General features: G+C 69.7%; 82 protein-coding genes, 1 tRNA gene and 8 pseudogenes. 37 read left to right on the top strand and 54 right to left on the bottom strand.

What is annotated here, in order from left to right; translation table 11 throughout:
* Nucleotides 1-248: 248 nt before the first annotated feature.
* Nucleotides 249-1463 (bottom strand): carbohydrate-binding protein, encoded by a 1215-nt coding sequence (locus SRB17_RS39280; protein ID WP_323377292.1) that lies wholly within the window; start codon nt 1461-1463, stop codon nt 249-251.
* A 584-nt stretch (nt 1464-2047) separates the two neighbouring features.
* Here SRB17_RS39280 and SRB17_RS48280 point away from each other — a divergent pair.
* The gene (locus SRB17_RS48280; RefSeq protein WP_323377290.1) at nt 2048-4627 is read left to right on the top strand and encodes a tyrosine-type recombinase/integrase; all 2580 of its coding nucleotides are present in this window, start codon (nt 2048-2050) and stop codon (nt 4625-4627) included.
* A 652-nt stretch (nt 4628-5279) separates the two neighbouring features.
* Here the strand turns inward: SRB17_RS48280 and SRB17_RS39265 are convergent.
* A pseudogene (locus SRB17_RS39265) lies at nt 5280-5489 on the bottom strand (transposase); the annotation flags it as partial.
* Nucleotides 5490-5625: 136 nt separating this feature from the next.
* Between SRB17_RS39265 and SRB17_RS46975 the strand changes: the two are divergent.
* Together SRB17_RS46975 and SRB17_RS39255 are read left to right on the top strand one after the other, a co-directional pair.
* Nucleotides 5626-6291, top strand: a complete 666-nt coding sequence (locus tag SRB17_RS46975) for a putative quinol monooxygenase (protein ID WP_228396519.1) — start codon at nt 5626-5628, stop codon at nt 6289-6291.
* A 109-nt stretch (nt 6292-6400) separates the two neighbouring features.
* Nucleotides 6401-6892, top strand: a complete 492-nt coding sequence (locus SRB17_RS39255) for a methyltransferase (protein ID WP_228396518.1) — start codon at nt 6401-6403, stop codon at nt 6890-6892.
* Nucleotides 6893-7464: 572 nt separating this feature from the next.
* On the opposite strand, the pseudogene SRB17_RS39250 reads toward SRB17_RS39255, so the two are convergent.
* Nucleotides 7465-8293, bottom strand: a pseudogene (locus SRB17_RS39250) (IS5 family transposase).
* Between the two features lie 206 nt (nt 8294-8499).
* Between SRB17_RS39250 and SRB17_RS47780 the strand changes: the two are divergent.
* Together SRB17_RS47780 and SRB17_RS39245 are read left to right on the top strand one after the other, a co-directional pair.
* Complete coding sequence (locus SRB17_RS47780) at nt 8500-8634, top strand: hypothetical protein (RefSeq protein WP_267133481.1); 135 nt, start codon at nt 8500-8502, stop codon at nt 8632-8634.
* Nucleotides 8635-8813: 179 nt separating this feature from the next.
* Nucleotides 8814-9113: a hypothetical protein gene (locus SRB17_RS39245; protein ID WP_153546043.1), complete on the top strand. Its 300-nt coding sequence runs from the start codon at nt 8814-8816 to the stop codon at nt 9111-9113.
* Between the two features lie 120 nt (nt 9114-9233).
* On the opposite strand, the gene SRB17_RS39240 is transcribed toward SRB17_RS39245, so the two are convergent.
* The 4 genes from SRB17_RS39240 to SRB17_RS39225 all read right to left on the bottom strand — a co-directional run bounded on the left by SRB17_RS39240 (nt 9234) and on the right by SRB17_RS39225 (nt 10897).
* A complete protein-coding gene (locus SRB17_RS39240; protein ID WP_323377288.1) occupies nt 9234-9530 on the bottom strand; it encodes a hypothetical protein in 297 nt (98 codons plus the stop codon).
* Nucleotides 9527-9724 carry a toxin-antitoxin system HicB family antitoxin gene (locus SRB17_RS39235; RefSeq protein WP_228396517.1) on the bottom strand — a complete coding sequence of 66 codons (198 nt, stop codon included), beginning with the start codon at nt 9722-9724 and terminating at the stop codon, nt 9527-9529. Before SRB17_RS39235 ends, SRB17_RS39240 begins: the two co-directional genes overlap by 4 nt.
* Nucleotides 9725-10241: 517 nt before the next feature.
* Nucleotides 10242-10445 carry a hypothetical protein gene (locus SRB17_RS46970; protein ID WP_228396516.1) on the bottom strand — a complete coding sequence of 68 codons (204 nt, stop codon included), beginning with the start codon at nt 10443-10445 and terminating at the stop codon, nt 10242-10244.
* A 248-nt stretch (nt 10446-10693) separates the two neighbouring features.
* Nucleotides 10694-10897 carry a helix-turn-helix domain-containing protein gene (locus SRB17_RS39225; protein ID WP_153546041.1) on the bottom strand — a complete coding sequence of 68 codons (204 nt, stop codon included), beginning with the start codon at nt 10895-10897 and terminating at the stop codon, nt 10694-10696.
* Nucleotides 10898-11007: 110 nt separating this feature from the next.
* On the opposite strand from SRB17_RS39225, the gene SRB17_RS46965 reads away from it, so the two are divergent.
* Nucleotides 11008-11163 carry a hypothetical protein gene (locus tag SRB17_RS46965; RefSeq protein ID WP_153546039.1) on the top strand — a complete coding sequence of 52 codons (156 nt, stop codon included), beginning with the start codon at nt 11008-11010 and terminating at the stop codon, nt 11161-11163.
* A gap of 270 nt (nt 11164-11433) precedes the next feature.
* Here the strand turns inward: SRB17_RS46965 and SRB17_RS39215 are convergent, their stop codons facing one another.
* The 10 genes and pseudogenes from SRB17_RS39215 to SRB17_RS48275 form a co-directional block, all read right to left on the bottom strand.
* Nucleotides 11434-12135 (bottom strand): 2-phosphosulfolactate phosphatase, encoded by a 702-nt coding sequence (locus SRB17_RS39215; protein WP_153546129.1) that lies wholly within the window; start codon nt 12133-12135, stop codon nt 11434-11436.
* 24 nt (nt 12136-12159) lie between these two features.
* Nucleotides 12160-12358 (bottom strand): annotated as a pseudogene (locus tag SRB17_RS46960) (IS256 family transposase); the annotation flags it as partial.
* Nucleotides 12359-12486: 128 nt separating this feature from the next.
* The gene (locus SRB17_RS46955) at nt 12487-12660 is read right to left on the bottom strand and encodes a hypothetical protein (protein ID WP_228396514.1); all 174 of its coding nucleotides are present in this window, start codon (nt 12658-12660) and stop codon (nt 12487-12489) included.
* 287 nt (nt 12661-12947) lie between these two features.
* Nucleotides 12948-13580 (bottom strand): MBL fold metallo-hydrolase, encoded by a 633-nt coding sequence (locus SRB17_RS39205; protein ID WP_153546037.1) that lies wholly within the window; start codon nt 13578-13580, stop codon nt 12948-12950.
* A 60-nt stretch (nt 13581-13640) separates the two neighbouring features.
* Nucleotides 13641-14609 (bottom strand): MFS transporter, encoded by a 969-nt coding sequence (locus tag SRB17_RS39200; protein WP_323377286.1) that lies wholly within the window; start codon nt 14607-14609, stop codon nt 13641-13643.
* Complete coding sequence (locus SRB17_RS39195) at nt 14606-14800, bottom strand: hypothetical protein (protein ID WP_228396536.1); 195 nt, start codon at nt 14798-14800, stop codon at nt 14606-14608. Before SRB17_RS39195 ends, SRB17_RS39200 begins: the two co-directional genes overlap by 4 nt.
* Before the next feature lie 146 nt (nt 14801-14946).
* Nucleotides 14947-15069 carry a hypothetical protein gene (locus SRB17_RS47775; protein WP_267133480.1) on the bottom strand — a complete coding sequence of 41 codons (123 nt, stop codon included), beginning with the start codon at nt 15067-15069 and terminating at the stop codon, nt 14947-14949.
* Nucleotides 15070-15248: 179 nt separating this feature from the next.
* Nucleotides 15249-16556, bottom strand: coding sequence for a hypothetical protein (locus SRB17_RS39190; protein WP_153546035.1), 1308 nt, complete (start codon nt 16554-16556; stop codon nt 15249-15251).
* 82 nt (nt 16557-16638) lie between these two features.
* Nucleotides 16639-16821, bottom strand: a complete 183-nt coding sequence (locus SRB17_RS46950) for an RNase A-like domain-containing protein (protein ID WP_323377303.1) — start codon at nt 16819-16821, stop codon at nt 16639-16641.
* A 140-nt stretch (nt 16822-16961) separates the two neighbouring features.
* Nucleotides 16962-17555: pseudogene (locus SRB17_RS48275) on the bottom strand (ISL3 family transposase); the annotation flags it as partial.
* Here SRB17_RS48275 and SRB17_RS48270 point away from each other — a divergent pair.
* From SRB17_RS48270 to SRB17_RS39165, 5 genes and pseudogenes are all read left to right on the top strand, one after another.
* The gene (locus tag SRB17_RS48270) at nt 17550-18065 is read left to right on the top strand and encodes a hypothetical protein (protein WP_194294273.1); all 516 of its coding nucleotides are present in this window, start codon (nt 17550-17552) and stop codon (nt 18063-18065) included. The pseudogene SRB17_RS48275 and the gene SRB17_RS48270 overlap by 6 nt on opposite strands.
* 4 nt (nt 18066-18069) lie before the next feature.
* Nucleotides 18070-19692, top strand: a complete 1623-nt coding sequence (locus SRB17_RS39180) for an alpha/beta fold hydrolase (RefSeq protein ID WP_153546031.1) — start codon at nt 18070-18072, stop codon at nt 19690-19692.
* A gap of 47 nt (nt 19693-19739) precedes the next feature.
* Nucleotides 19740-20452, top strand: a pseudogene (locus tag SRB17_RS39175) (alpha/beta hydrolase).
* A 402-nt stretch (nt 20453-20854) separates the two neighbouring features.
* A pseudogene (locus SRB17_RS39170) lies at nt 20855-20968 on the top strand (DDE-type integrase/transposase/recombinase); the annotation flags it as partial.
* Between the two features lie 16 nt (nt 20969-20984).
* Nucleotides 20985-21236 (top strand): hypothetical protein, encoded by a 252-nt coding sequence (locus SRB17_RS39165; protein WP_153546029.1) that lies wholly within the window; start codon nt 20985-20987, stop codon nt 21234-21236.
* Nucleotides 21237-21437: 201 nt separating this feature from the next.
* Here SRB17_RS39165 and SRB17_RS39160 read toward each other — a convergent pair whose 3' ends face one another.
* Together SRB17_RS39160 and SRB17_RS39155 are read right to left on the bottom strand one after the other, a co-directional pair.
* Entirely contained in the window at nt 21438-21788 is a 351-nt protein-coding gene (locus SRB17_RS39160) for a hypothetical protein (protein WP_153546027.1), read from the bottom strand.
* A 292-nt stretch (nt 21789-22080) separates the two neighbouring features.
* The gene (locus SRB17_RS39155) at nt 22081-22923 is read right to left on the bottom strand and encodes a calcium-binding protein (protein WP_153546025.1); all 843 of its coding nucleotides are present in this window, start codon (nt 22921-22923) and stop codon (nt 22081-22083) included.
* A 614-nt stretch (nt 22924-23537) separates the two neighbouring features.
* Between SRB17_RS39155 and SRB17_RS39150 the strand changes: the two genes are divergently transcribed.
* Nucleotides 23538-24305 (top strand): transposase, encoded by a 768-nt coding sequence (locus SRB17_RS39150; protein WP_323377282.1) that lies wholly within the window; start codon nt 23538-23540, stop codon nt 24303-24305.
* A 270-nt stretch (nt 24306-24575) separates the two neighbouring features.
* Here SRB17_RS39150 and SRB17_RS39145 read toward each other — a convergent pair whose 3' ends face one another.
* On the bottom strand, nt 24576-25202 hold the full coding sequence (locus SRB17_RS39145) for a hypothetical protein (RefSeq protein ID WP_153546023.1): 627 nt from the start codon (nt 25200-25202) through the stop codon (nt 24576-24578).
* 731 nt (nt 25203-25933) lie between these two features.
* On the opposite strand from SRB17_RS39145, the gene SRB17_RS39140 reads away from it, so the two are divergent.
* A complete protein-coding gene (locus SRB17_RS39140) occupies nt 25934-27193 on the top strand; it encodes a DUF4041 domain-containing protein (RefSeq protein WP_228396512.1) in 1260 nt (419 codons plus the stop codon).
* A gap of 202 nt (nt 27194-27395) precedes the next feature.
* On the opposite strand, the gene SRB17_RS39135 is transcribed toward SRB17_RS39140, so the two are convergent.
* Genes SRB17_RS39135 through SRB17_RS39125 form a run of 3 tightly spaced genes read right to left on the bottom strand, consistent with a single transcriptional unit; the run spans nt 27396 to nt 28568 of the window.
* On the bottom strand, nt 27396-27716 hold the full coding sequence (locus tag SRB17_RS39135) for a hypothetical protein (RefSeq protein ID WP_153546019.1): 321 nt from the start codon (nt 27714-27716) through the stop codon (nt 27396-27398).
* Between the two features lie 4 nt (nt 27717-27720).
* The gene (locus tag SRB17_RS39130) at nt 27721-28041 is read right to left on the bottom strand and encodes a hypothetical protein (protein ID WP_153546017.1); all 321 of its coding nucleotides are present in this window, start codon (nt 28039-28041) and stop codon (nt 27721-27723) included.
* Complete coding sequence (locus SRB17_RS39125) at nt 28041-28568, bottom strand: bifunctional DNA primase/polymerase (RefSeq protein WP_153546123.1); 528 nt, start codon at nt 28566-28568, stop codon at nt 28041-28043. The genes SRB17_RS39130 and SRB17_RS39125 overlap by 1 nt, the downstream gene beginning before the upstream one ends.
* 415 nt (nt 28569-28983) lie before the next feature.
* On the opposite strand from SRB17_RS39125, the gene SRB17_RS39120 reads away from it, so the two are divergent.
* Complete coding sequence (locus tag SRB17_RS39120) at nt 28984-30231, top strand: hypothetical protein (protein ID WP_323377301.1); 1248 nt, start codon at nt 28984-28986, stop codon at nt 30229-30231.
* Nucleotides 30232-30249: 18 nt separating this feature from the next.
* Here the strand turns inward: SRB17_RS39120 and SRB17_RS39115 are convergent, their stop codons facing one another.
* Nucleotides 30250-31179, bottom strand: a complete 930-nt coding sequence (locus tag SRB17_RS39115; RefSeq protein ID WP_153546013.1) for a phosphotransferase family protein — start codon at nt 31177-31179, stop codon at nt 30250-30252.
* Between the two features lie 521 nt (nt 31180-31700).
* On the opposite strand from SRB17_RS39115, the gene SRB17_RS39110 reads away from it, so the two are divergent.
* The 3 genes from SRB17_RS39110 to SRB17_RS39105 all read left to right on the top strand — a co-directional run bounded on the left by SRB17_RS39110 (nt 31701) and on the right by SRB17_RS39105 (nt 33701).
* A complete protein-coding gene (locus SRB17_RS39110) occupies nt 31701-31877 on the top strand; it encodes a hypothetical protein (protein WP_153546011.1) in 177 nt (58 codons plus the stop codon).
* 111 nt (nt 31878-31988) lie between these two features.
* A complete protein-coding gene (locus tag SRB17_RS46940) occupies nt 31989-32609 on the top strand; it encodes a recombinase family protein (RefSeq protein WP_323377279.1) in 621 nt (206 codons plus the stop codon).
* A 9-nt stretch (nt 32610-32618) separates the two neighbouring features.
* The gene (locus SRB17_RS39105; RefSeq protein ID WP_228396511.1) at nt 32619-33701 is read left to right on the top strand and encodes a recombinase family protein; all 1083 of its coding nucleotides are present in this window, start codon (nt 32619-32621) and stop codon (nt 33699-33701) included.
* Here SRB17_RS39105 and SRB17_RS39100 read toward each other — a convergent pair.
* The 4 genes from SRB17_RS39100 to sucC all read right to left on the bottom strand — a co-directional run bounded on the left by SRB17_RS39100 (nt 33666) and on the right by sucC (nt 37987).
* Nucleotides 33666-33750: transfer RNA gene (locus tag SRB17_RS39100), tRNA-Leu, on the bottom strand. The two genes, SRB17_RS39105 and SRB17_RS39100, sit on opposite strands and share 36 nt — an antisense overlap.
* 176 nt (nt 33751-33926) lie before the next feature.
* Nucleotides 33927-35525, bottom strand: a complete 1599-nt coding sequence (locus SRB17_RS39095) for an aldehyde dehydrogenase family protein (protein ID WP_228396510.1) — start codon at nt 35523-35525, stop codon at nt 33927-33929.
* A 438-nt stretch (nt 35526-35963) separates the two neighbouring features.
* Complete coding sequence (sucD, locus tag SRB17_RS39090; protein ID WP_153546009.1) at nt 35964-36845, bottom strand: succinate--CoA ligase subunit alpha; 882 nt, start codon at nt 36843-36845, stop codon at nt 35964-35966.
* A gap of 11 nt (nt 36846-36856) precedes the next feature.
* Nucleotides 36857-37987, bottom strand: coding sequence for an ADP-forming succinate--CoA ligase subunit beta (gene sucC / locus SRB17_RS39085; RefSeq protein ID WP_153546008.1), 1131 nt, complete (start codon nt 37985-37987; stop codon nt 36857-36859).
* 235 nt (nt 37988-38222) lie between these two features.
* Between sucC and SRB17_RS39080 the strand changes: the two genes are divergently transcribed.
* The 5 genes from SRB17_RS39080 (at nt 38223) to SRB17_RS39060 (ending at nt 46342) form a co-directional block, all read left to right on the top strand.
* Nucleotides 38223-39905, top strand: a complete 1683-nt coding sequence (locus SRB17_RS39080) for a thiamine pyrophosphate-binding protein (RefSeq protein ID WP_153546006.1) — start codon at nt 38223-38225, stop codon at nt 39903-39905.
* Nucleotides 39906-39916: 11 nt separating this feature from the next.
* On the top strand, nt 39917-41146 hold the full coding sequence (gene frc / locus SRB17_RS39075; protein ID WP_153546004.1) for a formyl-CoA transferase: 1230 nt from the start codon (nt 39917-39919) through the stop codon (nt 41144-41146).
* 4 nt (nt 41147-41150) lie between these two features.
* Complete coding sequence (locus SRB17_RS39070) at nt 41151-43283, top strand: acetate--CoA ligase family protein (RefSeq protein WP_153546120.1); 2133 nt, start codon at nt 41151-41153, stop codon at nt 43281-43283.
* Between the two features lie 280 nt (nt 43284-43563).
* Complete coding sequence (locus SRB17_RS39065; protein ID WP_153546002.1) at nt 43564-44928, top strand: MFS transporter; 1365 nt, start codon at nt 43564-43566, stop codon at nt 44926-44928.
* Nucleotide 44929: 1 nt separating this feature from the next.
* On the top strand, nt 44930-46342 hold the full coding sequence (locus SRB17_RS39060; RefSeq protein ID WP_153546000.1) for an OFA family MFS transporter: 1413 nt from the start codon (nt 44930-44932) through the stop codon (nt 46340-46342).
* A gap of 207 nt (nt 46343-46549) precedes the next feature.
* Here the strand turns inward: SRB17_RS39060 and SRB17_RS39055 are convergent, their stop codons facing one another.
* The 8 genes from SRB17_RS39055 to SRB17_RS39025 all read right to left on the bottom strand — a co-directional run bounded on the left by SRB17_RS39055 (nt 46550) and on the right by SRB17_RS39025 (nt 53724).
* Nucleotides 46550-47695, bottom strand: a complete 1146-nt coding sequence (locus tag SRB17_RS39055; protein WP_153546118.1) for an RNA polymerase sigma factor — start codon at nt 47693-47695, stop codon at nt 46550-46552.
* The gene (locus tag SRB17_RS39050) at nt 47692-48111 is read right to left on the bottom strand and encodes a YciI family protein (RefSeq protein ID WP_153545998.1); all 420 of its coding nucleotides are present in this window, start codon (nt 48109-48111) and stop codon (nt 47692-47694) included. Before SRB17_RS39050 ends, SRB17_RS39055 begins: the two co-directional genes overlap by 4 nt.
* A gap of 142 nt (nt 48112-48253) precedes the next feature.
* On the bottom strand, nt 48254-48931 hold the full coding sequence (locus SRB17_RS39045) for a GntR family transcriptional regulator (RefSeq protein ID WP_153546116.1): 678 nt from the start codon (nt 48929-48931) through the stop codon (nt 48254-48256).
* A gap of 200 nt (nt 48932-49131) precedes the next feature.
* On the bottom strand, nt 49132-50079 hold the full coding sequence (locus tag SRB17_RS39040; protein WP_153545996.1) for a beta-ketoacyl-ACP synthase III: 948 nt from the start codon (nt 50077-50079) through the stop codon (nt 49132-49134).
* A gap of 125 nt (nt 50080-50204) precedes the next feature.
* Nucleotides 50205-51830 carry a transposase gene (locus SRB17_RS39035; protein ID WP_153545994.1) on the bottom strand — a complete coding sequence of 542 codons (1626 nt, stop codon included), beginning with the start codon at nt 51828-51830 and terminating at the stop codon, nt 50205-50207.
* A complete protein-coding gene (locus tag SRB17_RS39030) occupies nt 51823-52089 on the bottom strand; it encodes a recombinase family protein (RefSeq protein WP_153545991.1) in 267 nt (88 codons plus the stop codon). The genes SRB17_RS39035 and SRB17_RS39030 overlap by 8 nt, the downstream gene beginning before the upstream one ends.
* Before the next feature lie 194 nt (nt 52090-52283).
* On the bottom strand, nt 52284-52412 hold the full coding sequence (locus tag SRB17_RS47770) for an MFS transporter small subunit (protein WP_267133479.1): 129 nt from the start codon (nt 52410-52412) through the stop codon (nt 52284-52286).
* On the bottom strand, nt 52387-53724 hold the full coding sequence (locus tag SRB17_RS39025) for an OFA family MFS transporter (protein ID WP_153545989.1): 1338 nt from the start codon (nt 53722-53724) through the stop codon (nt 52387-52389). Before SRB17_RS39025 ends, SRB17_RS47770 begins: the two co-directional genes overlap by 26 nt.
* Before the next feature lie 263 nt (nt 53725-53987).
* Between SRB17_RS39025 and SRB17_RS39020 the strand changes: the two genes are divergently transcribed.
* From SRB17_RS39020 to fdhD, 5 genes are read left to right on the top strand one after another with little or no spacing between them, the layout of a single operon-like run.
* Complete coding sequence (locus SRB17_RS39020; RefSeq protein ID WP_323377277.1) at nt 53988-54959, top strand: 2-dehydropantoate 2-reductase; 972 nt, start codon at nt 53988-53990, stop codon at nt 54957-54959.
* A 22-nt stretch (nt 54960-54981) separates the two neighbouring features.
* Nucleotides 54982-56901 (top strand): molybdopterin oxidoreductase family protein, encoded by a 1920-nt coding sequence (locus tag SRB17_RS39015; RefSeq protein ID WP_153545987.1) that lies wholly within the window; start codon nt 54982-54984, stop codon nt 56899-56901.
* A gap of 4 nt (nt 56902-56905) precedes the next feature.
* Nucleotides 56906-58723: an NADH-ubiquinone oxidoreductase-F iron-sulfur binding region domain-containing protein gene (locus tag SRB17_RS39010; RefSeq protein ID WP_323377276.1), complete on the top strand. Its 1818-nt coding sequence runs from the start codon at nt 56906-56908 to the stop codon at nt 58721-58723.
* Nucleotides 58720-59580 carry a 2Fe-2S iron-sulfur cluster-binding protein gene (locus SRB17_RS39005; RefSeq protein WP_153545983.1) on the top strand — a complete coding sequence of 287 codons (861 nt, stop codon included), beginning with the start codon at nt 58720-58722 and terminating at the stop codon, nt 59578-59580. The genes SRB17_RS39010 and SRB17_RS39005 overlap by 4 nt, the downstream gene beginning before the upstream one ends.
* 7 nt (nt 59581-59587) lie before the next feature.
* Entirely contained in the window at nt 59588-60436 is an 849-nt protein-coding gene (gene fdhD, locus SRB17_RS39000) for a formate dehydrogenase accessory sulfurtransferase FdhD (protein WP_153545981.1), read from the top strand.
* 70 nt (nt 60437-60506) lie between these two features.
* Here the strand turns inward: fdhD and SRB17_RS38995 are convergent, their stop codons facing one another.
* Entirely contained in the window at nt 60507-60719 is a 213-nt protein-coding gene (locus tag SRB17_RS38995) for a hypothetical protein (RefSeq protein ID WP_153545979.1), read from the bottom strand.
* A gap of 149 nt (nt 60720-60868) precedes the next feature.
* Between SRB17_RS38995 and SRB17_RS38990 the strand changes: the two genes are divergently transcribed.
* Nucleotides 60869-61588 (top strand): SDR family oxidoreductase, encoded by a 720-nt coding sequence (locus SRB17_RS38990; RefSeq protein ID WP_153545977.1) that lies wholly within the window; start codon nt 60869-60871, stop codon nt 61586-61588.
* Between the two features lie 4 nt (nt 61589-61592).
* On the opposite strand, the gene SRB17_RS38985 is transcribed toward SRB17_RS38990, so the two are convergent.
* Both SRB17_RS38985 and SRB17_RS38980 read right to left on the bottom strand, forming a co-directional pair.
* The gene (locus tag SRB17_RS38985) at nt 61593-62120 is read right to left on the bottom strand and encodes an isochorismatase family protein (protein ID WP_153545975.1); all 528 of its coding nucleotides are present in this window, start codon (nt 62118-62120) and stop codon (nt 61593-61595) included.
* Between the two features lie 19 nt (nt 62121-62139).
* The gene (locus SRB17_RS38980; protein WP_153545973.1) at nt 62140-62577 is read right to left on the bottom strand and encodes a MarR family winged helix-turn-helix transcriptional regulator; all 438 of its coding nucleotides are present in this window, start codon (nt 62575-62577) and stop codon (nt 62140-62142) included.
* A gap of 154 nt (nt 62578-62731) precedes the next feature.
* On the opposite strand from SRB17_RS38980, the gene SRB17_RS38975 reads away from it, so the two are divergent.
* Nucleotides 62732-63649 (top strand): quinone oxidoreductase family protein, encoded by a 918-nt coding sequence (locus tag SRB17_RS38975; RefSeq protein ID WP_153545971.1) that lies wholly within the window; start codon nt 62732-62734, stop codon nt 63647-63649.
* 133 nt (nt 63650-63782) lie between these two features.
* The gene (locus SRB17_RS38970; RefSeq protein ID WP_153545969.1) at nt 63783-65660 is read left to right on the top strand and encodes a sialidase family protein; all 1878 of its coding nucleotides are present in this window, start codon (nt 63783-63785) and stop codon (nt 65658-65660) included.
* On the opposite strand, the gene SRB17_RS38965 is transcribed toward SRB17_RS38970, so the two are convergent.
* Entirely contained in the window at nt 65610-66626 is a 1017-nt protein-coding gene (locus tag SRB17_RS38965; RefSeq protein ID WP_153546114.1) for a bile acid:sodium symporter family protein, read from the bottom strand. The genes SRB17_RS38970 and SRB17_RS38965 overlap by 51 nt on opposite strands.
* Nucleotides 66627-66783: 157 nt before the next feature.
* On the opposite strand from SRB17_RS38965, the gene SRB17_RS38960 reads away from it, so the two are divergent.
* The 3 genes from SRB17_RS38960 (at nt 66784) to SRB17_RS47765 (ending at nt 68087) form a co-directional block, all read left to right on the top strand.
* Nucleotides 66784-67653, top strand: a complete 870-nt coding sequence (locus SRB17_RS38960; RefSeq protein WP_323377273.1) for a LysR substrate-binding domain-containing protein — start codon at nt 66784-66786, stop codon at nt 67651-67653.
* 94 nt (nt 67654-67747) lie between these two features.
* The gene (locus tag SRB17_RS38955; protein ID WP_267133478.1) at nt 67748-67870 is read left to right on the top strand and encodes a hypothetical protein; all 123 of its coding nucleotides are present in this window, start codon (nt 67748-67750) and stop codon (nt 67868-67870) included.
* 94 nt (nt 67871-67964) lie between these two features.
* The gene (locus SRB17_RS47765; protein WP_267133477.1) at nt 67965-68087 is read left to right on the top strand and encodes a hypothetical protein; all 123 of its coding nucleotides are present in this window, start codon (nt 67965-67967) and stop codon (nt 68085-68087) included.
* Between the two features lie 34 nt (nt 68088-68121).
* Here the strand turns inward: SRB17_RS47765 and SRB17_RS38950 are convergent, their stop codons facing one another.
* The gene (locus tag SRB17_RS38950; protein ID WP_153545967.1) at nt 68122-69099 is read right to left on the bottom strand and encodes an Lrp/AsnC family transcriptional regulator; all 978 of its coding nucleotides are present in this window, start codon (nt 69097-69099) and stop codon (nt 68122-68124) included.
* A gap of 446 nt (nt 69100-69545) precedes the next feature.
* Here SRB17_RS38950 and SRB17_RS38945 point away from each other — a divergent pair, with 446 nt between their 5' ends.
* A complete protein-coding gene (locus SRB17_RS38945) occupies nt 69546-71372 on the top strand; it encodes an AMP-dependent synthetase/ligase (RefSeq protein WP_153545965.1) in 1827 nt (608 codons plus the stop codon).
* 27 nt (nt 71373-71399) lie between these two features.
* Here the strand turns inward: SRB17_RS38945 and SRB17_RS38940 are convergent, their stop codons facing one another.
* The 9 genes and pseudogenes from SRB17_RS38940 to pqqA all read right to left on the bottom strand — a co-directional run bounded on the left by SRB17_RS38940 (nt 71400) and on the right by pqqA (nt 82704).
* The gene (locus tag SRB17_RS38940) at nt 71400-73430 is read right to left on the bottom strand and encodes a PQQ-dependent sugar dehydrogenase (RefSeq protein ID WP_153545963.1); all 2031 of its coding nucleotides are present in this window, start codon (nt 73428-73430) and stop codon (nt 71400-71402) included.
* Nucleotides 73431-73462: 32 nt separating this feature from the next.
* Nucleotides 73463-75712 carry an alpha-galactosidase gene (locus SRB17_RS38935; RefSeq protein ID WP_153545961.1) on the bottom strand — a complete coding sequence of 750 codons (2250 nt, stop codon included), beginning with the start codon at nt 75710-75712 and terminating at the stop codon, nt 73463-73465.
* Nucleotides 75709-78954, bottom strand: a complete 3246-nt coding sequence (locus SRB17_RS38930; protein ID WP_323377269.1) for a glycosyl hydrolase family 28 protein — start codon at nt 78952-78954, stop codon at nt 75709-75711. The genes SRB17_RS38935 and SRB17_RS38930 overlap by 4 nt, the downstream gene beginning before the upstream one ends.
* A gap of 13 nt (nt 78955-78967) precedes the next feature.
* Nucleotides 78968-79174: pseudogene (locus SRB17_RS38925) on the bottom strand (Tat pathway signal sequence domain protein); the annotation flags it as partial.
* Nucleotides 79175-79258: 84 nt separating this feature from the next.
* Nucleotides 79259-80461, bottom strand: a complete 1203-nt coding sequence (locus SRB17_RS38920; protein WP_153545959.1) for a glycoside hydrolase family 88/105 protein — start codon at nt 80459-80461, stop codon at nt 79259-79261.
* Nucleotides 80458-81540, bottom strand: a complete 1083-nt coding sequence (gene pqqE, locus SRB17_RS38915) for a pyrroloquinoline quinone biosynthesis protein PqqE (RefSeq protein WP_153545957.1) — start codon at nt 81538-81540, stop codon at nt 80458-80460. The genes SRB17_RS38920 and pqqE overlap by 4 nt, the downstream gene beginning before the upstream one ends.
* Nucleotides 81537-81818 (bottom strand): pyrroloquinoline quinone biosynthesis peptide chaperone PqqD, encoded by a 282-nt coding sequence (pqqD, locus tag SRB17_RS38910; RefSeq protein ID WP_153545955.1) that lies wholly within the window; start codon nt 81816-81818, stop codon nt 81537-81539. Before pqqD ends, pqqE begins: the two co-directional genes overlap by 4 nt.
* Entirely contained in the window at nt 81815-82540 is a 726-nt protein-coding gene (pqqC, locus tag SRB17_RS38905; RefSeq protein WP_153545953.1) for a pyrroloquinoline-quinone synthase PqqC, read from the bottom strand. The genes pqqD and pqqC overlap by 4 nt, the downstream gene beginning before the upstream one ends.
* Nucleotides 82537-82704 carry a pyrroloquinoline quinone precursor peptide PqqA gene (gene pqqA, locus SRB17_RS38900; protein WP_153545951.1) on the bottom strand — a complete coding sequence of 56 codons (168 nt, stop codon included), beginning with the start codon at nt 82702-82704 and terminating at the stop codon, nt 82537-82539. The genes pqqC and pqqA overlap by 4 nt, the downstream gene beginning before the upstream one ends.
* 316 nt (nt 82705-83020) lie before the next feature.
* Between pqqA and SRB17_RS38895 the strand changes: the two genes are divergently transcribed.
* On the top strand, nt 83021-83857 hold the full coding sequence (locus tag SRB17_RS38895) for an aldo/keto reductase (RefSeq protein WP_323377267.1): 837 nt from the start codon (nt 83021-83023) through the stop codon (nt 83855-83857).
* A 326-nt stretch (nt 83858-84183) separates the two neighbouring features.
* On the opposite strand, the gene SRB17_RS38890 is transcribed toward SRB17_RS38895, so the two are convergent.
* Nucleotides 84184-84795, bottom strand: a complete 612-nt coding sequence (locus SRB17_RS38890) for a hypothetical protein (protein ID WP_153545947.1) — start codon at nt 84793-84795, stop codon at nt 84184-84186.
* 210 nt (nt 84796-85005) lie between these two features.
* On the opposite strand from SRB17_RS38890, the gene SRB17_RS38885 reads away from it, so the two are divergent.
* Nucleotides 85006-85713 (top strand): glycoside hydrolase family 75 protein, encoded by a 708-nt coding sequence (locus SRB17_RS38885; protein ID WP_323377265.1) that lies wholly within the window; start codon nt 85006-85008, stop codon nt 85711-85713.
* A gap of 13 nt (nt 85714-85726) precedes the next feature.
* Here SRB17_RS38885 and SRB17_RS38880 read toward each other — a convergent pair whose 3' ends face one another.
* Nucleotides 85727-86428 carry an SDR family oxidoreductase gene (locus tag SRB17_RS38880; protein ID WP_153545945.1) on the bottom strand — a complete coding sequence of 234 codons (702 nt, stop codon included), beginning with the start codon at nt 86426-86428 and terminating at the stop codon, nt 85727-85729.
* A gap of 412 nt (nt 86429-86840) precedes the next feature.
* A complete protein-coding gene (locus SRB17_RS38875) occupies nt 86841-87764 on the bottom strand; it encodes a class I SAM-dependent methyltransferase (protein WP_153545943.1) in 924 nt (307 codons plus the stop codon).
* Nucleotides 87765-87911: 147 nt separating this feature from the next.
* Between SRB17_RS38875 and SRB17_RS38870 the strand changes: the two genes are divergently transcribed.
* A complete protein-coding gene (locus SRB17_RS38870; RefSeq protein ID WP_323377264.1) occupies nt 87912-88676 on the top strand; it encodes a phytanoyl-CoA dioxygenase family protein in 765 nt (254 codons plus the stop codon).
* Nucleotides 88677-88813: 137 nt separating this feature from the next.
* Here SRB17_RS38870 and SRB17_RS38865 read toward each other — a convergent pair.
* Nucleotides 88814-90286, bottom strand: a pseudogene (locus SRB17_RS38865) (cellulase family glycosylhydrolase).
* Between the last annotated feature and the right edge of the window lie 4 nt (nt 90287-90290).

Raw genomic sequence — 90290 nt, 5'->3', positions numbered from 1 at the left:
ATTGATCGCCAGAGCACTTACTTCCAGATCGCTGCTCATGGACGGATGATCTCACGCGAGTCGACGCAGGCCGCCTCAACCGGCTTATGCAGCAGGCAGTTTGATCACGACTCGATACGCGCCCTAGACGACCCCGACGCCGACTGGTCCGTGCTCACCACCGAGAACGGCCACCGAGAATGGACCACGTCGCGCACGTCCGGGCCGCGCGCGGTAGCTGCTCGCGCGCGGCCCGGTCTGGCTCTTCGTCAGTCCCCGAGGTCCCTCAGGAACCGGTCGGTGTACTGGAGCGGTGTCGTGCTGGAGACGGAGTTGCACGTGGGGGAGGCATACGTGTCGGAGCAGGGCGTGTCCCGGTCCAGTGACCAGTAGTGCAGCCCGGCCAGGCCGTTGCTGACCGCGTACGACGTCAGCGTGTCCACGTCCGCGGTGGTGAAGGTCTCACTGGTGGCGTCGTTCATGCCGATCATCGGCGTGACGGCGATCTTGCTCGCCGGGATTCCATAGGTGTGCTCGAGGTTCTGCACCGCCTGGATCGCCGACTGCGCCATCTCGCAGCTGCCGTTGGAAACGACGCACACACTGCTGGACGCGTTGCCGTAGTCCATGGTCATCAGGTTGATGACGTAGTGGTTCAGGCCGGAGCCGAGCACCGCCTGGACGACCTCGTTGCCGAGCGAGTTCACTCCGCCGTAGCTGCCGTCGGACGCGCCCAGCGTGGCGAGCGTGAAGGAGAACTGCAGGTTCGGGTACTGCGCCTGGGCTCCCGCCGCGGCGGCGACCAGATTCTGGATGTCCGACGCGCTCTGGCCGCCTTCGATGTCGAAGTCGATGCCTACCAGGTTCGGGCTCGCGTAGCGGGCGATGAAGGACTCCATGCCGGCCGTCGAGGCGCAGGTGAAGCTTCCTGCCGCACCACCGGTCGACACGACGTAGTTCAGGTTGGCGGCCTGGAGTTGGGGCACGTTCTCCGCAGCCCAGTTGGCACCCGAGACGCCTCCCCAGGTCTCGCTGCCGCAGGCGCCGGTAGCGAACGCGACCGTGAGTCCGGGCAGCTTGGGGACGTACTGCGACACCAGGCTCCCGGAACCCACCACCGGCAGGGCGGAACCGGTAACGGCCGACTGCATCTGGTAGGTGTTCCAGTTCATGTTGATGGTGACGTCCTTGTACGGGCTGAAGAGCAGGCCGTTCACCGAACCTGTCCCGGTACCCGTCCCGGTCCCGCCGCCGGTCCCTCCCCCTCCACCTGACGATCCGCCGGTACACGCGCCGTCGGACGTCCACGGCTGCCCGGAACCGCTTCCGCCGTTGCTGGTGGCCGGGTCGTTGTTCTGGGTCCAGAAGTTGGCGGTGTAGTTGACCCCGTTCTCGCTGGCCTGCTGGCCGGCGGTGTAGACGGCGGTGGAACTCCAGGCCGCGGCGCACGTGGTGGCCGCTTGTGCAGCGGGCGCTGAGGCCACTGCGAGGACCGATCCGCCGACTACCAGCCCGAACACCGAACCGGCTGTGAGCGCTGTGCGAAGAGTCCGAATTCCGACACGCATGCACCCTCCAAAGGGGAGAGGAACTATGACAATTGCGCAGGTCGCTGAGCCGGTGAACCGGCGAGCTGACCAACTTTGTACGGGTGGTTAACCGGATTGGTCAAGACCAATTGCAGGATTGGTCGAGACCAATTGTTGAGGGCGCCCTGAGGCCGTCAGGCCCGATTCCCCTTGCCATGGATCGCAGTCAGGACGACTGGTCGTCGTCGGTCACTACGCTGAGCACGGGCGTGCCGACCCGCGCTGCAACGCGGGCCCACTCGGAGGGCATCAAAGGATCATTCGGGAAGACATCGCCTTCCGCGTGCCTGCCGGAACTGATCCACAGGTCTCCAGCATGGCTCCGACATCACCGGGGCAACCAGCGCAGGTCATGGGGCGTTTGACGAGCGCACCGGGGCGACGAGGTGGCTCCGGCGATCGCACCCCGTTGGAGCCTGATCCCGACTCCGGGGCGGCGGCCCCGCAGGCATGCCGCCTCAGTCCCCCGGCTGTCAGATGTGTCCGCGCAGCCTGGCACGTGGCGTCCTGGCACGCGCGCGGGTTCAGCCCGGCCCACACTACGTCGGCGCGGCGATCGCCACCCGGGAACCTCAGTCCTGACGTCCGGTCAGAACCTGGCCGAGGAAGGTCAGCGTGCCGTTGTCGGCGTCGAGGCGGGCACGGACGCCGATGGGGCTCCGGCATGGGAATGGCCTGTCGACCTCGCACGCTACGACCGTCACGGTCTGCTTACTGAGGCCGAGGCGGAAGCACTCCAGAACGTCGACATCGAGCGCCTTCGGCGTGACGGCCTCGCTGCCGACGCGGTGTCTCGGCGGCCGGTCGCCCGACTGGCCCGGCCGTTGGCGGACGCCCTCGCGGCCCTGCACTGGCCGGCGGACGACCGTCATCAGCGGCGGTTCGCGCGGAACGCGGCCGGCCTGGTCCTGATCCGTTGCGGCGAACTGCGGCGGGCCTTCTGGGGCTGGTCGGTCCAGGACTGGACAGACTTGATCAACGCCAGCGGCGCCGAGTTCCGGCGTTCGTGGGGAGGCCAGATCGGCCCCAACGCTCGGCCGTTCGTCCTTGTCTATGCCTACCTGCTCGGCGAGTTCACGGCCTTCGAACGGATCGGCCGCTTCGTAAGGCCGACCTTGGCTCACCGGATCTTCGGTGCCGATCGCGTGGACGATGCCGTCCAGCAGGTCTGCAAAGTGCTGGCCGACTGGGGCTATCGCCGTCACTCCGACCGGCTGGCCCCAGTGATCTGTCAGATGCTGCTGCTGAATCGCAGTCCGCTGCTGGAGGATCCGTCCACCGACGCCCTCGCCGCACTCCGCGGCCACCCGGCGATGAGCGGGCAGTGGGGCAAGGACCTGCACGGACTCCACCGGGCCGTCGCGGCGCTCGGCCACGCGGACCCGCCGCCGTCAGGACACACATCCGGACCGGCGGCGATGGAGGGAGTCCCAGCCCCGTGGGCGGAGTGGGTTGAGCGGTGGTACGCGACATCGACACTGACCCCGAAAATCCGTAGCAGCTACCGCAGCGTGCTCGCCAAGATCGGCCGCTGGCTCGCCGCCGAGCATCCCGACGTCGCCGAACCCGGTCAGTGGACCCGCCAGACCTGCGCGTCCTGGGTCGCGGCAGTGGACCGGATGACCGTCGGCGACTTCTCGCAGTGGACGCACGGCATGCGCTCCCAAGGCCGCCTGGGCAAGCCGCTCACGCCTCATTCGAAGTCTGGCTACCTCAAGGTGCCTCGCGCGTTCTTTCGCGACCTGCACGAATGGGAGTGGATTCCGCGTCGGTTCGACCCCGCCCAGGCTCTGAGGACGCCACGGAGCGTTCGCGCTCTGATGGGCCCGGACCCGCGGGTCATCGCCGATGACATCTGGGCCAAGCTGCTGTGGGCCGGCCTGAACGTCGAGCCGGGCGACCTGCCGACCGCGGACGGGCGCACCTATCCGGTCGAACTGATCCGCGCCATCACGCTGACCTGGCTATTCGCAGGTCAACGCAGCGACGAAATCGCCCGGCTCCGGTTGGGCTGCATCCGTTGGCAGCACGACGGTCTGCCCATCCCCGGCGACTGCGGCGAGGTCCTCGCCCGCGACGCTGTCTGCCTGCTGGACGTGCCCACCCACAAGACCGGCACCGCGTTCACCAAGCCCGTCGACCCCCTGCTCGGCCAGGCCATCGAGGCATGGCAGGCCGTCAGATCCGCCCAGCCGCCCATGCTCGACCGCAAGACCAACGAGTACGCCGACTTCCTGTTCGCCCACCGAGCCCGCCGGGTTGCCAAGCACTACATCAATACGGCGATCATCCCGATGCTCTGCCGCAAGGCCGGCGTCCCCACCGCGGATGTCCGCGGCAACATCACCAGCCACCGGGCCCGGTCCACCATCGCCAGCCAGCTCTACAACGCCAAGGAGCCAATGACGCTCTTCGAGCTGCAGGAATGGCTCGGCCACCGAACTCCCGAGGCGACCACACACTACGCGAAACTCACCCCGAACACCCTGGCCAGGGCCTACAACGACGCCGGCTACTTCGCCCGAAACATGCGCACCATCGAGGTCCTCGTCGACCGTGATGCGGTCACCTCCGGCGCCGCCGCGAACGGCGAACCGTGGCAGTACTTCGACCTCGGCCACGGCTGGTGCACCTACACGTTCTTCGAGCAGTGCCAGCACCGCATGGCCTGCGCACGCTGCGACTTTTACACCCAAGAGCTCCAGCAAGGGCCAACTCCTGGAGGCCAAGGAGAACCTCCAGAAGATGTTGTCCAACATCCCCCTGACGGACGACGAACGCGCCGCGGTCGACGACGGCCAGGCTGCCCTGGACCAACTCCTGGAACGGCTCACCGACGTCCCTACCCCTGCCGGACCAACGCCGCGCCAGCTCGGCACCCCGGCCACCGCGTCGTTGCTGCCAATCATCGAGGTGAGAAGCGGCGGTCATGTCCCGTGATCATGCGGTTTCGGGGGTGGCTTCCGCCCCCGGAACGGGGTATCCGATCTGTGCCAGATCGTCAGCGAGGTCAACGAGCTCGACGTCCGGATTCAACGCCGATACGACACTCTGAGTGAGAGGCCGCAGCGCATAGACGTGGCGGATGGCCTCGATGTCCGTAGTGACCTCGTAGTACTCCTCCGCGAACTGCTGATAGGCCTCGGGACGGCCATCCACCAAGACATCGAACAGCCACTCCGCGCTGCCGCCGTCTTCCACGCCCACAGGCAGGGCCTCGATGGCTCCGGCCCTCCATTCGGAATCTGCCCGTCCACGCCAGAAGCACACGGTCACCCGCGGTATCCCGTCGTGTCCGCTGAACGCCGGCTCCAAGACGTTGTGGGCAAACGCCTCCGGCACTCCGTCGAACAGCCCTGGCCACGGAACTGGGGGCGCGACCCGATACGGGCTCACCGGCGACTCATGATCGAAGCCGCGGGCATACGCACCCGCCTGCGAGAAGACGATCGAGTAGTCATTGCCACACCCGTCTCGCATGGAGGCCATCTCCTCGGCTGGCGACCACCGCGAGTCGAACGAGTAGAACCGGGACTCCCAGTCCGGGCTCATGATGGCGTCGAGGACAGCCATGGCACGAGAGCGGTCGCGAACGATCGAGATCTCTGGCAGCTGGCGGATGACTTCATAGACAGACACAGCCGTATCCAAGCTGATCCCACTGACAGCGCCTACACCGCCCGCTTGACATCGTGGATTCCACAGAAAGGGCGGGAAGTCGTGCGGCAAGTAGCGCCACTGCACCCCGGTGCGGTCCACGTACAGGATCGAGTTCATGATCTCGCGCAGATCATGAACGGGCGGGCGGCCGATGTTCAGCGCATACCGGCGCCGCTCGGCCCGCCAGGCACTCAGGACTGGCTCGATCAACTCCCAGCGGGCATCGGACAGATCACTCGGATACGCGCGACGTTCGGCCATGACCTGGACGTACCGCCGACCGGGGGCGTGCGCCCAGGCGTGAACCGAGAACGGCGGGAGCACCGGCACGCGACGGGCGTCTTGGGATGACACAGGCGCAAGGAACCCCCGCCCCAGCCGTCACCCCATCCAGCGCATGTGCCGCAACCACTCCATCAGACCCGCCGAGACGCCAACCCCTGGTCGAAAAGCCCAGGTCAAAGCGCACATCACTGGTGAAAACGACCTCTCAGAGCCTGTTTTCAAAGCTGCGCCGGTCGTTTCTCCAGTCCAGGATTCGAACGGAGGGCTGCGGGTGCGCGGGCAGCGAAGCCGGCGTACTTTAGCCTTTGATCATGTCTCCCGAGAGGAGCGAATCATTGTGAGCGGAGATGCCGAACTCGTTCCCGGCCCTGACCCGGCACGAGATCTGAACGCGGACGATTCTGAGCACCCGGGGTTTGTTGTCCTTGGCGAGGACGAGACCCCTGGGCATAAGGCCTATTACATTCACCTTGAGGCGAAGCCGGGCAAGGAGGGTGAGCTCAAGAAGTTCCTCGAGGACATCAACGCCGGAGTGGATGATGAGCCGGGTACTGGCCCGTGGTTCGCGCTGCGTTTCTCGAAGACCGTTTTCGGAATTTTCGAAGCTTTCCCGGATGCGGAGGCCCGCCACACTCACGACATGGGTCCCGGAGGCCGCAACTTTCTTCGCTTCGACCTCCTCGCGGACGTACTGGCGTACCCCGCCCGCCTATACCGGCTCGACGTCATGCACGGCAAGTACAGCGTGATGCTCGGCCACAAGGTTGTTCAAGCGTGAGTGCGTGTTTGCGATCCCTGCGCCTCACTGAATGACGATGCTGCTGTCTGCGACTCGGCCGGATCGAAAAGGCGTTGGAGAGGCTCACGGGTTCTCGTAGGGTCCGCGCATGGACTGGCAGAAGTGGCAAGACCGGTACGACACTGCTGACTCGCCCCTCGCTCGTCGGCTGGTCACTGTGCAGGAGCGCATTCGTCTAGCGCTGGAGGACTGCCCTCCCGACCCCTTGCAGGTGGTGAGTCTTTGCGCGGGTCAAGGCCGCGACTTGCTGGGAGTGCTGCCCGGTCACCCACGTGGCCAGGACGTGCGTGCGCGTCTGGTGGAGCTCGACCCGCGAAACGTGGACGTGGCGGCCGAGGCAGCCAGATCAGCTGAGCTGCACAGTATCGAGGCCATTGCTGCGGACGCCGCACTCCTCGATCACTACGACGGCATGGTGCCGGCAGACGTGGTGCTGATCTGTGGGGTCTTCGGCAACATCGTGGACCGGGATATTGAGCGCACCATCAACGCGTGCACGCAGTTGTGCAAGGCCGGGGGGCGGGTCATCTGGACAAGGAACCGCAAGACACCCGACCGTGTGCCGTTGATCTGCGACTGATTCGAAGAGCGCGGCTTCGAGCGCGAGTGGGTCACTGCCCCGGACGAGCTCCAGGCCGTGGGAGTGCACCGTTTCACCGGTCAACCCCAGTCCCTGCAGACGGGCACACGGCTCTTCACCTTCGTGGGGTACGACAAGCTGCAGTCAGTGCCTGTTCCTGAGCCCGGCATGCCAAGCGTCCGGTGACCCGTGGGAGCGCATGCCGAGCTGCTGGGGAGACGTCCCTGATTCTCAACGCGTGTTCAGGCGCATACCGTGACCGCAGCATTGGCCAGTTCCGGGGGTGGGTATGGATGCTGCGGTTTGGCTGACGGGACTGACCGCGTTGGTGGGAGTTTGGTTCGGCGGTCTGCTGTCGTCTCGGGCGCAGGATCGAGCGTGGAGACGTGATGAGGCAAGACTGTGGCGGGAGGCCCGGCGCGCGACGTACGGGTCCTTCGTCGCCTCAGTCAGGCAGTACCGGCTCTATGTGTCTGGCCCCCATGCTCGAATTGAGGTGTGGGCCCGTCCTGATGGAGGACGCCTCATCCCTGGCATCGGCGCGGAGGGTGCCTAGGTTCTGTCGTCAAATGTCACGCCCACATCAGCAGGGCTGCGAGGGTGACTGCTGCTTGGTAGGACTCGGTGGTCTTGTCGTACCGGGTGGCGATGCCGCGCCACTGCTTCAGCTTGTTGAAGCACCGTTCCACCACGTTGCGCCGCTTGTAGGCGTCGCGATCGAAGGCCGGGGGCCGTCCACCACGGCTGCCGCGGTTCAACCGGTTGCGGCCCTGGTCGGCTCGCTCGGGAATGGTGTGGCTGATCCCGCGCCGACGCAGCCGGCTTCGGATCGCCCTGGAGCTGTAGCCCTTGTCGCCCAGGACGTGTGAGGGCCGCACCCGGGGCCGTCCCGGACCCATCCTGGGCACCCGGATCGCCTCCATCACGGCGATGAACTGGGTGCAGTCCTTGGTGTTGCCGCCCGTGACGGTGAAGGCGAGCGGGCGGCCCGCGCCGTCGCAGGCCAAGTGAATCTTGCTGGTCAGGCCGCCTCGGGAGCGTCCGAGCGCCGGGTTGCGGAGCCCCCTTTTCGAGCGCCGGCGGCATGCTGGTGGGCGCGGACGATCGTGGAGTCGACCGACACCAGCCAGTCGATGTCCCCGGCGGCGTCCGCCCGGACCTGGGCGGCGCGGAGCATCCGCTCGAACGTGCCGTCCGCCGCCCACCGGCGAAAACGGGTGGCAGCGTGGCCCACGGCCCGTACCGCTCGGGCACGTCCCGCCAGGCCGTGCCTGTACGGAACTTCCACACGATCCCGTTGAGGACCCTGCGGTCGTCCAGCCGCTTGCGCCCACGCGACGACACGGGCAGCAACGGCCGGACGAACTCCCATTCAGCATCGGACAGTTCATGGCGACGTATCACCCGACCATGATCCACCACTCAAGATCATTTGAAGACACTGCCTAGCGGCCGCAGACGCCCTGGCCCACGAGGACCGTCCGGCCCTCCTGGCCAACGCGCCCGACCAAGTCCCCGAGCGCCGTCTGCTTCGCCGCGTACTGTCACGGGCTTGGCCCGCTGCGGTGCTCATCACCTGCAGCGTTCTGCTCCCGTTGATCCCACCGGTGGCACAGCAGGCTGCCCTGGCGAGCAGCCTGCGCTGGACGCTGATGGTCGCCGGAGTGCTCACCTTCGTGGCCGGCAGTGACATGGCCAGCCGCGTCGGCGGCTCCCTCGACAAGGCACTTCCCTGGCGCTGAGAGCACGTCCGTCCCATGCCCATGTCGCCGACCATGACCAGGTCTTTCCGCGCCTGTACACAGGCCCGCGGCGCGGGCGCCAGGTTCGAGAACGGTGTCCTGATCGAGCGGCAGGAGCAGGCCGCATGACCTGGGCGAAGGCCGTGATGCAACCCTCTCCCGGTGGCAGACTCCGCGTTATGACGTACTTCTGGGTGAGCGACCAGGGTGACAAGTACCACGGCTGGGAAAGGTGCTGGGCCCTTGAAGCCGGGCAGGCCTCTGCCGATTCGCAGGAGGGCTACGAGCCGCGCAACGTGACGCGATACGACAGTGAAGATGCCGCTCGGGCTGCTGCGTTGGAGCACGCCCGGTGCGAGGCTCGCGGATGCTTCGCCCGGGGACGCGGTACGGGGCTCGCCCGGCTGTCGGAGCAGGTCCTCAAGGATCTGGATGATCCGAACTGGCTAGCGCGAAATGACCTGCCAGCCGAGGACTGAGATCTCAACGCTGTTTGGAACCGCGGCTTTGAAGACGAGCACCCGGACCTCGGCAGACTTCGACGTCACCGCTGCCCCCCAGATCCACAGGTATTGACTATTCCTCTCCGGAAACGGCCGCTAGAGGTCTTGGACGGCGCGCAGGGCCTGGTCCACCCGGGCCATGGCCGCAGCGTCGACGGGGCCGAGGAGCTCTGCCCCCTCGAACCGGTTGACCCGCAGTTGCGTGATGTTGACGGCGACCGCGGTGCACGCGATCGGATCCCCGATCACCACCGACATGGCCGTGTCGGGGTACCGGCCGCTCTCGTGCAGCGCGATCACGAGGAGTGCGCCGTAGGACTCCTCCAGTCCGGTCAGGCTGATGATCAGGACGTTGCGTCCGTCGGGCAGGGCCCAGATCTCACCGCGCTTCACAGGGTGTCGCCCTCGCCCGCCAGGTCGTCCCCGAGGCCGAGCGCGGCGAGCTGCTGCGCGGCGTCGAGGGTGGCGGCGCGGCGGGCGGCGCGCACCACGTACGCGTTCACGCTCATGCCGGCCTCGGCGGCGGCCGACCTGATCGAGGGGGCAAGGTCGTCAGGTATACGCAGGGTCATGGTGGTGACAGACATGGTAGCAACCATAGCCACCGGTTCGCGGTGGCGTAAACCGGTGCGGTCGGACGCCTGCGCGCCGAGCCGCACGAAGCCCGCCCCGGGCCTGCACCACAGGCCCGGGGCGGGCAGGCCGGCGGTGCCCCCGGACCGCTCGGGGGGCGAGGTCCGAGGGCACCGCTTCCAGCCGCCGGCCCGCGACGAGGGAGACACGGGCCGACGGGGTCTATGCCACCACGGCGGCCGGCCGGGTGCGGGTGACTCAGGCATCGTCGGCCGCGATGCGCTCCGCGCGGGGGTGCGCATCACCATGTGGGTCCCGGTAGGAATGGGAACAGAAAACCGGCGCTCGACCCTGAACGGGGTGTGGGCCGTGTCGTGCAGGACGGCGGAGCGCCGGATGCCGTGATGCACGGGTCAGCGCTTCGGGATCCTGAGGATGGGACGTTGCTCGCGTGGTGGAGTTCGACCTCACCCTTCGACGCCGCGGGCGGCCGCGCGGACAACGTCCTCCGCGGCAAGGACGGGACTGGGGTCACGTCGGGGTTCCCGGCATAGCGTGTGCCAGTGGTTCGAGGTGTCCGTAGAGGGCCGCGTGGAGTGCGGCGGCCAGTTCGCGGGCCCGGTACTCGCTCTCCACGTCGTAGAGCACGAAGTAGACCGGTCCGGCGGAGGAGTCGTGACGGAACTCGCGGGAGCGGATCAGCCGGAGCACCACGGTGCGGACGGCGTCGTACACCGTGGCATCGACGGCGTGCTGCGGGGCGGTGAGCGCGACGTCCTTGACCGTCCAGTGCAGCCCCAGGCGTCGACGGCGATGAACACGGCAAGTTGTTGCCCGGCCGCCCTGTCCACAGCGTTGAACGCCTCCAGACCCATCACGTCCCGGATCAGGTCAACGGGGCAGGGTGCCGGCAGCGGCTGCATGAGACACATCGTTCCGCCACAGGCACGCCTCGGTGGCACCGACACGGGTGCGTTCGGTGATTACGCGCCGGGCTGGCTTCGGGCTGCGCCGCCCCGGCCGCGCAAGCTGACACCTGCCTCGGTGAGGATGCGGTGGACGAACCCGTAGGAACGCCCGGTGGTTTCGGCCAGGGCCCGGATGCTCGCCCCGCCCTCATAGGCCTGCTTCAGATCGCTCGCAAACCTGTCGCGCGCCTCGCCGGTGATCCGTACGCCCCTGACCATGACTCGTCTCCTGCCTCGCCGTTCCACGTCCCAAGTGGCGATCATCGCCCATCGGCCTGGTCTCCGGCAGCCGAAAGCCGGGTCCTCGTACTGACGCCGTGACTTGCGTTATGCAGCGCTCACCGGACTCGGCGAGGGGCCAGGGCGCCAAGCCGCATGCAGGGAGACACGCCGCGGTCTGCATGGGAAAGATCACACTGGCCGCGGCGCAGAAGGCGATCGGCACCAACTGGACCACCGCCCTGCAAAAGCTCGGTGTGAGCTGACAGCGTCTCTCCGCTACGCAGCCCGTCTGCCGGCTGTTCCGTGCCGAGCTGCCTCCGGCTGTCCGACCGTGATGCTCGCAGCCGCCGTCCGCATGCTGCCCCTGGCCGGAGCCGAGCCGGTCGCCAAGAGGACTGCGCGGTCCGCGAACTGCAAGTGAGTAGTCAAGACTTGTGGATCGTGATCAGGGAGTAGGGGCGCCTGTCGCCGCCGGCACCGCCTTCGAGGCATGCCCGACGCCGCCTGCCCAACCGGACGTTGGCTTTCGCTGATCAGAGCGCGGCGTCGTCGACCTGCGCAGGTACGGCGTGCGGACGCAGGACCATGAGCGAGTCTTCCAGGGCTGCAACCATGGCAAAGGGAAACCGGTCGAGCTCAAGGCAGAGTGCAACGTCGTCAGGATGCACTCCCTGACGCACCCCCTCCGCAAGCTCGGCGGCGGCGCGCGACTCGGCAGCTCGGCGCAGGAACACAGAAGCATCCGCCTCGGCGGCGGTCGACCTGCAAGCGATGTATTCAGCGCACGCCAAGTCTTCTTCGGCCTGTCCGTCTTCGCCGGTGACCACGAACGTGACACTGTCACCCTTGCGTGTCCGCAAGAGCCGAGCGGTCGCCTCCGCCACCACGAAGCTGGCGCACAGCACGAGCGGTGCATCCTTGACGGCAAGGGCGCCGACCGTCCCTGCGGTGGTCTTCTGCACAACGGTCCGTCCGCGAAGGTCAGCTGCCCGCAGCATGCCTGGAGAGTTGACCATGTCGAACCCAGCCGCGGGCGGACCGTCTTTGAGTGCCGCCCAGTCCGGGTGGCGGGTCTTCAGCGCCAGAGCGTCGTCCAGCGACTCGGAAAGAACGATCTTTTCCGCCCCCTGGGCAAAGGCCCAGGCAGCCACGGTGAAGGCACGCATGACGTCGACCACGACCGCCACGGACGGGGCCTCGGCCAGCTCAGCGATGCCAACGAAACGAGCGTCCATTCCGATCATGCTGGCCCAGTGTACTCAGGCCGCTTGCGTCTCGGTGCGTTCGACCAGTCGGCCGTTTTCGAAGCGGGCCCTCGCGCGGACCAGTGGCACCAGGTGGGCGCCCGGTGATCGCGCGCCAGCGGGCCTGGGCGGACTCGACCAGCTTGAACACCATCGCGAGCGCGGCGGCGGGGCTGCCGGCGCCGCGGGCGACCTCGGTGCGGAGCTTGACGGTGGGGGCGCGAGCGGCACAAGCCGTGCCGTACGGCTCACGCCGCATGGGCCGGTCCCCGGTCACCGCCGCGGTGACAACGATGACCGCAGCGGTCTGCGGGCCGACTGCTACCTGACGAGCGACTTCCCCTATGCGGTGCGTGGCCGGCGGCTCGCCGCCTTCTTGGCGGCCGTCTTCTTCGCCGTGGTCTTCTTCGCAGCCGTCTTCCGCTTCGGCTTCACCAGCTCGTGCACCTCGGCCGGCCCGGCAGCCTCGCCGCGGGAGGCCTTCACCTTCGACACCGACTCCTGCAACGCGGCCATCAAATCGAGCACCGCGGACGGCTGCTCGGGCTCCGGGGCCGCGGGGAGCGGCTTCTCCTCACGTTTGGCCCGATGATCCGGGCGATGGCCTCGGTGTAGCGGTCCTGGAAGTCGGGACCCACGAGGTCATCCACGGTCATGGTGTCCATGAGGGCGAGCGCACTGTCGATCTCGTCCTCGGACACCTCGACCGGCGGCGGGAGCAGATCCCGTATCAGGTGCCGGACGGCTGTTCTTGTAAAGCGGGGGTCGTCGGTTCGAACCCGACAGGGGCTCCAGACAGGGAGTCAGAGGTCCACCGTGGTGCCCGGGGTTAGGTGGGTGTATGTGGTGGCCGGGGTGAGGTCGGTCAGGGCGTGGTGGATAGCGCCCAGGCCGATGGGGGTGAGGCCGGCGTCGTGAGTCGCGTAGGCGCGGTGGGCGCCTACTGCGGTGGTGTAGTCGACGACCTCGGCCAGTTTGGACCAGGGGGCGTGGACTGGTAGGAGCAGGGTGTGCACCGGGGCGTCGGGGACGGTGAGGGCGTCGCCGGGGTGGAAGAGGCTGTCGACCAGGTAGCCGGTGTTCGGTATCCGGTCCCACCGGGGGTGCACCCGGGCGTGCCACTGGCCGTGCACCTGGACCGGGAAACCGGCGGCGTCGAAGGCGTCGCCCTCGCCCACCACTCGTACCCGGCCCGCGCCGAGCCCGTCGAGTCTGGCCGCGACGGCGGCGTTGGTCCAAACCCGCAGCCCCGGATGTGCTGCGGCGGCGCGGCGCAGCGCCGCCTCGTCGAAGTGGTCGGGATGCTCGTGGGTGATGAGGACCGCGTCGGCGTCGGTCAGCGCGGCGGGCTCGGTGTAGGCGCCTGGGTCCAGCACGAGCACCTGGCCGGCCCGCTCCAGCCGTACACAGGAGTGTCCGTACTTGGTCATTCGCATGGGTCAACCCCTAGTTCTGGTGGTTCGGCGGGAGGAGGTCGCGGCTCTTGCGGATGGGACTCAGCAGCAGCGAGAGGGGGGGACGGCGCAGGCGCTCAGCCTGAGCACGGCCAAGGTGGCGCGCGCGCCGACCTGGGCCGAGAGCAAGCCGGCGGTCAGTGCGCCGAGGGGCGCGGCGCCCCAGGAGACGAAGCGGACCGTGGCCATGACCCGGGGCAGCAGTTCTGCGGGCGTGGCGGTCTGCCGGTAGGTACGGGTGAGCACGCTCAGCACGACCAGACCGCCGTTGTAGCCGGCGTAGCCGACCGCGAACAGGAGCAGGCCCCAGCCCGGGGTGGCGGTCGGGATCAGCAGGGCGGCACCCGCCGCGAACAGGCCCGCGGCGATCAGGGCGCGGCCGCTGCCGAGGCGGTTCGCCAGACGGGTCGTCAGTGCCGCGCCGGCCAGGCTCCCGAGTCCTTCGGCCGCCATCAGGATGCCGACGGCCCCCGCCGACGCGCCCAAGGTGCGCAGCAGGAAGAACGGGCTGATGGCGAGGAGCGCGCCGCAGACGAAGTTGGCGACTGTGGCCATGATCAGCGTGGGCCGGATGACGGGGTGGCGGGTGACGTACCGCCAGCCTTCCGCGATCATCGAACGGATGGAAGGGGAGGCACCGCGGCTCTCCTGGGGGACCGGGCGAGGCAGGCTCCACATCAGCACTGCGGAGACCAGGTAGCTCACCACGTCGACCAGCAGGGTGGCGGCCGCGCCCAGGAGTTGCACCAGGACGCCGCCCAGGGAGGGACCGCCGAGTTGGGTCGCGGCGTTGGATCCCGAAGTCAGGCTGTTGCGGCGGGTGAGTTCCTCCTTGCTGACCAGGCTCGGCAGCAACGAGGCGTTGCCGACATCGAAGACCACATTGGCCAGGCCCACCACCAGCGCGACGACGACGAGCAGCGCGATGCTGAGGTGGTGCGTGGCGGCGGCGACCGGGATGGTCGGCGTCGGCCCGGGGGCCGGCGCCGGTGACTCAAAGGGCGTTGTCACGGGGCGCCGTCCTCCTTGTCGGCCGCCGCTGTGACGCGGTTCCCCGGGGTCGTCGCGTTGCGCGAACGGGTCGCACGTACCACCTGCTGCACGGTCAGTCCGAGCACCGGAGCCAGCGTGGCGATCAGGGCCTCATGGCCCGTCATCACCATCGCTGTGCTCCAGCCGAACACCACCATCGTGATCAGCACGAGGCGATCACTATCGTCCTGGTGTCCATCACACTCCTTGATGTCATGCCGCAGTCATCCGGAAGCCACGTCAAAGGGACCCCTCAACAAGCGGGTGCCGAACCGCTGTTGAGGAGCCTCAGCATGGAGCGCCGCCGACGGCCAAGTCAGTGACGGTGCTCGCCACGGTGGTCACCGTCATGGTCGTGGTCACCGTCCCAGGAGACGGCGTCGACGAAACGACTGCGGTCGTTGCACAGCGTCGCCGTGTCGCCGTCGCTCCGCGACACCGCCCGGATGACACGTAGCACACGAGCTTGGCTCCGCCCCGTCGCGTGGCCGTGATCACAGAGGTCTTCTCAACTGGCTTGATCGCCAGGTTGTGTGCCGTGATGGCGTTGGCCGAGCGTCTGGTCCCTGACGGGTGCTCGTACGTCGACGCCTGCTCGCCGGTTCTCAGGACAGTGCGTCAGGTGGGCCGAACCTGTTGCGACACCTCCTCGGCGACGTATTCCTCGTGGAAGCCGAATCGTGCTCCGATCTCCTGGTAGCGAGCGAGCTGGGGCGCGGTGACTGCGACGTCGTACGAGGCCAGGAGACGCAAGAGGAAACGGAAGCCGAGATCCGGGTCAACGGACGTCACCGTTTCCTCAAGCACCAAGGCGATTCCCCCGGCCGCCGCCGACCGGCGTTGATCGGCCACGGACCGGTCCAGCGCCGGCCCGATGTCGCGCACCTCACGCAGAACCGGTTCGGTCAGATCGCTCCGAAGCGTGGGCGGGGCGGGGAGGTAGGCGGGTGCGACATCGGCCAGCCGCGCCGTGCACACCTCGGCGATCTCCCGCAGCCAGCCCCGCCCGTCCGCGTCGAACGTCCCCTTTGCACTAGGGTGTCGCGCCGCGGTGCGCCACAGGCACGTGACCGCGTCGTCGGACAGTGCCGAATCCGCCAGGCGGCGCACGTCCTGCAGGAGGACGGCGGCCTGGGTGCCAGGGGCGAGGCCACGGTCGCCATGGGCGAGTCTGCCGATGAGTTCTCGGGCGGTCTGCGAGCCCTCGTACCGCCAGACATCCCACTCACCGTCGAACATCGCCACGAGGAACGGCAGCCCGAAACGGGTCCCGAAGTCCCGGCGGCTCCCATCCAGAGGGCGCCACCGCACGACCAGGCCCTCGAAGATCGCCACAAGAGGGTATGCCAGCCGGTCCCCGATGCTCAGCAGCCGGTCGTACTGGTCCTCGTCCACCGGCACGGCGTACGCCTTGAGCACACGCAGGAACAGCCGGAAGCCGAGGTCGGCGTCGGCCTCATCGACGATCCGGCGCAGCGTGCTCACCACTTGGGGCAGCGGCACGATCCTCCTCACCGCGGGCTCGGCCGACCGGATCTCGGCCAGCACGCAGGAGCGAAGTTCCCCTTCCGGCAGGACAGACCCCTGCGGCTTGGTCTCCTCCGGCACGTCCACCGGGCTCACCTCGGCGAGCATGCGCAACCACTCACGGGCACCGATGCCATGGTCACCGGGGTCGAAACTTCCTCCCGTCACGGCTGGCCAGACGACCCTGACCACCTCGTCCGGCACCGGCGACTCCAGCAGGAGCCGGACGTCCTTGCCGAGCTGGTGGTCCTCCTGATCGTGGGCCGTCTCCGCAGCCAGTTCCAGTACCGACAAGGGCTCCGGACGGGATCCCTTCGCGAAGCACAGTTTCCCGCTGAGTCCGCTGAGGCCGAAGTCCTCCTCGTATGCGACGTAGTACACCTCACGGTGCCTGGTCATGCTGCCTCCCTGGCACACGGGCGCCCCTGTTCGAGGGGCGCCCGTGTCTTCACTGATCTTCAGGGTCTTCTGCCGGCGTCCACTATCCCTTCGGAAGCGGGAAGGATGTGTAGACGACGAACTTGGTCGGCTTGTGCTGCTTACCCACGTACTTCAGCAGGATCCGCACCTTGGTGCCGGCCGCCTCACCGGCCCGGGGGCCGCCTCTCGTGAACACGCGGCCCAGGGAGGCCGGGCCGTTGCGAAGGTCCCACTCGATCGGCAAGGCGTCCGTCTTGGAGTTGAACGGTCGGCGAACCGGTGCCCGGTGGGCCATGGCGACCCGCTCTCGGCCAATGCCGGAGCCGGCGCCTTCTCCGGCACCGACTCGGCGAAGGTCACGCGGAGGCACGAGCGGTGGCGGGAGACGCACCGCTCGGCCGCTTCGCCGAGGTTGCGCCAGAGGTGGAACCGGTCGGCGACCTGGACCGCGGTGGGCGCCCCGATGCTGGCGCCCTCGGCGAAGAACGGGGCGCGATCGCGGCAGACGACCTCGATCCCCGGGTGCTCGGCCAGCCAGGCCGCGACAGTGCTCGCGTCGCGATCTGGCAGTAGGTCCACCGGTTTGCGGGTCTCGACATCGACCAGCACGGTCCCGTAGACACGGCCCTTGCGCATCGCGTACTCGTCGACGCCAATTACACGCGGAACCTGTGGCTGAGATTCCGGGAGGGCCTCGACCAGCCGCAGGACCGTGCTCCGGCTGGCCCTCACACCGAAGACGTCGGCCAGCCGGGCACCGGCTCGACCGGCCAGAGCGAGGCCGACCTCCGCCAGCACCGACCGCATTCGTTCGGTCCGTTGGCTGTACCGGCGGGTCAGGCCCGCGACCTGCTCGACGAACGTCCGTCGCCCGCAGGAGTCGTCTTCGCACGTGAAACGCCGGACACGACGTCGTAGCACCACCTGCCGTCCTGCCACGGGGAGGTCAGCTGGAAACCGCAGGTAAGAGCCGTGCACCCGCCCGAACCAGCTTCCGCAGCCTGGACACCAAGCCCCAACCGTCAGGCATCTGACACCGACTCGGATCACCTCGCCATCGTCCCGCACCGACTCCACCCTGTCACCGTCCCCCCACCACTGGATCAACTCCTGATCCACCTCGCCGAAGACCGCGACGGCGCCCTCGCGCTCGGCCGGAGCACGGACCACTCCTGGCTCCTGCCCGGCACCCGCCCCGGCCGCCCCCGCAGCCCCCGCCAACTGCGCACGCGCCTCGCGTCCTACGGCCTGCTCTCCCGGCTCGGACGCAACAGCGCACTGATCGACCTCGCAGCGCAGATGCCCCCTGCCGTCCTCAGCGAGGTCCTTGGCGTCTCCATCGGAGCGGCCACTGGCTGGGCCGCCGCCGCGGGCGACCCCCGCGCGCAGTACGCCGCCGACCTCAGCCGCCGCTCGAAGAGCGGAGACCAGGGTCGGATCCTTGCGGTGACACCCTCGAAGAACGGAGGCCACGGCGTGAGTGAATAGGGGCATGCTCTTCGACTTCACACACGACCACGACGGTGAACGACTCAGCGGTGTGTATGGCGGTGATCCGTCCGGGGTCACCGCCGTGGTGCTGCATGGCGCAGGCGCCAGCAGCACGGAGCGACTGCTTCCTCTGGTGCGGGAGTTCGTGGCCCACGGCTGTCGAGGAGTTGCCTTCGACTTCTCCGGGCACGGCGAAAGCACCGGCAAACTGAGCGAGTTAAGCCTGCGGCGACGGTTCGATCAGGCCGTCTCAGTGATCGATGCGTACGCGGGGGCGGACGGGCCGCTGGTCCTGGTGGGGTTCAGCATGAGCGGGCAGACGGTGGCCGATCTCGTCCGGCATTACGGGGATCGGGTGGCGGCGCTGGGGCTGTGCGCGCCCGCCGTGTACACCGCCGAAGCGTGGGACGTGCCTTTCGAGAACGGGAACGGCCGGTTCAGCGAGATCATCCGGCAGCCGGACAGCTGGCGGCAGGCGCCCGCGCTTGAGGTGCTGCGAGCGTACGAGGGCCGGGCGGTGCTCGCCGTGCCGGGCACGGACACGGTGATCCCACCCGCGGTGACAGAGTCCGTACAAGACGCGCTAACCGCGCGCGCCCAGTACACGCGGTTCGACCTTCCGGACGCGCAGCACCAGCTGGGACTGTGGTTCCGCGATCGCGCCGAGGACAGGCGGGGTTTCGTTGAGGCGGTGCTGACCGGCCTCGACGACCGTGGCTGGACGGCCACGCGCGCGTGGGTGGCCAAGCAACTCGGACACGACCGGTCAGTCACCTACTCCCACCTGCTGTCCGGTGGCTGGAGCTCCCAGATGCGCCGGCTCGCGCTCGACGACGGCACGGACCTGGTGCAACGGACCTTCGTGAAGCCGTTCTTCCGCCACCACGGGCCCGGACTGCTCGCCCGTGAGGCGTCCGTCCTGGCGCTGCTCGCCGGGCAGGAAGGCATCCCGGCTCCCGGGTTCGTCGCTGTGGACGCCACGGCCGAACATTGCGATCACCCGACCCTGTTGATGTCCGCGCTGGCGGGCCGCGTCCGCGTGGACGAGGACGACCTCGACCGGCGCCTGGACCTGCTCGCGGCCCAGCTCGTCCGCGTCCACGACGTTGTACCCGCCGAAACACCCCGCACGTACCAGGCGTGGACGTCCCCCGAGCGCGTCCGGACCCCGGACGGTTCTCTGTGGGAGCGGGCCGTGAACGTGATCCGCCGCGACCCGCCGCCGTACGAAGGCTGCTTCCTGCACCGCGACTTCCACCCCGGGAACGTGCTCTTCACCGGAGCCGGGCAGGAGCTGCGGATCACCGGTGTCGTGGACTGGGTCGAGACCTCGTGGGGACCTGCCGACCTGGACGTGGCGCACTGCTCGACCGCGCTCGCGTTGCTGCACGGGCCGGCCTACGGGCTGGACTTCCGCGAGCGGTACGAGGCACACGGCGGCCGCGACCTCGCCAACGACCCCGACCACCTGTACTGGCGGCTGCTCGACGCCCTGCACTACTGCCCCGACGCGGCGAAGCTGGCCGGACCGTGGCGTGAACTAGGGCGGGACGATCTAACGCCCGAGGTGCTGAGAGAACGACTGGAGGCGTACGTGGACGGCCTGCTGCAACGATACGGCTGACCGGCCCTTGATCACTCGTCTGACACCGACCCGAGGAGACGTGCGCATTGGCCGCCGTGGTGCTCGTTCATGGCCTGTATCACCGCCCAGAACACTACGCCCTGGTGGCAGAACGCTTGCGGACCGCAGGAACCGAAGTCGTCGTTCCCGAGCTCCACCGGGGCTCATTGCCCGCTGACACAGCCGCGGTCCAGGCGGTCATCGACTCGCTACCGGAGCCGCCGATTGTGCTCGGTCACTCCTACGCCGGATCAGTGATCACTGGGCTGCGCGGGGCACGACACCTGGTCTATCTGGCAGCCTTCGTGCCGGATGCCGGCGAGAGCGCGGCCAGTCTGGGGGGCGCGTCCCAGCAGCTCCAGGACGCGATCACCCCTGAGCCCGGCGGCTCGACCAGCCTGAACCCCGACCGGGCCGCCGACACCCTCTACGGCGACTGTCCCGAACCTCTCACCGCCTGGGCGGTCGACCTCCTGCGTGCCCAAGCCCCCGGCTGCGGACGAGGCATCCCAGAGCACCACAGCTGGAAGCACGCTCCCTCCACCTACGTCGTCTGCGCCCAGGACCGGGCCATCGACCCGGTCCTGCAGCGCAAGATGGCCTCGCGCTGCACCGACGTCCGCGAGTGGCAGACAGGCCACTCCCCGTTCGCAGACAGCCCGACCTCATCGTTGGACTCCTGCAGGAACTGCTCGCCGCCAACACGCCGGGCCGGCCCGATGAAGGAGCCAGAAGCTGTGTCGGAACCGGTGATCTGTGACGTTCTGTAACGGAGGGGCTGTAGCTGAAGATGCCTGTTGCCGAGCGGCGGGTCCTTGCCTGAGTGCTGAGTACGCTCCATCAGTCCTTGGTCGAGAGGAGTTGCTGAGTGGCCCGGTTAGGTGAACCCGTTCTGCGCACCCAGAGGCTTGTGATGGAGCCGATCCGCCAAGGGGACAGCGAGGATCTCTTCGAGGCTGTGGTCAGTCAGGACAGCGTCATGCGATGGCTGGCGACCGGCCGGGCGGACAGTTGGCTATGTCACTCCGAACTGAGCCCACCCTGCTGCCCTGAACTGGACCCAGTTCGCACCAACGCGCCCCCGACACAGAGGTTTCAGCGGCTTCCGCTGCTGGCCACGAGTGGGTCCATTTGATCTCGGCACTGCAGGTGGGCTCAGTTCTATCTGGCGACCGTGCTGGACTGCTTCAGCCGCAAGGTCGTCGGCTGGTCCATCGCCGACCACATGCGCACCAGCCTGGTGCAGGACGCCCTGCGGATGGCGGCCGTGACCCGCGGCGGCCTGGACGGGGGTGGACGACGAGCAGGTTTGCATCGAGGCGGAGTTGGGCGAACTGACACCGGCCGAGGTTCCGCAATGGGGCGGCCTCCTGCGGGGAGTGCCCGAGCAGACGGTCGCCGCGATGCGACGCGGTGACGAGGCCCGGCTGTCCTGGCCCGACGGGCAAGAACGCAGCGTGCGGCTGGCGGGAGTGCTGCAGATGGACGACCAGGGGCGCCTGCTCGTGGCCATCTTGGGCGAGGGGACGCCGCCAGCCGAGTGATGCCCAGGCCGGGCCGTGCCCCCGCCGTGCCCGATCGAGCGGGAAACCCCGGGGAACACCGGGCAGCCATAGACTCCAGGCAAGCGAACGACCCCCGACCAATCAACCCAGGTCAGGGGCCGTTTCCGCTGCTCTCAGCGCGGAGGCGGTGGGATTTGAACCCACGGTGACATCGCTGCCACGACGGTTCTCAACCGTGGACTAGCTTTGTGTCGGAGCCCGACGCTCATACCCGAGGATGTCGTGCATCCATCGATCGAAGTATCGGGCCTCGGCCTCTCGGTCACCCTCGATGGTCAACCACTCGCGGGCGGCGGTGATCATGTGCGCCTCGGCCTGATCCACTTCCGCAGGCCGGCGCTCGACCCAATCGGTCAGCGCGCCCCAGATGACATGGAGCGAATAGCACGCTTCGTCACCGTCATCGCCTGGCCACTCGCGCATAGCCAGACCCCAGATCTCCAACGCCGGGTCATACGGTGAACCATCGCCGTTCAATATGGCCGCCGCATGCGTTCTGACCGCCGTGCGAAAGGCCTCCGAGTCCACCATGATCTAGAGAATAGAGGACTCGATCCGCCCCAACCTGTACAGCACAGAAGTACAGCAACCTTGGCGACCGCAAGTGACCGTCCAAGACTGCGTACGTCCTCGTGGCCAGTCGAGCAGACTTCAGCGTCCCCCGCGCCCATAGTTCGCATCGAGGGGCAGCTGAGGCAAGGCTTGCACGGGGTGCCGTTCTCATCTGAGGGACGGTACCCCGCTTGCTCGGGTCGCTCATTGGCCTCCGCACCCGCGCTTTGAGGGGGCACCGGGCCCGGCCGATCGACCGAACCGGACACGCCTAACGAACGTCCACGAAGTCACCCGTCGCCTTGACGGCACTAGTTGTCATGGTTCCTCTGAACTCATAGCGCCAGTAGCGATCGGCGGTTGCGGTGACCTTCGCCGTGGCGACCCCGGTGGAGTTCGTGGTGACGTAGCCCAGAGACTCGTAGTAGCTGACGCCGGGCGTGCGGAACTCGAGGTAGGCGCGCTGACCCGTGTAGCCGCGGTAGTCGTGGGTGTCCCAGTTAGCCCGCGAGAGCTTGCCCGTGACGGTGATGGTGCCGCCCTTGACGACAGGCTCGGGAGAGGCGTTGGCGGTCAGCTTGGCGTAGCGCTTCATGAAGAAGCTGGTGAGGCCGTCCGAGTTCATGGACTCACCGTCGTTGGCCTGGGCTGTGACACTGAGCTTCCAGATGCCGGCCAGCGAGTTCTTCAGATCACGCCGGGGGTCGATCGTGTAGTGCTTGGTGCAGACGGAAGAGGTTCCGCTGACTGAACACACAGCCGCGGCTTCGCTGGACTTCAGCACCGCGTCGGCGTTGCTGAGGCTGCTTCCGTGGAAGAGCGTGAAGTCCCCGGCCTTGATGCCCGAGTCATCAGTGAAGGTCACCTTGGCGGTGATCGTCCTTGAGTCAGTGATGCCCAGGACCACATCGTTGCCCGAGCCGCCTCCGCCAGTGATCCGGAAGTCACTGACATGAAGGTCGCTCCCACTTGCCTGGGCACCTGGAGCGAGGAGAGCGGCTATGGCCAGAGAGCCGAGCAGGGCAGAGCCGAACATCGATCTTCGCATTGTGTTCCCGAAGGTCAGGCCCGCCACGTTCAGCAGGCCGCCGATAAGTGCAGGCAGTGTACGCATCGGTGATCAGGGACTGGATACGGGCCTAAGGGCTGTCCCGCTAATCCCTGGCTGCGTAGGCGTGGGACTGGCAGGATGACTGCCATGACCACGTACCGAAGGGCCGATGCCGCGTAGACGGCCTGGCGCCCTGCGTGCCCAGCAACATGGTCCTCGCGTCTGGGAGGACCCGCCGCCGAGTCGGATCCACGGGCTCTCCGCCCTTACCAGCCTGGCGATACATCGAGTGGAGCGCCTCTCGAGCAACTATTTCGTCTTCCCCGGCGCTACGGCCCTCGCGCTGCAGCGTTATCAAGCGTTCTTGCAACCGCCGGGGCGGCGGCCCTTGTATCCCCAGGACGCGCACTGCTCGTGCCGCGGTTGTTCCTTCGATGATGTGAGGCATGCCCGCGACGTCCTTGAGGAGGTTCTGCAACGGCTGCCCTCACGGTCCCGCGCCGAGCTGAAGCGCCAAGTGGCCTACCTGGACGCCGTCTACCTTGAGCGCACTCTGCCTGACCCCTTCGCCGATCGCCGGCAATGGCGTGCTGACCTCTGGTGGCGTCGCCGCCTCACGGTAGGCGGGGAGGCCATGTGAGGCTCGTGGTCCGATCCAGGACTGAGAGGATCACAGCGTGACTTGTGTGATCACGGCGTCGAAGCCCTCCTGGATAGCCCCGTTCACTGGTCTGAGCCCACGCTGCTTCGGGAAGCTGGTGACCATGCTGCGGCGCGAGGGTGCGGATGCGGTCCGCAAGGGTCGGCCATGGAGCCTTCCGCTGGAGGACCGGGTACTGCTGGTTGCGGCGTACTGGCGCACGAACTTGACGATGCGCCAGCTCGCCCCGCTGTTTGGGGTGTCCAAGTCGGCCGCGGACCGCATCATCGATCACCTCGGGCCGATGCTCGCGCTCCAGCCCCGAAGGCGGTTCGCCAAAGACACCGTGCTCATCGTGGACGGCACCTTGGTCCCCACCCGCGACCACACAGTGGCCGAGCAGTCCAAGAACTATCGGTACTCCACCAACCACCAGGTCGTCATCGACGCCGACACTCGCCTGGTCGTCGTGATCGGCCGGCCCATGCCCGGGAACCGCAACGACTGCAAGGCATGGGAGGAATCCGGCGCGAAGGCTGCCGTCGGCAAGACGCTCACGATCGCCGACGGTGGCTACCCGGGCACCGGACTCGTGATGCCGCATCGCCGCCGCAAGGGCGAAGACCTGCCCGAGTGGAAGGAGGCGCACAACAAATCCCACAAGCGGGTCCGCGCCCGTGTCGAGCACGTCTTCGCCCGGATGCAGACCTGGAAGATCCTGCGCGATTGCCGCCTCAAAGGCGACGGGGTCCACCACGCCATGCTCGGCATCGCCCGCATGCACAACCTCGCCCTCGCCGGATAGGCAGCCGGCCGCACCGCGACCGACCCTGCCCCGGCGACTCAAAGATCATTAACGGGACAGCCCTTAGGCCGCAGGACATGAGTACTGACCAGCCGCGTGCCCGATGCCCCTCCGCTGGGCCGTCTTCGGGCCGTGCGAGGTCAGCCGACGCCGACCGACAACGACAGAAGCCCACGGCATCTGAGCTGTTCAGAGCCGTGGGCTTCTTCAGTCCTGCTGGTCAGCCAGACCAGTGATCAGTAGACCGGCTAATGAGATCGTGGGGAAGGCTTAGACGTGCATCTGTTCATCGGTGGCCGAGCGGCGGCCTCCGTACGAGGTGACCAATACGTCAGCGACGGCCGCCGCGTCTGCGTCGGCTACGTCCGCCGGGTACTCCGGCAGCAGGTCGTCCCAGACGGGCAGCCACGACCCATACAGCTGGGCGTGCCCCTCGGGCCGGGCGAAGAACCAGATGTGCAGGTGTGCAGCTCCGTCCCCGATCCGGTAGACGTGGGCTCGGGAGATATGCGGTAGAGCCTGCACATGGCGGACGATGTGAGTGGTGAGCACGCCGAGTTCGGCAGCCATTTCGTCGGGCATATCCGCCATGTCGTAGTGGTCTCGGGAGTACAGCATCAGCACCAGAGGCACACCGACGCCCGTGACCCGGGCCAGTCGCCAGCGTTCGTTGAACCAGATGCCTTCGTTTCGGGCGCGGCACAGGTCGCAGTTCGCCGGGTCCTCGCCGTGCCGTTCTGGCTCAGGCAGAACGGGCGGGCGCAAGGGCGTGACGCGAAGTCCCTCAGGTTCGAACGGGCTTATCTCCCAGCTGGTCATCCGCGCCAACGGAAGCCGAAGCTCACCATCCGCAGCCGCACGTGCGTGGTCGTAGAACTCATCAGGTCGCAAGGCCATGATCGGAGACTAACCCGGCCCATAGGCGCCCTGACCGTGACAGACACGTGCCAGATCGTGCGGGGAGCCACGGGGAACAGCGGACGCTCAACTCCGCAGACGGAACGCGCCTGCACCGCTGTAGCGCAGGCCACTGATAGATCACCTGAGCTTCAGATGCTACGCCGCTCTCGTGCAGGTCATCCCAACAACTACGCCTAGTCGCCCAAGCTTCCCAAGCTCAAGGGGTGGGTCTAGGACCGCGCAGGGATAGTAACCTCGGTCTACTAACTCTCCGCACTCTGAGGAGCGCGGACTGTGGAACCAGTATCGGTCTGTGGGGACAGGCCGAGTTGGGGGGCGCAATGATGACGTATCGGTTCAATCCGCCACCAGGCTGGCCGACGCCGCCTCCAGGATGGATGCCACCTCCCGGCTGGCATCCCGACCCCTCATGGCCAGCACCGCCAGCGGGTTGGCAGCTTTGGGTACCCGACACCTCAAGTAGCGTGAGTGCTGTTGACCTCAGCAAGGGCATCACGGAGCTGCCGGGCCAAGCCACGAGTGCCCTCGCGGCGCCAGCCCCGCCACCAGTCCCTACGCACGGCAACCCGGTAGTCGATGCAGGGTCCGCTACACCCCCGTTGTCTCCCATCTCCCCAGCTCCCCGCACTGGCTTGTTCGGCAGGCGTCGTCGCGACGAAAGCCAAGAGATCGAACAGTTGCGGGCGTGGATAACGAGTACGCAAGGCATGGACGCCGTCCAGGTCCTTGACGCCCTGCGTCTGGCGAGCGAGGAAGCCGCTGCTGTGCGCGAAGCCGCAGAGGCTGAGGCGGAGCAGATCCGCCAAAAGGCTCGGGACGAGGCGAAGACAGAGAAAGCGGAGGCGAAGAAGGCCACCAAAGAAGCTGACCGCGCACGGAAGGAAGCAGACAGGGCTCGGCAGGAAACCTACGCGGCCAACTGCCGGCTTGCCGAACTCCAGGCCCAGGTCGTGACCACTGACGAAACGGCGATGCTCCAGCAGGTCGGAATCTACGCCTACCGGCACCAGTTGCAGGATGCCATTGCCTACCGCACTCGCTTGGATTCGCTGAAGGACGAGATCAAGAGCCTCGCGCGTACCGACCAAGCAGTCCTCACAGTGCAGCACTGGACGGTCAACGGGTCGGCTAGCGCCGGGCGCAAGATGGTCAAGGACTTCTCGAAGCTCATGCTCAGGGCATACAACGCCGAGGCTGATTACGCGGTTCGCTCGATGCGCCCCCACCGTCTCAACTCGCTCATCGACCGCCTCTACAAGAGTCGGGAGACCATCGCGAAGCTCGGTGCGACCATGAACATCCGCATTTCCGATGCCTACCACGACGCGCGGGTCCGTGAACTGCAGCTGACTGCCGACTTCCTGCAGAAGAAGGAAGAGGAGAAGGAATCTCAGCGAGAGATTCGGGCGCGAGAGAAGGAAGAGGCTGCCGCCCAGCGGGAGCTGGACCGGGAGCGGGAGAAGCTCCAGAAGGAGTTGGGCCACTATCAGGCCGCTTTGGACCGCCTCCGGGAACGTGGGGATACAGAGGCAGTAGCGGAGATGGAAGCCAAACTCGCAGAGATTGAAGAGTCCCTCAGCTCCGTCGAGGCACGTGCCGCCAATGTCCGCGCCGGTTACGTATACGTGATCTCCAACATCGGTGCCTTCGGCGAGCGGATGGTCAAGATCGGGATGACCCGACGGCTGGAGCCACTGGAGCGCGTCTACGAGCTGAGTGGTGCATCGGTCCCGTTCCGGTTCGACGTCCATGCACTGATCTTCAGCAAGGACGCGGTGGGTCTGGAGTCGCAGATGCACCAAGAGTTCGCAGTCTACCGAGTCAACCGCGTCAACGCTCGAAAGGAGTTCTTCCGCGTCACCCCGGCTCAGGTGCGCGATGCCCTCCAGCGGTACGCCGGCCAGCACCTTGTCGAGTTCACGGAAGAACCTCAGGCCCTGGAATGGCGCGCCAGCCAAGCGAGCTGATCCGCGATGTCACGTGTTGGCCTGCCGCTTCGTCCGGGCTGCGGCGCTGGGGCGCCGGTCCCGGCCGAGCGGCAGGCCGACAAGCGCGTTGGCATAGCAATGGGCCCCGTACGCCAGCGCTGGGGGATGCTGTCGCACGGGGCCAGGCTGGCTGACCGTGAAGCGTGCTCCGGCCGGGCGAGCCGGGGCGTCCGGGGAGCCTTCAGGCTGCAGGTGTCTCGTGCCGGCTGCTCGGATGCGCTTCAGCCGCCTTGCTGTCCATCTCTGCGTCCAGTCCAGCAGTGATCAGCTGCGCAAGCAGATCGGCCGCTTCGGGGCGAACGGTGCCGAGCTGCACCAGTCCGTCACCGAAGACGTTCACGTCAGCTACCAGGCTGGGAAAGTCGGAGTCTAGTCCGAGGAGCACGAGTTGATCGGCCAAGGAACCGGCGCTTCGTCGTGCACGTGCCCAGCCTCGGACGTAGGGCACACCAGGAACCAAGTCTTCCGCTCGCTTGGCCACCACTCCTCGCCGGTCGGTCATGGCCTTAGATCCTTCCCTCGTTCTTTTCGCTGGTTGCCGAGGCATGCTCGTCGCGGTCGTGGTCACGGCGGAATCCACTGGCGAGCGCCAATCTCAGGAGTTCCGCGAGGCGCTCCGCCGTATCGGGCGAGACCCGGCCCAGCTCGACGAGGCCATGCCCGAAGGCGTTCAAGTCCGCGCGCAGGTACGGGAAGTCTTTCTCCAGACCTGCCCTCACGAGGGCGTCCCGCAGTGCGGTCGTCGCGTTTCGTGCCGCGTACCAGCCCTCGCTGTCCAGTGGCGACCACGTGGCAGCGTCGTCTCCGTCGGTCGGCTCATGCGGCATCAGTGGTCGGTCTCCTCGGGAAGTGCAGCGACCGCGGGGTACGGGGTCGGGTACTGCTCGTCGAAGCGGTCGATCCTTGCCAGCAGCTCCGCGGAAGCCACCAGCGCCGTCGCGAGGGCGACCGGGCGTAGCGGATTGGCTTCCGGCCGGCGCGTAGGCGGGCGAAGCCATTGGTACCGGTCATCGAACAGCGGAGTAGGGCCAGGGACGACGACGGCCGAGCCCTCATCGAGGTACCGGTACGTCGGAGGAGTCGAGGTTTCGCGTTCGAGGTAGTGCGTGAAGGACTCGCGACTCTGGGAGTTGAGGAAGAACCCGACTCGTTGTGCCTTGCGGTCGATGGCTGTAGGCCCGAACGGCATTCCACTGCGCAGGAGCCGGTCGTACATCTCCATGCCGAGGTGCTGGTCCACGCTCAAGACGTCGAAGAAGCGGCCAGTCGGCAGCAACGCGGGCATCCGCGGATCGTCAGCCCACACCTGCCGGCACTCGACCGGATTGTCCGCCGCCGCAGACAGCCACTCCATGCCCCGCCTGGTCATCCTGTGCACGTCGTCTCACCCTCAGTCGGACCACCGTGCGGCCCCGATGCCGCAGTAGGACCAGACTCAGCGCTCAGTACCTGACCAGGGCAGATGACGAGAGGTGACGGGGGATGACGCGTTCACGCATGTCTTGTCATCCCCCGTCACCGACCTTCCGGCAGACGATCTTCGGTTACTGCCTGCAAGATGCCATCACCAGCGCGTACATTCGATCGGGCAAGCTGAGTTGCCACACCGGCGCATGCGCGCGGGAGTGAAGGGGCACCGCTCGATGAAGCCGACCAGCGTCCGCTTACGTGAAGCCCGCATCAGCCGGGGCTGGAGCCAGCCAAGGCTGGTGAGGGAGCTGCGCCAGGCAGCAGCTCAGCGCGGTCATCAGCTTCCTTCGGACGCCAGTGTGAAGCGGCGTATCGCGAGTTGGGAGAACGGACACAGCACACCGGACGACTTCTACGGCCCGTTGCTGTGTGATGCCTTCGCCGCAGGCGCTGCAGAACTCGGGTTGAAGCACGGAGAGCTGAAGGACGCTCCGGTACTGGACGCCGCGTACCCCGCCAGCCCGGACGACGCCATTCAGACGGTCAGCCAGTTGTGGCGGGCAGACCTCAACCAGTACGACCCACTGCTCACTGCGGAACCGTCCGAGCCCGCGTGGAACGAGGCGTCCCTTCGGTGGTTGGTCGCACCCGAGCCGGGCATCCCTCGCCCTCGATCCGACGGAATGCGAGTTGGTCTTGGCGACGTGACAGCCGTGAAGACCACGGCGGACATGTTCGCCCGGCTCGACGACCAGTTCGGCGGAGAACATGCGCGGCACTCGGTCATCCAGTACCTCAACAACGACGTGGCCCCGCTTCTACGAGGCCGCTACACCGAGCAGGTAGGTCGAGCCCTGTTCTCCACCGTGGCGGAAGCCACGCTCCTTGCCGGTTGGATGTCTTACGACGCCTGCCGCCACGGGCTCGCCCAGAGGTACTTCCTCCAGGCGCTCCGCCTTGCCCAGGATGCCAACGATCGCCGGTTTGCAGGCAGCGTCCTGTCAGCGATGAGCCACCAGGCGACCTTCTTGGGGCGGTACACCGAGGCCGCCACTCTCGCCCGTGCAGCGCTCATGGGCATTTCGCCGGTGGCCACGCCGACATTGCGGGCTCAGTTCCACGCGATGGAGGCCCGCGCCCTCGCCCGTACCGGAGACGTCGCCGGGTGCGAGGCCGCCCTGAGCGCCGCCACAAAGGCGCTGGAGAGCCGGAATCGCGACGACGAGCCTGAGTGGATCACCTACTTCGACGAAGCTGAACTTGCCGCCGAGGCCGCCCACTGCTTCCGCGACGTCAACAGCGCCCGGCAGGCCGTCGCTTACGCCGAGAACGCCATGAGCGGCACCCACGTGCGGAGCGACTTCTTCGCCACCATGGTTCTGGCCGACGCGCACCTGCGCGCCGGAGACGTCGAGGAGGCGTGTCGGGTGGCGCTCGATGCGCTTGACCTGGGCGAGCAACTTAAGTCGGCACGCTGCGTCAGTTACCTCACCGAGTTCCGTCAGAACCTCACAGCGGCCGACGACAGCGCGGACGTACAGGCTTTCACCGAGCAGGTCAGAGAACACAGACTGTGGGTGGCCTCTGGCGCCCTCGTCGGTGTCTGAGCGCAGGTCTCCACACGCTCAGAACGGGCCCCACTCGTCTCGGCCCTCCCCCGTGCGGAGGGAACGCACTCGCCGAGCGAATTCGGCGGCAGAGCGCTCGCTCGTCGTGACCTGGTGGCCGAGCCAGGAAACCATCATCAGCTCACGGAGGTCGGCGAGCGTTTCGTAGCCGGGCCAGTTCATCAGGTCGAAACCATACCGGTGCACGAATTCGGCGTACTCCGCCTTTGTGTGCCAGCCGTACCGGTCGTAGAAGATCGCCGTCTGGATCAGGTCCCACTCGCGTGGGGCGAGGGCGAAGCCGTCCAGGTCGATGAGCACAGCGTGCCCGTCTCTGTGGCGGAGGATGTTCCCGATGCTGGCGTCACCGTGGATCAGGCCGAAGGGGAGGACGAAGTCCAGGCGGTCGTAATCCTTGGCGAGGGCCGCCGCTCGCTCCTCCAGGAACGTCCGGTCCTCCCCCGAGATGCCGCCCAGGCCGTCGAGAGACACCGCCAGCTTGGCCAGCGGGTCGAAGTACGGCAGGCCCAGAGATTCGGGTTCCTCAAGCCAGTGCAAGCGGCGTAGGAGGTCGGCCAGCTCGCCGACCGTCGCATACTCCTCGCGCTCCTGAACGCTCTCCCAGAAGGTGACCACCAGGCCGCCGACGACGAGCGGCTGCACGACCGGCGCCGGCACACGCATAGCCGGGAAGTCCCCGGTCTCAAGCCACCGGGCCACACCCACGGCCCGTTGCATCTCGGCGAGCACCGACGGATCACGCGCGATGCGCACGATGATGGGTAAGGAGGTCAGGCGATAGACCGCGTTCGACCCCAGCCGCAGCAGTTCGGCGCCGTGGGAGTCGAGGCCAGCCCTCGCGCATGCTTTCCGGAGGACGGGCTCCAGGCCCTCCGCCGTGAACTCCGCGCTGCCACCGTCCGGTGTCCCGCTGCTGCCCGAGATCATGCTTCGACCATACGGGCCGGACCCACAGCCCGACAGGCCGCCTGCGTAATAGGGGCGTAATGATCTTGATCGGGGCCCGCTCGGTCACAGCTTCCCGTGCAGGTCAGGGGCCCTATGACCTCGCGCTCTCACCTGGGCTACGGAGCCGTGTGCGCAGGTTGAATCCTGTCGGGGCTGTCACCTGCCCACCACCTCACAGCCCGACGGCATGCCCCTGGCACCAAGCCAGCGTGCGCATCCCGTGCACAATCCCCCGGGAACCCCCGGGAAACCGCTGGGAAACCGCAGGTACAAGCGGGAAACCCCGGCGTACGCTTTGGGGCCGTGACCAGGACGTTTCCCATGGTCAGGGTCCCAATGGCAGACGAGTCGGGCTGTCCGCCGGGTTCGGTCCGAGCGGGAAGAATCCGCAGCCAGCCGCCTTGCCTCTGGCCGGTCCAGGAAGGCAAAACCGACGTACAACGTCTCTATACGAGATGTGTCAGCACCGACGAGTCACCTGGCCCGGCGCCCAGCAGCGCATGCCGCAGCCCCCATCCGAGCCGTACTCAAGTCCGGACAACCCCAAGAAGATCTACGTGCCCCTCCCCGACAAGCCACCCGCCGTGACGGAGACCGTCGCAGCCGCCCTCCTGCAGCTCCTTCACGCCGTGATCGCCGATCCGGGCCAACAGCGCCCCGATCACGAAGACGCATAGGCAGGCAGGGATGGGCACGGCTGGCTCTTCTCATCCGATCGAGATACCACAGACCGACACATAACACCCGCCACTCGCTCCACGCCACACACGCCAGGGGTCTGACCGCACGTGATCCGTTTCGCCTTCGCCGGACGCTGTTCCACCGAGGATCTCCAAGATCCGGAGGCCTCCAGAAACTGGCAGCTCACCCGCGCCCGAGCCCTCATCGAGCCCGCCGGGGGTCAAATCGTCGCCGAGTACTTCGACATCGGCCACAGCCGCTCCCTGCCCTGGCAGCGCCGCCCCCGAGCCAACGAACTCCTCCAAGCCCTCCGCAACCCAAACCGCGGGTTCGACGCGGTCGTGATCGGGGAGCCGCAGCGCACCTTCTACGGCAACCAGTTCGGCAACACCTTCGCCGTCTTCGTCCACTTCCGCATCCCGCTGTGGGTCCCGGAGGTCGGCGGCCCCATCGACCCCGACTACGAAGCCCACGACCTCGTCATGTCCGTCTTCGGCGGCATGAGCAAGGGCGAACGCAACCGCATCAAGATCCGGGTCCGGACCGCGATGAGCTCCCAGGCCAAACTCCAGGGCCGCTACCTCGGCGGACGACCGCCCTACGGCTACCGGATCACCGACGCCGGCACCCACCCCAACCCCGCCAAAGCGGCCGCCGGACAGCGACTGCACAAACTCGAACCCGACCCCACCACCGCACCCGTCGTACTGCGCATCTTCACCATGTAGGTCGACGGCATGATCGACGAGGCCATCGCCCTCCACCTCAACCACGACGGCATCCCCTGCCCCTCCGCCCACGACGCCGCCCGCAACCCCCACCGCACGAAGAAGACATGGCAGGCCGGCACCGTCAGAGCGATCCTCCTCAACCCCCGCTACACCGGCCACGAGGTCTGGAACAAACAGCGCAAGGAAGAACGCCTCCTCGACATCGACGACGTCACCCTCGGCCACCGCACCACCATGACCCGCAACCCCAGCGACGAATGGATCTGGTCCAACGAACCCGCACACACCCCGCTCATCACCAAGGAACTCTTCGAAGCCGCCCAGCGGGCCCGCAGGCAACGCGCCCGCGCCTACCAGCAACAGGAACGCCCCAACCGGCGAAGCAGCCAGCGGGCCTACGTCCTGCGAGGCCGGGTGAAGTGCACTCTGTGCGGACGGAAGATGCAGCCCTCGGCGATCCGCGACTGCGTCTACTACCGATGCGAGTACAAGGAACAGGAAGCAGCCCTCTACCCCGGGCTCGAGCATCCGCGCACCATCAACCTGCGCGAAGACATCATCTGCCAGGCACTGGATGCATGGATCGCCCGCGCCTTCACCCCCGAGCGGCTCACCGCCACCATCACCGCACTCAGCCAGGCCGGCATCGCGGCAAGCTCTGCACAGCCCGAAACCCCCGAACAGGCCCAAGTCCGCCAGGCGATCAAGGAATGCGAGCGGCGCCTCGCTCGCTACCAAGCCGCCCTCGACTCCGGAGCCGACCCGGCCGTCGTCACCCAGTGGATCAACGACGCGCAACGTGACAGGGAAGCAGCACAGAAGAAGCTCGACGCGCTGCCCACCGTCACCCAGAAGAAGGAACCAGCCCTCACGGCAGACCAGATCCGGGAGGTCACTGACAGGCTCGGAGACATCGCACAACGTATCCAGGCCGCCGACGCCGACAAGAAGGAGCCCCTCTACGAGGCCCTGGGCATCACGATCGCGTACGACAACGCAACGAGGACCGCGACCGTCAGGTCGAGGCCCTCGATTCCGTATCGCTATAAGGAGTGTCCGAGGGGGGACTTGAACCCCCACGCCCGATAAAGGGCACTAGCACCTCAAGCTAGCGCGTCTGCCATTCCGCCACCCGGACTAGGTGTCTGCCGCCTTGCGGGGGGTGTTCCCCGCGGCGACAGGGACAACAATACCAAGGTTTCGGAGTGCGTTTCACCTGCGTATCCGTCCCGTGGAGGCGGCCCGGGGCGAGCCGGGCCGCCTGGGTCGGCGGCGGTATACAGAATGCATGATCCCGCGTACGAGCCGTGAGGGTCAGGGCATGAGCTGGTACTCCGGGAAGTTTCCGGGCAGCCGCTCCCCCGCCGGGCCCCGGGTCACGGCGCGCACCAGAAGATCGCTGCCGACGAAGGCACCGCGCCAGGAGGCGCCGAAACCGCCGAACAGCTCGTCGCGGTCGCCGCGGGAGCGGGGAACGCCGTGTCCGGTCTTGAAGGCGCGGATCTGCGGGGCGAGCCGGTCGTAGGTGGACCGGTCGTCCGTGGCGAGGGTGGCGACCAGGGCGCCGTTGGACGCGTTCATGGCAGCCAACAGTTCGGCCTCGGTGTCGACCAGGACGATCGTGTCGACGGGGCCGAAGGGCTCCGCGTGGTGCAGCGGGGAGGACGGCGGCGGGTTGAGGAGGGTGACCGGGTGGACGTAGGCGGAGGTGTCCTGTCCCGGCAGGAACCGTGAGTGGTCGGGGCGGCCGCGGTACAGCGGTACGGCGCCCCGGTCGACGGCCTCGGCGACCTGGTCGGTGAGTTCCTTGGCCTTGGCCGCGTTGATCAGTGGGCCGAAGTCCAGTTCGGGGAGTGGATCGGCCGCGTCCGCGACCGCGAGGGGGTGGCCGACGCGAACGGAGCGGACCGCGGGGAGGTAGGCCGCCAGGAACGCGTCGAACAGGGAACGCTGCACGACGAAACGCGGGTAAGCGGTACAGCGCTGTTTTCCGTAGTCGAAGAGCTTGGGGATCAGGGCGCTGAGCCGCTCCCAGCCGGAGAAGTCCCAGATGCCCCAGGTGTTCAGGCCCTCCTGTTCGAGGATGTGCCGTTTTCCGAGGCCGGCGACCGCCGTGGCGACGTCGGCTCCGGTGTCACGGCCGCCGACGAAGGACACGCAGCCGATCTCCGGCGCCCGTACCAGTGCCTGGTTCAGCTCGCGGCCGCTGCCGCCGACCAGGGTGACCGGCACGCCCTCGCGTGCGGCCAGCGCCATGGCGAGGGTGAGGCAGGCCGCACCGCCGTCCGTCGGTGTCTTGGCGATCACGGCGTTGCCGGCCAGGGCCTGCACGAAGGCGGCGTGCACGAGCACGCTCATCGGATAGTTCCAGCTGGCGATGTTGGACACCGGTCCGTCCAGCGGGGTCCGGCCCGCGAGCATGGGCTCGATGCCGTCTGCGTACCAGCGCACGCCGTCGATCGCCCGGTCGACGTCCGCGAGGGCGAGCCGCCATGGCTTGCCGATCTCCCACACGAGCAGCAGGGCGAGCAGGTCGCGGTGTGCGCTGAGCGCGTCCAGCGTGGCGGCGATCCGCGCCCGCCGTTCGGGCAGCGGGATGTGCCGCCAGGCCCGGTGCTGGTCGAGGGCCGCTCGTACGGCATGTTGGGCGGTGGCGCCGTCGAGCCGCGGGGCGCCTGCGATCGGGGTGCCGTCGACCGGGGTGGTCGCCGGGAGCGTACGGCCGTCGGGCCGCCATTCGGCACCCCAGAGATTGAGGACACGGTCGTCCCGGAAGGCCTCGGGCGCGGCGGCGAGGCAGCGCCGCCAGGCGTCGGTGTAGGCCGTGCCGGGTTTCAGGAGCGTGGGGGCCGGGGCGGGCGGGCGCTCGGCGGGGTTCGGGGGCGACGGGTTCGGGGTGAGGGTGGGTGTCATGCGTCGGCTCCGCTCTCGCTGCACGGTCGGGGCGGGGTGGAGAGGGGTGGGGTGGGGGTGGAGAGGGGTGGGTGGAGAGGGGTGGCTCTGGGATGGGGTGGAGTGGCTCGAGGATGGGGTGGGGGGCTTGAGGTTGGTTGGGGAGGGAGTCGGGGCTCGGTGGGGACCGGTGGGGCCCTGATCGGTTCGGCCGAGGCTCCGCGTCCTGGGCTCGGTCGCGGTCGTAGGCTCGTCCTCTTCCTCGGCTTGCTCGCCGTCTTGCGCTCGCTTGCCAATTCGGGTGCGGTGGCGGTCTCGGGCGCCGTCGCGATCTCAGGCACGGTCGCCGACTCGGCCGCCGTCACCACCGCAGACGCGGCACCCTTCCCGGACACACCCCTGTCGCGCGACCCCTGGTTCGGTAGCGAGCGTCGCCCAGGGCGGGTCAGCCGGGGCCGGTCAGTCGGCGTGGAGGATGTCCAGGACCAGTCGGGCCGTCTCGGTCGGGGTGCGGCCGACGCGGACTCCGGCTGCCTCCAGGGCCTCCTGCTTGGCGCGGGCGGTGCCGGTGGAGCCGGAGACGATCGCGCCGGCGTGGCCCATGGTCCGGCCCTCCGGTGCGGTGAAGCCGGCGATGTATCCGACGACCGGCTTGGTGACGTGGTCGCGGATGTACGCGGCGGCGCGTTCCTCGGCGTCGCCGCCGATCTCCCCGATGAGGACGACGAGTTCGGTGTCGGGGTCGTCCTGGAAGGCGGCCAGGCAGTCGATGTGGCTGGTGCCGACGACCGGGTCGCCGCCGATGCCGACGCAGGTGGAGAAGCCGATGTCGCGGAGCTCGTACATGAGCTGGTACGTCAGCGTGCCCGACTTGGAGACCAGGCCGACGGGGCCGGGCTTGGTGATGTCGGCGGGGATGATGCCGGCGTTGGACTGGCCGGGGGTGATCAGGCCGGGGCAGTTGGGGCCGATGATCCGGGTGCCGTTCCGGCGCGCGTACGCGGTGAAGGCGACCGTGTCGTGGACCGGGATGCCCTCGGTGATGACGACGGCGAGCGGGATGCCGGCGTCGGCGGCCTCGATGACGGCGGCCTTGGCGAACGCGGGCGGCACGAAGACGACGGTGACATCGGCTCCGGTCGACCGCATACCGTCGGCGACCGAGCCGAAGACCGGGACGGTCTGTCCGTCGAAGTCGACGGTCTGTCCGGCCTTGCGCGGGTTGACCCCGCCGACGACGTTCGTGCCGGCCGCGAGCATGCGCCGGGTGTGCCGCATGCCCTGGCTCCCGGTCATGCCCTGGACGAGGACCTTGCTCTCCTTGGTGAGGTGGATGGCCATGTCCCGGCTCCTCAGGCGTTGTGGGCGAGTTCGGCGGCCCGGCGCGCGGCGCCGTCCATGGTGGTGGCCTGTTCGACGAGCGGATGGGCGCGCTCGCCGAGGATCGCTTGTCCGCGTGCGGCGTTGTTGCCGTCGAGGCGGACGACGAGCGGCTTGGTCAGCCGGACGGTGTCGACGGCCGCGACGATTCCCTCGGCGACCGCGTCGCAGGCGGTGATCCCGCCGAAGACGTTGACGAAGACGGACTGCACGGCCGGGTCGGAGAGGATCACCGACAGTCCGTCGGCCATCACCTGCGCGGAGGCCCCGCCGCCGATGTCGAGGAAGTTGGCGGGGCGGGCGCCGCAGCCGGCGACGACGTCCAGGGTCGACATGACCAGGCCCGCGCCGTTGCCGATGACCCCGACCTCGCCGTCGAGCCTGACGTAGGTGAGGCCGCGCCCGGCGGCGGCCGCCTCCAGCGGGTCCTGGTGCTCTTCGTCCCGTGCGCCCCAACGGGCCTGCCGGAAGCGGGCGTTGTCGTCCAGGGTGACCTTGCCGTCCAGGGCGAGGATCCGCCCCTGGGCGGTGCGCACCAGCGGGTTGACCTCGACCAGCAGGGCGTCCTCGCGGATCAGTACCTCCCACAGCCGTACGAGGACGTCGACGGTCTGCGGGGGCAGCCCGGCCGCGCTCGCGATCTCCCCGGCCTTGGCGGAGGTGACGCCCTCGGCCCGGTCGACGGGGACCCGTGCCACCGCCTGCGGCCGGGTCGCCGCGACCTCCTCGATCTCCATGCCGCCCTGGGCGGAGGCGATGGCGAGGAAGCCGCCGGCAGTGCGGTCGAGGACGTAGGAGACGTAGAACTCCTCGGCGATCTCGACCGGTTCGGCGAGCATCACCGTGCCGACCCGGTGGCCCTTGATGTCCATACCGAGGACCTGACGTACGGTCAGCTCCGCGGCGGCGGGGTCGGCGGCGAACTTGACCCCGCCCGCCTTGCCGCGTCCGCCGGTCTTCACCTGCGCCTTGACCACGGCCCGGCCGCCGAGCCGGCGGGCGATCTCGCGGGCCTGCCGGGGCGAGTCGGTGACCTCGGCCCGCGGCACGGGGATTCCGTGTTCCTCGAAGAGCTGGCGTGCCTGGTGTTCGTACAGGTCCATGTGCGGCTCCTGTCTGCGAGGTTGTCGCGAGCCCGGCCGTCACTGACTGGAATGGACCGGGCTCCGGTGACCGAAAAGTGTGTACGCCCCCTGGACACCACCCGCGGGATGCGGGATAACAAGCTTCATACAGTATTCGTCGACTGTATGCAATCTACTGCATACAGCCCTCCGACTGTCCGAATGCAGTGCACCGCGAGCCGCCCAACCCCTACGAAAGGGACAGGACTTCGCCATGCCCGACGACACCCAGGACGTGATCTCCGGTGGTCATCTCGTTGCCAAGGCACTGAAGGCCGAGGGGGTCGACCGCATCTACACGCTGTGCGGCGGCCACATCATCGACATCTACGACGGCTGCGTCGACGAGGGCATAGAAGTCGTCGACGTACGCCATGAGCAGGTCGCCGCGCACGCCGCCGACGGCTACGCCCGGATCACCGGCAGGCCTGGCTGCGCGGTGGTGACCGCGGGCCCCGGCACGACCGACGCCGTCACCGGGGTAGCCAACGCCTTCCGCGCGGAGTCCCCGATGCTGCTGATCGGCGGCCAAGGGGCGCTCACCCAGCACAAGATGGGGTCCCTGCAGGACCTGCCGCACGTCGACATGATGACGCCGATCACCAAGTTCGCGGCGACCGTGCCGGACACCGCCCGCGCCGCCGACATGGTGTCGATGGCGTTCCGCGAGTGCTACCACGGCGCACCCGGCCCCTCCTTCCTGGAGATCCCCCGCGACGTCCTGGACGCGAAGGTGCCGGCCGACAAGGTACGCGTACCGAGGGCCGGCGCCTACCGCGCCTCCACCCGCTCGGCCGGCGACCCCGAGGCGATCGAGAAGCTCGCCGACCTGCTCGTGCACGCCGAGAAGCCGGCGATCCTGCTGGGCAGCCAGGTGTGGACGACCCGGGGGACCGAGGCCGCCATCGAGCTGGTGCGCACCCTGAACGTCCCGGCGTACATGAACGGCGCCGGACGCGGCACCCTGCCGCCCGGCGACCCGCACCACTTCCAGCTCTCCCGCCGGTACGCCTTCGCAGGTGCCGACGTCATCGTGATCGTCGGCACGCCCTTCGACTTCCGCATGGGCTACGGCAAACGTCTCTCCCCCGACGCGACGGTCGTCCAGATCGACCTGGACTACCGGACGGTGGGCAAGAACCGGGACATCGACCTCGGCATCGTCGGCGACGCCGGGCTGGTCCTGAAGTCCGTCACCGAGGCGGCCTCCGGACGCATCGACGGCGGGGCCGCCAAGCGCAAGGAGTGGCTGGACGAACTGCGCGCGGCCGAGCAGGCGGCGATCGAGAAGCGGCTGCCGCAGCTGAGGTCGGCCGCGTCGCCCATCCACCCGTACCGGCTCGTCAGCGAGATCAACGACTTCCTCACCGAGGACTCGGTCTACATCGGCGACGGCGGCGACATCGTCACCTTCTCCGGGCAGGTCGTCCAGCCCAAGTCGCCGGGCCACTGGATGGACCCGGGTCCGCTCGGCACGCTCGGCGTCGGCGTCCCGTTCGTGCTCGCCGCGAAGCAGGCACGCCCGGACAAGGAGGTCGTCGCGCTCTTCGGGGACGGCGCCTTCTCGCTCACCGGCTGGGACTTCGAAACCCTGGTCCGCTACGACCTGCCGTTCGTCGGCGTCGTCGGCAACAACTCCTCGATGAACCAGATCCGCTACGGCCAGGCCGCCAAGTACGGCAAGGAGCGCGAGCGGATCGGCAACACCCTCGGCGACGTCGCGTACGACAAGTTCGCGCAGCTGCTGGGCGGTCACGGCGAGGAGGTCCGCGACCCCGCCGACATCGGCCCCGCGCTGCGCCGGGCCCGCGAGTCGGGCAAGCCGTCGCTCATCAACGTCTGGGTCGACCCGGACGCGTACGCCCCCGGAACCATGAACCAGACCATGTACAAGTGAGGAGACCCGTCATGACCAAGGCTCTTGACGGCATCCGCGTCCTGGACATGACGCACGTCCAGTCCGGGCCCTCCGCCACCCAGCTGCTGGCCTGGCTCGGCGCCGACGTCATCAAGCTGGAGGCGCCGAGCGGTGACATCACGCGCAGGCAGCTGCGCGATCTGCCCGACGTCGACTCCCTCTACTTCACGATGCTCAACTGCAACAAGCGCAGCATCACCCTGAACACCAAGACCGAGCGCGGCAAGGAGATCCTGACCGAGCTGATCCGGCGCTCGGACGTCATGGTGGAGAACTTCGGTCCGGGCGCGGTCGACCGTATGGGGTTCACCTGGGACCGCATCAAGAAGATCAACCCCCGGATCGTCTACGCCTCCATCAAGGGGTTCGGCGAGGGGCCGTACACCGACTACAAGGCGTACGAGGTCGTCGCGCAGGCCATGGGCGGGTCGATGTCGACCACCGGCTTCGAGGACGGCCCGCCGCTGGCGACGGGGGCCCAGATCGGTGACTCGGGCACCGGAGTGCATACAGTAGCCGGGATACTGGCGGCACTCTTCCAGCGTGAGCGCACCGGGCGCGGCCAGCGGGTCAACGTCGCCATGCAGCACGCCGTGCTCAACCTGTGCCGGGTGAAGCTGCGCGACCAGCAGCGCCTGGCGCACGGGCCGCTCGCCGAGTACCCGAACGAGGACTTCGGCGACGAGGTGCCACGCTCCGGCAACGCCTCCGGCGGCGGGCAGCCCGGCTGGGCGGTCAAGTGCGCGCCGGGCGGCCCGAACGACTACGTGTACGTCATCGTCCAGCCCGTCGGCTGGAAGCCGATCACCGAACTCATCGGCCGGCCCGAACTCGCCGGCGACCCCGAGTGGGCGACCCCCGAGGCCCGGCTGCCGAAGCTGAACAAGATGTTCCAGCTGATCGAGGAGTGGTCCGCCACCCTCCCCAAGTGGGAGGTGCTGGAGAAGCTGAACGCGCACAACATCCCGTGCGGGCCGATCCTGTCCACCAGGGAGATCATCGAGGACGCCTCGCTCGCCGCCAACGAGATGGTGGTGCGCGTTCCGCACCCCGAACGCGGCGAGTTCGTGACCGTCGGCAGCCCGCTCAAGCTCTCCGACTCCCGCGTGGAAGTGACGAGTTCACCGCTGCTGGGCGAGCACAACCATGAGGTCTACGTCGGCGAACTCGGCCTCGGCGACGAGGAGTTGCGCCTACTCAAGTCGAACGGAGTGATCTGACGTGATGGCGGAGGACCGGGAGCTGAGGGTGCGCGCCCTCCTCGACGCCGTACGCGCCGAGGGCCGTACCGCGCTCACCGCGCCCGAGGGCAAGGTGATCGCCGACGCGTACGGGATCGCCGCACCGGGCGAGGAACTGGCGACGGACGTCGACGAGGCGGTGGCCGCGGCGGCGCGGTTCGGCGGGCCGGTGGTCATGAAGATCGTCTCGCCGGACATCCTGCACAAGACCGACGCCGGCGGGGTCGTGGTCGGCGTGGAGGGCGCGGCGGACGTACGCGCCGCGTTCTGCCGGATCGTGGAGAACGCCCGCGCCTACGACGCCGCGGCCCGGATCGAGGGCGTGCAGGTGCAGGAGCTGCTGCCCACGGGCCAGGAGGTCATCGTCGGAGCGGTCACCGACCCGACCTTCGGGAAGGTGGTGGCGTTCGGGCTCGGCGGGGTACTGGTCGAGGTGCTGAAGGACGTGACGTTCCGGCTGGCGCCGGTCACGGCCGACGAGGCGCTGTCGATGCTGGACTCCATCCGGTCGGCGGAGATCCTGCGCGGGGTGCGCGGGCAGGCCGGCGTGGACCGGTGGGCGGTGGCCGAGCAGATCCGGCGGGTCTCCCAACTCGTCGCGGACTTTCCGGAGATCGCCGAGGTGGACCTCAACCCGGTGATCGCGACGGCGGAGGGCGCGGTGGCCGCCGACATCCGGGTGATCCTCGCCGAGAAACAGCCGGTGCAGAGGAAGACGTACACACGCGACGAGATCCTGTCGACGATGCGCCGGCTGATGCAGCCGTCCTCCGTCGCCGTCATCGGCGCGTCCAACGAGACGGGCAAGATCGGTAACTCGGTCATGCGCAATCTCATCGACGGCGGTTTCTCCGGGGAGATCCATCCGGTGAACCCCAAGGCCGATGACATTCTGGGCCGCAAGGCGTACAAGAGTGTCACGGACGTTCCCGGTGAGGTGGATGTGGCCGTCTTCGCCATTCCCGCCAGGTTCGTGGCAGCCGCGCTGGAGGAGGTGGGACGGAAGAAGATCCCCAACGCCGTCCTCATCCCCTCCGGTTTCGCCGAGACCGGCGAGCACGAACTCCAGGCGGAGATCGTGGAGATCGCCGAGCGGCACGGGGTCCGGCTGCTCGGCCCGAACATCTACGGGTACTACTCCACCTGGCAGGACCTGTGCGCGACGTTCTGCACGCCGTACGACGTCAAGGGCGGGGTGGCGCTGACCTCGCAGTCCGGCGGCATCGGCATGGCGATCCTCGGCTTCGCCCGCACCACGAAGACGGGCGTGTCGGCGATCGTCGGCCTCGGCAACAAGTCGGACCTGGACGAGGACGACCTGCTGACCTGGTTCGGCGAGGACCCGCACACCGAGTGCATCGCGATGCACCTGGAAGACCTCAAGGACGGGCGGGCGTTCGTGGCGGCAGCCCGGGCGACCGTGCCGAAGAAGCCGGTCGTGGTGCTGAAGGCGGGCCGTACGGCGGCGGGCGCGAAGGCGGCCGGCTCGCACACGGGAGCGCTCGCGGGCGACGACGCGGTGTACGACGACATCCTGCGGCAGGCCGGCGTGATCCGGGCGCCGGGCCTGAACGACATGCTGGAGTACGCCCGCGCCCTGCCCGTCCTGCCCGCCCCCCAGGGCGACAACGTCGTGATCATCACCGGCGCGGGCGGCAGCGGAGTGCTGCTGTCGGACGCGGTGACCGACAACGGGCTGTCCCTGATGGAGATCCCGCCCGACCTGGACGAGGCGTTCCGCCGGTTCATCCCGCCGTTCGGAGCGGCCGGCAACCCGGTCGACATCACCGGGGGCGAGCCGCCGTCGACGTACGAGGCGACGATCCGGCTCGGTCTGCAGGATCCGCGGATCCACGCGCTCGTGCTCGGCTACTGGCACACGATCGTCACCCCGCCGATGGTGTTCGCGGAGCTGACGGCGCGCGTGGTCGCCGAGTTCCGCGAGCGCGGGATCGAGAAGCCGGTCGTGGCGTCCCTCGCGGGGGACGTCGAGGTCGAGGAGGCCTGCCAGTACCTGTTCGAGCGGGGGGTCGTGGCGTACCCGTACACGACCGAGAAGCCGGTGGCCGTGCTGGGCGCGAAGTACCGCTGGGCGCGGGCGGCGGGGCTCCTGTGATGACGGGCGCCCGCCTGGCGTCGGCCGGGGGTCCGGGGGTTGCCCGCGGGCGGAACACCGCCCGCCGGGCGCGGGCGGCAGAAAGGCTGCGGGCCGAAGGCCCGTCCGTCAGCGCGGTGGTGGGAGACGGGCCGGATGCTCGGGGGTGGCTCATGAGGTGAGTGACGTGGGGGCCGGCCGGCGGTGCGCGTCGGCCGGCCCCGGGACCCGCGCGCGCACGAAAGGCAATGGACAGGGGGCGCTGGCCAGAACTTTCGACGCAAGGGGTGCAAGCCGCGAGATGGAAACCATCGACCCTCCCGCCTCCGTGCTGTGCCGGGAGGTGAGGGACCGCAGGGGCCGCGTGTACCGGGTCGGCGAGAGCGACGTCGAGTTGCTGGGCCGTGGCCGGATCTGGATGGTCGTCCTGCCCTGGGTGGGCATGGCGGGCATCAGTGGAGCCGCGTACGCGTTCTTCGTGGCGCAGGCCGGTCTCCGTGCCGCCCACCGGTGGGGCGGGGACCTGTACTGGCCGGCGGGCCTGTGGGCGCTCGCCCAGGCGGCCGTCGCCCTCGCTGCCGGGCGGCTGCGGGAGAGCGGCCGGCTCCCGGCCCGCGCCGCCATGACGACCGGAGCGCTCGGCACCCTGGCCGGGTATCTGGCGCTCGCCCTGTCCCCCGAACTCACCCTCGCCCGGCTGGCGTTCGCCGTGTGCGCCGGTGCCGGGGCCGGACTGGTGCACGCCACCTGTCTGACGCTGCCGGGCAGGTGGTGGCCGGAGCGCCGGGGCGGCCCCACGGGAGTCGTGGCGAGCGGTCTCGCCTTCGGGGCCGTACCGTTTCTGCTCCGTCCGGTCGTGGACGCCGACCCGCGGGTGCTGCTCGCGGTCACGGGCGCCGGCGTGTCCCTGGCCGTGGCCGGCACCGGCCGGCTCTTCCGGGATCCGCCGCGGAACTGGTGGCCGCCGCGGCCCGACCCGCTGTCCGTGCCACCGGATCCGGCCGTACGGCGCGCACGGGACAGGAACCCGCCCGCCGTACGCCATCACACCCTCCGGCAGGCGGCCCGAAGCCCGGTGTTGTGGCTGATGTGGCTGTGCCTGCTGGGCGCGGCCGGAGTCACCGTACTGGACCTCGTCCTTCAGGTCCGGTATGCCCAACGGCTGGGCCTCTCCCCCGAGTTGCCGCGGTCGGTGACCGCCGCGGGCGGCACCGCGGCGGCCGTGGCCGGTGCGCTCTCGGACCGCTCGGGGCGGCGCAGCGTCCTCATCGCGGGCTGTCTGCTGCTGGGCACCGCACAGTTCGGCGCGCTGATCGCGGCCCGCACGGGCAGCGGGGCACTGCTCCTCGGCTGTGCGGCGGCCACCGCGGCCGCCGGCGCGACGGCGCTCACGCTCATCACCGCGCTGGCCGCGGACCACTTCGGTGAGAACCACCACCCGAGCGTCCACGGACTGCTCACCGGCGCCTGGCTCCTGCCGGTCGCCATCGGCTGCGGCACGGGTACGGCGGGCTACGCCGCCCGGGATCCGCACGCCGCGTTCCTCCTGGCGGGCTGCACCGGGCTCGCCTGCGCCGTACTGGCGCTGTTCCTCAGAGCGCCGGGCAGGCTCAGCGTCCGGCGCATCGTCCCCAATCCCCACCCCCTCGGCGAGGAGATGGCCTGACATGACGGCTGATCCCACAACACGGAACACGCCGGCCGATCCCGGCGCGGCGAACCGCTCGTACCGCGAAGTAACCGACTCCCGCGGGCGGGTCTACCGCATCGGTGAGACGGACCGCGACCTGCTCGGCCACTCGCGCAAGCTCATGGTGTACCTGCCATGGATAGCGATGATGGCCATCAGCGTCTCCGAGTACGCCTACGGCTCCGCCGAGGACACCCTGTCCGAGGCGCACGGCTGGACCCAGAGCAACACCTTCTGGATCCTCAGCATCTGGGTGTTCTTCCAGGCCGGCATCGCCTTCCCGGCGGGCTGGCTGCGCGAGCGGGGCATCCTCACGGCGCGCCGCGCGATGTACCTCGGCGCCGCGATGTGTCTGCTCGGCTTCCTGGCGCTGTCCCACCTCGACAACGTGTTCCTGGCCATTCTCGGTTTCGGTGTCGTCGGCGGCCTCGGTTCCGGGCTGATCTACGCGACCTGCATCAACATGGTCGGCAAGTGGTTCCCGGAGCGGCGCGGCGCGAAGACCGGCTTCGTCAACGGCGGCTTCGCGTACGGCTCGCTGCCGTTCATCTTCATCTTCAACTACGCCTTCGACACCGGTAATTACGACGAGGTGCTGGATCTGATCGGCGTGTACGTGCTGATCGTGGTCGCCGTGTGCGCCTGGTTCTTCAAGGACCCGCCGAAGAACTGGTGGCCGGCCGATGCCGACCCGCTGTCGTTCTCGGGGAACACCAGGAGCGCCGCGAGTCTGGCCAAGAACCCGCCCGCGGTACGGCAGTTCACACCGAAGGAGGCCATCAGGACCGGCATGCTGCCGCTGATGTGGGTCAGCATCGTCATGACCGCCGGTGTGTCGATCTTCGGGATCTCCTTCCAGGTCGACTACGCCAAGCAGATCGGCTTCGGCCCGCTGGTCGCGGCGTCCTCGATGGGCGTCATGGCGGTCATCAACGGCGTCGGGCGCGCCGTCGTCGGCTGGCTGTCGGACCTGTGGGGCCGCAAGACGTCACTGGTGTTCGTCATCGTGGTCCTGGGGCTCGCCCAGTTCGGTGTCATCTGGGCCGGTGACATCAAGAACGAGTGGCTGTTCCTGTTCTTCGCCTTCCTCTCCGGCTTCGGCGGCGGCGCCTTCTACCCGATGTTCGCGGCGCTGACCCCGGACTACTTCGGCGAGAACTACAACGCCACCAACTACGGCCTGGTGTACAGCGGCAAGCTGGTCAGCGGCCTGTTCGGCGGCGGCCTCGGCTCCATGGTGGTCGGCGCCTGGGGCTACAACGGCGCCTACGCGCTGGCCGGCGGGGTGTCGATGGTGGCCGCGGCGATCGCCCTGCTGCTGCGGCAGCCGGGCCGGGACAAGGCGGCCGAGCAGGCCGTGACGGCACCGAGGACACAGCCGACGGCCTGAGGCCGGCGGTGAGGGAGCGGCCGACGTCCTCCTGAGCACGTCTCCCGGATGTTCCCCCTCCACGATCCGCACGCCGATCGCCGGAGGGGGAAGACCGTATACACACCACATGCCCTGCGCCGGCCTTGGGTCACCGCGCCTGCAGTACGCATGGTGTCGCCGACGCGGCGCGCGCCCAGTGCCGGGGGAAAGTCCGGGCGCGACTCGTCAGCGGGATCGGCGGGTGTTGAGCCGGGCGGCCTGGCGCGTCAGGTGGTCGCGCTCGGCGAGGTTGGGTGCCTTGTGGGCCGCCTCGGCGTACAGCCGTGCCGCCGTCGCCAGGTCGCCGTCGCGCTCGTGGAGGTACGCCGCCACCGCGGCATGGCGGGGCAGTGAGGCGTCCAGCGCGGCGACCGCCGCCAGGCCGGCGCGCGGTCCGTCGGCCTCCCCGACGGCGACCGCCCGGTTGAGCCGGACGACCGGGCTGTCGGTCAGGCGCGTGAGCTCGTCGTACCACTCGACGATCTGCACCCAGTCGGTCTCCTCTGCGGTGGGCGCGTCGGCGTGGAGTGCCGCGATGGCGGCCTGGGCCTGGAACTCGCCCAGCCGGTCGCGGGCGAGGGCGGCCTGGAGGACGGCGACGCCCTCGGCGATCAGGTGCGTGTCCCACCGGCCGCGGTCCTGCTCGGCGAGCGGCACCAGGCTACCGTCGGGCGCGGTCCGGGCGGCGCGCCGGGCATGGTGGAGCAGCATGAGGGCGAGCAGCCCCGCCGCCTCGGGGTGGTCGACGGCGGCCGCGAGCTGCCGGGTGAGCCGGATGGCCTCGGCGGCGAGGTCGACGGCGCCGGAGTAGCCCTCGTTGAAGACCAGGTATAGGACGCGCAGCACGGTGGCGACATCGCCGGGCTGGTCGAAGCGCACGCCGGAGACGGTGCGCTTGGCCCGGCTGATCCGCTGCGCCATGGTCGCCTCGGGCACCAGGTAGGCCTGGGCGATCTGGCGGGTGGTCAGCCCGCCGACGGCGCGCAGCGTGAGCGCGACGGCGGACGACGGCGTCAACGACGGGTGGGCGCACAGGAAGTAGAGCTGGAGGGTGTCGTCCACCGCGGACGCGGGCCCTGGCGCCGGCTCCTCGTCGACGAGGTCCTCACGCCGGCGGCGGGCGGTGTCCGCCCGCCTCGCGTCGAGGAACCGGCGCCAGGCCACGGTGATCAGCCAGCCCTTCGCATCCCGCGGAGGGTCGGCCGGCCAGACGCGGAGCGCCTCGACGAGCGCGTCCTGCACGGCGTCCTCGGCCGCCGCGAAGTCGGCTCCGCGGCGGACGAGGACGGTGAGCACGCTCGGCGTGAGGCTCCGGAGCAGGGCCTGGTTCATCGATGAGGGCACTCCGTGACGGTGGGCGTCGCGGCCAGGAACGGCCGCACCTCGAGCCACTCGTGGATCGGCTTGCCGCCGGCCCCCGGCGCGGCCGACAGTTCCCCGGCCAGCTCGACGGCCCGCTCGTAGCTGTCGACGTCGATGATCATCCAGCCGGCGATGAGGTCCTTGGTCTCGGCGAACGGGCCGTCGGTGACCGGCGGACGCCCCTCGCCGTCGTAGCGGACCCACGCTCCCTCGGGGGCGAGCGCCTGACCGCCGACGAACTCGCCGGTCTTCTCCAGCCGGGCCGCGAAGTCGTTCATGTACTGCACGTGGGCCGAGATCTCCTCCGGCGTCCACTGGTCCATCGGCACGTCGTTGACCGCCTCCGGGGCGCCGCGGTAGTGCTTCAGCAGCAGGTACTTGGCCATCGTGGTTCTCCTCGGTGCTCGTGCGACCCATTGTGGTCGCGTTCACCCCGGGGACGGAGCCGGACCCGGGTTCTCGACATCGGCGTCCGAATTTCTTTGCCTCTCCGGTGCGCGTCCGATGACCTTTCCGCGAACCCGCTGGTCAGGACCCGTTGCGCTGTTGGTACGAGCGGCGGGTGTGTTCGGTGTGGTTGCGCATCAGGAAGGCGGCCCGTTCTTGGTCGCGCTTGGCGATCGCGGTGATCAGTTCCCGGTGCTCGATCCACGACTGGCGCCCGCGCTGCCGGGCGACCGGGGTGTAGTACCAGCGAACCCGGCGGTCCACCTGGGCGGCGAGTTCGGCGAGGACCGCGTTGCCCGCCAGTTCCATGACCTTGGCGTGGAAGGCCGCGTTGAGGGCGACCGCGCGGTCCACGTCGTCGGCGGCGACGGCCTTCTCGCCCTCGGCGCACAGCTCGTCCAGCGCGGCGACCCCCGGAGCGCCGGCGTGGAGGGCGGCGAGCCGGGCCGCCTCCGCCTCCAGCAGGGTGCGGACCGTGAGCAGCTGGTCGGCCTCCTCCTCGGTCGGCTCGTGCACGAACGCGCCCTGTGCGGGCCGCAGATCGACCCAGCCCTCGGTGTTGAGCCGCTGCAGCGCCTCGCGCACCGGCTGCCGGGAGACGCCCAGGTGTCCGGCGAGCTCGCTCTCGACCAGATGCTGGCCGGGCTGCAGCGCCCGGGTGGTGATGAGCTCGAGCAGGGCCTCGTAGACCCGCTCGCGCAGCGGTCCGGGGCGTTCCAGCCTGGGCACCGCCCCCTGCGGCAGTCCGGTCGGCAACATCACGGTCCCCCTCCTGGGCAGGTCTGGCGTGTGCACGCTGGATGCTCAGTATCGATTGTCTTTTGTCTACAGTCTACGGTGCACAAATTCCAGGCCTGTATGCGCCTACTTCACCCGCGGCCCCCTGTATGCGCCTACTTCACCCGCGGCCCACTTCACCGTTCGCCTCACCCCGTGGTCCGCTTCGTGCACGTCGCCGCTCACGGGCAGAGTACGACCTGCCCGGCGTACGACAGATTGCCGCCGAAACCGAACAGCAGCACCGGGTCGCCGGAGCTGAGGGCACCCTGCTCGACCAGCTTGGAGAAGGCGAGCGGGATGCTGGCGGCCGAGGTGTTGCCCGATTCGGTGACATCGCGGGCGACGACGGCGTTGACGGCGCCGAGCTTCTGGGCCAGCGGTTCGATGATGCGCAGGTTGGCCTGGTGCAGGACGACCCCGGCGAGGTCCTCGGGGGCGACGCCGGCCCGCTCGCAGGCGCGGCGGGCGATGGCCGGGAGCTGCGTGGTGGCCCAGCGGTAGACGCTCTGCCCCTCCTGCGCGAACCGCGGCGGGGTGCCCTCGATCCGCACGGCGTGCCCCATCTCCGGCACCGATCCCCACAGCACCGGCCCGACCCCCGGCTCCTGACCCGGCGGGCAGGCCTCGACGACGGCGGCCCCGGCCCCGTCGCCGACCAGGACACAGGTGGTGCGGTCGCTCCAGTCGGTGACGTCGGACATCTTGTCGGCGCCGATCACCAGCGCGCGCACGGCCGCGCCGGCCCGGACGGTGTGGTCGGCGGTGGCCAGCGCGTGGGTGAACCCGGCGCACACCACGTTGACGTCCATCGCGGCCGGCTGCGGGATGCCGAGCCGGGCCGCGACCCGGGCGGCGGTGTTCGGGGAACGGTCGATCGCCGTGGAGGTGGCGACCAGGACGAGGTCGATGTCGCCGGGGGTCAGGCCGGCGGCGGCGAGGGCCTTTGCGGCGGCGTGCGCGGCCAGCTCGTCGACCGGCTCGTCGGGTCCGGCGATGTGCCGGGTCCGGATGCCGACCCGGCTGCGGATCCACTCGTCGCTCGTGTCGACCATGCCGGCCAGGTGCTCGTTGGTGAGCACCCGGGCGGGCTGATAGTGACCGATGGCGGCGATGCGCGAGCCGTTCATGGCGGAAGTCCCCTCGTGGCCGTGGGTAGCGGGATCCACCAGTCTGATCAGTGACCCACGGGTACGACGGCAGGTGAAGCCACAGGAATCGGGCGCCCGAGTTGTCGGCTTCCCTCAGACCGTTCCTAATCAGTGAGCAGGAGCGAGGTTTGGTCCCAATCCTGCGCAACTGGCGCATCCCGAACGGTTGTGGATGCACTGGTCGCCCGCGTTCGCTCCGCGTCCGGTGGCACGCATCCGGTGCGTGGTCCGGGAAGACGGGGGCGGGTTCCCTTGCGCCCTCGGGCATCGTGTCCGGCCTGGGCGGTCCGATGCCCCGCACCATCGCTCTGGTGGTGCGGGGGCGGTGCTGTCCGTCGCCGGATGCGGTGTCCGAGGGCGCGTCGTCCAATCGCCACGGCAGCAGCGTCGTGGCGTGTGGCCTTCCTGGTCTTGCTGGTGAGGGGCCTCTGCCAGTGTTCGGCGCCCCACCGGGAGGTGTATGCGGGGTCCACGGCGATGATGGTGATGCCGAGTTCGGCGGCCATGCTGACGAGCCGGGCCCGCAGCCTGCTGACGGGCATGCCGGAGATCAGGTTGCGGAACCGCTTGCGGCGGCCGTGTTTCTCGCGGGTCTTCTCCGCGCCGAAGTCGAGGTCTTCGACCGCGATCGCCAGGCCGTGTCGTTCGGCCCAGTGCAGGAGGCGTGTGAGGGCATGCCGGACCTGGGCGTCCCGGTGGCCGGTGGTGCCGGACAGGTCGTAGACGAAGCGGCGGGGCTCCCCGCAGGGGTTGCCGTGCTCGTCCAGCCGCCAGGCGGCCAGGTGATCGGCGTTGGTGTCCACGGCGATCAGGCCGTCGCGCCTGGCGTCGGCGAGGGGGATGATCTTGACCGGAGGGATCGTCCACGACGCGGTCAGGTACCAGCGCCCGCGCTCCACGTCGTAGTGGATGCAGTAGGCCACGGCGCGGTTCGCCGCTACGCGGTCGGCCCACTGATCTCCCCGATGGTGGAAGCTCACGCGGGCGGCGAGGACGTACCGGCCGTGTCCGGCGTTCGCGAGGGCGACCAGGGGGGCGGGCAGCTTGAGGGAGACTTCCCCCTCGGGGGTGACGCGGATCGTTTCGTTCCCGAAGCGTTTCCCGGACTCGCCGTCGGCCTTCAGGAACCAGCGGGCAGCTTCCCAGCGCTGGCGCCACTCGTGCTCGGTGAGCTGCGCGGCGTCGAGGTGGTGGCGGGCGTTGAGCAAGCGTCTACCGCCGCGTGCTACGCGGACGTGCCCGGCCTCCCGGTCTGCCCGCTGCGCATCCAGCCGGTCCTTGAGCATGTGCAGTCGACGCGTCTTGGCGAACCACTCCTGCCGGGTGCGGTATCCGCCCGGGGCGCCCTTTGTGCCCTTCTCGCCCATCGGCAGGGACAGGCGGTGCGCGATCGTGCGGATACCGGCCTGAAGGGAGTGGATATGGGCGAGTTGGGCGCGCCGGGCGAGTGCCCACTGATCATGCGTGGCCTTCGTGATCGACCCCGCCCACCGGGAAGAGGACTCCTGCGTCAGGTCCCGTTTACGCTCAGCCCACGTCTGGGCGGAGTGCTCCAGCCCGTCGGCGCAGCGCCGTTTGAAATCCTTCGAGGCCAGGGAGCCCAGATGCGCGCCAGCCAGGCGCAGCACCCTCTCGTCCTCGGGTGTGAGGCCCTTAAGACTGGTACGGATCGCGATACCGGACGGCCCAAGGGCGACGAACGGCGGATCGATCGGGCGCAGCTCAGCCATGCCCGGCGGCCTCCAGGGCCTTGCGCGCACGCGGATCGGCCAGCAGCCGCTTCGCCCCCGAATGAGTACCGTCCATGCCGGACCCGACCTCGGATTCCAGGCGAACAACGCGGAGACCGGCACTCGCGGACCACCGGGTCATCCGGGCAACCTGGCGCTCCAGGTCGGGCTTCCAATCGGGGGAGGACACGCGGGCATGCAGGCCAACGCCGCCGACCGCATCGGGCGCGGAGTTGGCCTCCACGTTCACCAGGATCATGCGCGGTCCGACCGCTGAGCAGGCATCGGCAACGTCCCCTCACGAAACCACTTGTACGTGGTTTGAGGGTGGATGCCCTGCGCTCGAGCCCACTCAGTGAGGTTCACTCCATGAATGTATCATTCATGCGACCTGACGCTCTGTCAATCAACTTTGAAGGACGAACAGTTGAATATCCACGGACTCCCGAACACTCACCCCGTGAACAGCTGCGTCGCCTTCTGCACGAGTTCGTACACCCCGTAGCCGAGGGGCGCCGCCACCCACAGCCAGGCGAGGGCGATCAGGCCCCGCCGGCTAGGCGGGCTGCTGTCGCTGGGCATCTGCGGCCTCCCTCTGGGCGGGGACGTGGTGATGGCGGGTGTGGACGGGACGGACGAGTTCGTTGGCGACGAAGCCGACGACGAGCAGGCCGATCATGATGCCGAACGACAGCCCGTACAGCGCCGGGCCGTGCTTCCCGGCCTCCTTCTGCCGGTCCGCGATCCAGTTGACGATCAGCGGCCCGAGCACGCCCGCGGTGGACCAGGCGGTGAGCAGCCGGCCATGGATGGCGCCGACCTGGTAGGTGCCGAAGAGGTCCTTCAGATAGGCGGGGACCGTCGCGAAGCCACCGCCGTAGAAGGAGAGGATCACCAGGGCGCACAGGACGAACAGCGGCTTCGCCGAGTCCCCGAACAGCGCGATGACCAGGTACATCAGCGCGCCGACGCCGAGGTAGCAGCGGTAGATGTTCTTGCGGCCGATCCGGTCGGAGGCGGACGACCAGCCGATCCGGCCGGCCATGTTGGCCGCCGACAGCAGGGCCACGAAGCCGGCGGCCGCGGAGGCCGACACCGGGGTGGAGCTGTCCGCGAAGAAGTCCGTGATCATCGGGGCGGCCTTCTCCAGGATGCCGATGCCGGCGGTCACGTTCGTGCACAGCACGATCCACAGCAGCCAGAACTGCGGCGTGCGCACCGCGCTGCGGGCGGACACCTGCACGCCGTCGAGGGAACGCGGCCCGGTCGCGCCCGCGCCGGGTGTGTCCGCGCGTGGCACGCGCACGAGGAGCACGCCGAGTGTCATGAAGAGGGCGTACGACAGACCGTGCACCAGGAACGCGAGGGCGATGCCATCGTTGTCACCGCCGAAGGAGGAGAGCATCTGCGACGACCAGGGCGAGGCGATCAGCGCGCCGCCGCCGAAGCCCATGATGGCGATGCCGGTGGCCATGCCGGGGCGGTCCGGGAACCACTTGATCAGGGTGGAGACGGGCGAGATGTAGCCGATGCCGAGCCCGATCCCGCCGACGAAGCCGTAGCCGAGGACGATCAGCCAGTACTGCTCGGTCTCGGCGCCGAGTGCGGAGATCAGGAAGCCGGAGGAGAAGCAGACCAGGGCCACGGCCATGGCCCAGCGGGGCCCGTTGCGTTCGACGAGGGTGCCGCCGAACGCGGCCGACAGACCGAGCATCACGATCGCGAGCTGGAAGGGCAGCGCGCTCTGGGTGCCGTCGAGGTGGAGCGCGGATTCCAGCGACGGCTTGAACACGCTCCAGGCATAGGCCTGCCCGATGGACAGATGGACGGAGAGGGCGGCGGGCGGAACGAGCCAGCGGCTCCAGCCCGGGGGTGCGAGAGGGGGGCTGCTCATGCTCGCGGACGTTAGGGCGGGGAGCGGGAGTTGAGAAGACAGCGGTCGACCGTATGCGGTGAACGGTATCCGGGATGCGTTCAACGGTCGCGTTCAACGGTCGCCGCGCGAACCCTTGCCGAGGCCCATTCCATACTGTAGACAATATTTCGTCGACAGCACGGAGACGACAACCAGACGACGTTTCAGCCGACGAGCGGCTCGCGTCGGCCCCCTCTCCCCGACACCTCCGCGGTATCCCTCAAACCGAACGGAGTGCTCCCGTGAAAGTGGCAGTTCTCGGCGCCGGCGCCATCGGCGCCTACGTCGGTGCCGCGCTCCACCGTGCCGGCGCCGATGTGCATCTCATCGCCCGTGGACCGCATCTGGCGGCCATGAGGCGGCACGGAGTGCGTGTGCTCAGCCCGCGTGGTGACTTCACCGCGCACCCCCACGCCACCGACGATCCCGGCGAGGTCGGCCCGGCGGACTACGTCTTCCTCGGCCTGAAGGCCAACGCGTACGCGGCGTGCGGGCCGCTGATCGCGCCGCTGCTGCACGAGCGCACCGCGGTGGTGGCCGCGCAGAACGGCATCCCCTGGTGGTACTTCCACCGGCACGGCGGCCCCTACGACGGCCACCGCCTCGAGAGCGTCGACCCGGACGGCGCCGTCAGCCGCGTCCTCGCCCCCGAGCGGGCCATCGGCTGTGTCGTCTACGCCGCCACCGAACTCCAGTCCCCCGGCGTCGTACGGCACTTGGAGGGCACCCGGTTCTCCGTCGGCGAGCCCGACCGCAGCCTCTCCACACGCTGCCTGGACTTCAGCGAGGCCATGCGAACCGGTGGTCTGAAGTGCCCGGTGGAGCAGGACCTGCGCGGGGACATCTGGGTCAAGCTGCTCGGGAACATCTCCTTCAACCCGATCAGCGCGCTGGCCCGCGCCACCATGCGGCAGATGTGTCTGCACGGCGGCACCCGCCGGGTCATCGAGACGATGATGCGCGAGACGCTCTCGGTCGCCGAGGCCCTCGGCTGCACGGTCGGCGTCTCCGTCGAACGCCGGCTCGCGGGCGCCGAACGCGTCGGCGACCACCGCACCTCCACCCTCCAGGACCTGGAGCGCGGCAAGCCGCTGGAACTGGACGTGCTGCTCGCGGCCGTCGTCGAACTCGCGGACATCACCGGCGTCGAGGTGCCCACGCTGCGCACCGTGCACGCCATCTCGGACCTGCTCGCGCTGAGGAGCGCCGCATGAGGAACGTGCTGAGGAGCGCCGCATGAGGAAACGGCAGCCCAAGACCTACACCCGGCTGACCCACCCGCTGGTCCGGGACAGCCGCGACGAACCGCTGAGGCAGGCGAGCTGGGAGGAGGCGCTGGGCCGGGCGGCCCGGGGACTCGCCCGGAACAAGGGTGCGTTCGGGATGTTCTCCTGCTCCCGCGCCACCAACGAGATGAACTACGTGGCGCAGAAGTTCGCCCGGGTCGTCATGGGCACCCACAACGTCGACTCCTGCAACCGGACCTGTCACGCGCCGAGCGTGGCGGGCCTGTCGGCGGCGTTCGGCTCCGGCGGCGGCACGTCGTCGTACGAGGAGATCGAGCACACCGACGTCATCGTGATGTGGGGGTCCAACGCCCGTTTCGCGCACCCGATCTTCTTCCAGCACGTGCTGAAGGGGATCAGGAACGGCGCCCGGATGTATGCGGTCGACCCGCGGCGCACCTCCACCGCCGAGTGGGCGGAGAGCTGGCTCGGGCTGAACGTCGGCACCGACATCCCGATGGCGCACGCGATCGGCCGCGAGATCATCCACGCCGGTCTTGTCAACGAGGCGTTCGTCGAGCGGGCGACCACCGGCTACGAGGAGTACCGCGCACTGGTCGAGCCGTGGACGCTGTCGCTCGCCGAGAAGGTGACCGGCGTACCGGCGGGCGCCATATGGGAGTTGGCGCACGCCTACGCTCGTGCCGAGCGTGCCCAGCTGTGCTGGACGCTCGGCATCACCGAGCACCACAACGGCACCGACAACGTGCGCGCGCTGATCAACCTGGCGCTGCTCACCGGCCACGTCGGGCGCTACGGCTCCGGGCTGCAGCCGCTGCGCGGGCAGAACAACGTGCAGGGGGGCGGCGACATGGGCGCGATCCCCAACCGGCTGCCCGGCTTCCAGGACATCCTCGACGCGGACGTCCGCCTGAAGTTCGAGTCCGCCTGGGACACCGTCATCCAGCCGCACTACGGGATGAACCTGACGGAGATGTTCGAGGCGATGGAGGACGGCGGCCTGCGGGCGGTGTACTGCATCGGGGAGAACCCGGCGCAGTCGGAGGCCGACAGCGAGCAGGCCGTCCGGCGGCTCGGCGCGCTGGACTTCCTCGTCGTGCAGGACATCTTCCTGACCAGGACGGCCGAGTTGGCGCATGTCGTGCTGCCCGCGACCGCCGGGTGGGCGGAGACGGAGGGCACGACCACCAACAGCGAGCGCCGGGTGCAGCGCGTACGGCGCGCCGTCACCCCGCCCGGGCAGGCCCGCGAGGACATCGACATCATCTGCGCGCTCGCGGCCCGGCTGGGCCACGACTGGAAGTACGCCGACGCCGAGGCGGTCTGGAACGAGCTGCGGTCGGTGTCCCCGGCCCACTACGGGATGACGTACGAGCGGCTGGAGGAGCACCGGGGCATCCAGTGGCCCTGCCCCAGCGCGGACCGGCTCGAACCGACGTATCTGCACGGCAGGTTGTGGGAGCGCGACCCCGAACGACGAGGAATGCCAGCGCCGTTCGGGCTGGTCCAGCACGACCCGCCGGTGGACCTCACCGACGAGGAGTACCCGATCCGGCTGACCACCGGACGGCGCCTGGACTCGTACAACACCGGTGTGCAGAGCGGCGGCTTCGCCTCCCCGCTGCGCCGCGGCGAGTACGTCGAACTGTGTCCGGAGGACGCCGAGCGGTACGGGGTCGTGGTCGGCGAGGAGGTGCGGGTCACCTCGCGGCGCGGGTCGGTGGTTGCTCCGGTGTGGATCGACACCGCGCTGCGGCCCGGACTGGCCTTCATGACCATGCACTTTCCCGACGAGGTGGACACCAACCAGCTGACGATCGAGGCGAACTGCCCGATCGCGGGGACGGCGGAGTTCAAGGCGTCGGCGATCCGGATCGAGAAGCTGCCCGTCGCGACCATCGTGAGGTGACCTGGTGGACCTGCACTTCGGCGACAGCAAGCCGACGGACGAGGAACGGGCCGCCGTGGACGCCCTGTTGGGCCCGCCGGAGTCCGCCTGGGAGGGCGCCGACCGCAGCGACGCCGACCTCAGGTGGGCGCGCGGCGGCCGGGCGGCCCGGGACCGGCGCGATCTGCTGCTGCCGGGGCTGCACGCCCTGAACGACCGGATCGGCTGGATCAGCGAGGGCGGCCTCGGCTATCTGTGCCGCCGGCTGACCGTGCCACCGGCCGAGGCGTACGGGGTCGCCACCTTCTACGCCATGTTCTCCGTGCGGCCCCGCCCGGCGACCGTGCTGCATGTGTGCACCGACCTGGCCTGCGCGGCCGCCGGGGCCGACGCGCTGTGCACCGGCCTGGAGGTACGTCTCGGCAGCGGGGTGAGCGTCCAGCGCAGCCCCTGCCTGGGCCTGTGCGAACGCGCTCCGGCCGCCCTGGCCGTCAGGCCGGGCGATCCGGTGCGTACGGCGGTGGCGGCGCCGGCGACCGTGGACGGCGCCGTACGCGCGGCCGAAGCGCCCGACGCGGCACCGGAGGAGCCACCGGCGGTCATGGCCGTGCCCCAGGCCGGCCGGGAAGACCTCGTCCTGCTGCGGCGGGTCGGAGTGGTCGACCCCGCCTCCCTGGACGAGTACCGGGCGCACGGCGGCTACACCGCGTTGCGCCGGGCCTTCGCGCTCGGGCCCGCCGGAGTCATCCGCGAGGTCACCGACTCCGGCCTGCTGGGCCGCGGCGGCGCCGCCTTCCCCACCGGACGCAAGTGGCAGGCCACGGCGTCCCAGCCCGACCACCCGCACTACCTCGTCTGCAACGCCGACGAATCCGAGCCGGGCACCTTCAAGGACCGCGTGATCATGGAGGGCGATCCGTACGCGCTGATCGAGGCGATGACCGTCGCGGCGTACGCGACCGGCGCCCACAAGGGCTACCTGTATCTGCGCGGCGAGTACCCGCGCGCCCTGCGCCGGCTGGAGCACGCGATCGGGCAGGCACGCGCGCGTGGCTTCCTCGGGGACGACGTCCTCGGTCAGGGCTACGCCTTCGACATCGAGATCCGGCGGGGCGCGGGAGCGTACATCTGCGGTGAGGAGACGGCCCTGTTCAACTCCATCGAGGGCTACCGGGGCGAGCCGCGCTCCAAGCCGCCGTTCCCGGTGGAGAAGGGGCTGTTCGGCAGGCCGACGGTCGAGAACAACGTGGAGACACTGGTCAACGTCCTGCCGGTCCTGACCATGGGCGCCCCGGCGTACGCGGCGATCGGCACCGAGAGGTCGACCGGGCCGAAGCTGTACTGCGTGTCCGGGAGCGTGGCGCGGCCCGGCGTCTACGAACTCCCCTTCGGCGCCACGCTCGGCGAGCTGCTCCAACTGGCCGGTGTCCGGGAGGGCTTGCGCGCGGTGCTGCTCGGCGGCGCGGCGGGCTCCTTCGTACGGCCCGACGAACTGGGCATCCCGCTGACCTTCGAGGGCACCCGGGAAGCGGGCACCACGCTCGGCTCGGGTGTGGTGATGGCGTTCGACGACAGCGTGCCGCTGCCCCGGCTGCTGCTCAGGATCGCCGAGTTCTTCCGGGAGGAGTCCTGCGGGCAGTGCGTGCCGTGCCGGGTCGGGACCGTGCGGCAGGAGGAGGCGCTGCGCCGGATCGCCGAGCGCACCGGGGCCGCGGCCGCCGACGACATCGCCCTGCTGCGGGAGGTGGGCCGGGCGATGCGGGACGCCTCGATCTGCGGTCTGGGGCAGACCGCCTGGAACGCCGTGGAATCCGCCATCGACCGTCTGGGGGCGTACGCATGACCGTCACACCACTGGGGATCCCGCGCCGGCTGCTGGAGTGCACCATCGACGGCGAGCCCGCGCGGGTGCCGGAGGGCTCGACCGTCCTGGACGCCTGCCGGGCCGTCGGAAAGGACGTCCCGACCCTGTGCCAGGGCGACACGCTGCGCCCGAAGAACGCCTGCCGGGTGTGCGTGGTGGAGGTGGAGGGCTCGCGGACGCTGGTGCCGGCCTGCTCACGCAAGGCCGAGCCGGGGATGGAGGTGCGGACCGACACCGAGCGCGCCCGGCACAGCCGGAAGATCGTCCTGGAGCTGCTCGCCTCCTCGGTCGACTTGTCGACCACGCCGAGGGCGGCCGAGTGGATCAAGGAGTACGAGGCGAAGCCGGACCGTTTCGGCCCCGACGCGGCCCGGCTGAACGAGGAACCGAGGATCGACAACGACCTGTACGTGCGGGACTACGGCAAGTGCATCCTGTGCTACAAGTGCGTCGACGCCTGCGGCGACCAGTGGCAGAACACCTTCGCGATCTCGGTCGCCGGCCGCGGTTTCGACGCGCGGATCGCCGTCGAGCACGACGCTCCGCTCCCCGACTCGGCATGCGTGTACTGCGGGAACTGCGTCGAGGTGTGCCCGACCGGGGCGCTCGCGCCGAAGACGGAGTTCGACATGCGCGCGGCGGGCACCTGGGACGAGTCCCGGCAGACGCGGACGTCCACGGTGTGCGCGTACTGCGGAGTGGGCTGCACCCTCACGCTCCATGTGCAGGACAATGAGATCGTGAAGGTCACCTCGCCGCACGACAACCCGGTGACCCACGGCAATCTCTGCATCAAGGGCCGTTTCGGCTACCAGCACGTACAGAACCGGGGCTGATCAGGACATGGGACGAGTCACGGAACGACGCAAGGTCCTCCGCATCCGGGACGGGGCGCTCTCCACCCGGCCGGACACACTCGTCGCCGAGGAGCCCCTGGAGATCAGACTGAACGGGAAGCCGCTCGCGATCACCATGCGCACGCCGGGCGACGACTTCGCGCTGGCGGCGGGGTTCCTGGTGAGCGAGGGCGTGCTGGCGACCGCGGACGAGCTGGAGAACATCGTCTACTGCGCGGGGGCGACGGCGGACGGTTCGAACACGTACAACGTGGTCGACGTGAAGACCGCGCCCGGCCTCGCCCTGCCGGACTTCACCCTGGAGCGGAACGTCTACACGTCCTCCTCCTGCGGCCTGTGCGGCAAGGCCAGCCTGGACGCCGTACGCACCACCGCGCGCTTCCCTATCGCCGACACTCCCCCGGTCCGGCTCACCCCGGAGCTGCTGGCGAGCCTCCCCGACCGGCTGCGGGCGGCCCAGCGGGTGTTCGACCGGACCGGGGGCCTGCACGCGGCGGCCCTGTTCACCGAGGACGGCGAGCTGCTGGACATACGGGAGGACGTGGGCCGGCACAACGCGGTGGACAAACTGGTCGGGCGGGCGCTGCAGAACGGCGGCCTGCCGCTGTCGCGGGCGGTGCTCCTGGTCTCCGGACGGGCCTCGTTCGAGCTGGCGCAGAAGGCGGTGATGGCGGGCATCCCGGTGCTGGCGGCCGTGTCGGCACCGTCCTCGCTGGCGGTGGACCTGGCCGCGGAGACGGGTCTGACGCTGGTGGGCTTCCTGCGGGGCAGCTCGATGAACGTGTACGCGGGCGAGGACCGCATCGCCCTGCGGGAGGCGGCCGCCCGGGGCTGAGGTGCCTCCCCGCGGCACGGCGGCGGGGCCCGGCCGGCGGGGAGCGCCCCCTGCGCCGCCGAGCCCCGCCTCAGCCGGGGGACTGCGCCGCTTCGACGAACGCCGTGATCAGGGGTGAGCGGCGGCCCGCCGCCCCGGCCGGCAGGACCTGGTCCGGTTCGGCGTCGGTGACCGGCACACAGCTGATGTCCGGGCGGGAGTACTGCTCGGCGACCGAGTGCGGCACGAGCGTGATGCCGGTGCCGGCGGCCACGCACTCGAACTCCTCCTCGACCGTCCGCACCGGGAGGTCACCGGGCCCGGGAAGGGAATGGCCGCCCCTTTCACCGGCGATGCCTTCAGGGTATCGCCACGGTCGAAAGAGGTCTTGGACGCCGGGCCGGAGGCGGTCGCAGGCTGGGTCCTGTCAGGCAACGACGAAAGGGACACACCATGGGCCTGCAAGGACAGCGGATCGTCGTCGTCGGGGGTACGTCGGGCATCGGACTCGCGGTCGCCGAGGGAGCGGCGCGGGAGGGCGCACAGCTGGTCGTCGCCTCACGCCGGCAGGAGAGCGTCGACGCGGCACTGAAGCTGCTGGGCGACGGCGCCGAGGGACATGTGCTGGACGCGACGGACGAGGACGCGGTACGGGGCTTCTTCGCGCGAATCGGCGCCTTCGACCACCTGGTCTACACGGCGGGTGAGTCGCTGCTGCTGGAGACGCTGGCCGAGGCGAGTGTCGGACGGGCGCGGCGGTTCCTGGACACGCGGCTGTGGGGTGCGTACACGGCGGTGAAGTACGGCGCCGCGTCGATCCGCCCGGGCGGGTCGGTCGTACTGACCACGGGTACGGCGGGGCGGCGGCCGCTGCCGGGGTCGAGCGCGGCGTCGGCGCTGTGCGGGGCGATGGAGTCGCTGACCCGGGCGCTGGCCGTGGAGCTGGCGCCGCTGCGGGTCAATGCGGTCTCGCCCGGGCTGGTGCGCACCGAGCTGTGGCGGGAGGTGCCGGAGGACGCGCGGGAGGGGCTGTTCCGGTCGTCCGCCGAGTCGCTGCCGGTGGGGCGGGTCGGCGAGCCGGCGGATGTGGCGGAGGCGTATCTGTATCTGATGCGTGGGGGTTACAGCAGCGGTTCGGTGGTCGTCGTGGACGGGGGTGGGACCCTGGTGTGAGGGGTCACGCGGGCGTGAGGCGTACGTCGGCCGCGGCCACCACCGTGCCCAGCCGGGGGAAGTCGAGCCGTACGGACGCCTCGTGCTCGGCGGTGGTGAAGGCGGCCATGGCGTCCTCGGCGAAGACGAGGTCGTAGCCGAGGTCGGCGGCGGCGCGGGCGGTGGACTCGACACCGAGGTTGGTGGCGATGCCGCCGAACACCAGGGTGGTGACGCCGCGTTCGCGCAGCCGCTCGTCCAGGCCGGTGCCCTGGAAGGCGCCGATGGTCCGCTTGACCACCTCCAGGTCGCCGTCCTTGGCGAGCCCGGGCACGAGTCCGCTGCCCGGGGGTTGTTCGGCGGCCGAGGCGCGTTCGACGCGGACGAGGGCGACGGGCGCCCCGGCGGCCCGGAAGACACCGGCCAACTCCTCGGCGGTGGCCAGCACTTCGGTGCCTCTGCGGGGTTCCAGGGGCAGCGCGACGATGCGTTCCATCAGGTCGACGAGGACCAGGGCGGTGCGCTGCGGATCGAGGACGGGAGCTGCGGTCATGACGGAACGTTAGCCGCCGTCAGCCGTCCGTGCCGGAAATCCGGATCAACAGGCCCATGAACTGATCGCGTTCGGTGGTCGACAGCGGGGCGAGGAGCTCGTCGTTGGCCTCGCGGGCCGCCTTCTCGCAGCGCACGAGCAGGCGGGCGCCGTCGTCGGTCAGGGACACGGCGTTCTTTCGCCGGTCCCTGGGGTCGGGGGCGCGGACGACGTGGCCGGCGGACTGCAGGTCGTTGAGCACGCCGACCAGGTCCTTGGGGTCCAGGCCCACACTGCGGCCGAGGTCGGCCTGGGCGACGGGCTGGAGGTCGCGGACGGCGGAGAGGACCACGTGGTGCCACATCTTCTGCCCCTCGGCCGCGAGGGCGCCGGCCACCAGGGAACGGCCCCGGGCGGCGGCGCGGCCGAGGAGCCAGCTGGGCAGGGAGCGGATCGCGGGCAGGGGTGCGTCGGCCATGGCGGGAGCCTATCCGGGAAAACGTTGGACCTCCCAACGAAGCTCGGATACCGTTGGGGTTCCCAACGAATTCGTGGGTGTTCCCGACGATCACTGTGCCGGCGCGCCCGCCATGGAGCCGCGCCGGGCACGCCCGGCCATGGAGGTGTGTGCGATGCGTCGCGTCCGGTACGAAGCCACCGGCGGTCCGCTGTTCCTGGAGGAGGTGCCCGTCCCCGAGCCCGGCCCCGGGGAGCTGCTGGTGCGCTGCGCGGCGGTCGGGGTCACGCTGCCCGTGGTCCGCAAGGTCACCGAGGCCGCCGAGCCGATCGCGCTCGGCGGTGAGATCGCCGGCGAGGTGGTGGCGGCCGGCGAGGGCGTGACCCGCTTCCGGCCGGGCGAGCGGGTGACCGGGCTGTGCTTCGGGCACGGGTATGCCGACTTCGCCCTGCTGCACGAGGCCATGGCCTCCCCGATACCGGACGGAGCCGAGGCCGTGGCCGCGGTCGCGCTGGTGCGCAGCGGCCTGGTGGCGTACGGGGCACTGGAGGCGGCGCGGCCGGTGCCGGGCGAGGCCGTGCTGGTCACGGCGGCGGCGAGCGGGGTCGGGCACCTGGCCGTGCAGCTGGCGCGGGCGCGGGGAGCCGGACGGGTGGTGGGGGCCGTGTCGGATCCGGGCAAGGCGGAGTTCGTCCGTTCGCTCGGCGCGGACGACTGCATTCGGTACGGCGACGACAGCTGGGGAGATCCCGTCGACTGTGTACTGGATGCCGTCGGCGGGGATCTGCTCACCCCCGCCCTCGCCGCCCTGGCCCCGCACGGCCGCCTCGTCGCCTACAGCTCGGGCGGCGGCACCCTCCAGGCGTACGACCTGCTGGTGGGCGCCAAGTCGGTGATCGGGTTCCAGATGGCCCTGATCGCCCGCGGCCGGCCGGACCTGTACGAGCAGTGGCGCCAGGAGCTGTGGCGGCTGTTCGCCGAGGGCACCCTGAAGCCCGCCGTGCACGCCGAGTTCGCGCTGGAGGACGCGGCGAAGGCGCACGAGACGATCGAGCGGCGGGCCAACCTCGGCAAGGTGGTGCTGTGCCCGTAGGCCCCCCGTGCGCCGAGTGTGCTGCACGCTTCTTGTGAGGCGACCTGGCCCCAACTACCGTCGACGGTGCGCACGTTGGACGTGGGATGTCCCGATGTCCAGTTGTCCGGCTGACGAAGGGCAAGGTCGCACCATGCCGTCAGGTCTACGCGCCCGTCTCAGAGCCGTACTCGCCACCGCCCTCACCACGGCGGCACTGCTCCTGGTGCCGCTCGCAACCCCCCACCCGGCACACGCCCAATCCTCTTCGAGCGACCCCGAGTTCGAGCAGCAGATCCTCTTCAAGGCGTCCCAGGACCTCGGCTACGCCTGCTTCCGCATACCGGCGGTCGTGCGGACGACCGACGGCACCCTGCTGGCGTTCGCCGAGGGCCGGGTCCTCAACTGCGGGGACGCCGCCGACATCGACATCGTGCTCAAGCGCTCCACCGACGGCGGCCGCACCTGGGGCCCGCTGCAGGTGGTCAACGAGGGCGCCGGCGACACACACGGCAACCCGGCGCCGATCGTGGACCGCCAGACGGGCCGGATCTGGCTCGCGGAGACCTACAACACCGGCCGTACCGACAGCGCCAGTTGCTCGGTCCCGTGCGACCGCACCCCGCACCTCCAGTACAGCGACGACGACGGCCGGACCTGGTCCGTACCGCGCGATCTCAGCCCGGAGATCATGCCGGCCGACTGGAACTCCTGGTACGCGACCGGACCGGTGCACGGGATCCAGCTCACCAAGGGCCGGTACGCCGGCCGGCTGGTCTTCGGGGTCAACACCGAGACCTGGGACGGCAGCCGGGTCACCGCCAACCACGCGGCCCTGATCGTCAGCGACGACCACGGCGGCCACTGGCGGATAGGCGCCACCGACACCTGGCCCATCGCCGGCGACGGCACCTTCCGGCAGAAACCGTCGGAGCTGACCCTCGCCGAGCGCGACGACGGCTCCCTCCTGGTCAGCGGCCGGGAACAGGACGGCACCGACCTCGGCCACCGCACCCAGGCCATCAGCCGCGACGGCGGCAACAGCTTCACCGCGCCCTTCCGCGACCTGCCCGATCTCTACGCGCCGCAGGTCCAGGGCTCGATGCTGCGCCTGGGCGACCGCATCCTGCTGGCCTGCCCCGGCGACCCCGACCGGCGGCGCACGATGATGATCCGCTCCTCCTACGACGGCGGCCGCACCTGGGACAGCGTGGACCGGGGCACGGTCGTCACCACGGACTGGTCCGGCTACTCCGACCTGGTGCGCGCCGACGCGGACGCGGTGGGCCTGATCTACGAGGGCGGCGCGGTGGACGCGCGCGACGAGATCCGCTTCGCCCGCTTCACCGCGGACTGGCTCGCCCCGCGCCGTGGCCCCGACCCGGTCACCGCCGACCTCGCCCCGCACGCCCGCCCGGCCGCGGTGCTCGGCGGCGCCGAGGTCACGGACGGGGTCTTCGGCGGCGCGCTGCAGTTCGACGGCACGGACGACGCCGTACGGCTGCCCTTCCGCAGCGAGCTGCCGCTGGGGACGAAGGACTTCACGGCGTCCCTGTGGTTCCGGTACACGGCCACGACCGGGGAGCAGCCGCTGCTGTGGATGGGCGGGATCGGCACCACCCAGCCGCAGGTGTGGGTGCGCGGGGAGCCGGCGAACAACCGCATCCAGGGGCTGATCACGGTGCGGAACGGGGCGATCGCACCGCAGACCACCTATGTGCATACGGATACCGCATACAACGACGGCCAGTGGCACCACCTGGTGCTGCGCCGGGGCGGCGGCCGGCTGGCGTTGTTCGTCGACGGTATGCAGTGGTCCGTCGCCGACATACCGGGTTCGGTCAGCCGCAACTCCCCCTTCGGCGTGCACGTCGGTCAGCGCATGGACAGCCGGGCCTTCTTCACCGGCGCCATCGACGAGGTGCACGTCTGGGACCGGGCGCTCAGTGACGAGGAGCTGTCCGACCCCGAGGCGCTCAGGTCACCGAAGGACACGGTCCTGTGGCTGCCCCTGGACCACGTGAGCGGCTGACGCCGCGACGACGCCCGGGACCTCCTCCGGGTCCCGGGCCCGGCGCTTGGCGATGACCGCGCACACCATCAGCTGCATCTGGTGGAACAGCATCAGCGGCAGCACGGCGAGCGAGGCGTGCGCGCCGAACAGGACGCCGGCCATGGGCAGCCCGGAGGCCAGGGACTTCTTCGAGCCGGCGAACTGGATGGCGATCCGGTCCCCCCGGCCGAAGCCGAGCGCCTTGCCGCCGTACCAGGTCAGCACGAGCATCACGGCGAGCAGGGCGGCCTCGACGGCGAGCAGCCCGCCGAGCCGGGCGGGGCTGACCTGGTGCCAGATGCCGCGGGTCATGCCCTCGCTGAAGGCGGTGTAGACGACCAGCAGGATCGAGCCGCGGTCGACCAGCCCGAGGACCTTCTTGTGCCGGGCGACGAAAGGGCCGATCCACGGCCGCAGCACCTGCCCGGCGAGGAACGGCACCAGCAGCTGCAGCACGATCTTGACCAGCGAGTCGGCGGAGAACCCCCCGCCGCTGTTGCCGAGCAGCCCGGCCGCCAGCAGGGGGGTCAGGACGATGCCGATGAGGGAGGAGAAGGAGCCGGCGCAGATCGCCGCCGGGACGTTTCCGCGGGCGATCGAGGTGAACGCGATGGACGACTGGATCGTGGAGGGCACGAGCGTCAGGAACAGCAGTCCCTGGTAGAGCGGCTGGGTCAGCAGCACCGGCACCAGAGCGCGCGCCGCCAGCCCGAACACCGGGAAGAGGACGAACGTGCAGACCAGCACGGTGACATGGAGCCGCCAGTGGCGCAGCCCGTCCAGCGCCTCCCGGGTGGAGAGCCGGGCGCCGTACAGGAAGAAGAGGAAGGCGATCGCGGCCGTGGAGGCGCCGGAGGCGGCGTGGGCGGCGGTGCCGTGGGCGGGGAGGAGTGCCGCGAGGCCCACCGTCCCGAGCAGCAGCACGATGTACGGGTCGACCGGCATCCACTTCGGCCAGGACAGGCGTTTCACAATGCTCCGTTCCGCTCGTTCGCGGGCCCGCAGGGCCCCTCTCCATCGTCCTCCTCGGACCGTCGATCGGGAATCCCGTACACCACTCTGACTGTCATCATGATCCTCGATAACCCGGTAGGCTGCCGGTGTGTACGACCCGACGCAGTTGCGCACCTTCCTCGCCGTGGCCCAGACGCTGAGCTTCACGCAGGCCGCGCACCGGCTGGGGCTGCGCCAGTCCACGGTCAGCCAGCATGTGCGCCGGCTGGAGGACACGACCGGGCGGCAGCTGTTCACCCGGGACACCCACGCGGTGGAGCTGACCGAGGACGGCGAGGCGATGCTGGGCTTCGCCCGCCGGATCCTGCAGGTCCACGAGCAGGCGACGGCGTTCTTCACCGGCACCCGGGTGCGCGGCCGGCTGCGGTTCGGCGCGTCGGAGGACTTCGTGCTCACCCGGCTGCCGGAGATCCTGGAGGGCTTCCGCTACGACCATCCGGAGGTCGACCTGGAGCTGACGGTGGAGCTGTCCGGCACCCTGCACGAGCAGCTGGCCGCCGGGAAGCTGGACCTGGTGCTGGCCAAGCGGCGCCCGGAGGATTCCCGGGGCGAACTGGTGTGGCGCGACGACCTGGTGTGGATCGGCGCCGAGCGGCTGCGCCTGGAGGCGGACCGGCCCGTCCCGCTGATCGTGTATCCGCCGCCCGGCATCACCCGGGCCCGCGCGCTGGAGGCGCTGGAGCGGGAGGGCCGCGACTGGCGGATCGTATGCACCAGCGGCAGTCTCAGCGGCCTGATCGCGGCGGCCCGCGCGGGGCTCGGCGTGATGGCCCACTCGCGGCGCCTGATCCCGCCCGGGCTGTTCCGCCTGCCGGACCGTGCCGGGCTGCCCGACCTGGGCAAGGTCGACTTCGTCCTCGTCCACGGCCGGCGCCGGGGCGCGGCGGAGGAAGCGGCGCACGCGCTGGCCGCGGCCGTCCTGGCTGGCGGGGAGCGGCTGCGGCGGCGGGGCGGCTGAGGTCTCGTGGCACCCTGCGGCGGACCGCCCGCCGTCAGCGCGGCACCGGATACGTCAGCTGCTTGACCCGGCGCAGGAACGGCGTGGTCTCCACATGCCGGACGCCGCCCAGGCCGCCGAGCGGGGCCGGCGCCGGGGCGCGGCGGAGGAAGCGGCGCACGCGCTGGCCGCGGCCGTCCTGGCTGGCGGGGAGCGGCTGCGGCGGCGGGGCGGCTGACGTCTCGTGGCACCCTGCGGCGCCCCGCCCGCCGTCAGCGCGGCACCGGATACGTCAGCTGCTTGACCCGGCGCAGGAACGGCGTGGTCTCCACATGCCGGACGCCGCCCAGGCCGCCGAGCGGGGCCGGCGCCGGGGCGCGGCGGAGGACGCGGCGCACGCGCTGGCCGCGGCCGTCCTGGCTGGCGGGGAGCGGCTGCGGCGGCGGGGCGGCTGACGTCTCGTGGCACCCTGCGGCCCCCCGCCCGCCGTCAGCGCGGCACCGGATACGTCAGCTGCTTGACCCGGCGCAGGAACGGCGTGGTCTCCACATGCTGAACCCCGTCCAGGCCGCCGAGCGGGCCGCTGAGGTAGGCGTACAGGTCGGCGGTGCTCCGGACGACCACGGTCACCAGGAGGTTGGACGGGCCGGCGGTGGCGGTCGCGTAGGCGACCTCGTCGTGGACGGCGAGGGCTTGGCCGACCGCGTGCAGGGCGGCGGGCGCGGCGGTGATCCACAGAGCGGCGTGGGTGCCGTAGCCGAGACCCGCCAGGTCGTACTCCACGTCGATGTAGATCGCTCCGGACGCCACCAGCGCGGCCAGCCGGCGTCGGACGGCGGACTCGGAGCGGCCGGTGGCGCGCTGGAGTTCCGGGTAGCCGGCGCGTCCGTCGCGTTCGAGGGCGGCGACGAGGGGCTCGTCCTCCGGGTCGATGCGGGCCGGTCCGGGCGCGGGTACCGGGTCGGGGCGCAGGGCCGCGATCTCGTCGTCGTCGAGCGCCCGGAACTTCCGCAGCCAGCCCTGCGGGCCGCCGTAGAACCGGTGGAGCAGCTGGTGGGCGCGGATCTCCACGATGCTGGGGGTGCGCGGCAGCTTGCCGAGGAGCAGGTCGTCGCGGTCGCCGGGGCTGCGCGGCCGGGTCCCGCAGATCACCTCCGTACCGCCGGAGGCGAGACCGATCCACTTGGTGTCGGGGCGCTTGGCGAGTGCGTCGGCGATGGTCGCCGCGGTGTCCGGGACGCACCGCAGACGCAGCATCCACTGGTCCTCGCCCAGCCGCTCGGGGTCACGGACCGCCACCACCCGCAGTCCCGCCTCGGTACGGAGCCTGCGGTACCGGCGGGCGACGGTCTGATCGGAGACGCCGAGCACCGCCCCGATACGACTGAAGGGAGCCCGGGCGTCGACCTCCAGCGCCGCCATGAGGCGCCGATCGAGCTCGTCGAGCATGTCGCATTCCCATCGCATGCGCTTCTTTCCTGCCGGACTCCGTCGACCGATGGGCACACACTGCGCCGATCCGCCGGACGACGGCCATCGTACGAGGCCGTACGGAGCCGCTGCACAGAAGTTGGAGGAGTGGGGACCTGCGTACGTGGGGGCCGGCGGGCCGGTCCTGCCCGGCGTGCGGGGTGCCGCGCCGGGCCGTGCCGCATATGCGGTGAGCGGCACGGTTGTGCCGTAATCCCCGCGTACAGATTCGGTGGAGATTACGGCACCGAAGCTTACTGACCCGTCAGTATTGTGTCCGGCCCTTCCCCATGTGCGGGCATTTTCCGGGCGCCGCCCAGGGGAAACGTGAGGTTTGCTGGGTTTCCTACCCTCTCCCGCACGGTGACGGCGTGGGGTAGCTTTCACCGCGCTGTGTCGAGCATCCGGGGCGTGACCAAGCAGCGAGGATCGGGGAGCGAGGTTTGCGCGAGTTCACCAACCCGCCGCTCACGACGGCGCCGCCGGTGGGCGGTCTGGCCGACGTGGTCTTCGAGCATGCCCTGACGGACCCGACGCACGTCGCTCTCGGCCGCAAGGACGCCTCCGGGCAGTGGCGGGACGTGACCTCCGCCGAGTTCCGCGACGAGGTGCTGGCCCTCGCCAAGGGCCTGCTCGCGCGCGGCATCCGCTTCGGCGACCGCGTCGCCATCATGTCCCGCACCCGCTACGAGTGGACCCTGTTCGACTTCGCCCTGTGGGCGATCGGCGCCCAGGTGGTCCCCGTCTACCCGACGTCCTCGGCCGAGCAGTGCTTCTGGATGCTGTACGACGCCGAGGTGTCCGCGGCGATCGTGGAGCACGAGGACCACGCGATGACCATCGCCACCGTCATCGACCGCCTCCCCCAGCTGCGCCAGCTGTGGCAGCTGGACTCCGGCTGTGTGCGGGAGCTGTACGACGCCGGGGCGCATCTGGACGACGACCTGGTGCACCGGCACCGGCAGGCGGTCACCCCGGAGTCGACCGCGACGATCATCTACACCTCGGGCACCACCGGCCGCCCGAAGGGCTGTGTCCTCTCGCACGCCAACTTCATGTACGAGGCGGACACGATGATCGAGCGGTGGCAGCCGGTGTTCCACACCAAGAAGGACGACGAGGCGTCCACGCTGCTGTTCCTGCCGCTCGCGCATGTCTTCGGACGGATGGTGGAGGTCGCCGCGATCCGCGGCGGGGTCCGTTTCGGGCACCAGCCGCAGCTGAACGCCGCCGCCCTGCTGCCCGACCTGCAGGCGTTCAAACCGACGTTCATCCTGGCGGTGCCGTACATCTTCGAGAAGGTGTTCAACGCGGCCCGGCGGAAGGCGGAGAAGGAGGGCCGGTCCGGGCCGTTCGAGAAGGCGGTCGACGTCGCCGTGAAGTACGCGGAGGCCGTGGAGGCCAAGGCGTGGGGCACCGGACCCGGCCCGTCGGCGGGGCTGCGCATGCAGCACCAGTTCTTCGACAAGGTCGTGTACTCCAAGGTCCGCGCGGCGATGGGCGGTCGTATACGGAATGCGATGTCCGGTGGTTCGGCGATGGACCGCCGGCTGGGCCTGTTCTTCGCGGGCGCCGGCGTGCAGATCTACGAGGGTTACGGCCTGACCGAGTCGACGGCCGCGGCGACCGCCAACCCGCCCGAGCGCACCCGTTACGGCACCGTCGGCCAGGCCATCCCCGGCGTGACCGTGCACATCGCCGACGACGGGGAGATCTGGCTGTACGGCGGAAACGTTTTCCAGGGTTATCTCAACAACCCGAAGGCCAGCGACGAGACCCTGCACGAGGGCTGGCTGGCCACCGGCGACCTCGGCTCGCTCGACGAGGACGGCTATCTGACCATCACCGGCCGCAAGAAGGAGATCCTGGTGACCTCCGGCGGCAAGAGCGTCTCCCCCGGTGTGCTGGAGGAGCGGGTCCGCGACCATCCGCTGGTCAACCAGTGCATCGTCGTGGGCAACGACCGCCCCTACATCGCCGCCCTGGTCACGCTCGACCAGGAGGCCGTCGAGCACTGGCTGCAGATGCGCGGCAAGCCGAGGATGTCCCCGGCCCAGCTGGTGCGCGACCCGGACCTGGAGACGGAGGTGCGGCGGGCGGTGGTGGCCGCCAACACCCTCGTCTCGCAGGCCGAGTCGATCCGTACCTTCCGCATCCTGGCGCAGCCGTTCACCGAGGAACACGGCCTGCTGACACCCTCGTTGAAGCTGAAGCGGAAGGCGATCGAGAAGGCGTACGACAACGAGGTCGAGGCCCTCTACCGGACATAGCTCATCTGATGGCCAGTCAACTGCGCGTCAGCTGATCGTCACCTTGAAGATCTTGTCCGAGCCGTCGGCGGCGCCCCCGTTGTTGTCGCAGTTGGTGGTGGACAGCCACAGCTGGTCGGCGCCCGGCACCTTGGTGACCGTACGCAGCCGGCCGTAGGTGCCGACGTAGTACGCGCTCGGGGTGCCGACGCTCTCGGAGTCGCCGCTGATGGGGATGCGCCACAGGCGTTCGCCGCGCAGGGACGCCATGTAGACCACGTTGCGGACGATGGCGATGCCGCTCGGTGATGCCTCGGAGACGTTCCAGGTGGCCTTGGGGTTGGTCATGCCGGCGACGTTGCAGCTGCCCTCGCAGGTGGGCCAGCCGTAGTTCGCGCCGGGCTTGATGAGGTTGAGTTCGTCCTTGGAGCTGTTGCCGAACTCGGCCTCCCAGAGCCGGCCGTTGCGGTCGAAGGCGAGGCCCTGCGGGTTGCGGTGGCCGTAGGAGTAGACATAGTTGCCGAAGGGGTTGCCGGGGGCCGGCTTGCCGTCGGTGGTCATGCGCAGGATCTTGCCGTTGAGGGAGTTCTTGTCCTGGGCGAGGTCGGGCTGCTGGGCCTCGCCGGTGGAGACGTAGAGGTAGCCGTCGGGGCCGAAGGCGAGGCGACCGCCGTTGTGGTACCGGTTCTTCTTGATGCCCTGCAGCAGGACCTTGTAGTCGCCGAGCTTCGTGCCGTCGTAGGTCATGCGGACGACCCGGTTGCCCTCGGCGGCGGTGTGCATGAAGTAGACGTAGTGGTTCGTCTCCCATCTGGGGTCGACGGCGACGCCGAGCAGACCGCCCTCGCCGTTGGTGGTGACGGCATTGGGGACCGTGCCCACCTGCGTCTTCGTGCCGTTCTTGGTCAGCTTCCACACCCGGAAGCCGTCCCGCTCGGTGACCAGTGCGGACTGGCCGTCGGGCATCCAGTAGGTGCCCCAGGGGATGGTCCAGCCCGTGGAGAGCGTGGCGATGGAGGACGGGACACCGCCGTCGGTGGCACAGGCCCTGGTGGTGAAGGAGACGGTGTTGCTCGGCGCGGAGACATTGCCGGCGGCGTCCCGGGCGACGACGTTCAGGCTGTACGGGCTGTCGCAGGCGAGCCCGGTGAGCGTGGTGGAGGTGCCGGTGGTGACGGTCTTGTACACGGTGGTGTCGCTGCGCACGTCGTATGCGGTGACGGCGCGGTCGTCGGCCGAGGCGCCCCAGGTGAGGTCGACCGAGTTCGATGTGATGGTGCCGGTGTGCAAGGTGCCGGGTGCGGTCGGCGGTGTGGTGTCGGAACTCGGCTCGGTGGTGCAGTCGACGACGGGGCTCGCGGGCGAGGTGTTGCCGGCCGCGTCGCGGGCGATGACCGTGAGGTCGTAGGTGGTGTTCGGGGTGAGCCCGGTCAGCGTCTTCGAGGTCGAACTCCCGGGCGCCTCACCGATCTTGTTGCCGTGCTCGTAGAGGTCGTACGCCGCGACGCCCACGTCGTCCGTCGACGCGCCCCAGGACAGGGTCAGGTGGTCCTCGCCGATGTCCGAACAGGAGGGCTGACCGGGGCGGGTGGGGGCCTGGGTGTCGGCCGGCGTGCCGAGGCTCACGCGGTCAAGGTTGGGGCCGCCGTTCGCCGTGGTCGCCGTCGCGCGGATCTTGTTGCTCCCGGCTTTCAGGGTGACGTCGACGGTCTTGGCGGCCCAGGTGTTCCAGTCGGCCGTGCCCGGGAAGGAGACGGCCGGTGCGACGACGGTGCCGTTGACGGAGAGGTCCATCGGCCGGTCGGCGGTGGTGCCGTTGGCGTACCGCAGGGTGACCGACGCGGGCCCGGCGGATGCGGCGCTGACCGTGAACTCCACGGAGGATCCCTTGACGTTGGTGTAGTCGACGAATCCGGTGCCCGTGAAGCCGGTGTGGTTGGTGGCGACGGTGCCCTGCGAGATCAGGGCGTCCTCGGCCTGGTAGTCGGTGGCCGCGAGGGCGGTGCCCTGGCTCAGGCCGGCGAGGGGCAGTGCGAGGGCCGCGGCGAGGCCGTACGGCAGAACTCTCTTGAGATGCATGGTCGTTTCCCCTTGATTCCCCTTGTGTCGCCTCAGCCCGTGTACTGGGTGAAAACCTTGAGGTAGTCGTACGGCTGCTGCGACACGCCGGAGCAGGAGTCGCCGTCGGTGCCGGAGCCGCAGGGGCGGTCGCGGTTGGCGGACCAGTAGGTGAGGCGGGCGATGTGGTGCTGCCGGGCGTAGGCGAGCATGGTCCGGAAGTCGGCCACGCGGACGCGCTCACCGGAGTCGTCGGTCCTGCCGTTCATCGAGGACAGACCGATGTGGGCGTAGGCGGTGGCGTCGTCGTAGCCGTAGGCCGCCTCGACCCGGGCCTTGAGGCCCTCCATGGCCCGGGTGGTGAGGGTGCCCATGGTGGTGGTGCCGCCGCCGAAGTCGAACGGCATGACGCACCAGACGTCGTTCGCCAGCCCGGACCGGGCCGCGCGCCTGATCATGTCGACGCCGGTCGCGTCGGGGCCGCTGGTGGTGGTGCCGAAGGTGATGACCGTCTTCAGGCCGGGGTTGTCGGCCTTCACGGTCTTCAGGGCGTCGACGACACGCCGGCGGACGGTGGCGTTCGACCATTCGGTGTTCTCGATGTCGATGTCGATCGCCCGCAGACGGTATGCGGTGATCACCTTCTGGTACGCGGATGCCAGCGCGGCGGCGTCGGCGCACTTCTCCCCCAGTTTGGCGCCGCTCCAGCCGCCGACGGAGACGATCACATCGCCGCCCGCGGATCGTATGCGGTCGATCGTCGACCGGTCGCTGCCGCCGGTCAGCGGCCGGGTGCCGTCCCATTTGGGGTTGCAGGTGCCGTCGGACAGGACGAAGGCGAGGGTGAACCACTTCACGCCGGTCGCCGACATCACCTTGGTCGGGTCCGGCGGATCGCCCCAGCCCAGGTACTCGTACGGGGCGACGGCCATGCCGGGGGACGCCGCGAGGGCTTTCGCGGAGGCGGTGGGCCTGACCCGGACGAGCCGGGTCTCGCCGGGGCGGAGGCTGGCGCGGTAGGAGCCGGCGACCGTGCCCTTGTGGGCGCCGGACCACAGGTCGGTGACGTCACCGGAGCCGGTGAAGCCGACCTGGGACCAGTTCACGGTGACCGTGGCGCTGCCGGACGTTCCGGTGTTGAACAGGGCCACCACGTAGTCGCCGTTGCTCTCGCGCTTGCTCCAGACCTGCTGGACACCGCTCTTCACGATCCGTTTCGCCGCGACCCCGTCCTGGTCGACGCCGATCAGCCGGTCGTTGGTGAGCATCGCCCTGTCGACCGGGTCGAGGTGGGTCAGGTCGGTGCCCAGCAGCAGCGGTGCCGCCGCCATCGACCACAGCGTGAACTGGGAGCGGCGCTGGTCGGCGGTGAGCCCGGCCTGGTCGCCGTTGCCGATCTCCAGGGAATCCAGGTCGTTCCAGCCGCCGGGCCCGGCGTACGGCTGCCAGGAGGCGGCCGAGTCGAAACGGGTGGAGACATGCGACCAGTTCGTGAGCGGGTAACCGCTTCCATCGGGGCCGGGCCCGCAGTAGCACTCGACGTCGCCCTGGGTGCGCCAGCTGTTGGCGAGCGCGCGCCAGGTGGAGGCGTGGTCGAGGGGGAGGTTGTTGGACAGGGCGAAGGTGATGGGCCGGCCGGAGGCGCGCAGGGCCTTGTCCCAGGCCTGGACGTCGGGGATGTCCTGGCTGCCGACGCCGTCGATCTTCAGGTAGTCCACGCCCCAGGAGGCGAACTGCCGGGCCCACGAGTCGACGAACTCCTGCGCGCCGGGCCGGGAGTAGTCGATGGCATACATGTTCTTGCAGTTGTAGTTCTTCTCCGTCTTCGAGGTGTCCGCGATGTCCTTCGCGTGGTACGGCGTGCCCTCGATCGGGGTGTTCTTGAGGACGGCGTTCTTGGCGATGCCGGGGGTGACGTAGAAGCCGAACTTCAGGCCCTTGGCGTGGATGTGGTCGGCGAGGGCCTTGATGCCGTGGGGGAACGCGGCGGTGTCCACGGCCCAGCGGCCGTGAGCGTCGACCGTGAAACCGTTTGCGTCGCATTTCTGCCAGAAGTCGTCGAGGTTGACCTGGACGAAACCGTGGGCCTTCAGGCCGCTCGACGCCAGTGCGTCGGCCTGTGCCTCGATCTTCGCCTCGGTCGGCTGCCGGCGTACGAAACTCCAGCTGCTCCAGCCCATGGCGGGCCGCAGGGACTGGCCGTTGTCGGAGGCGGCCGCGGGGTGGGCGGTGCCGGCGAGGGGCACCGCGGCGGCGACGAGCAGCCCGGCCGCCGCCGTGGTCAGGGTTCTGAGCCGGGTCATGGACGTCCCTTCGGGGCGGGTGTGGCGTAGGAGGTGCCGATCCAGGCCTCGTCGATCCGCAGCCGCTGGTAGCGGGTGGTGTCGGTGGCGGCGGCCCAGGTGGAGTCGACCTCGAGGCGGACGTAGCGGGCCGTCGTGGCGGTCAGGTCGATGCCCTGGATCCCGCGGGCGCTGGGGAGCCGGCCGGTCCTCACCGGGCTGCCCCAGTTCGCGCCGTCGTCGCTGAGGTAGACCTTGTAGTCCTTGATCCGCGCGGACTGTTCGGTGGCGGAACGGGCGTAGGCGACGGAGTCCTCGCGCTGGTTGAGCCCGATGTACTGCACCTTCTTCGCCGCTTTGAGGTCGAAGGTGAGGTTCACCGGGAGTGTCTTGTCGTTGTCCCAGTAGGTGAGGTAATCGCTGTCGCCGGCGGCGGCGCCGGGATGGCCGCTCGCGGACGTGCTCGCGGTGACCTCGACGCCGGTCGCGATGCCCTGGCGGCCCGCGGTGATCACCTTGAAAACGGTGTCGTACGGGTCCCAGCCGCCGAGGCCGGTGAGGGTCAGCACCCCTCCGGTCTGCGTCCAGGAAACCGGTGCCCCGGTACGGAGGTTGGTGACGGAGGCGATGCGGTAACCGTTGTCACGGATCCGCAGGGTGCCGGTGCTCGGCGTGGTCAGGACGTGGATGTACTGCCGGCCCGGGTCGTCCTTGGCGATGGTGGTCACGCCGTGGGCGCCGTCGTTCCAGAAGCCGGGCTTGAGGCCGCCGTACAGGTAGCCGCCGCCCTCGGTGCCGTGCAGGGACTCCCAGATCCTGTCGAGGTAGGAGTTCGCGAAGTTGTTGAAGTCCGCCTGGTTCGACGGGAACTTCCCGTCGACCTCGGCGGTCTCCGCCATGAGCGCCTTCACCGAGGAACCGGCGTTGGTGATCAGCCGTCCGAGCGTGAGCATCTTGTCGACGGTCGGGTTCGAGCCGTCGTACCACCAGGCGCCGGTCGAGGGCAGCTTGAAGTCCGCCTCGGTGAGCCGGGGTTGGGCGGTGTAGATCGCCTGCGGGTAGTCGTAGGCGGGCGTCATCCCCGTCTTCTGCTCATTGCTGATCATGTCCATGATCGGCGTGTCTTCGTTGTTGTTGCTGAGCGTGTAGTCCGGACGCTTCTGATAGATCTGCTGGTAGAGGTCGTGGCTCAGCCAGTAGTCGTTGTCGTTGTCGATCCAGAAGCCGCCGAGGTCCGGGTAACGGTCCATGACCTCGAAGAAGTTGTCGTAGGAGAACTGCCCGAAGCCGTCGCGGGTGGTCAGGTCGACGCTCTTGTGCTTGTAGGCGGAGTAGGCCGCCGAGTCGAGCCACTCGTGGCCGCCCTCGTCGTGCCACTGGGGGTCGTCGGTCATGTAGAGGATGACCTTCATACCCTTGGCCTTGGCGGCCTTGACGAGTTCGCCGAGGAAGTCCCGCTTGGTGGAGCAGGAACCGGGGATCTTCGACGGCCAGGGGCGGGCGTAGCCGAGCCGGCTGTGGAAGGTGGCCAGCACGATGTACTGCGCATGCAGCTTCCTGGCCTCGTTCACCCAGTAGTCCGGTGTCCAGCCGCCGCTGGTGACGTCCTTCTCCCACGCGGTGCAGTTGGTGTGGGCGGGGGCGGTGCGCAGGCCCCAGTGCAGGAACAGACCGCCGACGGAGGCGCGGAGGAAGGTCTGGCGGGGGTTCTCGACGTCGCGGGGGCGCATCTGTGGCGCGCAGTTCTGGCTGGATCCGCTCGCCGAGACGCGCAGGGTACCGCCGGTGGTGGTGTGGCTGTCGCTGACGCAGTAGCCGGTGACGGACTGGAAGCCCAGGTCGTGAGGCGAGTTGCTGCCCTTCTGCGCGGTGAACCGGGTCAACCGGATGCCGTCGGCCGCGTCGGCGATGAGGGCGGGACGGCCGTCGTCCGCCGCGAACTTCACGGAGCTGTCGGTGAAGGTCACATGGTCCGCGTCGTGCAGATACCAGCCGTACGCCGGCCGGGTCCCGATGCTCTTCGGGTTGTAGCCCTTCGGGTCGTTGCTCGGCACACCGGTGGACATGGTGCCGTTGCCGCCCGGGACCGTGATGTCGACGTGGTCGAAGCTGACGTCGCTGATGCGGTGGCCGTCCTCGCCCCACAGGGTCGGGCTGAAGGACGGGCTGTTGCCGGTGGCGGTGATGTCGTCGTACGTGACGTCACTGATCGATCCGACGCCGGGGCTGTTTCCACACCGCTTACGCGTGCCGATCTTCTCCATGATCGGCGAGTGCACGTTGGTCATGGTGATGTCGCGGTAGTGGACGTCGGAGATCTTCGCGCCGTCCATGGAGACCATGCCGAGCCCGGACTTGTCGGCACCCTCGATGCGGATCTTCTCGAACTGGTAGTCGGAGAAGTCGCCACAGGTCTCCGAGCCGAACATCAGGGCGTTGCAGCAGCGGGCCGACAGCACCGAATCGCTCACGCGCACATGACCGTTGGGGAGCTTGGCGCCGAGGGCGTAGTCGCTCTTGAAGACAAGGGCGTCGTCGTTGGCCGCGATGTGCGCGTTGGTGATCGTCAGGTTCGTGGTGGAGACGACGTTCCAGCCGTCGCGGTCGCTCGCGGTGTCGATGGTCAGATGGTCGGAGACGACGTTCGTACAGCCGTTGATCAGGGCCGCGAAGTGACCGCCGCGGCGCAGGGTGAGCCCGTCGCCGAGCCGGAGCCCGTCGCAGCGGGTCAGCGACAGGATCTTGTCGGCCTGGCCGGACCTGGGGTTGCCGGTGATCAGGTTGCCGCCGCCGTCGATGACCCCGCCTCCGGTGAAGCCGATGTCGGTCAGCCTGTCGCCGTAGATCATCGCGTTGTGGAAGTGGCTGTGCCCGTAGTCCTGGTACTTGTCGTTCGGGTTGGACTCGGGTGGGTCGTAGGCGCCGGCGGAGGAGCCCTGGAGGGTGGCGCCCTTGTCGACCTGAAGCGTCACGTGGCTCTTCATGTGGATGGTGTTCTTGGACTTGTAGATGCCGGCCGGGAACCGGACGGTGCCACCGCCCGCCGCGCCGGCCGCGGTGATGGCCTTGTCGATGGCGGGGGTGTCGTTGGTGGAGCCGTCGCCCCTGGCGCCGTAGTCGCGCACGTCGTAAACGGTTGCCGGGCGGGGCGTGGCGGGGTGCGGGGCCGCGAGGGCGGCGGGGTGGGTGAGGCCGAGGACGACGGCGAGAGCGCACAGCACGATCGCCGCCGCCCGTCTCGGGTCGGCGATGCGGGGTTTCACGAGGACCGCTCCTTCAGGCGAGTCGGTGGCCGCGGAGGTTGGTGAGCAGCAGGCAGGTGTCCTGCAGCGATCCGGAGGTGTCGCCGAGGGAGCGGTGGATGCCCCACTGGGGACCCACCCGGTCGGCGAGGAAGGTGTCGACACCGGTCCTGGACCTGTCGATCACGGTGATGGAACCGCTCTTGAGCATCCAATGGACGGAACCGGCCGAGCCGTCCCCTTGTCGGGGCCGGTGCGCAGGCCGGTGACCTCCTGACGCCGGCGGCCGGCAGAGGTGTGGATGGTGCTGGACGTGCTCATGACACTAACCACCTCGCAGCTGCTCGTTCATGATCAGGAACGCCCCGAGCCCGTGGAAGTCGTCGGTGGCCCGGGTGCGGCCGACGTAGTACGCGTAGTCGCCGACGTTGGTGCCCACGGAGATGTCGGCGAGGTTCGTACGGCCGTCCGCGCCGACCGACAGCCGGGCCAGCACACCCTCGTAACCGCGCCGGGCGACCGCCTGGAAGTGCGGGTCCAGATAGCCCTGTTGGACGCCACGGGACAGGGCGTAGGCGAACATGCTGGAGCAGGAGGTCTCGGTCCAGTTGTCCGGCCGGGAGCCCTTGTCCAGCACCTGGAACCAGCGCCCGGACGCCGGGTCCTGGTACTTCTCCAGCGCCGGGGCCAGCGTCCGGAGGATGCCGAGCAGCCGGGGGCGGCGGGGCTGGTCGGCGGGGATCGCGTCGAGGACGTTCACCAGCGCCATGGCGTACCAGCCGACGGCACGGCACCAGTGTTCCGGGGCGAGCCCGGTGGCCGGGTCGGCCCAGCTCGCCGACTTCGACTCGTCGTAGGCGTGCCGCAACAGGCCGTTCGCCACCTGGAGGTGGCTGCCGTAGACGGACAACTGCTGGGCGGCCTCGTCGTTCGTGTACGCGCTGTCGCCGAACTCCTTGCCGTACTCGACCAGGAACGGGTTCACCATGTAGGCGCCGTCCGCCCACAGTTGGTGTGCCCGGCTGGTGGTGTCGGCGTGCCAGAAGCCGCCGTCGGAGGTGCGCGGATAGCTGTTCAGGCGGTCGCGGATCTTCCGCGCGGCCCTGCGGTAGCGGTCCTGGCCGGTCTCGTGGTGCAGGATCACCAGCAGCCGGCCCGCCTGCATGCTGTCGAGGCTGTTGAAGGACTGGTCGATCGTGCCGTCGCTGTGCACGAACCGGTCGACGTAGGCCTTGATGTAGGCGAGCAGCCGCGGGTCGTGGGTGCGCCGGTAGACGAGGTACTGGCCGTACAGGTACAGCCCCACCGGGTACGACCAGCCGCCGATGGTGGCCGGTGTGTAGCGCGCCATGGTGGAGTCGGCGACGGCCGTGGACCAGTCGCGGGCGGCGGCGGGGCGGGGCGCGAGGGCCGGGGCGGAGGGTGCGGGGGCGGCGCTCGCCGGGGGTACGGCGGCGGGCAGCGCGGCCAGGGTGGCGGTGGCGAGCGTGGCGGCGGTGAGCGCGGCCCGCAGGCGTCGGCGTCTCATCGTCCTCCTTCTCGGTAGGCGTACACGGGTGGATGAGCGGTGTCGGCGATGCCGCGCACCGCCGCGTCGACGAGATGGCGGTCCGGGGCGTGCCGGCAGGCGGGGTCGGTCCGGGCGGCGTCGCCGGTGAGGGCGTACGCCTGGCAACGGCAGCCGCCGTGGTCGACGGTGCGCAGGGCGCAGCCGCGGCACGGTTCGGGCATCCAGGACTCGCCCCGGAAGGCATTGAAAGCTCTCGAATCCCGCCAGATCCATGCCAGTTGATGTCTCGTCACATTCGGTGGATCGAGGCCCGGCAGGGTGCCGGCCGCCGGGCACGGCAGCACCGTGCCGTCCGGGGCGACGGTGAGCGAGACGCCGCCCCAGCCGCCCATGCAGGGTTTCGCGGTGGCGTCCACCAGGTCGGGGGCCACCCACACCAGCTCCATTGCTCCCCCGAGTCGTTCACGCCAGCGGGCCACTCGGGCGCGGGCGCGTTCGACCTGCGCGGGTGTCGGCAGCAGCGCGGCGCGATTGCGGGCCGCCCAGCCGTGGTACTGGGTGTTCGCCAGCTCGATCCGGTCGGCACCCCAGTCGAGCGCGAGCCGGACGAGGCCGTCGAGGTCGTCCAGGTTGCCGCGGTGCAGCACGGCGTTCAGCCCCAGGGGCAGCCCTGCCTCGCGGATCAGCCGGGCGGCGCGTTCCTTCGCCGTGAACGACCGTGCCCCCGCGATGCGTTCGGCCGCGGCGCGATCGGCGTGCTGCACCGAGAGCTGCACACTGCGCAGCCCGGCCCCGGTCAGCTCGGCCAGCCGCCGCTCACCCAGACCCAGCCCGCTGGTGACGAGCTGGGTGTACAGGCCCGCGCCGTCGGCCGAGGCCACCAGGGCGGGCAGATCGCGCCGCAGCAGCGGTTCGCCGCCGGAGAGATGGGTGTGGACGACACCGAGGGCGCCCGCCTGCCGGAAGACCTCCGACCACTGCTCCGTGGACAACTCCGCTGACCGGCCGACCAGTTCGACCGGGTTGGAGCAGTAGCCGCAGCGCAGGGGGCAGGCGTGGGTGAGTTCCGCCAGCAGGGCCCAGGGAGGATCGGTCATCTCAGCCAGCCCTCCTTGCGTAACCGGTTGAGAAACTCCGGGACCTCTACGGCGACCGGCGCGGCGGGATGACGTACGGCGAGCTCGGCGACGACGGCGGCCGCGTCCCGGACCCCGTCGCACAGCCGGAGCACCGCGTCCGCACTGCCGTCGAGCACCACCACCCGCTCGGGCAGCAGCAACAGGTCGGCATCCCGGACCGGGTCGCGGCGCAGTACGACACCTCGGGCGAGCGTCGGGCGCCAGGATGTGTCGAGCGGTGCCGGTGCCCCGGTCATGGGGAGCCCCGGTCCACCGCGTCCAGCAGCGCCCACAGCACCTCGCACTTGAACTCCAGTGCGGCGACGGCCCGTTGCTGCTGCTCGCGGGTGCGGGCCCGGGCGAGGACCAGGGCGAGCGCCTGCTCGGCGTCCCGGGCGCCCTGGGTGACACGGGTGCGGAAGTAGGCGAGGCCCGCCGGGTCGATCCACGGGTAGTGGCGTTCGAAGGCGGCGATGCGGGTGCGCATCAGATCCGGGGCCGACATCTCGGTGAGCGAGGCAGCGACCGCGTCCAGCAGCGGGCGCCGCCGGCAGAAGGTGACGTACCCCTCGACCGCGAACCGCACCCCGGGCGGCACCCGGGAGGTGTTCCACAGCTCCTCGCGGGCGAGGCCGGCCGCCTCACCGAGCCGCAGCCAGCGCTCGATACCGCCGCCGCCCATCGAGTCGGCGTCGGTACCGTCCTGGTCGTGGATGCGGCGCAGCCAGGCGCGGCGTTCCTCGGGCCGGTCGAGCTTGGCGAGGATCAGCGCGTCCTTGACGGGGATGTGCCGCTGGTAGTGGAAGCGGGCGGCGATCCAGCGGCGCAGCTCGGCGGGGCTCAGTTCGCCGCGGTGCATCCGCCGGTTGAAGGGGTGCCGGTCGTGGTAGCGCGTCGCGGTGACCGCGCGGAGCCGTTCGGTGAACTCGTCGGCAGGCCAGGCGGCAGGGCCGTCGAGGACCCGTGGGGCCGCGGTCATGCGGCCGGGGGCGGCTCGGGCGGACGGCGGTCGGCGAGCGCGTAGGCGGTCACCTCCAGCGCGGTCTCCACGATGTGGAAGCCAGGGCTTTTCCAGGCCTTTTCATCGGATGTCTTGGGATCGGAGTGGTGCGTCGGAACGGACGACGAAGGGCTCTCGTTCATGTGCGCGTACTCGCTTTCCTGAGGGTGGGGAGTCTCAGAAGGGAGCCGGGGGGAACACGCGGCCATGGTCAGGGCCGGTTCACATGTATGCACCGGGTTCAGCGATACGTCCGGTGGCGCGATACAGAGTTGCGGGGCAAAGGGCTCCGGTCAATGGTCCGGACCGAAAACGTCGGATGCGTTTCCGGCCAATCTCCGCCCCGGGGACTGACTGACCGGTCAGTGCGGGCGGATCGGGCCGCCAGGAATGCGGGCCGGCGCGTGATCGTTGACGATGGGAGTACGACCTGTCGACAACCTAAGGATCAAGAGGCTCGTGAGCAGCAAGGTCCCCCCGATCATCCTCAACAACGGCGTCGAGATGCCCCAGCTGGGCTACGGCGTGTGGCAGGTGCCGGACGACGATGCCGAGCGGGCCGTCGCCACGGCGCTGGAGGCCGGGTACCGCAGCATCGACACCGCGGCCATCTACGGCAACGAAGAGGGCACCGGCAAGGCGATCGCCGCCTCCGGCCTGCCCCGCGAGGACATCTTCGTCACCACCAAGCTCTGGAACAGCGACCAGGGGTACGACGCCACGCTGCGCGCCTTCGACGCGTCACTGCGGAAGCTGGGCCTCGACTACCTCGACCTGTACCTGATCCACTGGCCGCTGCCGGCCCGTGGCACCTTCACCGACAGCTACAAGGCGTTCGAGAAGCTGCTGGCGGACAAGCGGGTCCGCGCGATCGGCGTGTCCAACTTCCTTCCCGAGCACCTGGAGCGGCTGATCTCCGAGACCTCCGTCATCCCGGCGGTCAACCAGATCGAGCTGCACCCGCACCTGCAGCAGCACGCCGCCCGCGAGTTCCACGCCGAGCAGGGCATCGCCACCGAGGCCTGGTCGCCGCTCGGCCAGGGCAAGGGCCTGCTGGAGGTGCCGGCGATCGTCGCCATCGCGCAGAAGCACGGCCGCACCCCGGCCCAGGTCGTGCTGCGCTGGCACGTCCAGCTCGGCAACATCGCGATCCCGAAGTCCGTGACGCCGTCCCGGATCAAGGAGAACATCGAGGTCTTCGGCTTCAGCCTGGACGACGAGGACCTCGCGGCGATCAGCGCCCTCAACGAGGACCGCCGCCTGGGCCCGAACCCGGCCACCTTCGACATGGGCTGATACCCGACGCCTCTCAGGCGCTGCCACCCGGTACCTCCGCACGGACTCACACCCGCCGCGCACCGCACGGCCGCCGTCCCGTCCACCCGGCGGGACGGCGGCCGTCTGCAGTTCGGGGGCGGACGCCCGGCGCGCCACGCGCTTGACCTGCGTCACCTCGCGTCGTACGGCGGTGTGCGCCCGATGCGAGGTCATGCGCCCCGGCCGCCCGCGCCCTACGGCGGCGTTGTCCCGGAACGCGGCCCCTCGCACCTCGCAGGCCGGGCCACGCCCGCCCCGGCGCTCCCTTGTCGCCCACCTCCGCGCACCTCCGCATGCCTCCGCGCTCAGTCGCCCCGTACGTCCGCGTGGATGACCTCGAACTCCTCCAGCGCGACCACCGCCACGTGCGCCTTGGCCGTACCCTCGCGGCGGATCGCGGCCTGGGCGCCCCGGGCCGCGGCGAGCAGGGCGCGGTCGGCGAAGAGGACACCCGACATGCCGCGACCGCGTTCGCGGTCCAGGAAGAGGGCCGCGCCGGCGAATCCGGGCAGGACCTCCAGCCGGGGCAGCACGCCGGCGTGGAAGGTGTCGGCGGCGAGGTCCGTGTCCGCCGGGTCGAACTCGAGCCGGGCGACCCGCAGCCAGCCGCCGGTGACAGGCCGGTGCGCGCGGTGGAAGACGGCGGCCTCGTAGTTCTCGACCGCGACGGTCCCGGCGAAGGGCTGCAGCAGCTCCGGCCGCCGGGCACTCATCACCTCGTCGCTGTTGCGGCGGGCGTCCACGGACTCCCACCAGCTGACCGTGAGCAGTTTGCCGAGGTCACGGTCGACGAAGACGCCCGCGCCCCGATAGCCGGGCCGCTCCTCCAGCAGGTCGTGCCCCCGGGTGTTCAGGGCCCCCACGGCCGTGCCCAGCTGCGCCGGATCGCCGGTCGCGTACACCGTGCGTACGAACATGCGCCTCGCCTCCCGGAGCGGTGACCCTGCCGACCGACGCGGCAGACATATCCGGAAAAGTCGTTTTCTACAGTCTTGCCAGGGTCTCAAATCACCGCAATACGCACAGCTTTCGGGAGCTCGCAATCCGAGGGTTGACGAGGACATGCAGACGGGTCCACCGTGTACGGCACCAGTAAGGAAACTTTCCTAACAGAAGGGCCCCCCACAGTGCGCCTTCGAACCCTGACCCTTGCCGCGGCCTCCGGGACCGCCCTGCTCGCCGCCGGAATGCTGCCCGCGCACGCGTCCGCCGGCACGGCGACGCACACCGCTCCGGCCTCCGCCCAGGAGGGCTCGGTCAGCGCGGCCGATCTGCTCGCCAAGGTGAAGTCGTGTTCGCAGATATCGAACGGCAAGTACAAGACCGACGACGAGACGTCGGCCACGGTCCCCGTGTGCGGCAAGAACGGCGCCGTGTTCTGGAAGGCCGACATGGACATCGACTGCGACGGCCAGCGCACCACCAACTGCAACGAGAACCGCGACCCCTGGTACCAGGACGACACCGCCTTCCACCAGTCCGACGGCAAACCACTGAAGGCGGAGTCGCTCCCGTACGTGGTGGTCCCGAGCTCCAGCAGCATCTGGAACTACTCCAGCGCCGGGATCAAGGGCGGTGGCGTGGTCGCGGTGATCTACAACAACAAGGTGGAGTACGCCGTCGTCGGCGACACCGGGCCCACGAAGATCATCGGGGAGGCGTCGTACGCCACCGCCAAGGCGCTCGGCATCGATCCGGACCCGAAGACCGGCGGCGCCGACTCGGGCGTGACCTACATCCTGTTCAAGAACTCCAGGGTCTCCCCCATCGAGAGCCACAGCGCCGCGGTCTCCCTCGGGGACCAGCTGGCCAAGCAGTTCCTGGCCAACAACTGACCGGCGCCGTACGTCAGTTGGGCTGGCCCAGCGGACGTACGACCACGGTGTTGACGTCGACCCCGGCCGGCTGCCGGATCGCCCAGACCACCGAGTCGGCGATCTGGTCGGCGGTCAGCAGGTGTCCCGGCGGCAGGCTGCCGAGCCCGTCCCAGAACGGGGTCTCCACCCGGCCGGGGGCGACCAGCGTCACACCGATCCCGTACTCCGTGACCTGACGCCGGGTGTTCTCGGCGAGCCCGGTGACCGCCCACTTGGTGGCGCCGTAGATGTTGCCCGGGGTGTTCACGAACCCGGCGACGCTGCCGATGAGGACGATCCGGCCGCGGGACTCCTTCAGCGCCTCGACGGAGGCCCGGATGAGCAGGGCCGGGCCGAGGACGTTGGTGAGCACCATCTCGGTCCAGCCGGCCGGGTCGCCCTCGGCCACGGTGTCATGGGTGGCGAAGCCGGCGTTGGCGACGACCGTGTCCAGTCGGCCGTACGCCTTGAGGGTGCGGTCGACAGCATTCTGTATGTCATCGAACGCCGACGCGTCACCGGCGACCGTCAGCAGCTCCTCGGGATTGCCGAGCCCGTCGGCGAAGTCCCGCAGCCGGGCCTCCGTACGGCCGGTGACGGCGACCCGGTGCCCGGCGGCCAGCAACTGCCGGGCGACGGCGGCGCCGATGCCGGTGGCGCCGCCGGTGACGAGTGCGACCGGAGTGTCGTTCATGTGAGGTCCCCCTGTGTGTCGGTGAGACCGGCAGTCCATCACTTGGAGCACTCTTCAAGTCAAGTGCCGTCGCAGGTACGGCGGTACGGCACCGACGGCAGGTGGCGCTGCCATGCGGCGGGACCGGCACGCCGTGCGCACGTGAGCGGACGACGACGGCCCGCTTCGGGTCCGACGGCCGGACCCGGTGGGACAGCCGGTGGACCCGGATCCGCGCGAGGCGGTCAAGCGCCAGGTGCCCCCGGGCACTTCGAGGAGTGCCGGACGTGGATGGTGCGGGGTGCGCGGGTGAGCGTGTTCGCGCGGGCGGGGCGGTGTTGAGTGGCGCGGGCGAGAAGCGGCGCGGGCGGGAGGGCGTGCGGCCCCGGGGTCGTACTCGGCACCGCACCCGAACCTCCGGCGATACGCCAGGTCACATCGGCCGTACCGCCCGGTGCACCGTGTGGGCCGCCAGGATGAAGACGTCGGGGCGGTGGTGGACGCCGGCGGGATCGGCGGGGTCGAGGAGGCGGTCGAGGGTGGCGCGGTCCTCGGCGTCCAGGGCGTCGGCGTGGATGTCCCGGGTGCGGGTCAGTGCACCGACGACGAAGGCGCGGGCCCGGTCCGGTACGGGGGCGGGGATGTCGAGGAGGAAGCTGCGGGTGCCCGTGTGCTTCAGGCCGGCCGCGGTCAGCAGGGCCGGCCAGTCCTCGGTCTCGGCGACCGCGCCGGGCAGCTCGGCGCGCATCCGGGCGAAGCGGGCCTCCTGGAGCACGTCGAGGCGGGCCTGCAGTCCGGGGCGGCCGAAGCCGATGTCCCGGGGAAGACAGCGGCTGGGCAGTCCGCCCTCCAGGATGGCCAGGGTGCCGCCCGGGGCGAGCCGGGCGGCGAACGCGGTGAGCGCGGCCTTCTGGTCGCCGAGGTGGTGCAGGCTGCGGCTGGCCCACAGCAGGTCCGCCGGATAGTCCAACTCGGCCAGAGAGTCCGGGAGTTCCCCCGCGAGGGTGCCGAAGCGGTCGGCGACGCCCTGGCGGGCGGCACGGGCCCGGGCGTGCTCCAGAAGCGGTTCGGAGGCGTCGGCGGCGACCACCCGCGCGCCGGGGAACGTCTCCGCCATCAGGCAGGCGATCACTCCGGGCCCGCTGCCCGCGTCCACGATCAGCCCGGGCTCGGTCACTTCCCTGCCCAGCCAGGCCAGGGCGCGCGCGTATGCCGGGGCGGTCACCTCGGCCTCCGCCTCCAGCAGCGCCGCCATCGCGCCCCAGTCGACGTCGCCGCCGTGGGTGTGAGCGTGGGTGTCACCGTGGCCGTGCCGTGTGGGGTGCCTGTGGTGGTGGGCCTGGTGGTCGTGTGCCATGTCGCTCAGCCTCTCGCTCGGATGCGGCCAGCGTGCGACGGCACACGGGGAGAGGCCAGTTTCGTTGCCGGTGCCGCAAAAAAGATGCCGGTGCGGCAAAAGAAACAAGGTGCGCCCGAGCGGGTGACGGCGCCAGCATGGGGCCCCGTGGACGACGAACTGGTGCAGCGCTTCCTCGGCGACGGCTTCGTGAAGATCGACGGCGCGGTCCCCACCCCTGTCGCCGAGGACTGCGCCCGGCTGCTGTGGCGGGAAACCGGTTACGACCCGGACGCTCCCGGCACCTGGAAGGATCCGGTGGTGTGGGTCGGGGACATGGCCCAGGAGCCGTTCGACGCGGCGGTCAACTCCCCTGTCCTGCACGCGGCGTTCGATCTGCTCGTCGGTGCGGGCCGGTGGGTGCCGCGTCATTCGCTGGGCTCGTTCCCGCTTCGCTTCCCGCACACCGAGGAGCCGGACGACGCGGGCTGGCACATCGAAGGCAGCTATCTCCCCGAGGGAGAGAGCTGGTACTTCGCCAACCTGCGCTCGCGGGACCGCGCGCTGCTGATGCTGTTCCTGTTCAGCGAGGTCACCGAGGCCGACGCCCCGACGCGGATCAGGGTCGGCTCGCACCTGGACGTGCCGGAACTGCTGAAGCCGTACGGCGAGGCGGGCGCGTCCATCCTGGAACTCGGTCCCCGGCTCGACCGGGCCACGGCCCACCGCCCGCTCGCCCACGCCACCGGCCGCCCCGGTGACGTCTACCTCTGCCATCCGTTCCTGGTGCACGCGGCCCAGCCGCACCACGGCGCCCGGCCGCGGTTCATGGCGCAGCCGCCGCTGTATCCGGCGGTGCCCCTGGACCTGGAGCGGCCGCACGGCGGGTTCGCGCCGGTGGAGCGCGCGATCCGCCGGGGTCTGCGCCGGTAGGGCCGACCCCGGCGGAGGTCACCGGGTCAGGACAGCGGCGGATAGGCGTTCTGCATCAGCGCGAGCAGCGAGGTTCTGGTACGGCTCATGAGTGCCGGTTCCTTCTGTCGTCCGTGGTGTCCACGGGTTCGCGGTGTCTACGGGTTCAGGGCGCGCAGGTGGTCGCGCAGCCCGATGCCGTACGCGGTGGGTGTGCCGTCGTAGGCGGAGATCAGGGACGGGCCGGAGGAGCAGTCCCAGGCGTTCCAGGTCCAGCCCAGATAGGACAGGTCCCGGTCGTCGAACCACTTCATGACCTGGTCGACGAACGCGTGCGCGCAGGTGTTCTCGCCTATCTCACCGGCGATCAGCGGCACCTGGGCGGCGACCGGGGCGAGGGTGGAGTTCCAGCAGCTCTCGGTCGAGCAGGTGTTGAAGTTGTAGACGTGGTAGGCGGCGGCCAGATTGCCGGCCGGGTCGGTGGGCCTGTACGTGAGCCACTGACTGAGGTCGTTGGAATACGCCGGCCCACCGGCCATGATGACGTTCCTGGCTCCGGCGTCCCGGACACTGTCGACGAGATCCTGCATACCGGCGACCTCGTACGAGATCCCGGGGCAGGTCCCGCCGTCCCGCCAGCACTTCCAGGCGTCGGTGCTGCTGGAGGTGGCCCGGTCCGGGTAGGGCTCGTTGAACAGGTCGAACACCGGCGCCGGGTCGTCCTTGAAGGTGCTCGCCACCGACGCCCAGAACGACGGGCTGTACTGCATGTCGGGCATCGGCTTCTGACAGGTGGCGTGGACGTCGGAGCAGCCGGCCGAGTTGCCGGTGTACTGGCCGTAGGACCAGTGCAGGTCGAGGATCGGGGTCAGACCGTGCGCCTCGACGCGGGCCACCAGGTCCTTGACGGCGGCGATGTAATTGGCGCCCCCGTACTCGGGCTTGATGTTGGAAAGACCCAGCCAGCACTCCTCGTTGAGCGGGATGCGCACGGCGTTGACCTTCCAGTCGGCGATCGCCCCGATGGCCGCGTCGTCGACCGGGCCGTCCCAGATGCCGTAACCCTGGACGCACATGAACTCGCCGCCGGAGCGGTTGACGCCGAGCAGCCGGTGGGGGGTGCCGGTGGCGTCCACCAGCTTGTTCCCGGAGACATGCAGGGCGGGGGCGGTGCCGCCGGAGGACGGGGGCGGTGTGGTCGGCGGTGTCGGCTCGGTGTCGACGTTGCAGATCGTTCCGTTGAGCGTGAACACCGTCGGCGCGGTGTTGCGGCCCGACCAGGAGGCGAGGAAGCCGGCGGTGCCGCTCGCACCGGTGCCGAGGGAACCGTTTTAGCTCTCGTTTCCGGCGGTCACGGTGCTGCCGGACTGGGACCACTGGGCGTTCCAGCCCTGGGTTACTTTCTGGCCGTCGGCGAAGTCGAACCCGAGCCGCCAACTGCTCAGTGCTGCCCGGTTGTTGGTGATCCTCACCGATCCCTGGAAGCCGCCGTCCCACTGGTTGGTGACGGAGTAGTCCACCGTGCACGCGGGCGTGGCTCCCTGGGCCGACACCACCGGGACGATCGCGCTCGCGACGAGCGTGGCTGCTCCGGCGGCGGCTAAAAGTACTGAACGCGGGGGGTTTCGCATGAGC

The organism is Streptomyces sp. RB17 (genome assembly GCF_009604455.1).
In the GTDB taxonomy this organism is placed as follows: Bacteria; Actinomycetota; Actinomycetes; order Streptomycetales; family Streptomycetaceae; genus Streptomyces.
This window is presented reverse-complemented; position numbering and strand designations above follow the sequence as displayed.

Excerpts from the sequence above, each read along its gene's own strand:
- SRB17_RS46965 (WP_153546039.1), top strand. The coding sequence starts at position 11,008 with ATGCAGCGCTCACCGGACTCGGCGAGGGGCCAGGGCGCCAAGCCGCAT.
- SRB17_RS39060 (WP_153546000.1), top strand. The coding sequence starts at position 44,930 with ATGACGGCTGATCCCACAACACGGAACACGCCGGCCGATCCCGGCGCG.
- SRB17_RS39025 (WP_153545989.1), bottom strand. The coding sequence starts at position 53,724 with ATGAGCAGCCCCCCTCTCGCACCCCCGGGCTGGAGCCGCTGGCTCGTT.
- SRB17_RS39050 (WP_153545998.1), bottom strand. The coding sequence starts at position 48,111 with ATGGCCAAGTACCTGCTGCTGAAGCACTACCGCGGCGCCCCGGAGGCG.
- fdhD (WP_153545981.1), top strand. The coding sequence starts at position 59,588 with ATGGGACGAGTCACGGAACGACGCAAGGTCCTCCGCATCCGGGACGGG.
- SRB17_RS38975 (WP_153545971.1), top strand. The coding sequence starts at position 62,732 with ATGCGTCGCGTCCGGTACGAAGCCACCGGCGGTCCGCTGTTCCTGGAG.
- SRB17_RS38875 (WP_153545943.1), bottom strand. The coding sequence starts at position 87,764 with ATGGCACACGACCACCAGGCCCACCACCACAGGCACCCCACACGGCAC.
- pqqC (WP_153545953.1), bottom strand. The coding sequence starts at position 82,540 with ATGACCGCGGCCCCACGGGTCCTCGACGGCCCTGCCGCCTGGCCTGCC.
- SRB17_RS38880 (WP_153545945.1), bottom strand. The coding sequence starts at position 86,428 with ATGAACGACACTCCGGTCGCACTCGTCACCGGCGGCGCCACCGGCATC.
- SRB17_RS38940 (WP_153545963.1), bottom strand. The coding sequence starts at position 73,430 with ATGCATCTCAAGAGAGTTCTGCCGTACGGCCTCGCCGCGGCCCTCGCA.
- SRB17_RS39115 (WP_153546013.1), bottom strand. The coding sequence starts at position 31,179 with ATGATCTCGGGCAGCAGCGGGACACCGGACGGTGGCAGCGCGGAGTTC.
- SRB17_RS39030 (WP_153545991.1), bottom strand. The coding sequence starts at position 52,089 with ATGATCCTGGTGAACGTGGAGGCCAACTCCGCGCCCGATGCGGTCGGC.
- SRB17_RS39225 (WP_153546041.1), bottom strand. The coding sequence starts at position 10,897 with ATGGTCAGGGGCGTACGGATCACCGGCGAGGCGCGCGACAGGTTTGCG.
- SRB17_RS39110 (WP_153546011.1), top strand. The coding sequence starts at position 31,701 with ATGCCGCAGCCCCCATCCGAGCCGTACTCAAGTCCGGACAACCCCAAG.
- SRB17_RS39105 (WP_228396511.1), top strand. The coding sequence starts at position 32,619 with ATGATCGACGAGGCCATCGCCCTCCACCTCAACCACGACGGCATCCCC.
- SRB17_RS39045 (WP_153546116.1), bottom strand. The coding sequence starts at position 48,931 with ATGTTGCCGACCGGACTGCCGCAGGGGGCGGTGCCCAGGCTGGAACGC.
- pqqD (WP_153545955.1), bottom strand. The coding sequence starts at position 81,818 with ATGACCGGGGCACCGGCACCGCTCGACACATCCTGGCGCCCGACGCTC.
- SRB17_RS39130 (WP_153546017.1), bottom strand. The coding sequence starts at position 28,041 with ATGCCGCATGAGCCGACCGACGGAGACGACGCTGCCACGTGGTCGCCA.
- SRB17_RS39140 (WP_228396512.1), top strand. The coding sequence starts at position 25,934 with ATGGACGCCGTCCAGGTCCTTGACGCCCTGCGTCTGGCGAGCGAGGAA.
- SRB17_RS39065 (WP_153546002.1), top strand. The coding sequence starts at position 43,564 with ATGGAAACCATCGACCCTCCCGCCTCCGTGCTGTGCCGGGAGGTGAGG.
- SRB17_RS46975 (WP_228396519.1), top strand. The coding sequence starts at position 5,626 with ATGTGCCGCAACCACTCCATCAGACCCGCCGAGACGCCAACCCCTGGT.
- SRB17_RS38970 (WP_153545969.1), top strand. The coding sequence starts at position 63,783 with ATGCCGTCAGGTCTACGCGCCCGTCTCAGAGCCGTACTCGCCACCGCC.
- pqqE (WP_153545957.1), bottom strand. The coding sequence starts at position 81,540 with ATGACCGATCCTCCCTGGGCCCTGCTGGCGGAACTCACCCACGCCTGC.
- SRB17_RS39245 (WP_153546043.1), top strand. The coding sequence starts at position 8,814 with ATGACGTACTTCTGGGTGAGCGACCAGGGTGACAAGTACCACGGCTGG.
- SRB17_RS39180 (WP_153546031.1), top strand. The coding sequence starts at position 18,070 with ATGCTCTTCGACTTCACACACGACCACGACGGTGAACGACTCAGCGGT.
- SRB17_RS38890 (WP_153545947.1), bottom strand. The coding sequence starts at position 84,795 with ATGTTCGTACGCACGGTGTACGCGACCGGCGATCCGGCGCAGCTGGGC.
- SRB17_RS39160 (WP_153546027.1), bottom strand. The coding sequence starts at position 21,788 with ATGGTGGACTCGGAGGCCTTTCGCACGGCGGTCAGAACGCATGCGGCG.
- SRB17_RS39080 (WP_153546006.1), top strand. The coding sequence starts at position 38,223 with ATGCCCGACGACACCCAGGACGTGATCTCCGGTGGTCATCTCGTTGCC.
- SRB17_RS38965 (WP_153546114.1), bottom strand. The coding sequence starts at position 66,626 with ATGCCGGTCGACCCGTACATCGTGCTGCTGCTCGGGACGGTGGGCCTC.
- pqqA (WP_153545951.1), bottom strand. The coding sequence starts at position 82,704 with ATGAACGAGAGCCCTTCGTCGTCCGTTCCGACGCACCACTCCGATCCC.
- SRB17_RS39135 (WP_153546019.1), bottom strand. The coding sequence starts at position 27,716 with ATGACCGACCGGCGAGGAGTGGTGGCCAAGCGAGCGGAAGACTTGGTT.
- SRB17_RS39040 (WP_153545996.1), bottom strand. The coding sequence starts at position 50,079 with ATGAACGGCTCGCGCATCGCCGCCATCGGTCACTATCAGCCCGCCCGG.
- SRB17_RS39235 (WP_228396517.1), bottom strand. The coding sequence starts at position 9,724 with ATGTCTGTCACCACCATGACCCTGCGTATACCTGACGACCTTGCCCCC.
- SRB17_RS38955 (WP_267133478.1), top strand. The coding sequence starts at position 67,748 with ATGCCGGACGCCGCCCAGGCCGCCGAGCGGGGCCGGCGCCGGGGCGCG.
- SRB17_RS38990 (WP_153545977.1), top strand. The coding sequence starts at position 60,869 with ATGGGCCTGCAAGGACAGCGGATCGTCGTCGTCGGGGGTACGTCGGGC.
- SRB17_RS38920 (WP_153545959.1), bottom strand. The coding sequence starts at position 80,461 with ATGAGACGCCGACGCCTGCGGGCCGCGCTCACCGCCGCCACGCTCGCC.
- SRB17_RS47765 (WP_267133477.1), top strand. The coding sequence starts at position 67,965 with ATGCCGGACGCCGCCCAGGCCGCCGAGCGGGGCCGGCGCCGGGGCGCG.
- SRB17_RS39145 (WP_153546023.1), bottom strand. The coding sequence starts at position 25,202 with ATGGCCTTGCGACCTGATGAGTTCTACGACCACGCACGTGCGGCTGCG.
- SRB17_RS39255 (WP_228396518.1), top strand. The coding sequence starts at position 6,401 with ATGGACTGGCAGAAGTGGCAAGACCGGTACGACACTGCTGACTCGCCC.
- SRB17_RS39155 (WP_153546025.1), bottom strand. The coding sequence starts at position 22,923 with ATGCGTACACTGCCTGCACTTATCGGCGGCCTGCTGAACGTGGCGGGC.
- SRB17_RS39125 (WP_153546123.1), bottom strand. The coding sequence starts at position 28,568 with ATGGAGTGGCTGTCTGCGGCGGCGGACAATCCGGTCGAGTGCCGGCAG.
- SRB17_RS39015 (WP_153545987.1), top strand. The coding sequence starts at position 54,982 with ATGAGGAAACGGCAGCCCAAGACCTACACCCGGCTGACCCACCCGCTG.
- SRB17_RS39215 (WP_153546129.1), bottom strand. The coding sequence starts at position 12,135 with ATGGACGCTCGTTTCGTTGGCATCGCTGAGCTGGCCGAGGCCCCGTCC.
- SRB17_RS39095 (WP_228396510.1), bottom strand. The coding sequence starts at position 35,525 with ATGACACCCACCCTCACCCCGAACCCGTCGCCCCCGAACCCCGCCGAG.
- SRB17_RS38950 (WP_153545967.1), bottom strand. The coding sequence starts at position 69,099 with ATGCGATGGGAATGCGACATGCTCGACGAGCTCGATCGGCGCCTCATG.
- SRB17_RS38935 (WP_153545961.1), bottom strand. The coding sequence starts at position 75,712 with ATGACCCGGCTCAGAACCCTGACCACGGCGGCGGCCGGGCTGCTCGTC.
- SRB17_RS39035 (WP_153545994.1), bottom strand. The coding sequence starts at position 51,830 with ATGGCTGAGCTGCGCCCGATCGATCCGCCGTTCGTCGCCCTTGGGCCG.
- SRB17_RS46955 (WP_228396514.1), bottom strand. The coding sequence starts at position 12,660 with ATGGCCGCGTTGCAGGAGTCGGTGTCGAAGGTGAAGGCCTCCCGCGGC.
- SRB17_RS39055 (WP_153546118.1), bottom strand. The coding sequence starts at position 47,695 with ATGAACCAGGCCCTGCTCCGGAGCCTCACGCCGAGCGTGCTCACCGTC.
- SRB17_RS39005 (WP_153545983.1), top strand. The coding sequence starts at position 58,720 with ATGACCGTCACACCACTGGGGATCCCGCGCCGGCTGCTGGAGTGCACC.
- SRB17_RS38980 (WP_153545973.1), bottom strand. The coding sequence starts at position 62,577 with ATGGCCGACGCACCCCTGCCCGCGATCCGCTCCCTGCCCAGCTGGCTC.
- SRB17_RS39190 (WP_153546035.1), bottom strand. The coding sequence starts at position 16,556 with ATGACCAGGCACCGTGAGGTGTACTACGTCGCATACGAGGAGGACTTC.
- SRB17_RS38985 (WP_153545975.1), bottom strand. The coding sequence starts at position 62,120 with ATGACCGCAGCTCCCGTCCTCGATCCGCAGCGCACCGCCCTGGTCCTC.
- sucC (WP_153546008.1), bottom strand. The coding sequence starts at position 37,987 with ATGGACCTGTACGAACACCAGGCACGCCAGCTCTTCGAGGAACACGGA.
- SRB17_RS39205 (WP_153546037.1), bottom strand. The coding sequence starts at position 13,580 with ATGCGAATGACCAAGTACGGACACTCCTGTGTACGGCTGGAGCGGGCC.
- frc (WP_153546004.1), top strand. The coding sequence starts at position 39,917 with ATGACCAAGGCTCTTGACGGCATCCGCGTCCTGGACATGACGCACGTC.
- SRB17_RS47770 (WP_267133479.1), bottom strand. The coding sequence starts at position 52,412 with ATGCCCAGCGACAGCAGCCCGCCTAGCCGGCGGGGCCTGATCGCCCTC.
- SRB17_RS39070 (WP_153546120.1), top strand. The coding sequence starts at position 41,151 with ATGGCGGAGGACCGGGAGCTGAGGGTGCGCGCCCTCCTCGACGCCGTA.
- sucD (WP_153546009.1), bottom strand. The coding sequence starts at position 36,845 with ATGGCCATCCACCTCACCAAGGAGAGCAAGGTCCTCGTCCAGGGCATG.